The organism is Streptomyces sp. NPDC053474, assembly GCF_044544845.1.
GTDB lineage: Bacteria > Actinomycetota > Actinomycetes > Streptomycetales > Streptomycetaceae > Streptomyces.
Genome location: NZ_JBITXV010000016.1, coordinates 1 through 113,773 on the forward strand (window position 1 = coordinate 1; position 113,773 = coordinate 113,773).

Below are 113,773 nucleotides of genomic sequence, written 5' to 3' on the forward strand. Positions count from 1 at the left end.
TCATCAGCACGGTAGGCGTTCGGCGGCAGCAACAGCACACTGCCACAACCCTGTTCACCCGCCTGCTCCGCCCACCGACGCGCCTCAGCACTGCCGTACGCGGCAACCCCGGGCATCACCCGGGCGCCCTCACCCGCGGCCTCCACCGCCGTACGCACGACACGGGCGCGCTCGTCGGCGGTGAGGGTCTGGTACTCACCCAGCGAACCGTTCGGCACCACACCGTCACAGCCGTTGTCCAACAGCCACCGCACATGCTCGGCATAGGCGTCGTAATCGACAGACAGATCATCACGCAACGGCAACGCGGTAGCGACCATGATGCCGCGCCACGGCCGCTCCGGAGTCCAGGTAGTGGTCATGCCAGCAAACCTTCCTCTGCAGTGGGACATCTACTTGACCGTCAGCCGCGCCCGGAGCGGGCGCGTTCCCGTGAACACGTCAGTAACATTTCACATGGCACTCTCGCTGCCAAGTCCCCCGGCAATCACGCCAATTCACCCCCGATCCCGGACACGGCTCGGTAACGGAGGCGCCTGCCCCTTGCCAGTACAATTTCACATTACTATGTTACCGGTCACATTTCAGCCACCCTGAATGGCTGTTCGACTGTTCACGGAGTGACCACTGATGAACAAGCGCACCCTTCACGCAGTCGCCACCGCCACGGCGGCGACCCTCGCTCTCGGCGCGGCCGCCTGCTCCAACGGCAAGCACTCCGGCAGCCGCGGCGGCGACGGCAAGAATCCGGCAACAGCCAACGTCGGCAAGGTGGTCGGCGGGACGCCGCAGCGCGGCGGCACGCTGAACGTGCTGTCCAACCAGGACTTCACCCACCTCGACCCGGCCCGCAACTGGGTGGTCCGCGACATGGACTTCGGCACCCGGCTGCTCTACCGCACCCTCGTGACGTACAAGGCCGCACCCGGCACCAAGGGCGGCGAGCTGACCCCCGACCTCGCCGAGGACCTCGGCACCTCCTCCAACGGCGCCAAGACCTGGACCTTCAAGCTCAAGAAGGGCCTGAAGTACGAGGACGGGACGCCGATCACCGCCCAGGACGTCAAGTACAACGTCGAGCGGTCCTTCTCCCCCGACCTGCCCGGCGGACCCGACTACGCGGCCCGCTACCTCGCGGGCGTCGACGGCTACCAGGGCCCGGCCGAGGGCGAGCACCTCGACTCCGTCAGGACTCCCGACGCCCGCACGATCGTCTTCGAACTCCGCAAACCCTTCGCGGAGTTCCCCTACGCCACCGTGCTGCCGACCTTCGCCCCGGTCCCGAAGGCGCGGGACAAGGGGCCCCAGTACGACAACCGTCCCTTCGCCTCGGGACCGTACAAGATCAAGTCGTACGCGCGCGACAAGGAGCTCGTCCTGGTCCGCAACCCCCACTGGGACCCGGCCACGGACACCGTGCGCAAGGCGTACCCGGACAAGCTGGTCGTGACGATGGGACTCAAGGCCAATCAGATCGACGACCGGCTCATCGCCTCCCAGGGCGCGGACGCGTCCGCCGTCTCCTGGGACAAGATGCGCCCCGAGTCCGCGCCCAAGGTGCTCACCAAGACCGACGTCACGGCCCGGCTGCTCGCCGAGTCCACCAACTGCACCGAGATGGTGCAGATGCACACCGGCCGCGCCCCCTTCGACAACGTCAAGGCCCGCCAGGCCGTGCAGTACGCCCTGGACCGCGAGGCGGTCATGACCGCCTCCGGGGGCCCCGCCCTCAACGAACCGGCCACCGCCCTCATGCCCGGCCCGCTCTTCGGCGGCAAGCAGCCCGACACCCTGAAGATCCCGGTCACCGGGGACGTGGCCAAGGCCAAGCAGCTCCTGGAGCAGGCGGGCAAGCCGGGCGGCTTCGCCACCAGCATCACCGTCTCCACCGGGGACAAGGGGGTCGCCGAGGCGGTACAGCAGTCGCTCGGCCGGGCCGGGATCAAGGTCACCATCGAGACCGTCGACCCGTCGGCCTTCTACGACACCATCGGCGACACCAAGAACCGCACCGACCTCGTCTACACCGGCTGGTGCCCCGACTACCCCTCCGGGTCGACGTTCCTCCCCTTCGTCTTCGACGGCCGTCACATCAAGGAGAAGGGCAACTCCGGCAACCACTCCCTCTTCCGCGACAAGCCCACGATGCGGCGGATGGACCAGATCGCCGCCATGACCGACGCCGCACAGGCCAACAAGGCGTGGCAGAAGCTGGACGGGGAGATCCTCGCCAAGGCACCGACGGCCCCCGCCGTCATCGAGCGCATGCCCCTGCTGCTCGGCACCAACATCGCGGGAGCCCACGGCCACACCTCTTTCGGAGGCGAGGTCGACTACGCCACGGTCGGGCTCAAGGACCCCTCGAAGAGCCAGGGTTGAGGGGCTGTCGCGCCATGACCACGCAGGCAAGGACACCGGCGAAGGCACCAGCGGCACCGACGGCGGGCAGCGGCCCCTGGCAGCTGGCCCGCGCGGAGCTACGCCGCCGCACCTCCGTCAAGATCGCCCTCGCCATCATCGCGCTCTTCGCCGTGATGGCCGTCGCCGCCCCTCTGCTGAGCGGCCTCGGCGGCTGGTCGCCCGACGAGTTCGACAAGACCGCCGTGGACCCCTACCTGGGCGGCCAGCCCATCGGCGCGCTCGGCGGGATCTCGACCGACCACTGGTTGGGCGTCGAACCCGTCACCGGGCGCGACCTGTTCGCCCGGGTCGTGCACGGCGCCCAGGTCTCTCTCCTCATCGCCTTCGCCGCGACCGCCATCGTCGTGGTCGCGGGCACGGCGGCCGGGATCGCGGCCGGTTACTTCGGCGGCCGCGTCGACGCCGTGCTCAGCCGGATCATGGACCTGACCATGTCCTTCCCCTCCCTCATCTTCATGATCGCGATGATGTCGGTGGCCAAGGACGTCAACCGGGTCCTGCTGATGACCGCCGTCATCGGCCTCTTCGGTTGGCCCGGCATCGCCCGGGTGGTCCGCGGCCAGACGCTCTCCCTCAAGCACCGCGAGTACGTCGACGCGGCCCGCGTGGGCGGCTCCGGCCCCTGGCGGATCCTCACCCGTGACATCCTGCCCGGCGTCGCGGGGCCGGTGATCGCGTACACCACTCTGATCATCCCCGGGATGATCGCCACCGAGGCCGCCCTGAGCTACCTCGGCGTCGGCGTGCGTCCGCCCACCCCCTCCTGGGGCCAGATGATCGCCGAGAGCGTCAACTTCTACGACACGGACCCCATGTACTTCGTGATCCCCAGCGCCTGCCTCTTCCTGACCGTGCTCGCGTTCACCGTGCTCGGCGACGCCCTGCGGGACATCCTCGACCCGAGAGGAAGCCGCACGTGATCGTCTATCTCGGCCGACGCCTGCTCGGCGTGCTCGGCGTACTGATCGCGATCGCCGCCGTCACCTTCACCATCTTCTACGTCCTGCCCTCCGACCCGGCCGCCGCCGCCTGCGGCAAGTCGTGCAGCGCCGAACGGCTTGCCGCCATCCGCGCCCACATGGGTCTCGACCAGCCGCTGTGGCGGCAGTTCTGGGACTTCCTGTCCGGCATCTTCACCGGCCGCACCGTCGGCAGCGGACCGTACGCGCTGCGCTGCGACTTCCCGTGCCTGGGCTACTCGTACGAGAGCAGCCAGGGCGTGTGGGACCTGCTCATGGACCGGCTGCCGGTCTCCGCCTCGCTGGCCGTCGGTGCGGCGGCCTTGTGGCTGGCGCTCGGCCTGAGCGCCGGGGTCACCGCGGCCCTGCGCAAGGACACCCTCCTCGACCGGATCCTGATGGTCGGTGCGGTGGGCGCGGCCTCGCTGCCGGTGTACTTCACGTCGATGATGCTCATCTACGGGCTCATTCGCACCGCGGGGCTGCTGCCCTATCCGCAGTACGTGCCCTTCGGCTCCGACCCCCTGGACTGGGCGTCGAACCTGCTCCTTCCGTGGCTGGCCCTCGCGATCCTGTACGCGGCCATGTACGCACGGCAGAGCCGCAGTTCGATGATCGAGACGATGGGTGAACCCTTCATCCGCACGGCCCGCGCCAAAGGGCTCCCGCGCCGCACGGTCGTCGTCAAGCACGGCATGCGGGCGGGCATGACCCCGATCCTGACCATCTTCGGCATGGATCTCGGCGGCCTCCTGGCGGGCGCCGTCATCACCGAGTCCATCTTCGGCCTGCCGGGTGTCGGGCGGCTCTTCTACGGCGCCCTGACCACCGGTGACCAGCCGGTCATCCTCGGCGTCACCCTGCTCGCCGCCACGTTCATCGTCGTCGCCAACCTGGCCGTCGACCTGCTGTACGCCGTCGTCGATCCCAGGGTGAGGCTGCGATGACCGACCAGCACTCCACACCGCTCCCGCGGCACCCCTTGTTGTCCGTCCGGGACCTGACCGTCACCTTCGCCACCCGGCACGGGCCGGTGCGGGCCGTGGACGCGCTCAGCTTCGACGTCCACCGGGGCCGCACGCTCGGCATCGTCGGCGAGTCCGGCTCCGGCAAGTCCGTCACCTCCATGGCGGTGCTCGGGCTGCTCACCGGCGCCGAGGTCACCGGTTCCGTCCGCCTCGGCGGACAGGAGCTGACGGGCCTGGCGGAGCGCGAGCTGAACCGGCTGCGCGGCCGCAGGATGGCCATGATCTTCCAGGATCCGCTCTCCAGCCTCCACCCGTACTACACCGTCGGCGAGCAGATCGCCGAACACCACCGCGTCCACTTCGACTCGCGCCGCCGGGTGGCCCGCGCACGGGCCGTGGAGATGCTCGCCGAGGTCGGCATCCCCGAGCCGCGGCGCCGGGCGGGCGAGTACCCGCACCAGTTCTCCGGCGGCATGCGCCAACGCGTGATGATCGCGATGGCGCTCGCCTGCGAGCCGGACCTCCTCATCGCGGACGAGCCGACCACCGCCCTGGACGTCACCGTCCAGGCCCAGATCCTGGAGCTGATCGCCCGGCTCCAGCAGGAGCGCGAACTCTCCGTCGTCATGATCACCCACGATCTGGGGGTGGTGGCCCGCGTGGCCCACGACGTCCTGGTGATGTACGGCGGGCGGACGGTCGAACAGGCCCCGGTGGACGCCCTGTTCGCCGCCCCCGCCCACCCCTACACCCGGGGCCTGCTCGACTCCCTGCCCCGCCTCGACGACACCGACGACACCCCGCTGCGGGCGATCCCCGGCAGTCCCCCGTCACTGCTCGCCCCCGCACCCGGCTGCGCGTTCGCGCCCCGCTGCACCCGGGCCGCGACCGCCTCGCCGAGCGAACGGCTGCGCTGCGCGACCGAGCGGCCCCTCCTCGGCGGCCCGGCCGACCATCCGGCCGCCTGCCACCTCCCCGCACACGAAAGCGTCCCCTCATGACCGCGAGCGCCACCGCGCAGCCTCTCCTGTCCCTCCGTGACACGGCCATGGCCTTCCCCGCCAAGCGGCGCGGCGCCGCGCCGGTACGGGCCGTCGACGGCGTCAGCTTCGACCTGGCACCGGGGCGAACGCTCGGCCTGGTCGGGGAGTCGGGCTGCGGCAAGTCGACCACCGGCCGGATGATCATGCGGCTCCTGGAACCGACCGGCGGCGTCATCACGTACGCCGGTCAGGACATCAGCCATCTGTCCCAGCGCGAGCTCAAGCCCCTGCGCCGCGAGCTCCAGATGGTCTTCCAGGACCCGCACTCCTCCCTCAACCCCCGCCAGACCGTGGCCCGCATCATCTCCGACCCCCTGCTGGCGCAGGGCAGTTCGGCGGCGCACGCCCGCGAGCGCGCGGTGGAGCTGATGGATCTGGTCGGGCTGATCCCCGAGCATGTCGACCGCTATCCGCACGAGTTCTCGGGCGGCCAGGCCCAGCGCATCGGCATCGCCCGCGCGCTGGCCACCGGCCCCCGCCTCGTCGTCGCCGACGAACCCGTCTCCGCCCTCGACGTCTCGGTACAGGCCCAGATCGTCCATCTCATGGAGCGCCTCCAGCGGGAACTGGGCCTTGCCTATCTGTTCATCGCCCACGACCTGTCCGTGGTCAAGCGGGTCTGTGACCGGGTCGCCGTCATGTACCTCGGACGCATCGTCGAGATCGGCGACAAGGAGCGGGTGTACGCGGCCCCCGCCCATCCCTACACCCGGGCGCTGCTCTCCGCCGTCCCCCTGCCCGACCCCGTGGCCGAGCGGGCCCGTGAGCGCATCACCCTGCTGGGAGACCCGCCGAGCCCGGCGGCCCCACCGCCCGGCTGCACCTTCCACCCCCGCTGCGCCAAGGCCCAGGCCCGGTGCCGCACGGAGGCCCCACTGCTGCGGATCGCCGTGCCGGGCGAGGCGCGGGAGGTCGCCTGTCACTTCCCCGAGGCGGCCTGAACCGCGTCCGTGCCCCCGGAACCAGCGCGGTTGCGGGGGCACGGACGTGCCCACCAGGCTCCTCCCCCACATCGGGGCGGCAGGAGCACCGGGGCCGTCGACCGGCGTCAGAAGTACCGTTCGAACGGCGTGGCGTCCACGGCGAGGAGACCGCTGAACGGCGTGTCGAGCTGATGGATGAGCATGACCAGGAAGGTGATGAGTGCTGAGAGACCCATGACCATGACCACGTGCGTGAAGCTCCGCCGCACACCGAACATGAACATGAACGCCACGGTGAGCGCGCCGCCAATGATCAACCCCAGCCACAGGACCGGGGAAAGCCCGCTGTCGATGTCGCCCTCGCGTCCGCGCCGCGCCTCGTCGAGGGCGGAGACCTGGGCCAGCACCTCCTGGGACGCCGAGTGCTGCGCCACCGTGGCGTCGTCGGGGAGCCGGTTGGCGTTGCGCACCCCGTCCAGGAGCCGCCATCCCCGCTGCCCGAGCGGCTCTCGCTCCGCCATCGTGGGCCACTCCGTGGTCACCACGTGGTGGACGTACGACCGCATCCCCGAGCGCACCCCGTCAGCCTGCGGCTCAGGGAGGGCGTCGGCCAGCAGCCGGACCTGGTGCGCGGCGCTCGCCTCCGCCTGGACGTGGTCCGCGGCACTGGAGCGGGCGTCCCACACGGACACCAGGGCGAGCCCGAGGACCAGGGCGTAGAGCACACCGACCATCATCGAGATGTACTCGGCCACGTCCTCGCGCGGTTCGTCGTCCGGGCCCAGTGGCCAGAAGCGGTGCTTCACCACGACGACGGCCGCGGCGAGCAGGGCGACGCCCAGGACGATGGCCAGGGTTTCGATCACCGGAACGGCACTCCTGTGGGCTGCGGTCCGCCGCCGGTCACAGTCGGCGCGATCCGAGGACGGCGGCCGCGATGGCGGCGGGGGTCAGCAAGAGGAAGAGGGCGGCGAGCAGGCCCAGGCCCGTGGGCCCGTCGCCCGGGCGGTAGAAGCGGCTCAGGAAGGAGCGGGGCTGGGCCTGTTGTTCCCGCGGCGGCACGGCCGCCGTGCCGCCCGTGTCCCCGCCCCCGGTCGCGGCTCCGGGTGGTGCCGCCGCCTCGCCCTCGGGGACGACACCCGGGGCCGCGATCCCGACGGGGGGCAGCGGAGGCACGGCGACGCCAGGCGGCACGGGAAGCACCGCGAGCGGCAGGGGGACCCCGGCGGGTGGGGGCCCGGCGAGCGCGGGCGGCGGTGCGGGAGGCGCGGGAGCGGGAGGCTTCACCGGCTTCGGAGCGGGCCGCGGACGGCCGGGGGCCTTCGGCGGTGCCGGTGGGGGCCGGGGGATCACGAAGCGCACGGAGGCGTCCGCGGTGAGCCCGGCCGGGGGAACCGTGTGGCCGCGGCGGCCGATCGTACGGATGCGGTCGCTGCCTTGGGCGCGCCCGCGACCGGTGTACGTCCCGGGCCCGCGTTGCACGACCGCACTGCACAGGGCGGACCGCCCCGGGTGCAGCGCGGGCACGACGGGCCGGTGGCCCCCGCAGTCGATCGCGTCGGCGGGGGCGGCCGGGTCGCTGATCCGGATGGAGTGGACCACACGGTTGCCGGGGTTGCGCACGGTGTACCGCAGGGTCGCCTGCTGCCCCTTGACCGTGACGGTCTCGGAGAGCGCGAGCCGACCGCCGACGCCCGTGTACCCGGACCGTGCTTGGGCCCGCACGGTGGCGGGCAGGGAGGGGATGCTGCCGGAGGCTCGCACGTCGTGCGCCCAGGTGCCGGGGCGTGCCCGCGTCTCCGCCGTGCACCTCGTGGAGCTGAGGCCCCGCAGCACGCGCACCCGGTCGCCGCCGCCGGGGCAGCGGATCGCCGTGCCCGGCAGCCCCGGGTCGCTCACGCGCACGCCGTACAGGCCCGCGCCACTGCGGTTGATCAGCCGGTACGTCTTCACCACCGGGTCGCCGACCCGGATGCCCGGTCGCAGGGCGGCGAGTCCGGGGAGGGTGTTGACGGTGACCTGGAGCACCAGCCCGTTCTCGCTGGGGCCGTCGGCCGCCGCCGGGCCCGCGCCGGGCAGTGCCGCCAGAAGGGACGCCGCCAGGAACGCCGTCACGCAGCGGCGGACGCGGCACCTGGCAGGCGCGGCTCGCCCCTCCTGTTCGATCATCACATCAATATCGGTGGGCGCACAGCTCCCACGTCACTCGGCGCGCCCCGGTGGGCGTGCGGCGCCCCTCAGGTTTCCGTCGAATGGCGCAGCTTGCCCTCAGACACCGGCCGAGGACCGGCCGCGCCAACCGACCGGCAGCGTGTCGAGCTTCCTGAACTTCCAGCCGCGCGGCCGCACCTCCCGTACCGGGTGGAGTTCCGGGAAGTGCTCCAGGAGTTGCCGCAGCGCGCCTTCCGCGACGGCCGGTACGACCTGCGCGGCAAGGCACTCGTGCCCGCCGAAGCCGAGTGACATGGGAGCGGCGGTACGGGCGCGCAGCAGGTCGAACCGGTCGGCGGCGGGGAAGGCGGACTCGTCCCGGTTGGCCGACGCGATGCCGGGTGCCACCGGCGCGCCTGCGGGCAGTTCCTGGCCGCTCAGGGCCACGGTCCGCGTCGTGAGCCTGCCGACGGTACCGACCGGGGCGGCCCAGCGGATCCCCTCGCGCACCGCGGCGCTCAGCAGCCCGGAGTCCGCCCGCAGGACTTCCATCTGCTCCGGATGCGTGAGCAGGGCGTGCAGGGTGTTGCCCCCGAGCCAGCCCGGCTCCCGTACCGCGCTCGTCATCATCCGGACCGTGGCCAGGGCCTGCGCGGTGGCGGCCGACGCGTCGGCCGCCGGGCAGCCGGCGTGGACCAGTGCCGACAGCGGAGAGCCGTCCGGCTGTGCGTGCAGTCGCGTCAGGTGCGGTCGCAGTACCCGCGTCATCTCGGCCGACACGGCCGCGCCCAGCTCGTGCGCCGCCGTGTCTCGGGAGGGGTTGTACAGGGCCGCGGTCAGACCCGTCGACCAGCGGGTGAGCGTGGCGGTGTCGATGCCGTCGACGCCGTCCAGGCCGAGCAGCCACGCCGCCGTGGCCACGGAGACCGGTTCGAAGTACTCGGCCATCAGATCGGCCTCGTCCCGGCCTTCCAGGGCGCGGAGCCGCTCCGCGCCGACGGTCTGCGCGTGGGCGGCGACGACGGGAGCCGCCTCCTCGCCGAACCGGTCGCCGATGGCTGCGCGGATCGCGGTGTGCCGGTCGCCCTCCTGGTTCAGGACGTTCTCCGCTCCGCAGTACGTGGACAGCGGAGAGGCGTCGTTGGTGGTGGTGAACGACTCGGGGCTCGTCAGGATGTGACGCACGTCGTCCCAGCGGGTGACGAGCCACGCGCCCACGGCGGGCACCCAGGCCACAGGCTCTTCGCTACGCAGCCGTTCATAGGTCGGATAGGGGTCCGCCTCAAGGCGTTCCACAGTGATGCTCTCGGCCAGCGCAGACAATGTTCCACCCTTCAGGCAGAATTCGCCGATCTTTCCCAATGCCTGAAATCCTAACCAGCCCGGGGAGGCAGGCAATCTGACACGAATTACCTAGTACGCAAGAATCAGAATGCGTTGCCAAGTGGCGACCATGGAGGTTCTCACCCAGGATCATGGACACTTACCCGCTCTACAAGGACGACTGCGCGTTCCTGCCGAAATGGCCAGGACTTCCCGTCGGAAACGGCGAGGGAAAGCACGTACCGAATCACCAGGGCAAGGAGAACCCGCCCATGTTGCGTCCCATTCACGCCGACCGGCGTGAGGAAGTGCTGCCGGTCAACCCCTTGTACAGCGGGCTCGTCCCGCCCGGCGGGGTCCCGCGTTTCCAGCTGTCGGACAAGTCGATGTCGGCGGACGCCGCACGCGCCCTCATCCGCGACGAGCTGATCCTGGAGTCCCACGCCCGGCTCAATCTGGCGACGTACTGCACCACCTGGATGGAGCCGCAGGCGAAAGAGCTGATCGCGGAGTGCCTCGACCGGAACCTGATGGACCACGACCAGTACCCGCAGACCGCGGACATCGAGACACGCTGCGTCAACATCCTCACCAATCTGTGGAACGACCCGGACGGCGTCGGCGTCGGCTGCTCGACGGCGGGCTCCAGCGAGGCGGCGATGCTCGCGGGGCTTGCGATGAAATTCTCCTGGCGCAACCGCCGCCGGGCCGCCGGGCTGTCCACCGACCGGCCCAACCTGGTCATGTCCACCGCGGTACACACCTGCTGGCCGAAGTTCTGCCGCTACTGGGACGTCGAACCGCGCTACGTCCCCATCAGCGAGCCGGACTACTGCGTCGACCCGGCCGCGGTGGCCGCGGCCTGCGACGAGAACACGATCGGCATGGTCGCGATCCTCGGCTCCAGCGCGCTGGGCAAGTACGACCCCGTGGCCGAGATCTCGGCCGAGCTCGACCGCCTCCAGGCCGACCGGGACATCAACGTCCCGATGCACGTGGACGCCGCCGTCGGCGGGTTCGTCACGCCGTTCCTGGACCCCGAGCGGATCTGGGACTTCAGGCTGCCCCGGGTCCGGTCGATCAACGCCTCCGGCCACAAGTTCGGGCTCGTCTACCCGGGAGTCGGCTGGATCGTCTGGGAGGACCGGTCCGATCTCGCCGAGGAACTGGTCTTCGACTGCGAACTGCTCGGCGGCTGCGTGCCGACGTTCACGCTGAACTTCTCCCGCTCCGGCGCCCCGGTCGTCGCGCAGTACTACAACTTCCTGCGCCTCGGCTTCGAGGGATACCACGCGGTGCAGGAGACCTCCCGCGAGGTGGCGGGCTTCCTGGGGAAGGAGATCGCGCGGATCCCCGGCCTGGACGTCATCGCTGACGGCACCGATCTGCCGGTGGTCGGCATCCGGGTCCGGCCGGGCGAGGACGCGATGACGGTGTTCGACATCCACGACCGCATGCGCCGCCACGGCTGGCAGATTCCCGCCTACCACCTGCCACCCGACCTTGAGCACATCGGAGTACTCCGCGTCGTGGTCCGCCATGGATTCAGCCAGGACATGGCCGAGCACCTCGTGCGGAACCTGCGCACGGAGGTCGCCTCCCTGCTCGAGGGAAGCGCTCGGCCGTGACCGCGATGTCCCTGGTCAGCGGCAGAGCCTCGGCCATGCCGAGCAGTGGCGAGGAGGACGTGTGAGCACGTGCGTGGGCCCGGGCGCCTCCTGCGGCGGCCAGGAGTCGGACAGCGCCGCGCGCGCCCTGCTGAAGGACGTATCGGAGCGCCTGAGCGAGCTCAACCGGATCGTCCTCCATCTGGAGGGCCTGCTGGGCACCTGCCCGGTGGCGCCCGCCCCGCAGCCCCGGGGCGGCGCCCCCGCGCGATCCCGCGACGGCATGGCCCGCGTGCTGCGTGAAGCCCGGCTCACCCAGCGGGAGCAGGACGTGGTGGAGCTGCTGGCGCGCGGCTTGTCCAACCGCCGTATCGCCTGCGACCTCAAGATCTCGGAGCCGACGGTGAAGAACCATCTGCGCGCCGCCTTCCTGAAGCTCGACGTCACGGACCGCACGCAGGCGGTCGTGAAGATCCTGCACGCCTGAGACGCGTCCGCCCGATGGCATCGCCCCGGACGCGGAGGGCTCGGGGCTCTACTCCCTCGGGTGAATCCCGCCGGATCGGCGGTGTTGCCGAAGACCTCGACCCGTTAGTCGCGCGGCATACGCCGTCCTCAGGAGTGTGATCTGAAATGAGCATGAGCGCGGGAACAGTACTGTTCGCGACGCGGGAGACGGGCGCGGGTTCCGGGGCCGTCGCCGAGCAACTGCGGCGGATCGCAAGCGAGTTGGAGGCGCACGGCGTGGACGTGCGGTGGGCGGCCGACGCGCGGGACGCGCAGGCCGTGCTGCGCACGGAGGCCGGTCTGGCCGGGGCGATGGTGGCCTGGGACCTGGATCCGCAGGCCGGGTCCGACGGCGCGGCGGGCGGCGGCCCTCAGGTGCTGGGGGCGATCGGGCAGCGGTTCAAGGACCTGCCCGTGTTCCTGTTCATGCCGCAGGACTCGGACGGCGAATTCGATCAGCTCCCGCTGTGGGTCGCCGAGGTGGTGACCGGCTATGTCTGGCCCCTGGAGGACACCCCCGTCTTCATCGCCGGACGGGTGGCTTCCGCCGCGCGTGCCTATCAGGACGGCGTACTGCCGCCGTTCTTCAAGGCACTGCGCCGCTTCGACGACGCGCACCAGTACTCCTGGCACACGCCGGGGGTGTCGCGTTCCTGAAGTCCGCCGCGGGGCGGGCGTTCTTCGACTACTACGGCGAGCGGCTGTTCCGTACGGATCTGTCGATCTCGGTCGGGGAACTGGGCTCCCTCTTCGAACACAACGGTCCGATCGGTGAGGCCGAGCGCAACGCCGCCCGCGTCTTCGGCGCCGAGCGCACGTACTTCGTGCTGCACGGGGACTCCACCGCCGACCGCATGGTCGGCCACTTCAGCGTGATGCGCGACGAGATCGCGCTGGTGGACCGCAACTGCCACAAGTCGGTGCTGCACGGCCTGGTGATCTCCGGCGCACGCCCCGTCTACCTGGTCCCGACCCGCAACGGATACGGGCTCGCGGGCCCGCTGCCCACCGCGCGCATCGACGCGGACGCGGTGCGAGCACGCGTCGCCGACCACCCGCTCGCGGCGGAAGCCCGCTCCCCGCACGCGCAGTACGCCGTGCTCACCAACTCCACCTACGACGGCCTGTGCTACGACACGGTCCAGGTCGCCCGCACTCTGGCGCCCAGCACGCCGCGGCTGCACTTCGACGAGGCGTGGTTCGCGTACGCCCGCTTCCACCCGCTGTACGCGGGGCGCTACGGGATGGCGGTCGGGCCCGACACCTTCGAGGGCCCGACGCGGCCCACGGTCTTCGCCACCCAGTCCACGCACAAACTGCTCGCGGCGCTCTCCCAGTCCGCGATGGTGCACGTCAAACCCTCGCCCCGCGCGCCCGTCGAGCACGACCGGTTCAACGAGGCGTTCATGATGCACGGCACCACCTCGCCGCTCTATCCCGCGATCGCCTCCCTTGACGTGGCCACCGCCATGATGGACGGCCCTCAAGGGCAGGCGCTCATCGACGAGGCGATCACCGAGGCCATCCGGTTCCGCCGCGCCGTCGTGCGCACCGGCCGCCACATCGCCGCCGCGGGCGACCGTCCCGGCTGGTTCTTCGGCGTGTGGCAGCCCGACACCGTGACCGATCCCGCCACCGGCGAACGCGTGGACTTCGCCGACGCGCCGCCTTCCCTGCTCGCCCGGGACTCCCGCTGCTGGGAGCTGGAGCCCGGCGCCGACTGGCACGGCTTCGAGGGGCTGTCCGAGGGCTCTTGCATGCTGGACCCGGTGAAGGTGACGGTCACCTGCCCCGGCGTCACCGCCACGGGGCACACCGCGCAGTGGGGCATCCCGGCCCGCGTCCTGACGACCTACCTCGCCACCCGTGGCATCGTCGTGGAGAAGACCGACAGCTACACCACGCTCATTCTCTTCTCCATGGGCATCACCAAGGGCAAGTGGGGCACCCTGATGGATGCCCTGACGGACTTCAAGGCCCTCTACGACAGTGCCGCCCCGCTCCAGCGGGTGCTGCCCGCTCTCGTGGACGCACACCCGCACCGCTACACCGGGCTCACCCTCAAGCAGCTGTGCCAGGACATGCACGAACACCTCACCGAGGCGGAGCTGATCGGCGCCCTCGAGACCTTCGACCGCGCCTTCCCCGGCTTCCACAGCGAGACCCACGGCGTCACCCTGGACCCCACCACCGGTGACTACCTCATCGAATGCGTCACGCCACAACCGGAGCCCCACCTCTGACCGGCGTGCGCCGGTCAGAGCCACCACTGTGCGCGGGTCACCGCCGCGGCGCTTGCTCAGCGGTCGGAGTAGCTGAAGTCGCCCATGGTCCAGGCGCTGACGTCCTCGATCGCCACCCGGTACATCCCGCCCGTCTCCGGGATGCCCACCGTGCCCTGCAGGATCCGGGCGACGTGGAAGTGCAGATGAGCGGGCGGCCCCTCCTTCTTCGCAGGCGCGTCGAAGACTTCGGAGAACTCGCCCAAGCGGTCCGAATCCGCCAGCACGTCCGACACCCGCTGCCTCCACACTGCCTCGGGAGCCAGCCGACCGGTGATGACAGCTCCACCGGCGATCACGGTCAGGGACATCTGGTTGCTCCGCCCGGACTCCACCAGGGCGGCGACATCAACGAGCAGCTCGTCAGGCTTCGACATGGACCCCATTGTATTTGCCGACGACAGGGGCAGGTCAGGCCATGCCCTGGAGGCGCCAGATCTGGTTCTTCTTCCAGGTCAAATCGTTCGCCGGGTCGCAGGGCCACTGGTGGATCCTCGCGCCGGGATCGGTGGAGATCCCGCTGACGTCCACGCACTTGCCGCTGTGCGCCGCGACCAGTTGGTAGTCCTTGCTGTTGCCGAGCGCGGTGACGGGCTTGAGGGTGAACATCTGGTGTGTGCTGCCGTTGCAGGCCCACTGGACGACGGCGGCACCGTCGGCCGTGGACGCGCCCGAGACGTCCAGGCACTTGCCGCTGTGCTCATTCACGAGGGTGTAGGTGTCCGCCCGTCCGGCGACCGGCTTGAGGTCGAGCATCTGCTGGTAGCCGCCCTCGCAGGGGTACTGCTGGTACTGCGTGGCGTCGTCCGTGCTGAGGTGGGTGTCGTCCAGGCACTGACCGCTGTGCTGGGCCACCGCGGTCGTGGAGACGGTGGTGTGGGACGGGGGCAGCAGGGTGACGGTGTAGCCGTCGGCGGCGTCTGTCCACGGCACGCTCACCGAAGCGGAGTTGCCGCTGACGGTCAGCGTCCGATCGGAGACCGTCACCGGCCCCGTCACCGCGCCGCCGCCGTTGTTCGGTATGCGCTGGACTACCGCGCGCACCCGGCCGTTCTCCACCACCGACGTGGTGTCGAGACGGTTGAGGTCGACGGTGACGTTCCCGGTGGTGCCGTTGTTGCCCAGCAGGATCTTCGCGTTGCGCGCGGAGTTGTCCTTCGTCGCCACCCCGTCGGTGTGCGTACCGGGCGCGAGCTTGACGACGGTGCCGGTCTGGGAGCCGTAGTACCGGTACAGGAACCACTCGCCCAGCGGCAGGTACTGACCGCCGGTCTTGGTGAGCAGGTTCGCCGCGAAGTCGTGCAGGCCCGCGCCCCACGCCCAGTTGGCGCGCATGCCGTCCGCTCCGGCTCGCTCCAGACGGGAGATGTACCAGCCGCCGCGGCCGGGGTTCTGCTCGTTGCTGGCGCCGTACTCGTTGACCTGGAAGGGGCGGCGCGTGGTCATCGACCGTGCCGCCAGCTTGGCGTTGACGGCGCCCGCGTCGGTGACGGGGTCGCCCGGCAGGTCGTGCCAGCTGTAGACGTCGGGTTCGGCGTTGTGGGCCTTCACGTAGTCCAGGTACGTGTTCCACCAGGGGCCGCCCCAGTCCGCGGAGGGCTTCCCAGCGGTACTGGGGCCGACGATGACGGCGCCCGGGAAGGCGGCCCGGATCCGCTGGTGGGCCCGCTTCCACATCTCCAGGTACTGGGTCTGGGGCCGGTCCCAGAAGGCGGAGTAGTCGGGCTCGTTCCAGATGTCCCACTGGATGTCGGTCATGCCCGCGGCCTTCGCGTCGGCGAGGAGGCGGTCGTAGAACGCGTCGAAGCGGGACCAGTCGCCGTTGTCACCGGGGAAGGTCGGCTTGGTGGTGCCGTCGGCGCCCCACAGGTCGTGCGGCAGGATGACGAAGGTGCCGCCCAGCGCCTTGGTGCGCTTGTACTGGGCGAGGGTGGACTTCCACCGGCGGTCGTACTTGCCCGCGACCCAGCCTCCCGGGCTGTCCAGCTGGGCGCCTCCGGCCCGCAGGAACTTCCACTTGATGTCCTTGTAGAAGTGGTCCTGGGGCAGCGAGCCGTCCTCGGTCATCCCGTAGAGGGTGCCGGAGGCGCGGTGCGTGGGGGCGCCTCCTGCGGCGGAGAAGTCGACGGCGACGGTGGTGTCCGCGGCCTGTGACGGGGCGGCGGGCACCAGGGTCGCGGCCAGGGTGGCCAGGAGGACGGCCACGGACGCGAGAGCCCCGCGTCGGGTGCTGGTCGCGGGTCCTGAGGGGGTGGTGCGCGGCTTCATTCTGCGGCTCCTGGAGTGGAGGGAGAAGGAGGACCGGGGCCCGATCGGTCCCGGGCTTGGCGGGCGGCGGCCGGTCAGCGGCCGTCTCGGCGTGCGTGGGCTTCGGCGAGGAGGAGGTAGGCGGCGGCGGTCCAGGTGTAGGCGCGGTCGCGCAGGCCGGTTCCGGTGACGGCGTCGAAGTTCTCGGCGAAGCCGTGGGTCTCGCACAGGGCGCGGAAGCGGGCGCTGATCTCGTCGGCGAGGCGGTCGTGGCCTGCGCGGCGCAGACCGTCCTCGATGAGGACGGTGGCGGGGGCCCAGATCGGGCCGCGCCAGTACCCGTCGGAGAGGTAGTGGGGTGAGGTGGGGAGCTCGGTGGCCAGGCCGTAGGGGGTCAGGTGGGTCTCGATCCGGGCGGCCAGGGTCTTGCCGATGTGCTCGGGCAGGTGCTCGCCCAGTGCCATCGGCATCAGGTCGAGGAGGCTGGAGCTGGCCCAGGTCGCGGCGGTGTCGACACCGCGGGCCACGAACCGCTCCCCCGTCCACAGTTCGTCGAGCATCGCGGCCTGGGTCGCCTCGGCGGTGCGGGACCAGTGCCGGGCCTCGTCGGGCCGGTCCAGTTCGGTGGCGAGGCGGGCGAGTTCGCGGAGCTGGAGGATGAGGAAGGCGGCCAGGTCGGCGGCGACGACCACGCGCTCGGGGTCGAAGGTGGTGGCGTTGTCCCAGCCGCTGTCATTGCCGTGCTGGTAGTGGGGCAGGGCGGCGCCCGGTGCGCGGCGGGCGGTGAGCCAGAAGTCCGTCCACCGGGTCAACCGGCGGTAGATGTCGGCCAGTTCCACCCGGCTGAGGGGCTCGGGAAGCCGTCTGCGCAGGTGGGACAGCGTCCAGCCGTGGATGGGCGGTTTGACGAAGTTGTAGAGGACCTCGGAGTGGGTCACCGAGTCGGGCAGGGCACCGGTCTCGTCCTGGTGGTCGAAGGGCAGGGAGAACTGGTCGCGGGCCAGGGCGGGGGCTCCGGGTGCCAGGGCGAGCGCGTTGAAGCAGTGGTCCCAGCTCCAGACCTTGTCCATCCAGTGCTTGGACATCAGCACCGCGGGCCTGGTGACCAGGGACGCCGGGCGGACCGTCGCCGACCACAGGACGTACGCGGCGAGTTCGGCGGCCGGAGTCGCGGACGAGCGCCAGGGTGCCACCGCGTCGACGAACGCGCCGAAGGCGTGCTCCGCGGTCGCCACGACGGCGTCGAACGTCCCCGAGGGCGTGTGCGGGAGGCGTGCGCTGTCCAGTTCCTCGATCGCCGCCTCCCAGACTCCGCCGGGGTCCGCGCTGACGGTGACGCCTCGTTCGCCGCTCCCGAGGGTCTGGCTGCCGGACACCTCGGCGACGGAGCCCGACAGCACGGTGATCCGGTAGCGGCGCCCGGTCTCGTACGAGGTGAACACGTACGAGCCGTCCACCGGGTCGCGGTAGAAGTAGGTGCCCGTGAAGGGGGTCAGGGCGCCCGCCGCAGCGGTGATGCGCAGGCCGAGTCCGTCCCCGCGCAGGCGGACGGTGTCCGGTGCGGCGTAGGCGAGGGCCACGCGCCCTTGCTCACCGGTCCAGCTGAGCAGGGCCGGGGCCGCCTCGACGCGGGTCCCGGCCCGGTCGCCCGTCGTCGTGTCGAGGGGCGTGAGGCGCAGGACGGCGTGCATGCCGTTCTGGTGCGAGACGAGGTGCGGGTCCTCGGCGCGCACCCGCTCCGCCAGTACGGGCGAGACGCTGAACCAGGAGCCGTACGTGCTGAACGGGATGTCGTGGAGCGAGAAGGCCGGGCCGGATCGGGCGGCGGTCATGGGGCGTGACTCGATTCTTCAGCAGGGTTCAGCAGGAGTCGGCAGGTCTTCAGCAGGGGGGCCGACCGCGGTGTGGGGCGGTCAGTCCTTGACGGCTCCGGCCGTCACCCCGGCGGCGACATAGCGCTGGGCGAGGACGAGGATCACCGTGGCCGGGAGTGAGGCCACGACGGCGGTGGCCATGATGGCGTTCCACTCCTGGTTGTTGTTGCCGATGTAGTGGTAGATGCCGAGGGTGATCGGCTCGTGGGCACCGCCATTGGCGAGGGTGCTGGCGAAGACGAAGTCCGACCACGACCACAGGAACGCGAACAGCGACACGGTGACGACCGAGTTGCGGCTCATCGGCAGCACCACGGACCGGAAGGTGCGCCAGGGCCCGGCTCCGTCCATCTGCGCGGCCTGGAGCAGTTCGCCGGGGATGCCGGACATGAACGCGGTGAAGATCAGTACCGCGAAGGGGACGGCGAGGGTGGAGTCGGCGACGATCAGCCCCGCGACGGACTGGAGCAGGCCGAGCTGGAGGTAGATGGCGTAGAAGCCCATCGCCATGATGATGCCGGGGATCATCTGGGCCACCAGGAAGAGGAAGCTCAGGGCTCCCCCGCCGCGCGGGCGGAGTTTCGCGAGGGCGTATCCGGCGGGGGCCGCGAGCGCCACGGTCAGCACGACCGTGCCCAGACCGATGACGAGGCTGGTGCCCAGGTAGGGCAACTGCTGGTCGAACACGGCGCGGTAGCCGTCCAGCGTGCCGTGCGCGGGGAACAGGTCGGGCGGGGACTTGCGCATGTCCTGGTCGCGGGTGAAGGACACGTTGAGCATCCAGTAGACCGGGAAGAGCATGACGGCGGTGAGTGCCAGGCCGAGACCAGTCTTCCATGCCGTACCGCGGGGCCGACGCGACTGGTTCATGCCAGTGCCTGCTTTCTCTGGACCCTCAGGTACACGAGGCCGAAGACGAGGGCGGCGACGACGAGGAGGTTGCCGACGGCCGCGCCGGGGCCGAAGTCGGGCAGGAGGCTCCCGAAGCCGAGCTGGTAGGACCAGGTGGCGAAGGTCGTGGACGCGTCCGCCGGGCCGCCCTTGGTCATGATCCAGATGATGTCGAAGACCTTGAGCGTGTAGACGAGGCCGAGCAGCAGGGTGATCGCGGACACGGGGCGAAGGAGCGGAAAGGTGATGCTCCAGAAGCGTCGCCAGGCGCTCGCGCCGTCGAGGGCGGCCGCTTCGTAGAGGCTGTGCGGGATGGACTGAAGGCCGCTGTAGAGCACGACCAGGTTGAACGGCACACCGATCCAGATGTTCGCGATGATCACCGAGGTCAGTGCCCACTGAGGGGAGGTCAGCCAGTTCACCGGACCGATGCCGACGGCGTGCAGAGCCGCGTTGACGACACCGGAGTCGCTGTTCAGCATCCACGACCAGGTGGAGGCCGACACGATCAGCGGCAGCAGCCACGGCACCAGGAACAGCGCCCGCAGGGTGGCGGAGAGCTTGAAGTGCTGGTGGAAGAAGACCGCGAGGGCCAGGCCGATGGCGTACTGGAAGAACAGGCACACGGCGGTGAAGACGACGGTGTGGGTGAGTGCCGGGGCGAAGGTCGGGTCGTCGAAGACCGCCCGGTAGTTCGCGAGGCCGGTGAACGGCGCGTCGCCCTGGACGAAGGAGCGGACGGTGTAGTGACGCAGGCTCAGGTCGAAGTTGCGGTAGAGCGGATAGGCGTAGAAGAGGACGAGGTAGACGGTCACCGGGGCGAGGAAGGCCCAGGCGGCCCACTGCTGTGAGGTGGGGCGGCGGCTCCGGTGGGCGGTGGGGGGCGGGGCGGCGGTGGCCGCCGCGTCGTTCCGGTCACGCGCCGGTAGCCGGTCCGGCAGGTGTGTCATGCGATTCATCAGCGAAGCCCTGGGTCGCGGTTGCCTGACGGTTTACTTGACGGCGTCCTGTGCCGTGGTGAGCGCGTCCTTGGGCGACTTGGAGCCGCTGAGGGCGGACTGGACCGCCTTCCACAGCCGCTCGGAGATCCTCGGGTACTTGGTGCCCAGGTCGTCACTGGTGCGCCCCTTGGCGGCCTTGACCGCGTCGACCCAGGGCTTCAGCTCGGCGCTCGCCGCCACCTGCTTGTCCTGGACCTCGCTGGTGGGGGCCACGTAGGACAGCGTGGTGTCGGTGTCGTACAGGTTCTTGGCGCTGGTCAGGCAGGACGCCAGCGTGCGGGACGTGGCGTAGCGGCCCGAGTCGCCCTGGACCGGGACGGTGACGAACTCGCCACCCGCCGGGGCCGCGGCGGTCCCGCCCGAGGCGCCGGGAATGGGCAGGACGCCGTAGCCGAAGTCGGCCTTCTCGGCGGCTGCGAGCTGCCAGGTGCCGTTCTCGGCGAAGGCGTAGTCGCCGCTGGCGAACTCCTGCCAGCTGTTGGTCTGGTTGTTGTTGAGCACCGAGTTCGGCGCGTACCCGTGCTTCAGCCAGTCGCTCCAGAGCGTCAGCGCCGAGACGCCCTCGGGCGAGTCGAGTTCGGTCAGCTTCGCGCCCGAGCCCCAGAACCAGGGCAGGAACTGGAAGCTGCCTTCCTCCGTGCCGATCGCCGAGAAGGTGATGCCCTTCCTTCCGGCCTTCTTGACCTTCGCGAGGGCCGCCGTCAGCGACGTCCAGTCCTTGACCGAGGCGACGTCCACCCCGGCCGCCTTCAGGACCTTCTTGTTGTAGTACAGGGCCAGGGTGTTGGCGCCGATCGGCATGCCGTAGGTCTTCCCGCCGGACCGACCGGCCGCGAGCAGGTTGGGGTCGGCCTTGGAGGTGTCCAGCTCGGTGTCGTCGGTCGTGGTGAGCACGCCCGCCTCGGCCAGGGTCGACACCACCGGGTTGTCGACGATGAGGACGTCGGCGGAGTTGTCCTGCTGCGCCGCGAGGAGCGCCTTGTTCGACAGGTCGGTGCCGTCGAAGGCGGTCCGCTTGACCTTCACACCGGCCTTGGTGCCGCAGTCATCGAGCAGCTTCGCCCAGGCCGAGGTCTTGTCGAACTGCGGGTAGGGGTCCCAGAGGGTGTACGTGCCGCTGTCGGCGCCCTTGGCGCCCGCGCTGCCGGAGCAGGCGGTGCCCGCGACGGCCACGACGGTCGACGACACGGCGGCGAGAAGCCGTCTGGAGAAGCTGTGCATGGCGGGTCCTTGGCTTGGGGCACACGTGTGCCGTGGCAGGGGTGACAAGGGGAAAAACGGCACGCCAAACGGCGATGGGGAAGAGAAGGGCAGAGAAGGAGGGAGAGGACGGGTGTAGGGGTCAGGCCGCGCCGGATGAGGTGCCGGTGGCGGGTCCGGTGCTGGCCCGCAGGGAGATCGGCGGTACGAGCAGGTGGTGCCGGGGCGGCGCGTCGGGATGGTCGATCCGCTCGACGAGCAGCTCCACGGCCCGTCGGCCCATCTCCTTCGCCGGCACGTCGGCCGCGGTGAGCTGCGGGGTCACCGTCTCCGCCCATCGACCGGCCACGACCCCGGTGACGGAGAAGTCCCGCGGCACGTGGCGGCCCGCCCGCGCGAGCCCCCGGTAGAGGCCCCCGAGCGCGGCCTCGTTCAGCGTGACCAGGGCCGTGGTGGCCGGGTCGTCGCGCAGGATCCGCTCCAGGCAGCCCTGGCCCGAGGCGGCATCGTCCCCGCAGCAGTACGCCCGTACCGTGAGGCCGCGATCGGCCGCGGCCTTCGCGAACCCGTCCAGGCCCCGGTGCGCGGACTCGTATCCGGCCCGCAGCAGTTGCTCGGGCCGGTTGACGAACGCGACCCGGCGGTGACCGAGATCCGCGAGGTGGTGCACGCAGGCCGCCGCGAGCGCGGTGTGGTCCAGGCCGACCCACCAGCCGCCCTCGGGGTGCGCGGTGCGGCCGATGGCGACGGACGGGAAGCCAAGGTCGGCCAGGTGGTCGACCCGGTCGTCCCGCAGCCTGATCTCCATCAGGATCGCCCCGTCGACCCGCCGCTCGCCAAGGAGTCGCTGGAAGGAGCGGTCGCTGTCCGCACCGCTCGGGGACAGCAGCACGTCGTAGTCGTACGCCGCCGCGGCCTCCACCACACTGCCGATGAAGTCCAGTTGCATGCCGGTGTAGTGATCCCCGGCCGGTGGGAAGACCAGGCCGATCGTGTCGGTCCGGCCGTTGGCCAGGGCCCGCGCACTCGCGTTGGGCCGGTATCCCAGCTCGTCGATGACCCGCTGGATCTTCCGGCGGGTGTCCTGCGACACCGGACGCTTGCCGCTCAGGGCATACGACACGGTGCTCCGCGAGACACCAGCCCGCTTGGCGATCTCAGCGATGCTCACGACGACTCCTTTGTCGAACCGATTCGCCCGTCCCGGAAGGGCGTGGGCCGTTCGTACGCAGAGAAATGGGAGTGGTGCGTCGCCCCCGGTGTCGAACCGGTTCGCGTCGTTGGGAAGTTAGGAGCCAATCCTTCCGAGTGTCAATACCTCGCGCAGACCCTCGGAAACACAGGGGAAATCCGTCGGGGCGCCGCCATGGCGGCCATGCCGTCGCCACGCGTCGCGCCCACACGTCCCGGCAACGCCACGGATGTCGGAGGTATTGACGCGCCCCGACTCCCCCACTTAACTTCTGCCCGACTTCACGAACAGTGTTCGGCTTTTCGAACAAGCGCTTCGACCGGCAGGGAATGGACCGCGCGGCATTCCTCCGGCCGATGACCGCGACAGCACACCGCAAGACGCGCCAACGGTCACCGCCAGAAGGCGGAGGACGCCACCGCCGACCGGCTCTGGACGGGATGAGGCCGCGCCGATCTCCGGCTCGACGAAATTCCCTTCCCGATCACGGCAACCCTTCTTGGGCGTGGCGCCGACTGGCCAGTGACCCGGGCCCCGACCAAGGCCCATTACCCCAGAAAGGCATGCCGTTGCCAGATCAGAACCGCTCTCATCGCCGCCGTCCGGCAACCCGCCGCGTGCTCGCCGCCGCCGTGGTCCTCGCCGCCGTGGGTGCCGCCGTACCGCTGGTCGCCAACGCCGCGAACACGCCGAAGGACCGCGCGCCGACCACGGCCGCCGAGGCGGCGGCCGCCAAGGGCCGCTACTTCGGCACGGCGGTGGCCTCGGGCAAGCTCGGCGACTCGACGTACTCCACCCTTCTCGACCGGGAATTCAACATGATCACCCCGGAGAACGAGATGAAGTGGGAGACCGTCGAACCCTCCCGCGGGAAGTTCGACTTCGCCCCCGCCGACAGGATCGCCAGCCACGCCTCCGCGCACGGCCAGCGCCTGCGCGGCCACACCCTCGTCTGGCACTCCCAACTGCCCAGCTGGGTCGGCTCCATCCGCGACGCCCACACCCTGCGCGGTGTGGTGAACAAGCACATCACCACCACGATGAAGCACTACAAGGGCAAGATCTACGCCTGGGACGTGGTCAACGAGGCATTCGCCGACGGCGGCAGCGGCCAGCGCCGCGACTCCGTGTTCCAGAAGGTGCTGGGCGACCGCTTCATCGAGGACGCCTTCCGCACCGCCCGGAAGGCCGACCCGGCGGCCAAGCTCTGCTACAACGACTACAACATCGAGAACTGGTCCGACGCCAAGACCCAGGGCGTCTACCAGATGGTCAAGGACTTCAAGTCCCGCGGCGTGCCCGTCGACTGCGTCGGATTCCAGAGCCACTTCGAAAACGGGGGCCCGCCGCCCAGCTTCCAGAAGACCCTGTCCAAGTTCGCCGCGCTCGGGGTGGACGTCCAGATCACCGAGCTCGACATCGCCCAGGCGCCCGCCACCGCGTACGCCGACGCCGTCAAGGCATGCCTGAGCGTCGCGCGCTGCAAGGGCATCACGGTGTGGGGCATCCGCGACAAGGACTCGTGGCGCACCGGCAAGAACCCGCTGCTGTTCGACGACAGCGGCAACAGGAAGCCCGCCTACGACGCGGTGCTCGCCGCCCTGGGCGGCGGCAGCGGGACACCTCCCCAGGCCCGGGGCTCCAAGGCCGGTGCCCACAAGGCGCGGAAGGGCAAGGCGTGTGCCCTTCCGTCGACGTACCGGTGGAACTCGACCGGTCCGCTGGCGCAGCCGTCGCACGGGTGGTACTCGCTGAAGGACTTCACGGCCGTGAAGTACAACGGCAAGACCCTGGTCTACGGGACGAACGCTTCGGGATCGGGATGGGGCTCGATGGCGTTCAAGCCCTTCACGAACTGGTCCGACATGGCCTCGGCCCCCCAGACCGGCATGAGCAAGGGCTCGGTGGCGCCCAAACTGTTCTACTTCGCGCCCAAGAACATCTGGGTCCTTGCCTCCAACGGGTGGGGCACCCCCTGGCCCTTCACCTACCGCACGTCCAGCGACCCCACCAACCCCAACGGCTGGTCCGACCCGCAGCCGCTGTTCACCGGCAAGCTCCCGCAAGGCGGCCCCATCGACCCGACCGTGATCGCCGACGGCCAGAACATGTACCTGTTCTTCGCCGATGACAACGGCAAGATCTATAAGTCGACCCTGCCGATCGGGAACTTCCCGGGCAGCTTCGGCTCGTCGTACACCACGGTCATGAGCGACACGGCGAAGAACCTGTTCGAGGCGCCGGAGGTCTACAAGGTCCAGGGCCAGAACCAGTACCTCATGATCGTTGAGGCTCGGGGTGCGAACGAGCACCGCTTCTTCCGCTCGTTCACCGCCTCCAGCCTGAACGGTCCGTGGACCCCGCAGGCCGCCACCGAGTCCAACCCCTTCGCGGGCAAGGCCAACAGCGGTGCCACCTGGACCAACGACATCAGCCACGGTGACCTGGTCCGCGCCAACCCCGACCAGACCATGACCGTCGACCCCTGCAACCTGGAGTTCCTCTACCAGGGCAGGACTCCCAACATTCCGCCGAACACCCCCTACGAGAAGCTGCCGTACCGACCGGGCGTCCTCACCCTGAGGCGCTGACCCGTCTCGATACGCACCACAGAGAGGAACCCCAGCCGCATCCCGGCTGGGGTTCCTCTCTTCAGTGGCCCGCGGCCCCGCTGGGGGTCAGGGTCAGGACGGGTCGCCGTACTGGAGGCCGCGTCCGTTGGTGCCGACGTAGACGCGGCCGAAGGTGTCGGGGTCGCCGGTGATGACGCCGACACCACCGATGGCGCCCCACTGGTGGGCCTTGTCGTTGACGCGGAGCCAGGTGGCGCCCTTGTCGGTGGAGCGGAAGACTCCGGTGACGTCCTTGACCGTGCCGATCAGGTACAGGGCCTGGTAGGAGGCGCCCGGCGCGGCCTTGCCGAAGCCGAGGGCGGAGGCGGACTTCACCGTGGTGAGCGCTGTGAAGGTGCGGCCGCCGTCGGTGGAGTGCAGCAGCCCCTTGCCGCCGCCCGCGATCCACAGGTCCCCGGCGATGCCGGGCACGGCCGTGAGTCGGCCGTCGGCGGGCAGGCCGGTGGCGCGGGCGGTGAACGTCGCGCCGCCGTCGGTGCTGGCGTAGAGCGTGCCGCCGGACAGCGAGTAGAACGTCCCGGCCGAGGAGCGGTCGGCGACGACCACGGCCCCGGTGCCGAGGCCGCTGACCTTCGACCAGCTCGCCCCCTGGTCCGTCGAGCGGTACGGGGCCTGACCGGCCTGGGTCCAGACGATGGTCGAGCCGTCCGCCGCGAGCGCGACATGGCCGTCCTTGGCGTCGGCCACCGGCTCCGCCTTGAACCCCTGCCAGCTGCGGCCGCCGTCGGTGGAGTAGGCGCCGTCCTGCGCGCCACCACGGCCGACGCGGACCATCATCGAGGGCTTGGACTGGGCGAAGTCGATGTCGGTGCTGTTGGACATCGTCGGATTCTTCAGTCGCCCGGCGGGCACCTTGGTCAGGGAGTCGTGCCGGAAGCCGCCCTGGTCGCCCATGGAGGTGATGACGGTGGCGCCGCCAGGAGGGGCGATCGCGTCCATCAGCGCGGTCTCCTCAAGACCTCGGGCGCCCATGCTCCAGTGGCTGGTGCGGCCGCTGTCGGTGGCGTTGGCGTCCTTGCTGCGCAAGATGCCGTTGCCGGTGCCGTACAGCACGTGCCCGGAGTTGAAGGGGTCGATGGCCAGGGCGGTCATCCAGTGCCCGGTGTGGGTGCCGACGTAGGGAGCGGCGGAGGCGTTCCGCACCGACTTGGCGGCCAGTGCCTTCCAGGTCGTGCCGCCGTTGGTGCTGCGGTAGATCTCGTCCTCGGGATACCAGCGGCCGAGGGTGGTGACCATCACCGTGGACGGCTTGCGCGGGTCGACGGCCAGACCGGAGAACCCGTAAGAGCCCTTGGACGGGGAGATGTCCTTCCACCTGCCACCGGCCGGTGTGTACTTCCACACCGAGCCCCCCGTCACGCCGTTGGGTCCGAGGTTGTCGGTGTACGTCAGGTAGAGCGAGCCGTCGCCGGAGAGCACGCCGTGCTGCGGCAGCTGGCCGGTGGGCTGCCCGGAGACGGCCTGCCAGGTGCTGCCGCCGTCGGTGGAGCGGTACAGGGACGTGGACTTGTCGGCGACGCCGACGTAGATCGTCTTGCTACCGGCCGGGCCGTACGTCACGAAGGAGATGCCCGCGCCGCTGCTCGCCCCGTCCTTGACGGGGAACGAGGGGACCTGCCGCCATGTCACGCCGTAGTCGGTGCTGCGCCACAGGCCGTTCTTGCGGGTGCCAAGGAGCAGGGTGCTGTTGTCCGCGGGATCGATCGCAAGGCGTTCGCCCGCCCCGCGGCCGTCCTCGTTGCCGCCCAGCTTGAACGGCAGATCGGTGCGCTTGAAGGTGCGGCCCCGGTCGGTGGAGCGCAGGATCGCGCCGTTGCCCGCCCAGTCGTTGGTGTAGGTGCCCGCCGTGAGGTAGAGCCGCTTGGGGTCGACGGGGTCGGTGGCCACCGCGTCGATGCCCAGCAGGTTCCAGTCCTTCTCGCCGAGCCAGTCGGTCAGCGGGATCCACTGCTCGGCCGCGGGGTCCCAGCGGTAGGCGCCGCCCATGTCGGTGCGCGCGTACAGCAGACCCTTCTCCCGCTGGTTGAACACCAGGCCTGTGACGTAACCGCCGCCCACCACCTGGGCGTTCTTCCACACGTACGGTCCGGCGGCGGCCGTGGTCCGCGCCGTGCCGTCCCCGGCCGCCCGGTGCTCGGCCACCTTCACCAGCTTCCACTGCTGGCCGGTGCCGCCCGTGCCGGGGTTCTGGACGACTGCCACGCCCTCGGACCCGGCGCCTTTGGAGACGCCCAGGACCTGGCCGCTCCTGCGGGAGGTGAAGGTGACGGCGTCGGACCCGCCCGCCTCCTCGATCCTCCACTCCTGGGCGGTGGAGGAGCTGTCGGTCTGCTGCTCGGCGGCGGCGCCCTTGGCTGTCGAGTCGCCCGCTATGCCCAGGACTTTGCCGCTGTTGCGGTTCACCAGCTCGTAGTAGCCGCCTCCGGTGGGCCTCAGCCTCCACTGCTGGTTGGCGGTGTTCTGGTCGGCCCACTGCTGGATGCGGGTGCCGTCGGCGGTGGAGAAGCCGTTGACGTCCATCACCTTGCCGCTCCGCACGGACATCAGCCGGTAGTAGGCGTCGCCGTCGACCGTCGCGGCCTGCGAGTCCTCCTGCGCGATCAGGAGATACGGCACGAGGACGGCGGGCACGCCGACCAGCAGGCCGGTGGCGGTCCAGCGGCGGCGGTGACGCCCGCGGCGCCCGCCGTTCGTGGAGGTGTTCATAAGGGGGTGTTCTCCTTGCATACCGTTCACCAAAGAAAGACGGACCCAGGCACCGCAGTGACCGGATCCGACTCCTTGTGGTCACAGGCACCGCAAAGGTTGCCTTGCGCCAGAGACTTCTTTGGGCGCGGTTCCTCTGAAGTGAAGCGTGCTCGGTCCGGCTCGTCCCTGCCGTGGTGAGGGGGGAACAGTGCCTGGCGACCTGGATGGTGGACTTGTGCCATGACGACGCCGCTGTCCCGTGCGGTACGGGCACTCGACCGCTTTCACGCCGCCTACCCGTGGGACCACAACGCCCATTACCACCGGTGGATCCTGCGTCAGCTTCCTGGGCGCTTCGGCGAGGCCCTCGACGTCGGGTCCGGTAGTGGTGACCTGGCTCGACGGTTGACCGCCCGTGCCAGATCGGTCCAGGCCCTCGATGCCGACCCCACGATCGTTGCCCGAGCGCGGGAGCTCACCGCGGCGACCGCCCCGATCACCTTCACGGTCGGAGACGCGCTGACCGACATACCGCCTGGTCGTTACGACGTCATCACCTGCGTAGCCGCCGTCCACCATCTGCCGTTCGCCGACGCTCTCGCCCGCTTCCGCGAGCACCTGGCACCCGGCGGCACCCTGGTGGTCGTGGGAGTGTTCCGGGCGCGGTCACCTGGCGATCACCTTCTCGGGGCCGCCGCGGTTCCGATGAACGTCGCCATGGCCTGGATCAAGAACAAGGGGCGCAGGGCAGCACGGCCGGTCTCCATGACGGCCCCGACCCGCCCCGCGACCATGAGCTTCAGCGAGATCGTCGGTGAGGCTCGCCGCGTCCTGCCCGGGGCTCGGCTGCGACGCCGTCTGTTCTGGCGATACACCCTGGTCTGGCGGCAGAGGTGACCGGTTGACGAGTCCCCCCACCCGCGACCGCCCAGGCCACCGCACACGGCCTCGCGGCGTCAACGCCACCGGCGGGAGCTCCGACCGCCTTCGCACCCGCCCCCCTGACGGGAGTCGCGCGCTACGCCACCCAGGTCACCAGCGGGCGCAGGGCACTTGTCCGCACGCTCAACACCAGCGGTCACAGTGTGTGGTCGGGGGTTCCAGCCACCTGGCGGGGGCGTAGCCGACGACCGTCGGATGGCCGACGGAAGGCATGGGCTTCCAGGCTGGTGGCGTGACAGAGCGTGCGCAGGAGCTGGGGTCCACCGCCTGCTGACGCGCTGCGCGGGAGAGCACGTACGAAAGGAATCTTGTGAACACCGCATCCGCCTCGGAGGCGACGACGGGTGCCGAGTCCCTGCGTCTTCGCGAGACGCTCAAGGCGCTGTACGGGTACGTCCGCCCGCACCGGTGGGCCGTCGTACTCGGTCTGCTGCTGGCGCTGGTGGGCGCCGTCGGCGGGCTGCTGCAGCCGCTGGCCACGAAGGCGCTCGTCGACCGGCTCTCGTCCGGTGGCACGCTCGCCACCGTGCTGCTGTCGCTGACCGTGCTGGTGCTGCTGAGCACGGTGGCCGAGGCGTTCGGCGCGTATGTGCTGGAGCGGACGGCGGAGTCGGTGGTGCTGGCCGCCCGCCGCAGCCTCATCGGCCGGCTGCTGCGGCTGCGGCTCACGGCGGTGGACCGGATGCAGCCGGGCGATCTGATGTCGCGGGTGACCTCCGACACCACGCTGCTGCGGGCCGTCAGCACCCAGGCGGTGGTCAACGCCGCGACCGGGGCGCTGACGCTGATCGCGGCGGTCGTGGTGATGGCCTTCCTGGACGCTGTCCTGCTCGGCGTCACCCTCGTCGTGGTCGCGGTCGTCGGCGCGGGCGCGGCCCTGGTGATGCCGAAGATCGGACAGGCCGCCGAACGCTCCCAGGCCGCGGTCGGAGAGATGTCCACCGGCCTGGAACGGGTCTTCGGCGCGCTGCGCACGGTGAAGGCGTCCGGCGCCGAACAGCGGGAGACCGCCCGCGTCGAGGCGTCGGCCCGGCGGGCATGGCACCACGGCGTGCGCGGCGCGAAGTGGGAGGCCCTGCTGGGTACCGCAGACAACCTCGCCGTCGAGTTGGCGTTCCTCGCGGTCCTCGCGGTCGGCGGAGCGCGGGTGGCGTCCGGGGACATTCCCGTCTCCACGCTCATCGCCTTCCTGCTGTACCTGTTCTACCTGATGGAGCCTGTGTACAAGCTGGTCGAGGCCGCATCCAGCTACCAGGAGGGCGCGGCCGCGATCTCTCGGATCAAGGAGGTGGACCGTCTGGCGGCCGAGCCGCCGGCCGCGTACAAGCCGGTGCGGACCGAGCTGCGTCCGGCGTCGGTCCGCTTCGAGGGCGTGTCCTTCCGCTACGGGCCCGGGCTGCCCGACATCCACCGCCGGGTGGACTTCGAGGTGCCGGGCGCCGGGATGACGGCCTTCGTCGGGCCTTCGGGTGCGGGTAAGTCGACGGTCTTCTCACTCATCGAGCGGTTCCACGAGACGACCGGCGGGCGCATCCTGGTCGACGGCACGGACATCCGGCAGTGGCCGCTGTCCGAGCTGCGGTCCGTCATCGGATACGTCGAGCAGGACGCGCCGGTTCTGGCCGGCACGCTGCGGGAGAACCTGGTCCTCGCCGCACCCGGCGCGACGGACGACGACATCCGCGCCGTCCTCGCCCGAACCAGGCTCGACACCCTCGTCGACCGGCTCCCGCACGGTCTGGACACCCTGGTCGGACACCGCGGCTCGAAGCTGTCCGGCGGCGAGCGCCAGCGCGTCGCGATCGCCCGCGCGCTGCTGCGCAGGCCCCGGCTGTTGCTCCTGGACGAGGCGACCTCGCAGCTCGACGCGGTCAACGAGCTGGCGCTGCGGGACGTCATCGCCGAGACGGCACGCGAGACCACCGTCCTGGTGGTGGCCCACCGCCTGTCCACGGTGACGGACGCCGACCGCATCGTCGTCATGGACGCCGGCACGGTCCGGGCGATCGGTACCCACGAGGAGCTGGTGGCCGAGGACGAGCTGTACGCCCAGCTCGCCGCGACCCAGCTCCTGCTCCCGGCCGAGCGCCCCACCGTGTGAGTGGAGTGCTCCGCAGGGCTGCTCCCGCCATGGGGAGGGCGTTGAAGGCGAACAGGATCGGAACGATGCGTACGACGGTGAGCGCGGCGAGGCAGGGCAGCACGGTCGGCGCGTGGAGTCCGTCGCCCAGGGCGAGCACGGTGGCGTTTCCGAAGAAGAACCACATGCACATGGCCATGATCGAGCTGGTGTCCTCGACGAGGCGGAAGTCCGAAACGTCGGGTACATAGGATTCGTGTCGCCGGGCCGGAGTCTGCCGGACGTACCGGAGGACGATGCCGCAGACGAACGCGGCGACGAAGCCGTTGCGGCCGACCGCCACCGTGAGCAGGGAACCGAGGGCCACGCCCACGGCCAGGGCCTTCGCGGCGAACGGAACGGCCGTGCCCAGTGCCCGCAGGAGGGTGTGCGCTGGGCGATCTCGGAGTTGAGCGTGACCGCGATCTGGCTGTGGGTGAGTGGACCGGTGGCGACACCCGCGAGGACCAGCACCACGGGAGCCCTGACGTGCCCCCGCTCAAGCCCCGGGCGACGAGCGCCCACCCGGCTGTCACCGCGGTGATCACGATCAGGACGAAGGTCATGTGGATTCCGGTTCCGGGGCGCCGACACCTACGGAACAAGAAGGGGGCCGGCTCTGCCGGGTGGAAAGCGCGCCACGCAGGGCTTCGTGACCCGACGGCCGATCCGAGCGGGCCGCGAAGCACCGTCGGAACCGGGGCGGGCGGACCGTGAAGGCCGACCGCCCCGGCCCGGCGTCATCGCACGTGCTTCGCCGGCTTGGTGGCGGCGTTGAGCAACGCCTCCAGTGGTCCGCGGCGGAAGAAGCGGGACCAGACCGCGGCGAACACGATCGCCCCGAGAATGAACGTGAGCACGGGGATCCAGGACGTTTGGGCGCTTTCGCCGGCCGATGCGCCGAGCATGGACTGGGCGAGGAAGTGGCCGACGTAGGCCGTCAAGGACATGGTGCCCACGGCGATGACCGGCTTCGCAAGGCTGCGCAGCCGCGGCAGTCGGTCCATGAGCACCGTCGCGCCGACGATCACGAGGATGGCGACGCCGACGCTGCCGATGATGTCGAAGGTGGTGCCGCTGTGTGGTCCGGCGGACAGCAGTTCCGAGGCCGCCCGCTGGGGGGCCTCGAAGGATCCGCTGCCGAAGGACGACGTCTTCTCGAACCCTGCGGACGACGACTTCCCGTCCTCCGCCATGCTGCGCAGCGCGTCCTTGCCCGCCAGGAGCAGGGACAGGCCGTACGCACCGGCGGTCAGGGCGGCGCCGAGCGCGGCCAGGCGGCGCTGGACGGAGACGGCCGAGAGGTCGAGGCGGGCCAGCGCCATGCCGGCGACGACGAACGACATCCAGGTGATCGTCGGGTAGAAGCCGGTGAGCAGCAGGTCGAGGACGCCGACCTCGCTGACCTTCTTGAGCGGGTCGTGGGCGTCGATGGTCCGCTGGACGGACTCGCTCAGCTGCGAGTTCAGGACGAACGCCAGCTGCGGTGTGACGAGCGCGAGCCCGGCCGCGGTGAGCGCCAGTGCCTTGGCGGACAGCCGCAGCAGGGGCAGCGCGAGGAGGAAGTACACGCCGTAGAAGCCGAGGATGATCACGCCCCCGTACTCCATCGCCAGCACGGTGCCCAGGGCCAGCAGGACCACGGCGCGGATCGCGATCCGGGCCTTTGCCTGCCGGCCCGCCAGGCCGGTCTTCGGCTCACGGCGGCCAGCGATCAGCATCAGCGAGAACCCGGCGAGGGTGGCGAACAAGACCGACGAGTGCCCGTCGGCCATGTACCGCACCCAGGTGCCGACCCCGTGCGTGGACGACAGGGCCGGGCCGATGTGGACGATGTACATGCCGAATACCGCCAGCGCGCGGGCCAGGTCCACGCCGACCAGGCGTCCCGTCGAGGGGCCGCCCGCGGGTCTCCCGGCCGACTCGGGCGAGGCTGCGGGCACGGGAGGTGCGTTCTCCCGCGGAGCTGGCGTCGCCTGCGGCGGCTGTGTCTGTGTCATACGAAGAATCTCCCTGTGGGGTAGGGAGGCGGACCATCCAGCAGGCTTCGGTGACGCCCCCGCCGAGCGGCCTGGACCACCCCGCCAACCGGCGGGCCGGAGCGGACGGATCAGAGGTGGCGGTCGACGGCGGGCAGGAGGCCTTGGAAGGTGGCCCCGGAGGCGGGTTCGCCGATGCTGGAGGCGACCTTGCCGCTCTCGCCGCACAGCAGCGCGCTCGCGTCCAGGTCCTGGTCGACACCCGTTGTGGTGCGTACGTCCCAGCCCGACCTGGACCGCGGTGAGGCCCGGGGCCTTCTTGCTCAGCGAGACGTTGCCGTCCTTGGATACAGAAGTATCCGACGACGGCCCACCGCCTGACGGCCCAGGGAAAGACGCAGCCGATGGTCCTGGTGATGCCGCGCCCGACCGTCGCACCCCCTCGCGACACCGCGTGCGTGGACGTCCCCGGAGGCCCGCAGGCCAGGACGTTCCTCGCCCGCGACCTGCCCAGAATCTGAGGAACCGCGCCGACCTGTTCTGGAGAACGATCCCACGGTACGAGCACGGCGGACGCCATCCGCCGAGCCTCACCCGCCGGCCTGCCGACCGGCCGGAGCGCACCCCCGAACGGCTGGAGCCGACCCGCCGGGTGTCCACAGTCCGTGGGTGATCACGCCACTACGTACCCTGCCCGGCGTACGGTCGACGTCAGGCGAACCGGTACGAGCACGCGGGACCCCCGGATGCGCGGGCCGAGCAGCGCGACAGCGCAGACGACAGTGTGAGGCGGGACGCTGGTGATCCGGGTAGTGGTGGTGGACGACGAGGCCCTGGCGCGGTCCGGTTTCCCGATGGTCCTGAACGCGTCCGACGGCATCGAGGTCGTGGCGACGGCGCAAGGGGCGCAGGCTGCCGACGTGGTCCGGCGCGAGTTGCCGGACGTCGTGCCCCTCGACATCCGCATGCCGGACGTGGACGGCCTGACCGCGCCGCGCTCGGGAGCCTCCGGTTTCCTCCTCAAGGACGCCGAGCCCGAACAGCTCGCCCAGCTGGTCCGCACCCTGGCCGCGGGCGGCGTCGTCGTGTCGCCGAAGGCATCACGCGCTCTGCTCCGCAGCCACCCGGCGGCCGGAGCACCCCGGGACGCGGACGTCTCGCGCGTCGGGTTCCTCAGCGACCGGGAACGCGACGTCCTCGTCCTGGTCGCCGAAGGACTCTCCAACGCCGACATCGGCACCCGCATCCACCTGAGCGCGGGCACCGTCAAGGACCACGTCAGCTCGATCCTGGCCAAGCTGCGGGTCTCCAGCCGCGGCCAGGCCGCACTCCTCGCCGAGCGCGCCGGACTGCTCACCCACAACGACGACAACACGGCACGGGACAACGGACGATGAGCACGCACCGGGCACCGTGGCAGCACGTTCCGCCCCGCGCCGTCGACGCCGGCCTCGTGGTGCTGGCCGCGCTCGACGCCTGGATCAACCTCCTGGGCGAAGGCACCCCTGTGATGTGGGCCTGCGCCGCCGCAGGCTCCGTCAGTCTGCTCCTGCGCAGGCGCTTCCCGCTGGCCGCCTTCCTGCTGACCCTGCCCATGACTCTGTTCATGGACGTCGCGGTCGCGCCGATCGCCGCCCTGTACACACTCGCCGCGTCCACCCGCAACCGCCCGCTGCTCGCCGGCTGCGCCCTGCTGAACGCCACTGCGGCCACCGTCTTGTGGCCGTGGTCCGACGCGTTCGACGGCGACCGGACCTGGACGCTCGTCCAATTCGTCTACACGCTCGCCACGGCCTTCGTCCCCGTCCTGTTCGGCCAGCTCGTGCAGGCCAGACACGACGTGGCCCGCCAGCTCGTCGAGGTCAAGGAGGCCCGGCAACACGAACGCGCCCTCTACGCCCAGACCGTCCTCGCCCGCGAACGCGCCCAACTCTCCCGCGAGATGCACGACGTCGTCTCCCACCAGGTCAGCCTCATCGCCGTCCAGGCCGGAGCCCTGCAGATGGCCGCCAAGGACCCCGATGCCCGCGAGGCCGCCCGCACCATCCGCACCCTGAGCGCGAACACCCTCGACGAACTCCGCCACATGGTCGCCCTGCTCCGCGCCTCCGGCGGCAGGGCAACCGAACTCACCCCCCAGCCCACCCTTGCCGACCTCCGGCAGCTCATCGCCAACAGCGGCATCGAGACCACCCTGACCGGAGAGCTTCCTCCTGGCATCAGCACCACCGCTCAGCGCACCATCTACCGCACGGTCCAGGAAGCCCTCACCAACATGCGCAAACACGCCCCGGGAGCCCGCGCCGACATCCGCCTGTGGCACGACGCCCACCGCTTCGGCGTCACCATCACCAACACCGCCCCCACCCGCCCGACCGTCGCCCTCCCCAGCGCCCGCCACGGCCTCATCGGCCTGAAAGAACGCGCCGAGCTCGTCGACGGCACCCTCACGGCCGAGCCCACGCCGGACGGCGGCTACAAGATCGAACTACGAGCCCCCGTCCGGCCCGCCTGACCGCCGAAACTCGCAGAACACCCAGTGGGGCGGTGCCCTGAGGGCGCCTCGATCGGCGGGTTCCGTACCAAGCCGCGCGCGGCCGTTGTTGGACCGCTGAGCGGACCGCTTCTCCGGCCCCAACCCGATACGACTGCGCTTGCTACCGCACCCGTCGTGGCGGGCCCGGCTCCGGCGCCGCGAAATCCGAGGCTGCCCCGGTAGATCTTGGTCGCTCTTGGGGACCTCCCAGGTCAGCGCACCCTCCCCCGAGGCTTCAACGCCACCGGCGGCAGCTCGGGGGCGGGCAGCGGTGCGCCGTCGTAGCCCTTCACCTCGCCGAAGCGCGTGCCCGTCATCCAGTCGGTGCGGGCCTGTTCGATGTCCTGCTGGGTGCGGCCGATGAAGTTCCACCACATGATGAGCTCCTCCTCGAACGGCTCGCCGCCGAGGAGCATGAGGCTGGTGTCGGACGCGGCGCGTACGGGGAGTTCGGTGCGGCCGCAGCCCAGGTAGAGCATGGAGCCGGGAAGTAGGGGGACGCCGTCCACGTGGGCCTCGCCGGACATGGACAGGACGGCGTACTCGAAGTCGGTTTCGAGGGGGAGGCGCAGGTCGGCGCCCTGGGTGAGGGTCAGGTCCGCGCCGACGATGGGGGTGTACGTCGTACCGGGCGACGTGGTGCCGTCGAGGGTGCCGAGCAGGAGCTTGGCGCTCAGGCCCGGGGCGGTGACGACCGGCAGGTCGGGGTGGTGCTCGAAGTGCGGCTCGGTGTGGCGGTGGGCGTCCGGCAGCGCCACCCAGAGCTGCGCGCCGTGCAGGAGGCGGGCGTGGGCCTTGGGGCTCTCCTCGGAGTGGGAGATGGCGCGGCCCGACGTCATCAGGCCCAGCTCGCGGGGGCGGACCGTCTGCAGGCTGCCGGTGCTGTCGCGGTGCAGGACCTCGCCCTCGTGCAGCCACGACACGGTCTGCAGGCCCATGTGGGGGTGCGGCGGCACCTGCATGCCGGGCTCGTCGGCGATGTCGTCGGGGCCGTAGTGATCGACGAAGCACCAGGCGCCCACCATGCGCCGCCCCAGGTTCGGCAGGAGTCGGCGGACCTCGGTGGACTCGCCGAGCCGCACGCGTCGAGGGCTGAGGAGTTCCCGCACCGGTTCCGCGACGACGAACCCGCGGCCGCCACAGGGGGACGGCACCGCCTGGCGATCAAGATTGCTCATGCCGCCCAACCTAGCCCCGAGGGGCCCGGCCCGTCAGCATCCGCCTTCGTGCCGTCCGGCGCCGGGGCGGGCCCCCCGTACCCACCGCCCCTACATAGTGGAATATTCAATTACCTAGTGCTGTTGTGGGCCGTCGAGGAGGCAAACAGTGAACATCACCTACTACGACCACGGCACCGCCGCCGAGCGCTGGGAGCGGGCGGGGCAGTTCTTCGACGCCAAGGAGTACGCGACGGCGGCGCGCATCCTCGCCCCGCTGGCCGACGAGGTGCCCGAGCAGGTCGCGCCGCGGCTGCTGCTCGCCCGCGCCTACTACCACTCGGCCCAGCTGCGCCGCGCCGAGACGGAGCTGCGCGCGGTCCTGGAGCTCGACCCCGTCGAGAGCTACGCCCGGCTGATGCTGGGCCGCACCCTCGAACGGCAGGGCCGGGACGCGGAGGCCGTACCGCACCTGCGGATGGCCGCCGCGCTGGACGGCGAGCCGGTCCTGTAGGACGAAAGGCCGGGGCGTGCCCCGGCCTCACGCCTCGCCCAGGGTGAAGCCCACCACCGCCCCTCCCCCGGGCCTCGCCCCGGCGAACACCGTGCGGGCGAGGTCGGTGGCCGCGATGCCGGGGCCGCGTCGTGACGCCGTCGGCGACGGCCGTGACACGGTAGCCCTCCAGGGTCAGGGCGCGCTCCAGGGCGTTGCGGATGGCGCGGTCGTCCTCGGCGAGGAGCACGGTGTGCGGTGGGCCGCCGGGAGTCGGCGTGTTGCGATACGGCTCGGTGTGCGGCCTCCCGTTAGTCTGCCAACCGCCCCTGCTTCCACCGGCGCGCGGCCGCGTTCTCACCGTCCTCTCACCGTGGCCGGAATCCCGGCTTACCCGGGCGCGGAAGGGTGGCCTGCGTTTCCGCCGCGTCATGTCGCCGCGCGTCCCGACCCACGCGCGGATCTGTCGAGCACCGCCGAGGGGAAAGCTCCGCATGAAGGCTCTGAAGGTCGTGTTCCTGCTGCACAACGTGTACGGGGTGGGGGGCACCATCCGCACCACCCTCAACCTCGCGTCCGCGTTGTCCGAGCGCCACGACGTCACCGTCGTCTCGCTGATGCGCCACCGCGAGCGGCCGCGCTTCGCGGTCGACCCGCGAGTGCGGCTCGTACCGCTGGTGGACGTCAGGGCGGGGAGCGCGGACACGCTCGATCCGCTGTTCGCCGAGCCCGCCGAGGCGTTCCCGTCGGCGGAGCGGCGCCACCACCAGTACACGCGCCTGCACGACGCGCGCGTCGCGGCGTATCTGCGGCGCTGCGACGCGGACGTGATCGTCGGTACGCGGCCGGGGATCAATGTGTACCTCGCGCGGTTCGGCCCGCGCCGCGCGCTGCTCGTCGGCCAGGAGCACCTGCGGCACGACGCGCACAGCAAGCGGCTCCGCGCCCAACTCGCGCGCCACTACCGCCGTCTGGACGCCCTGGTGACGACCACGGAGGCCGACGCGGAGGTCTACCGCAGACGGATGCCGCTGCCGGGGGTGCGGATCCTGGGCATCCCGAACATGGTGCCCCGGCCGCAGGTCCCGCCCTCGGACGGCACCGCCAAGGTCGTCGCCGCGGCCGGGCGGCTCGTGCCCGGCAAGCGGTTCGGCCTGCTGGTGTCGGCGTTCGCCACGGTCGCGGAGCGGCACCCCGACTGGCGGCTGCGGATCTACGGCGGCGGCCAGCAGAAGGAGCCGCTGGAGCGCGCGGTCGAGGAGCTGGGCCTTGGCGGGCGGGTGGAGCTGATGGGGGTGCGCTCGCCGATCGAGCCGGAGTTCGCGCGGGCCTCCGTGGTCGCGTCCGCCTCGGACGCCGAGTCGTTCGGCATGACGCTGGTGGAGGCCATGCGGTGCGGCGTGCCGGTGGTGAGCACCGACTGCCCGCTCGGCCCCGCCGAGATCATCACTGACGGCCACGACGGCCGCCTGGTGCCGACGGGCGACGAGGCCGCGCTCGCCAAGGCGCTGCTCGAACTCATCGAGGACGCGCCGCGGCGGCGTGCGATGGGCGCCGCCGCCCTGGAGAGCGCCCGCCGCTACGACCCGGAGCCGATCGCGGCCCGGCACGAACTCCTCTTCGCCGAGCTGCGCTCCGCCCGCCGTAGGCGGGCCTGGCGGCGGATCCTGCCCGCGCGGGCGCGGCGCGCGCTGCGGCGGCTGCGCGGTCCTGGCGGGGGCGGCGCCGCGGTCCCCGCGCCGTCCGCGGCAGGCTCCGCGGGGCCGGACCGGGCGCTGCGCGAGGCCCGGACGCCGGTTACCGCCAGCAGCAACTAAGGCGCGCTAGTCGCCGTCGGAAACCCGGTGGACAGCGGATCCGGCCGACGGGTGGGATGGGACACCTTCCACCAGGTCGACGAAGGCGCCGGGCACACGGTCCGGCCGAGGAGTTCCCGTGTCATCGAGCGGTACCGACGAGACGTACGACAAGCAGTACATCGACAAGCAGGACACCGACGAGCAGGACGTCCCGGACGCCCAGGACGACGACGAGGTCGCGGTCACCATCGACGTGCCGCTGGTACGGCGTCTCGTCGCGGCGCAGTTCCCGCGCTGGGCACACCTGCCCGTGACGCCGGTGCCGCGCTCCGGCATGGACAACGCGACCTTCCGGCTCGGCGACGACATGGCGCTGCGGCTGCCCCGCTACGCCCGCTGGACCGGCCAGGTCGAACGGGAGCAGCGCTGGCTGCCGTGGCTGGCGCCGCAGCTGCCGCTCGCGGTGTCGCGGCCGCTGGCGCAGGGCGAGCCGGGCGAGGGGTATCCGTTCCCGTGGTCGGTCTGCCGCTGGCTTCCGGGCGAGCCCGCCACGACGGACGGCCTGGCGGATCCGCACGAGGCCGCGGTCCAACTCGCCGAGTTCATCCGGGCGTTGCAGCGCATCGACGCGACGGACGGGCCGCCGCCGCAGTGGAGCAACGCCTTCCGGGGCACGCGCGTGGGCACCGAGTGCCCACAGCTGGCCGCCGACTCCACCGTACGGGCGAAGATCGCGAAGCTGGACGGCACGGTCGACACCGACACGGTCACGGCGGTGTGGGAGCAGGCCCTCGCGGCGCCCGCCTGGGACGGTCCGCCGGTGTGGCTGCACGGCGACCTGGCGACCGGCAACCTGCTGGCGGTCGAGGGGCGGCTGAGCGCCGTCATCGACTTCGGGACCCTTGCCGTGGGCGACCCGGCGTGCGACCTGATCCCGGCGTGGATGTTCCTGCCCGCGCGGGCCCGCGCCACGTTCCGGGCGGCGCTCGGCGCCGATGACGCCACGTGGGCGCGCGGGCGGGGCATCGCGCTCGCCGGGTCGCTGCCGGTGCCCGACGACCCGTTCTTCCAGCAGGAACCGGCCCGCGTGACGACGGCGCTCCGGCATCTGGAGGCGATCCTCGCGGACGGCTGACCGGAGGACGCCGTTTCGTCCCCTTCGTTCCCGGGCACTCGCCGCCGCATGGAAACGGTGCCCCTGCGACAGGACTGGATCCACCGGGCCGCGTGTGCTGATGAGGACCCTGAGCTGTTCTTCCCCGTCGGCAACTCCGGACCGGCCGAACAGGAACAGGAGGAGGCCAAACGCATCTGCGAGCACTGCGCGGTGACGCGTGAGTGCCTCACGTACGCACTGCGCTCCGGCCAGACGTCGGGCGTCTGGGGCGGCAAGGGCGAGGACGAACTCGCGGCGCTGCGGCCTTCCCGGGCCGCCCGGAGGCGGGCGTAGGGCACGGCCGCCGTCCGGCCGTGCCCTGCTGACGGTGCGGCTCGCGGTCAGCTGAAGGTCCCCGTCAGCCCCGGTACGTCTCCAGGAGCCGCAGCCACACCTCGCTGATCGTCGGGTACGCCGGGACCGCGTGCCACAGGCGGTCGATGGGCACCTCGCCCGCGATGGCGACCGTGGCGGAGTGGATGAGCTCGCCGACGCCGGGGCCGACGAAGGTGACGCCGAGGACGACCTCGCGGTCCAGGTCGACGACCATGCGGGCGCGGCCCCGGTACCCGTCGGCGTACAGGCCCGACCCGGCGACGGACGCGAGGTCGTAGTCGACGGCGCGCACGCGGTGGCCCGCCTCCTTCGCGGCGGCGAGGGTGAGGCCCGCCGACGCCGCCTCCGGGTCGGTGAAGACGACCTGCGGGACGGCGTCGTGGTCGGCGGTCGCGCTGTGGGCGCCCCACCGGTCGGTCTCCAGGAGGGGGACCCGCTGGGCGCGGGCGGCGATCGCGGCGCCCGCGATCCGCGCCTGGTACTTGCCCTGGTGGGTCAGGAGCGCCCGGTGGTTCACATCGCCCACGGCGTACAGCCAGTCGCTGCCCGCGACCTGGCAGCTGTCGTCGACGGGCAGCCACGCGCCGGGCTCCAGGCCGACCGTGTCCAGGCCGAGGTCGTCGGTGCGCGGGGCGCGGCCGGTGGCGAAGAGGATCTCGTCGGCCTCGATGCTCTCGCCCCCTTCGAGCTCGACGGTGACCGTGGCGCCGTCCCGGCGCACCGCCTTCACCGAGGTGTCCGTCCGTACGTCCGCGCCCGCCTCGCGCAGCGCGTCGGCGACGAGCTCCCCGGCGAACGGCTCCATCTTGGGCAGCAGGCCCTCGCCGCGCACCAGCAGGGTCACGCGGGAGCCGAGCGCCTGCCAGACCGTGGCCATCTCCACGCCGACCACGCCGCCGCCGACCACGACCAGACGGCCGGGCACGTGGTCGGCGCTGGTCGCCTCGCGGCTGGTCCACGGCTTCGCGTCGGCGGCGCCAGGTAGGTCGGGCACCACGGCCCGGCTGCCGGTGCACACCGCGACGGCGTGCCGGGCCGCGAGGCGCGTGACGGTCCCGTCGGCGGCGGTCACACTCACCCGGCGCGCGCCCGCGAGGCGGCCGTGGCCGCGGAACAGGTCCACGCCGATCGAGTCCAGCCAGCCGACCTGACCGTCGTCCTTCCAGTGGGAGGCGTACGCGTCCCGGTGGGCGAGGACGGCGGACGCGTCGAGGGCGCCCTCGACGAGGTGGCGCAGGCCCGGCACGCGGCGCGCGTCCGCCCGGGCCACGACGGGCCGCAGCAGCGCCTTGCTGGGCATGCAGGCCCAGTACGAGCACTCGCCGCCGACCAGCTCGCTCTCCACGATCGCCGCGCTGAGGCCCGCCGCGCGCGCCCGGTCGGCGACGTTCTCCCCCACTGGTCCGGCCCCGATGACCACTACGTCGTACGTGTTGTCCGCTGCTTCGCCCGTGGCGTCCGTGGATTGCGTCATGGGGCCAGTCTGGTGCCAGGTGTGCGGCGTGGCCACACGGGTACGCGCGCGGAATACGGCCGCCGCCGCGGCCGTTGTGCACGACGGCTTCGCCCCCACCAGGAAGAGAGACTCATCATGAGCACGACCGTGGAGCTCACGAAGGAAAACTTCGACCAGACGATGACGGACAACGACTTCGTCCTGATCGACTTCTGGGCGTCCTGGTGCGGGCCCTGCCGCCAGTTCGCGCCGGTCTACGAGAAGGCCGCGGAGGCCAACCCGGACCTGGTCTTCGGCAAGGTGGACACGGAGGCGCAGCCGGAGCTGGCCGCCGCCTTCGGCATCCAGTCGATTCCCACGCTGATGATCGTCCGGGACCAGGTCGCGGTGTTCGCGCAGCCGGGCGCGCTGCCCGAGTCCGCCCTGGAGGACGTGATCGGTCAGGCCCGCAAGCTCGACATGGACGAGGTCCGCAAGTCGGTCGCGGAGCAGCAGGCCAAGGAGCAGGGGGCGTAACGCCTGCTCCGGGGCGCGGGGCCGGGGCTCAGCTCGACTCCCGGTGCACCACGCTCGCACCGAGGACGTCGTGGACCTCCGGCCGCGCCCCGGGCTCCCGCACCACCCGGTCGACGAGCTCGGCCAGGCCGCGGCCCGACGGCAGCTCGATGCGGACGCTGCTCAGGCGCGGGCGCAGGAGCCGCCCCAGCATCAGGTCGTCGGCGCCGACGACGGCCGCGTCGTCCGGGACGCGTATGCCCTCGTCCTGGAGGGCGCGCATGAGGAGCATCGCGTACTCGTCGTTGTACGCGAAGACGGCGTCGAGGCCGAGCCCGCGCCAGCGGCCCGCGAGCCGGGCCGCGGAGTCCTCGCCGTAGCCCAGCGGCAGCTCGGTCACCCCGCCGTCGCCCGTGCCGCGCACGGCGGCCCGCACGCCGTCCAGGCGCGGCCGCGAGAAGGGTTCGAGCCCGGGCTCCTCGGGGACCACGACGCCTATGCGGCGGCGGCCGCGGGCGAGCAGGTGCTCGGCGGCGCTGCGGCCGACCAGGCGCTGGTCCATGAGCAGCGCGTGCGCCCCCTCGGCGCGCTGCGGGCCGAGCGTGAACACCGCCTTGGCGCCCGAGCGCTTGAGGACGGAGACGCCGCGGGCGCCGAGCGCGGTCGCGTCGGGGGCGAGCACCGCGACCGGGCGCAGCTCGGCCCAGGCGCGGGCGGCCTCCTCACCCGTGAGGCCGAGGCTGCCGTACTGCACGACGGTGTAGTCGAACCGGCTGAGCGCCCACTGGAGTTCGCTGAAGAACTGGTTGAAGAGCGGGCCCACGGGGATCTGGGGCGTGGGCATGAGGACCATGCGGGTGTGCCCGGCGCGCAGGCTGCGGGCGGCGGCGTGCGGGACGTAGCCGAGCTCCTTGGCGGCCTCGCGGACGCGACGGCGGGTGGGCTCGCTGATGCGCACGGCACGGGTGTTGTTCAGGACGTAGCTCACGGTGGCGCGCGAGACGCCCGCGAGGCGGGCGACGTCGGCGCTGGTCGGAACGGGGTGCGGCACGCGCTGGTCGGCGTCCTGCGGCTCGGGGTCGGGTGGCGGGCTCGGCGCGGTCGGCGCCGGATCCGGCGCGGCCTGCTGCTTCGGTATCTGCACCATGACGAAGGCAATCCTTCCAGACGGCCCCGGGGCGCACCCAGGCGGGCGCGGGGGCGCTGCCGGGCAGGCGACGGGGCACGGGCGCGCACGCCATCGTGGCTGGTAGCGCGGGAGGTCACGCACGCCGCTGACCGCGCACACGCGGCTCGGCCGGGGCGGCACACGCCGCTCACGCGCGCCGCGTCGGCACGGAGCGCGCGCGGCGGGCGGGAGTGAACTCCGCCGTCCTGATACCGCGTTGGCCCGCCGGAAGCTACCGTGCGGTAAGCAACCGCGGCCGCGCCGCCCGACCGAAGGTGCCCCCACATGAGCAGCGACCGTTCCGAAGGCCTCGCGGAGACCGTCCGCGCGCTCAGCGCGGGCGAGGTGTCCGCGCGCGAACTCACCGAGCGGACGCTGAGCCGGATCCTGGCGACCCAGCCCACGCTCAACGCCTTCCGCGTGGTGCGCGCCGAGGCCGCGCTCGCCGAAGCGGACGCCGCGGACCGGCGGTTGGCGAGCGGCGCCCGTGCCCCGCTGCTCGGGGTGCCACTCGCGGTGAAGGACGACACGGACGTGGCGGGCGAGCCGACGGCGTTCGGCTGCCCCGGCGACTTCCCGCCCAAGGCGCGGGACGCGGAGGCGGTGCGCAGGCTGCGGGCGGCGGGCGCGGTCATCGTCGGCAAGACCAACACGTGCGAGCTGGGGCAGTGGCCGTTCACGGAAGGGCCCGCCTTCGGCGCCACCCGCAATCCGTGGAACACCGGTCACACGCCGGGCGGTTCGTCGGGCGGCTCCGCCGCGGCGGTCGCGGCGGGCCTGGTGCCGGTGGCGCTCGGCTCGGACGGCGCGGGCTCGGTGCGGATCCCGGCCGCGTGGACCCATCTCGTGGGGATCAAGCCGCAGCGCGGGCGCATCTCGACGTGGCCGTGGCCCGAGGCGTTCAACGGCATCACCGTCAACGGCCCGCTGGCGCGCACCGTGGCCGATGCCGCGCTGCTCCTGGACGCGGCGAGCGGCAACCACCTCGACGACCCGCACCAGCCGCCCGCGATCCGCGCCGCCGAGGCCGCCACGCGCGAGCCGGGCAGGCTGCGCGTCGCGCTCTCCCTGCGCACGCCGTTCACGGCCACGCCCAAGCGGCTGCACCGCCTCGTGCGCGCCAAGGTCGTGGAGCTCGCCGACCGCCTGGCCGCGCTCGGGCACGACGTGGAGGAGGCCGACCCGCGCTACGGCCAGATCGGCCTGGCCTTCGTGCCCCGGGCCACGGCGGGCGTCGCCGACTGGGTGCGCGAGGTGCCCGACCCCGCCCTGCTCGACCCGCGCACCAAGGAGGCCGCCCGGCTCGGGCGGCTCCTTGGCGGCGCGCCGCTGCGGCTCTCCCGCCGGGCGGAGGCGACCCTGCAACGCCGGGTCGGCGCCGTCTTCGCCACGTACGACGTGGTCCTCGCGCCCACGACGGCCACCCCGCCGCCGCCCGTCGGGGCCCTCGCGGGGCTCAGCGCCCTGCGCACGGACCAGGCGATGATCGCGGCGTGCCCGTACGCGTGGCCGTGGAACGTGCTCGGCTGGCCGGGGGTGAACGTGCCCGCGGGGCGGGTCGCGGGCGGGCTTCCCGTGGGCGCCCAGCTCCTCGGCCCCGCGGGCAGCGAGCCGCTGCTCATCTCCCTGGCGGCCCAGCTGGAGGCGGACCGGCGCTGGCACGCGCACTGGCCGGAGCCCGCGGACACGCGGGCGGCGCCCTGAGCGGGGCGGGGCCGCCGGGGCCTCCCCGGGGGGCGAAGCGGCGACGACGGGGCGCGTGGAAGCCTGATGCGGCGCCCGAAAATGCCGTGCGCCTCGTGAAAGCGCCGTCTACCGTCTGGCCCGTGCAGCTCTACGAGATCCACATCCACGGTTTCGCCGACACCCAAGCGGCGCTCGCGCTCCAGGAACCCCTCGCCCGCCTGCTGTGTCCCGTCGAGGACCACGCCGGGCCCTGCGAGGTGCCCTGGGGCTTCACCGCGGGTGACGGCTCCCTGGTGCTCGGCATCTACGCGAGCGCCGCGAAGGCGGCGGAGGTCACGGACCGGGTGCGGTCCTTCGTGGGCGGCGCCCATCCGGCCGTCCTGGGCGGGCCGACCAGCGACGTCTTCGACGAGCTCGCGGAGCAGTACCGCGTCGAGCACCCCGCGCCCCGCGACTGACCGGCGCTCCCCCAGGGGCGGACGTGCCGTTTCGGCCATCCCGTGCGGGAAGCGCACGCGCGTGGTCTATTGGAAGGAATCCCCCGTGTGGTGCGTGAACGGACGGCGTGGCGCGGCCGTCGTTCACCACAACGGCACTTCCCGGCCACCCAGGGCCGTCTTGTGCGAAATAGCTTCAAGGTCTTGGGTGTTACGAGCGCTGCCCGGACGCGACGTCCGGGCCGCCCGGAACAGGAGGACCCCCGGCATGCCAGAGGGAGACTGTACGAACCGTCGCGTGCGTCCTCGCGACGCCGTGACCGAGGCGGAGGTCGAGGCCCTGGTGCGCGGCATCTGCTTCAAGAACGGACCGCCCGCCGCCGTCGGCGTGGAGCTGGAGTGGCTCGTCCACGACCGGCGCTCCCCGCGCCTTCCCGTCACGTCCGCCCGCGTCGAGACCGCCCGCGCGGCCCTGCGGACCCGATCCCTGCACTCGGCGGTCACCGTGGAACCCGGCGGTCAGCTGGAGCTCAGCTCGCTGCCCGCCGCCTCGCTCATGGAGTGCGTATCGGCCGTGGCGGCCGATCTCACCGTCGTCCGTGACGCGCTCCGCCCCCTGGACCTCACCCTCACCGGCCTCGGCGCCGACCCGTGGCGTGCCCCGACGCGGCTGCTGCGAGAGCCGCGCTACGACGCCATGGAGTGCTGGCTCGACCGCGCGGGCGAGGCGGGCCGCCGCATGATGTGCTCCACGGCGTCCGTGCAGATCTGCCTGGACGCCGGGTACGCGGAGCCGGGGCCGCTCGGCTTCGCCCGGCGCTGGCGGCTCGCGCATCTGCTCGGCCCGGTCCTGGTGGCGGCGTTCGCCAACTCGCCGGTGCAGGACGGCCGGGCCACGGGCTGGCGGTCCACGCGGCAGGCCGTGTGGGCGGGCATCGACCCCGGCAGGTCGGGCGCGCCCGCGCTCGACGAGGAGCCGCGGGAGGCCTGGGCACGGCACGCCCTGGACGCGCCGGTGATGTGCGTGCGTACCACGGAGGACTCCCCCGAGGGCGGCGCACCGTGGCTGGTGCCCCAGGGACTCACCTTCCGGTCGTGGATACGCTCCGGTCTTCCCCGGCCGCCCACGCGCGGTGACCTCGACTACCACCTCACCACGCTGTTCCCGCCGGTCAGACCGCGGGGGCACCTGGAGCTGCGCATGGTCGACGCGCAGCCGGGCGCGGACGGCTGGGTGGTGCCGCTCGCCGTGACCATGGCGCTCTTCGACGACGCGCAGGCCACCGAGACCGCCTACCGCACCGTGAAGCCGCTGGCCGAGCGGGCCGGGGTGACGCCCGCGCCGCACAGCCCGCTGTGGCTGGACGCGGCCCGCCACGGCCTCGCGGACCCGGAGCTGCGGGAGGCGGCCGCGGCCTGCTTCGCCGCCGCCCTTGACGCGCTGCCCCGGCTGGGCGCGGCCCCCGCGGTGGTCACGGCGGTCGCGGCCCACGCCGACCGGTATGTCGCGCGGGGCCGCTGCCCGGCCGACGACCTGCTCGACGAACTCGACGCACACGGGGCGCTCACCCCGGGGAAGGACGCACACGCATGACCGGATCCCCCGTCGGCCCCGAGGAGCTGCGGGAGCGCGCGCTCGGCGCGCTCCGGGCCGCGCGCGAGCGGACCGCGCTGCTCACCTCCTGCGTCGAGGACTCCGAACTGACCGCACAGCACTCGCCGTTGATGTCACCACTGGTGTGGGACCTCGCCCACATAGGCAACCAGGAGGAGCAGTGGCTGCTGCGCGCGGTCGGCGGCCGCGACGCCCTGCGGCCCGAGATCGACTCCCTGTACGACGCCTTCGAGCACCCGCGCGCCACCCGTCCCTCGCTGCCGCTGCTCGCGCCCGATGAGGCCCGCCGCTACGCCGCCGAGGTGCGCGGCCGGGCGCTCGACGTCCTGGAGAGCACCCCGTTCACGGACGGCACCCCGTTCGCTCCGGACGCCCCGCTCGCCGTGGGCGGCGCGCAGGCGGTGGCCGGGCTCACCGACGCGGGCTTCGCCTTCGGCATGATCGCGCAGCACGAACAGCAGCACGACGAGACCATGCTGATCACCCATCAGCTGCGCGCGGGCGCCCCGGCGCTCACCGCCCCCGACCCGGAGCCCGCTGAGGCCTTCGGCGGCCCGGACGAAGTCCTCGTGCCCGGCGGCACGTTCACCATGGGAACGTCCACCGAGCCCTGGGCGCTCGACAACGAACGCCCCGCCCACCAGCGGCTCGTGCCGCCCTTCTTCCTCGACACCACGCCGGTGACGAACGCCGCGTACCAGCGCTTCATCGACGACGGCGGGTACGAGGAGCCGCGCTGGTGGCACGAGCGCGGCTGGGAGACGGTCCGGGGGAACGGCCTCGCGGCGCCGCTGTTCTGGCGCCGCGAGGGCGGCCAGTGGCTGCGGCGGCGCTTCGGCCGCGTGGAGCCGGTGCCCGCCGACGAGCCGGTGGTCCACGTCAGCTGGTACGAGGCGGACGCGTACGCGCGCTGGGCGGGGCGGCGCCTGCCCACCGAGGCCGAGTGGGAGAAGGCCGCCCGCCACCGGCCCGACGAGGACCGCTCGGCGCGCTACCCGTGGGGAGACGAGGACCCCGCGCCCCGGCACGCGAACCTGGGCCAGCGCCATCTGCGCCCGGCGCCCGTCGGCAGCTATCCGCAGGGCGCTTCGCCGCTCGGCATACGGCAGTTGATGGGCGACGTGTGGGAGTGGACGGCGAGCGACTTCCTGCCCTACCCGGGCTTCGTCGCCTACCCCTACCGCGAGTACTCGGAGGTGTTCTTCGGCGGCGACTACAAGGTCCTGCGCGGCGGCGCCTTCTCCGTGGACGCCGTGGCCTGCCGGGGCACCTTCCGCAACTGGGACCACCCGGTGCGGCGGCAGATCTTCTCCGGCTTCCGCACGGCCCGTGACGCCACGGCCGCCGAGCTGGCCGCGGAGCTCGGCTGATGTGCCGTCACCTCGCCTACGTCGGCGCGCCCGAGCACCTGGGCGCGCTGCTCGTCACGCCTCGCTCCAGCCTCCTGCGGCAGTCCTGGGCGCCCCGGCACCAGCGGTACGGCACGGTCAACGCCGACGGCTTCGGCGTGGGCTGGTACGCCGACGGCGACCCGGTGCCCGCGCGCTACCGGCGGGCCGGGCCGATCTGGGGCGACCAGTCGTTCGCCGACCTCGCGCGCGTGGTGCGCTCCGCGGCGGTGCTCGCCGCCGTGCGCGACGCAACCGTGGCCGGGGCGGACGGGGAGGCCGCGGCGGCGCCGTTCGCCGCGGACCGCTGGCTGTTCAGCCACAACGGCGCGGTGTCCGGCTGGCCCGCCTCGCTCGCGCCGCTCGCCGCCGGGCTCCCGGCCGCCGATCTCCTCTCCCTGGAAGCACGCTGCGACTCGGCGCTGGTCTGGGCGCTCGTCCAGGCCCGCCTGCGGCGCGGCGAGCCGCTGCCGCAGGCGGTCGCGGACACGGTCGTGGAGGTCGCGGATGCGGCCCCCGGATCACGGCTGAACCTGCTGGTCACCGACGGCGCGACGATCGCCGCGACGGCCTGGGGCGACACCCTCTGGTACCTGGCCGTGCCCGGGCGCGGCACCGTCGCCGCCTCCGAGCCGTACGACGACGACCCGCGCTGGCGCGAGGTCCCCGACCACACGCTGCTCCACGCGAGCCGCACCGACGTCCTTCTCACCCCGCTCAAGGAGCCACCCGCGTGAGCCCGTTCCTGCTGACCCGCACCCTGCCCGAGGACGCCACCGACGCCGCCCTGCGCGCCGACGTCCTGCACGGCCTGTCGCGCACCCCGAAGACGCTGCCGCCCAAGTGGTTCTACGACGCGCGCGGCAGCGTCCTGTTCGACGAGATCACCACCCTGCCCGAGTACTACCCGACGCGTGCCGAGCGCGAGATCCTGGTCGCCAGGTCGGCACGGATCGCCGAGGTCACCGGGGCCCGCACGCTGATAGAGCTCGGCTCGGGATCCTCCGACAAGACCCGGCACCTCATCGACGCCCTGACGGACCTGGACACGTACGTGCCCGTCGACGTCAGCGAGTCCGCGCTCACCGGCGCGGCGAACACGCTCCTCGCCCAGCGGCCCTCCTTGAGCGTGCACGCGCTCGTGGCCGACTTCACCGAGGGCCTCGCGCTGCCGGGCACGCCGGGGCCGCGCCTGGTGGCGTTCCTCGGCGGCACCGTCGGCAATCTGCTGCCCGCCGAGCGCGCCGCCTTCCTCGCCTCGGTGCGCGGCCTGCTGTCCCCCGGGGACGCGCTGCTCCTCGGCACGGACCTGGTCAAGGACGAGTCGGTCCTGGTGTCGGCGTACGACGACGGGGCGGGCGTGACCGCCGCGTTCAACAAGAACGTGCTGCACGTCGTGAACCGCGAGCTGGGTGCGGACTTCGACCCCGAGGCGTTCAGCCACGTGGCCGTGTGGGACCGCGACCGGGAGTGGATCGAGATGCGGCTGCGGTCCCGGCTCACACAGACGGTGAAGATCCCCGCCCTGGACCTCGCGGTCGACTTCGAGCGGGGCGAGGACCTGCGCACCGAGGTCTCCGCGAAGTTCCGCGAGGACGGCGTCCGGTCCGAACTGGCCGCGGCCGGACTGGAGCTGACGCACTGGTGGACGGACGAGCGCGGGCGCTTCGCGCTGTCCCTGAGCACGGCGGCCTGAGGCCGGGGCCCGGGGCCCGGCGCCATCGGCGGCGGGCCCCACGGGCCTTGGCTCAGTGGGCGTTGTCCTCCAGGGCCTCGGTGATCCGGCTTGAGGCCGCCTTGGCCTCGGCGGCCGCGTCGCCGCCCGCGAGGACCTTCGACATGTACGTCTTGATCGGGTTCTTGGCCTCGACCAGGGCCCAGCGCGGCGAGTTGGGCGTCGCCCGGCCCCGCGCGGCCCCGGCCGCCATCGCGGCCACCCCGGCGTCGCCCGCCACGGTGGGGGCGAGCGTCGTCTTGTTCGGTACGTAGTCCATGGTGCGGGCGAGCTCCTTCTGCCACTTCTCGCCCGCGAGCGCCTTGACGACCTCGACGGCCGCCTTGCGCTCCTTGGTGCCCTCGCGCACGACGAGGTCGGAGCCGCCGGTGAAGACCGCGCCGGGCTTGCCCGCGGTCTTGCCGGGGATCGGGAAGTAGCCGATCTTCCCCTTCAGGGCGGGGTTCTTCGCCTCGATGGCGCGGGCGCTGCCGGGCACCGCGATGATCTGCGCGACGTCGCCCTTGGCGAACACCCCGGCCTGCGGCGGGTGTTCCTCGTCGGCGTTCTGGGGGCCGTCGCCGAGCGCCTGGAGCTGCTGGTAGAAGTCCATGCCGCGCAGCGCGGCCGGGGAGTTCAGGGTGCCCTTCCAGACGCCGCCCTTCTCCTTGGCGAGGTCGCCGCCCTCGTCCCAGATGAACCCGGCCAGCGTGTACCAGTCCTGTCCGGCGAGGTAGATCCCTTGGTCCGCGCCGGAGTCGAGGCGCGCCGTCGCGTCCAGCCACTGCTGCCGGGTCTTGGGGGGCCGCTTGATCCCGGCCCGGGCGAACAGGTCCTTGTTGTAGAGGACCACGCGGTTGGCGGCGTACCACGGCACGCCGTACTGGGCGCCCCGGAAGCGGCCGGGCTCGGCGAGGCCGGGCAGCCAGTCGTCCATGCCGAGGTCGCGCGCGGACTCCAGGGTGAGGTCCTCCAGGCCGCCCCCGTCGACGTACTGGGAGACCTGGGTGTTGCCGACCTCGATGACGTCGGGCCCGTCGTCCTCCTTGAGGGCCTTCTGCACCTTGGGGCCGATGCCGGTCCATTCGTGGATGCGGATGTCCAGGTCGATGTCGTCGTGCTGCTTCTCGAAGTCCTCGGTGAACCGCTTGACGAACCCGTCCGACGCGCTGCCCCGCATCAGCCAGACCGTGACGGAGCTCTTGTCGTCGTCCGAACCGGTCAGGACGCCGCAGCCGGGCAGCAGGGCGGTGGCGGCGAAGGTCAGGGCGAGGGAGAGCGAGATGCGTCTGTGGCGCGCGTTCACGTCGGTCACTTTCTGCGGGGGACAGCACGGGGGGAGGGGCCCGACGTGGGGAAGAGCTGTGCTCGAACGGGTGTGTGGGATTTTGGTACGGACCTCAACATCGGGTCAAGGGGCGTGGACGCATCGGTCTCTCACGGCACCTCCATCAATCGATCACATCGGTCCACCCCCGCACCGCCGCCAACAGGCCCGCGCCACCGCCCGGCACTACCGTGGAGGCAGCCGCACCGCCGCGGAGAGGAGAAGGACCCCATGTCCGAGCACACCTACCGGGTCACCGAGATCGTCGGCACGTCCCACGAAGGCGTCGACCAGGCCATCCGCAACGGCGTAAGCCGCGCCTCGCAGACGCTGCGCGGCCTGGACTGGTTCGAGGTCACGCAGGTGCGCGGCCACATCGAGGACGGGGAGATCCGGCACTACCAAGTGGGCCTGAAGCTCGGCTTCCGCCTGGAGGACGCGGACTGACACCCGGCGCGGCCGCGGGTGCGCCTCCCGGCCTCAGGCGCGCTCCTCGCCGCCTCAGGCACGTCCCCCCGCCGCCGCGGGTACGTCCCTCCCGGCCTCAGGTGCGCCCCTCGCGTTCCTGGCCGTCCTTCAGCGCGGCCGACGTCCGCGCCCAGCGCGCCCGCACCACCGTGAACCCGGCCCGCTCCGCGTCGTCGCACACCAGCTCGTCGTCGTCCACGAGCACGCGCACCTCGCGGCCCCGCGCGAGGTGCCGCAGGACCTCCAGCTTGGTGCGGCGCGCGGGCCGCCGGTCGTGGTCGCGCCGCATCCAGATCCGCCCCTCGGGCAGCCCCTGCGCGGCGAGCCACGCCTCGGTGTCGGCACGGCAGCGCTCCGGCCGTCCCGTCAGATACACGACCTCGCACTCCCCCGCGCTCTCCCGCGCGAGCGCGACGCCGCGCGGCAGCGGCGGATCGTACGGCGCCGCCGCGAAGAACGCGTCCCAGTCACGCGGCGTGCGCTCCAGGAACCGCTGGCGGTGCGCGGTGTCGGCGAGCGTGCCGTCGAGGTCGAACACGGCCAGGGGTCTGTTGTCGTGCGTCACGTGATCAGCCTAAGGACAAGGACGCGCCGTCGGCGCACGGAACGCGACGCACCTCATGAAGTACGCGACGCCGTGGGCGGGAGCGGGAATCCTCAGCCGCGGCGAGCGTTGAACATGTCTGTGAGCACAGTGATCGCATCCACCCGCTTCTCCGTCCTCGACCGTTCGCGTGTCCGTGAGGGGCACGAGGGGGCCGAGGCGCTGCGTGACACGGTCCGTCTCGCGCAGGACCTGGAGGCGCTCGGCTACCACCGCTTCTGGGTGTCCGAGCACCACGGCGTGCCCGGAGTCGCCGGTTCCGCGCCGACGGTGCTCGCCGCGGCCGTCGCCGGGGCCACCCGTACGATCCGGGTCGGCACGGGCGGCGTGATGCTGCCGAACCATCAGCCGCTCGTGGTCGCCGAGCAGTTCGGGGTCCTGGAGGCGCTCTTCCCCGGCCGGATCGACATGGGGCTCGGCCGCTCGGTCGGGTTCACCGACGGCGTACGCAAGGCGCTCGGCCGCGACAAGCACGCCGCCGAGGACTTCGCGGCCCAGCTCACGGAGCTGCTCGACTGGTTCCGCGGCGCCTCGGACACCGGTGTGCGCGCCTACCCGGCCGACGGCGTACGGGTCCCGGCGTACGTCCTGGCCACCGGCGAGGGCGCCGCCATCGCCGCGGCCGCGGGCCTGCCCCTTGTCATCGGCGACCTGCGGCGCCGGGAGCGGATGCTGCGCGCCGTCGACGGCTACCGCGCGGCCTTCACGCCCTCGCCCTGGGCGCCGGAGCCGTACGTGATCGTCTCCGGCTCGGTCGCCGTCGCCGCCACCGAGGAGGCAGCGCGCCGCCTGCTCGTGCCGGAGGCCTGGTCGATGGCGTACTCCCGCACCCACGGCACGTTCCCGCCGCTGCCGCCCGCCGAGCGCGTCGAGCGGCTCGCCGCGACGGGCGGCATGACCGACAAGGAGCGCGAGCTGTACGAGTCCGGGCTCCAGGGCCACCTCCACGGCACCGAGGAGCAGGTCGCCGACGCCCTGGAGACGCTGCTCAAGGACAGCGGCGCCCAGGAGGTCCTGGTGACCACCAGTACGCACGACCGCGAAGGCCTGCTCGACTCCTACCGGCGCCTGGCCCGGGTGGCGGGCCTCGCCGGGGCCCCGGCGGCCACCGGCGCGTGACCGCCCGAGGTGCGCGAACGGCCCCGGCCTAGAATCGTGGGGTTTGCCCCATCGCCGCGTTCGGAGCCCGCCCCATGCCCAGCCCCCGCGCCCACGACCACGACCCGTTCGTCCGCGTCCGGGGCGCCCGCGAGCACAATCTGCGCGGCGTCGACGTGGACGTCCCGCGCGACGTGATCGCCGTGTTCACCGGCGTCTCCGGCTCCGGGAAGTCCTCGCTGGCCTTCGGGACGATCTACGCGGAGGCCCAGCGGCGCTACTTCGAGTCGGTCGCCCCGTACGCGCGCCGCCTCATCCACCAGGTCGGGGCGCCCAAGGTCAGCGAGATCACTGGCCTGCCGCCCGCCGTCTCGCTCCAGCAGCGCAGGGCCGCGCCCACCTCCCGCTCCTCGGTGGGCACCGTCACGACGCTGTCCAACTCGCTGCGGATGCTGTTCTCACGCGCCGGTACGTATCCCGCGGGCGCCGAGCGGCTCGATTCGGACGCGTTCTCGCCGAACACGGCCGCGGGCGCGTGCCCGGAGTGCCACGGCCTCGGCCGGGTGCACCGCACCACCGAGGAACTCCTGGTCCCCGACCCGTCCCTGTCCATCCGCGACGGCGCCATCGCGGCCTGGCCCGGCGCCTGGCAGGGCAAGAACCTCCGCGACGTCCTGGACACGCTCGGCCACGACGTGGACCGGCCCTGGCGCGAACTGCCGCAGGGCGAGCGGGACTGGATCCTGTTCACCGACGAGCAGCCGGTGGTGACGGTCCACCCCGTCCGCGAGGCGGGCCGCATCCAACGCCCCTACCAGGGCACGTACATGAGCGCCCGGCGCTACGTCATGAAGACGTTCGCCGACTCCAAGAGCCCGACCCTGCGCGCCAAGGCCGCGCGCTTCCTGACCAGCGAGCCGTGCCCGGCGTGCGGCGGCAGCAGGCTGCGGCCCGAGGCGCTCGCGGTGACCTTCGCGGGCCGCACGATCGCCGAGCTCGCCGCGCTGCCGCTGAGCGACCTCGCCGCGTGCCTGCGCGACACCGGCGGTTCACAGACGGCCCGCGTCCTCACCGCCGACCTCCTCTCCCGCATCGACACCATCACCGAACTGGGCCTCGGCTACCTCTCCCCCGACCGCGCCACGCCGACGCTCTCCCCCGGCGAACTCCAGCGCCTGCGCCTGGCGACCCAGCTGCGCTCCGGGCTCTTCGGCGTCGTGTACGTCCTGGACGAGCCGTCGGCCGGGCTGCACCCGGCGGACACCGAGTCCCTCCTCACGGTGCTCGACCGGCTCAAGGCGGCGGGCAACTCCGTGTTCGTCGTGGAACACCACCTCGACGTGATGCGCCACGCCGACTGGCTCGTGGACGTGGGCCCGCGCGCGGGCGAGCACGGCGGCGAGGTCCTGCACAGCGGCCCCGTGGCCGACCTCGCCGACGTCGCCGAGTCCGCCACGGCCCGCTACCTCTTCGGCCGCGCCCCGGCCCCCGTACGGGAGGTCCGCGAGCCGCGCGGCTGGCTGAAGGTGGGCCCGGTGACCCGGCACAACCTGCGGGAGGTGACGGTGGAGTTCCCCCTCGGCGCGTTCACCGCGGTCACCGGCGTCTCCGGCTCCGGCAAGTCCACGCTCCTCGGCGAGCTCACCGAGGAACTCGACGGCGTCGGGCGCCTGGTCCGCGTCGACCAGAAGCCCATCGGCCGCACCCCCCGCTCCAACCTGGCCACCTACACCGGCCTCTTCGACGTCGTACGCAAGGTCTTCGCGGCCACCGACGCGGCACGGGAACGCGGGTACGGGGTCGGGCGGTTCTCCTTCAACGTGGCGGGCGGGCGGTGCGAGACCTGCCAGGGCGAGGGGTTCGTGAGCGTGGAGCTGCTCTTCCTGCCCAGTACGTACGCGCCCTGCCCCGACTGCGGAGGCGCCCGCTACAACCCCGAGACCCTCCAGGTCACCCACAACGGCCGCACCATCGCCGAGGTCCTCGACCTGACCGTCGAGGCCGCCGCCGCCTTCTTCGCCGACACGCCCGCCGTCCAGCGCAGCCTGAGCACCCTCATCGACGTGGGCCTCGGCTATCTGCGCCTCGGCCAGCCCGCCACGGAGCTGTCCGGGGGCGAGGCGCAGCGCATCAAGCTCGCCAGCGAGTTGCAGCGGGCGCGGCGGGGGCACACCCTCTACCTCCTGGACGAGCCCACCACCGGGTTGCACCCCGCCGATGTGGAGCTGCTCGTGGGGCGGCTGCACGAGCTGGTCGACGCGGGGCACTCCGTGGTGGTGGCCGAGCACGACATGGCCGTGGTGGCCGGGGCGGACTGGGTGGTGGACCTTGGGCCCGGGGGTGGGGCGGGCGGGGGCCGCGTGGTGGCCTCGGGGCCCCCGGGGCAGGTCTCCCTCGCCGCCCTCAGCCGTACGGCCCCCTACTTGGCCGCGGCCCTGCCCTCCCCGGCCTGACCGGGGTTCCGGCGGGGGTTCCCTCCCACCCGCCCACCCGTACCTGCCCCAGCGACCCAGCCCGGCCCCGACCTGGCGGCTCGCGGGTTGTCGTCCGTCTGCTGGCTTGGGTGGGCGGGGGAACCCGGCCCGGGGTCACGGGGGCTCGTATACCACTGACCAGGGGCGTGGGCTCGGGGGCGGCGGGGACGGGGGCCGGGGTGCGGCCGTGCCGTCCCGGGTGAGGACCCGCGCCGCGAGGTCCGCGAACCGTCCGGCCCCCGCGTGGGCCCCCTGCCCGGGCCACGCCCCGGCGACCCGCTGCGCGAGGGGCCGACCGGCGAGCGGGCGCCAGACCACCCTCGGCTCCTTGCGCGCGGCGGTGCCCCGCTCGAAGGCCACGCCCTGCCCGGCCGCCACGAGGCCGAGCAGGAACTCGGGGTTCCGGGCGTGCCGGACGCGGCCGGGCACGAAGCCGCCCCCGCGGCAGACGTCGAGCGTGGCGTCGTACCACCCCGGCGCGGCCTCCCGCGGGCCGAGCACCAGGTCGTGCCCGGACAGATCCGCGAGGGCGACCTCCGCGAGCCGGGCCAGCGGGGACGTCCGGGGCAGCACCACGCCCAGCTCGACGGCGACTTCGGGCCCGAGGACGAGGCCGGTGGCGTCCACCGGCAGGTGCAGCAGGCCGACGTCGAGGCCACCGGAGGCGAGCAGGCGCAGCTGCTCCTGCGTGGACACCTCCTGGAGGTCGACGCGCAGGCCCGGCGCGTGCTCCGCACAGGCGGCGAGCAGCGCGTGCAGCACGGGCGCGGCGGTGTCCTCGGGCACGCCCGCGCGCAGCGTACCGACGTCGCCGTCGACGGCGCGCCGCACCAGGGACCGCAGCCGCTCCTCGCGCACGAGGAGCTCGCGGGCCTCGTCGTACAGGACGGACCCGGCGGCGGTGAGCCGCACCTGCCGGTTGCTCCGGTCGAAGAGTTCGGCGCCGAGCTCCTTCTCCAGGCGGCGCACCGCCTGGCTGAGCGGCGGCTGGGCCATGCCGAGCAGCTCGGCGGCCCGGCTGAAGTGCAGCTCCTCCGCGGTGACGAGGAAAATGCGCAGGTGCCGCAAGAGATCCACGCGACGAGCGTAGGCGAGAGGAAGTGAGGGGCGGGATGCGGGTCGAGGAACGCGTACGGGAGGTCTTCGCCCGGGCGGGCGCGGAGGGCGCGCTGCACGCACAGCGCATCGACCCCGGCCCGGGCCCCTCCGGTGGCCAAGGCCCGGCGAGCCGCGCCCCGTCCGGCGCGGCCGCCGCGGCAAAGGGCGGGCGGGCCGACGTCGGTGTCGCCCCCGACACCCCCGTCCCCCTCTCCTCCGTCTTCAAGGTGCTGCTCGTCCTGGAGTTCGCGCGCCAGGTCGCCGCGGGGCAGCTCGATCCGCGGGAGCGGGTCCTGGTGACGGACGGGCAGCGGCTGGGGGGCTGGGGGATCGCCGGGTGCGTGGACGACGTGGAGGTCTCGCTGCGCGACCTCGCGTACTTCGCGCTGACCGTGAGTGACAACTCCGCGGCCGACATCCTGCTCTCCCGCGTCGGCCTCGACACGGTGGGCCTGCTGGCGCGGGAGCTGGGCCTCGCGCGGACCCGGATCGTGGGCGGGCCGCGCGAGGCCCTCGCGTCGATGCTGGGCGACGTCGGGGCGCGCACGGCGGAGGAGTTCGCCGCGCTGTACCGCGCCCTGCCGGACGAGGGGAAGCGGCGCCTGAGCGTCCTCGACCCGGCGCGGGCCAACGCCAGTACGCCCCGTGAGGTCACCCGTCTGCTCGACCTGATCTGGCGGGACGCGGCGGGGCCGCCCGAGGCGTGCGCGCAGGTGCGGGCGCTGATGGGGCGCCAGGTGTTCCGCCACCGGCTCACCTCGGGGTTTCCCGACGACGTACGGATCGCCGCGAAGACCGGCACGCTGCCGGGGCTGCACATCGAGGCGGGCGTGGTGCGCTGGCCGGAGGGCGACACATACGCCGTGGCGGTGTTCGCACGAAGCCACGCGATGGCCGCCGACCTCACCCGGGTGGACGCCGCGATCGGCACGGCGGCACGCCTGGCCGTCGACAGTTTGCGGGCCTGCGCGTCTGCGGGACGACCGCTCTGAGCTGGGGTCATATCGATTCAGATATCGACCGCGCGGCCCCTTGATCTTGGACGGCGCGCCCGGGGGCCTGGTCTGCTGCCGCCATGGACTCCCCCGCACGACCCCTCAGCCCCGGCCGTCGCACCCTCCTGCGCGGAGCCGCCCTCGGCGCGGCCGTCCCCCTGGTCCCCGCCACCGCGTCCGCCGAGGGGCGCGCCCCGGCCCGCCGCCGTGCTTCCGCGCCCGTCTCGTACCGCTGGCTCGGCACCTCGGGCTGGCGGATCGACCTGCGGACGAAGAAGCCGACGAAGACGAAGCACAGGACCGTCCTCGTCGATCCGTACGTCACCCGCTTCGACACCGGTCTGTTCACCGGCTCCTTCGACCCCGGTACGCGGCTGCGCACCGACGAGGCGCTGGTGCGCGAGCACGCGGGCACGCCGGAGGTCATCTGCGTCACGCACACCCACTGGGACCACCTCAACGACGTGCCCCAGCTGGCCCGTTCGACGGGGGCGCGGGTCATCGGCACCGAGACGACGTACCACGTGCTGCGCTCCTTCGGCGTGGACGCCGGGCAGATATCCGTGGTGAGGGGCGGCGAGGTGCTCGACTTCGACGGGTACGTGATCGAGGTGGCGAGCTCGCGGCACAGCCGAGGCGGCTCGTACTCCTACTTCGCGCCCGGCACCCTGCACGCCCCGCCCGCGGCCGCGCCCCGGACGGTCGCCGACCTGCCGGAGGGCGACACGCTGGCGTTCAAGGTGACGCCGGACGGCGCGCCTTCGGCGCTCTTCATGGGGGCGAGCGACTTCGACGAGCGGTCCTTCCGGGGCCTGGAGCCGGACATCGCCATGGTCGCGGTGGCGTCGAGCGCGTCGACGTACCGCTATGTGCCGCGGCTGCTGGACGCGCTCGGGCGGCCCGACGTCATCGTCCCCGTGCACTGGGACAACTTCGAGCGGCCACTGAGCGATCCGCCCCGGAAGGACGGCACGGGCCTGGACGACTTCCTCGCCCAGGCCCGTGCGGCCAGCCCCCGCTCCCGGCTCGTGGTGCCGGACTACGCGACGGTGTACGGGGCGGACCTGCGGCGGAACCCCTAGCGGGGCGCCTTGCGCGCGGCCCGGAGCCACTCCTTGTTCATCGCCGCGATGGACGGCAGCGGGATGCCCTTCGGGCAGGCCGTGGCGCACTCTCCGGTCAGGGTGCAGCCGCCGAAGCCCTCGGAGTCCATCTGCGTGACCATGTCGAGGACGCGGGTCTCGCGCTCGGGCGCGCCCTGCGGAAGGACGCTCAGATGGTTCACCTTGGCCGAGGTGAACAGCATCGCCGAGCCGTTGGGGCAGGCGGCCACGCAGGCGCCGCAGCCGATGCACTCGGCGTGCTCGAAGGCGTAGTCGGCGTCCGGCTTCGGCACGGGCGTGGCGTGTGCCTCGGGCGCGGAGCCGGTCGGGACGCTGATGTAGCCGCCCGCCTGGATGATGCGGTCGAAGGCGGAGCGGTCGACGACCAGGTCCTTGATGACCGGGAAGGCGGCCGCGCGCCACGGCTCGACGTCGATGGTGTCGCCGTCCGCGAAGGACCGCATGTGCAGCTGGCAGGTGGTGGTGCGCTCGGGCCCGTGCGCGTCGCCGTTGATGACGAGCGAACAGGCGCCGCAGATGCCCTCGCGGCAGTCGTGGTCGAAGGCGACCGGCTCCTCGCCCTTGACGATGAGCTCTTCGTTGAGGGTGTCGAGCATCTCCAGGAAGGACATGTCCGGCGAGATCCCGTCCACCTCGTACGTGGACATGGCGCCTTCGGCGTCGGCGTTCTGCTGGCGCCAGACGCGCAGGGTGAGCTTCATGCGTAGCTCCGCTGAGTGGGGTGGACGTACTCGAAGACCAGGTCTTCCTTGTGCAGGACGGGGGCGGTGCCGGTGGCGGTGAACTCCCAGGCGGCCACGTAGGAGAACTCCTCGTCCCTGCGGGCGGCCTCGCCGTCGGGGGTCTGGGACTCCTCGCGGAAGTGGCCGCCGCAGGACTCGGCGCGGTGCAGCGCGTCGAGACACATCAGCTCGGCGAGCTCCAGGTAGTCGACGATGCGGTTGGCCTTCTCCAGGGACTGGTTGAACTCCTCGCCGGTGCCGGGCACCTTCAGGCGCCGCCAGAACTCCTCGCGGATCTGCGGGATGCGCTCCAGGGCCTTGCGCAGGCCCGTCTCGGAGCGGGCCATGCCGCAGAACTCCCACATGAGTTCGCCGAGTTCGCGGTGGAAGGAGTCGGGCGTGCGGTCGCCGTCGACGGCCAGCAGGCGCGCGATCCGCTCCTCGGTCTCGGTGAGCACCTCGCGCACCGCGGGGTGCCGGTCGGTGACCTCCTCCTGGTGCGGGTTCCGCGCGAGGTAGTCGTTGATGGTGGACGGCAGGACGAAGTAGCCGTCGGCGAGGCCCTGCATCAGGGCGGAGGCGCCGAGCCGGTTCGCGCCGTGGTCGGAGAAGTTGGCCTCGCCGATGGCGAACAGGCCGGGGACGGTGGTCTGCAGGTCGTAGTCGACCCACAGGCCGCCCATCGTGTAGTGCACGGCGGGGTAGATCCGCATCGGCACCCGGTACGGGTCCTCGTCGGTGATCCGCTGGTACATGTCGAAGAGGTTGCCGTACTTGGCCTCGACGGCCCCCCGGCCCATGCGCGCGATGGCGTCGGCGAAGTCCAGGTAGACGCCCTGGCCGCCGGGGCCCACTCCCCTGCCCTCGTCGCAGACGTTCTTCGCGGCGCGCGAGGCGATGTCACGCGGGACGAGGTTGCCGAAGGAGGGGTAGATGCGCTCCAGGTAGTAGTCGCGCTCGTCCTCGGGGATCTCGTTCGCCGGGCGCGTGTCGCCCTTGGCCTTCGGCACCCAGATGCGGCCGTCGTTGCGCAGCGACTCGCTCATCAGCGTCAGCTTCGACTGGTGGTCGCCGGTGCGCGGGATGCAGGTGGGGTGGATCTGGGTGAAGCACGGGTTGCCGAAGTAGGCGCCGCGCCGGTGGGCCCGCCACACGGCGGTGGCGTTGGAGTTCATGGCGTTGGTCGACAGGTAGAAGACGTTGCCGTAGCCGCCGGAGGCGAGGACGACGGCGTCCGCGAAGTAGGTGTCGACCTTGCCGGTGACCAGGTCGCGGGCGACGATGCCGCGCGCCCGGCCGTCGACGACGATCAGGTCGAGCATCTCGGTGCGCGGATGCATCTCCACGTTCCCGGCCGCGATCTGGCGGCTGAGCGCCTGGTACGCGCCGAGCAGGAGCTGCTGGCCCGTCTGGCCGCGGGCGTAGAACGTGCGGGAGACCTGCACGCCGCCGAAGGAGCGGGTGTCGAGCAGTCCGCCGTACTCGCGCGCGAAGGGCACGCCCTGGGCCACGCACTGGTCGATGATCTCCACCGAGATCTGCGCGAGCCGGTGCACGTTGGACTCGCGGGCGCGGAAGTCGCCGCCCTTGACGGTGTCGTAGAACAGGCGGTGCACGGAGTCGCCGTCATTGCGGTAGTTCTTGGCGGCGTTGATGCCGCCCTGCGCGGCGATCGAGTGGGCGCGGCGCGGCGAGTCCTGGTAGCAGAACTGCACGACGTGGTAGCCCTGTTCGGCGAGCGTGGCCCCGGCGGAGCCGCCCGCGAGGCCGGTGCCCACCACGATCACGGTGTGTTTGCGGCGGTTGGCGGGGTTGACCAGCTTGGCCTCGAAGCGGCGGGTGTCCCAGCGCTCGTCGACCGGCCCGCGCGGCGCCTTGGTGTCGACGACCGGCTCTCCGGTGACGTACTCGGCAAAGGAATTCATCGGTCAGCTCACCACTCCGGTCATGACGCCGACGGGTACGGAGACGAAGCCAGCGGTCAGCAGGAGCGCGAGGCCGTTGGCGCAGGTCTTCAGGGCACGGTCGCGGGTCGCGCTGCCCGCGCCGAGGGTCTGTGCGGCGCTCCAGAAGCCGTGCCGCACGTGGAAGCCGACGGCGACCACGGCGACGATGTAGACGACGTTGCCGTACCAGGTCGAGAAGGTGTCGATGACGTTCTGGTACGGGTGCAGGTGCTGGTACTCGCCGGGGTGCGCGGTGCCCGTCGTCAGGTCCAGGATGTGCCAGACGATGAACAGGCCGACGATGACGCCGCCCCAGCGCATGGTGCGCGTCGCGTAGCTGCTGCGCGGCTTCTTGTGCACGTACTTGGTGGGACGCGCCTTGATGTCGCGCTTGCTCAGCTGGTACGCGGACACGGCGTGCGCGACGACGGAGACGACGAGCACGACGCGGATGACCCACAGGGTCCACTCCCAGCGCATCACGGGCTCGCCGAGCGTGCGCAGCCAGTGCGCGTAGTGGTTGAAGTCGCCGGGACCGAAGAAGATCTTCAGGTTCCCGATCATGTGGGCGACCAGGTAGAGCAGCATGATCAGACCGCTCACCGCCATCACGGTCTTCTTGCCGACGGTGGAGTCCCACACCGATCGCGGAAGTGACGGCCGTCGGTCCGTCCGCGTTGCCAGAGCCATGTCATCCACGCTACGGGCGAAGGTCCCGATCAGTCCAAGAGATGATGGCGCTCATCTCCATAGCGGGAGACTATGGAAAGTCTAGGGTGTGAGCATGCAATTCCAGCAGCTCCTTTACTTCGTCGCCGTCGCCGAGACCCGGCACTTCACCCGGGCCGCCGAGCGGGTGCACGTCTCGCAGCCCTCGCTCTCGCAGCAGGTGCGGGCCCTGGAGAAGGAGCTGGGCGCCGCGCTGTTCAGCCGGGCGCGCGGCAACATCACGCTCACCGACGCGGGCGAGGCGCTGCTTCCGCTGGCCCGGCGCATCCTGGCCGACGCCGACACCGCCCGCATCGAGGTGCAGGAGCTGGCGCAGCTGCGCCGCGGCCGGGTGCGTCTCGGCGCGACCCCGAGCGTCTGCACCGGTCTGCTTCCGCAGGTCCTGCGCGACTTCCACGACCGGCACCCCGGCATCCAGCTCCTCATCGAGGAGGGCGGCAGCCACGACCTCGTCCGCCACCTCGCGCGCGGCGCCCTCGACCTGGCGCTCGTGGTGCTTCCGCTGCCGAGCCCCTCCCCCGCCCTGACCACGGTGGAACTGCTGCGCGAGGACCTGGTCGTGGTGTCGTCGCCGGACGCGCCCGGCCTCGGCGCCACGGCCCGCGTCGCCGATCTGCAGGGCGAGCGCCTCGTGATGTTCCGGCACGGCTACGACCTGCGGGAGCTGACGGTCGCGGCCTGCCGGGCCGAGGGCTTCGAGCCCGAGTTCGCCGTCGAGGGCGGCGAAATGGACGCGGTGCTCGGCTTCGTGCGCGCGGGCCTCGGCGTGGCCGTCGTCCCCCGCATGGTCGCCGAACGCGCGGGCGGCGACCTGCGGATGACCCCGCTCGCCCGGCCGCGCCTGCGCCGCACGATCGCGCTCGCCCACCGCAGCGACGTGGCACCGCCGCGGGCGGCCCGGGAGCTCCAGCGGATGCTCCTCGCCCGGTGAGACCCGGCGCGCCCCCGTGAGGTGAGCGCCGGTGCGACCCCATGAGGTGAGCGCCGGTGCCCCGCCGGGAGACCCGGTGCGGCGCACGCCTGCGCCGCGCACCGGAAAGCGCGCGCCCCTGCTCCACTCCCACGCGCCCCCCCCAGAACAGCACGTACGTAGGAGATTTCCCGCCAACCGACGCCTCCCGGCCACCCCGTGCCCGGCCCTACCCTGGCCCTCCGAACGCGGGAGGGGGCGCGCATGGGGGCTGCGCGGGGCGTGCGCCACAGGGTCGCCAGGGCTGCTCGCGCGACGGCCGCGCTGCTGCTGTGCGGCCTTGTCGCGGCGTGTGTGACGTGGGCGTCGGACGAGTGGGGTGACACGGCGCGGGCCCAGGTCCTGGCGCAGCGGGCGGAGCTCACCACACCGCGGCCTCCGAGCCCGTGGTGGACGGAGGAGGGGGCGGAGGCGGCGTCCGGCCGTGTTCCGGTGGGCTCGGCGGTGGACGTCCCGGGCCGGGACGCTCGCGGCGAGATCTCGGTGCGCGTCGAGCGGACGCCCGAGAGGTCCTGGCAGGCCCTGGTCCGCTACCGGCTGCGGCTGCGGGCGGCGGATCCGCTCGTGAACCGGCTCAGGGCGCGGCCGGAGCGGTTCGCCCAGGTCTCCAGCAGGCTGCCGGGCGGGTACCCCACCGCCGTCGCCCTGCACGGCGGCGCGCGGCGGCCCGGCTACCCCAGCTGGTGCACGGTCAGCCAGGCATCGGCGCGCGACAGCGTGACCGTCACCGCCGAGCACCGCGTCACCTTGACCGACGCGATGACCAGGAGCGGCCTCGGGTACGCCCTCGCCTCCTCGTTCAAGGACGAGAAGGGCGATCTGGTCCCCCTCGTCCGCCTGCCCGGCCACTGGACCTGGAGCATCGAGGTGCCGCGCGGCTGGGGCCTCGCGGTCACCGGCACCCCGGCCCGGCAGCAGGCCCGCACGGTCGAGCTCGTACTCAGGGAGACCGACCGGGCGAACGGCCTCGGCTCGGTGCGGGCGAGCCTCCTGACCTCGCGGGAGACGTCCCTCCCCGCGGCCGTCCCCACCGCCCCGAAGAACCCGCCGGGCAGCAGCCCCGAAGCCCTGCTGTCCCTCGTCGTCCTGGCCGTCGTGAGCTGCGCCGCGCTGCTCGGCTACCGCGCCGCGCCGGGCGGGAGCCCCCGCACGAGTCCCCTCGTACCGCTCATCGCCGTGGGCCTCGTCATCGCCGTGGGCGCGCTGCTGCTCGACTCCTACTCCACGAACTGGAAGGTGCTCTCCTGGCTGTGGGGAGGCCTCGTGTACGGCCACACCGGCCTGGTCGCGGAACCGCTGCCCATGGAGTCGCGCACGGAAGGCGTGCTGCTCGGGACCGTCCTGTTCGTCCTTCCGGTGCTGACCGTCGTCGTCACCCACCGGCGGCGCGGCGCCCCCTGCCCCGCCGCCGTCGAGGCGGGCGTCCTGGCCACGCCCGCCGCGGCCCTCGTCCTGCTGGCCTGGCTCATGGGCGGCGGCACGTGGACGCGGGCCGTCGTCACCTGTCTCGTCACCGCCCTCCTCGCGGCCGTCGTCGTGTACGGGGCCCTCCGGCTGCGGCTGTGCGGCGGCGCGGCGCGCCCGTGGGCGGTGCCGCTCGCCCTGGCCACCTGGACCGCGGGGATCTCCTGCGTCGTCCTCCAAGTACTGCCCTGGGAGTTCGACCTGGCGACGCCGTTCACCGGGCAGTGGCTCTTCACCGGGCGGAGCGCCGGGGCCTCCTGGCCGCTCCTGTTCACCCTGCTCACGCCCTGGGTCACCGCGCTGCTGCTAATCGTCGTCCCGCTCCTGCCGCCCGCGGCCCGGATCGGCTGGAAGGGGCGCCTGGCGCTCGCGGCCGTGCTCGTCCCCGCGCTGCTGCCGTGGTGGACCACCATGACCTCCACGGACCGCCCCGCGACCAGCGACCTGTTCGCCCAGCTCGCCGGGGAGTGGCCGGGCGACAGCCTCGTCTACGGCGTCCGCACCATCGCGCCCGGCGCACAGGTGGTGTGGTGCGCGGCCGTCGCCGTCCTGCTGGCCCAGCTCCACGCCACCGGAGGGCGGCAGGGCCGCTGGGGCTCGGGCGCGCGCCGGAACTGCCTGGCCCTGCTGCTGTTCGCCGCCGCGGCGACCGTCATCGGCGCCCCGAGCAGCTGGCTGCCGTACTGGACGACCGCCGCCGCGCTCCTCGTGGCCTGGGCGGGTGCCCACCTGCTGCTGCCGCCCGGCCGGGCGGAGCGCGCCCGGCGGTTGCACGCCCTGTCCGGCGCCGCGCACGCCCGGCTGCTCAACTCCCTGGCCCGCGCCCTGCTCTTCGCCGAGGGGCGGCACCGCTTCCTGACGTCGTCACGGGGCACCCTCGCCGACACCTCCCTGCCCGCCGACACCTGGGAGGAGAAGTGGCAGAGCCTGCGCCGGCCCACCGCCGCGGACGCGGCCCGGGAGACGGCGCGGCTCAAGGCCGTCGCGCTCGGCGGCTCGGCGGGCCGCACCGCCTGGTCGAACGGCGTCGCCGCCGCGGCGGCCACCGCGCTGCTCACCCTGCCGTGGACGGCGTGGACCGCCTGGCAGGCCGAGGGCTACAGCGGCCTGCCGGAGTCGGTGACCGTGGCGGGCGCGCCCACCTGCGTCTGGCTGGCGCACGGCTTCACGTACGGCTATCTGTATCCGTGGCTGCGCGGCAACACGCCCGTCGGCAAGGCGGGCTGGCTGTGGGCCGTGATGTCGGCGGTCCAGCTCCTGCTGCTCGTGCCGCGCCTGCGCGTGCCCCAGGGGCCGACCGCGCTCTCGGTCTTCCTGCTCCTGGCGCAGAGCACCGTCATGGCCCTGGGTCTGGCGCTGTACTGGGAGATGCGCCTGGTCCGCAGGGCCGATCTCCTGTGGGGCCACGTCCGCAACTTCCGCCGTCTGTCGTCCCTGGCCACCCCGGTGAGCGCGGTCCTGGTGGCGGCCGTGGCGGCGGTGGCCACGGTCCTGGCGACCACCTGGGCGAACAACGTCACGGCCCCGGTGGAGACCCCCAGCCCGTCCCACTCGACCACGACGGCGCCGCCCGAAGGGCACTGACGCGGGCCGCCCCCGTCAGGGCACGTCCGCGAGCGCCAGCTCGTGCAGCTGGTCCGGCGGGCCGGGCCGGGCGTAGTACCAGCCCTGGGCGGTGTCGCACCCCAGCTCCCGGAGCTGGTCGGCCTGCGCCCCCGTCTCGACGCCCTCGACCGTCACGGCCAGGTCCAGGCTGTGCGCGAGCGACACGATGCCCTCGACGATCTTCAGGTCGACCGGGTCGACGGGGTAGTGCTGCATGCCCTGGGTGAAGGCCCGGTCGAGCTTGAGGACGCTGACCGGCAGGCGCCGCAGGTTCGCCAGGTTCGAGTACCCCGTGCCGAAGTCGTCGAGCGCGATGTCGACGCCCATCTCGGCGAGCCGCCGCAGCGGCTTGAGCAGGTCCTCGTCGGCGCCGATCAGCGCGGACTCGGTGACCTCCAGGCACAGCGCGCCCGGCGCGAGCCCGGTCCGCTCCAGGATCTCCACGGTGTCGGAGACGAGGCCGGGGTGGGTGAGCTGGCACGGCGAGAGGTTCACGTTCACGCGCAGCGGGCCCGAGTTCTCGTGCCGGGCCTCCCAGGTGCGCGCCTGGCGCACGGACTCCTCCAGGACCCAGCGGCCGAGCGGCACGATGAGCCCGGTGTGCTCGGCGAGCGGAATGAAGCGGTCCGGGCCGATGACGCCGTGCTGCGGGTGCAGCCAGCGCACCAGCGCCTCGGCGCCGCGCACGCTGCCGTCCTCCAGGTGCACGAGGGGCTGGTACTCGATGAAGAACTCGCCGCGCTCCAGGGCCACCGGCAGCGCCGTCGTCAGGCCGTGCCGGGTGATGGCGCGGGCGTCGGCCTCGGGGTCGGCCAGCTCGTAGCGGTTGCCGCCCGCGTGCTTCGCGCGGTACATCGTGATGTCGGCGCTGCGCAGCACCTCGGCCGCGCCGCGCTCGGCGGCCGGGCCCTCGACGATGCCGATCGAGCCGCGCACGGTCAGCTCACGGCCGTCGATACTGATCGGCGTCGCGAGCGCGTTCATGATGCGCCCGGCCAGCTCGTCGACCTCCCGCTCCGTGTCGGGGCCCGTGGTCAGCGCCACGAACTCGTCGCCGCCGAGGCGGGCCACCATCTCGCCGGGCGCGGTCGCGCAGGCCTGGAGGCGGTCGGCGACCTCGACGAGCAGCCGGTCGCCCGCCGCGTGCCCCAGGCTGTCGTTCACCGTCTTGAAGCCGTCGAGGTCCAGGTAGCAGAGCCCGAAGCGGGCGCGCCCGCCGGCCGCGAGCGCCTTCTCCAGGCGTTCGAAGAACAGCGTGCGGTTGGGCAGTCCGGTGAGCGCGTCGTGCGTCGCCTCGTAGCGCAGGCGCAGATTCAGCAGGCGGCGCTCGGTGGTGTCCTCGACGAGCGCCAGCTGGTACTGCGGCACGCCGTCGGCGTCGCGCAGCAGAGAGACCGTCAGATTGGTCCACAGGACGGTGCCGTCGGGGCGGTAGAAGGCCTTCTCCACGCGGTAGTGCTCGCGCTCGCCGCGCACCAGCTCCTCGTACAGCTTCCACACGTGCGGGGAGTCGTCGGGGTGCGTCCAGCTGCCGACGTTGCGCCCGCGCAGCTGGTGCTCCAGGCCGCCGAACATCCGCACGAGGGCGTCGTTGACCTCCAGGACGGTGCCTTCGAGGTCGGCGATGCCGATGCCGACCGCGGCGCCGTGGAACACCGCGCGGAAGCGGGCCTCGCTCGCGTGCAGGGCCTCGGCGACGGTGCCCCGCGCGTCGAGCGCCGCCCGGGATATGGCCTCCTGCTCGGCGAGGGTGCGGGCGCGCAGGGCCCGCGCGAAGCCCGCGGCGACGGCGTGCTGGATGCGGGCGCAGCGGGCCCGCAGCTCCTCGCGCTCGCCCTCGGCGCCGCAGTACAGGACCAGATAGGCGTCCACCACGTTCAGCGTGCGGCTGAGCGCCTCGGGCTCGGTGCAGTGCGCCTCGACCAGGGCCGCGCCCACCGCCTCACCGGTGGCGGCGCGAAACGGCCGCTCCTCCAGGGCGTCGCGCAACCACCGGGCGAGCGGCCGCAGTTGCTGCTCGAACTCGGGCCGGGTCAGCGAGGTGGCGGTCACCGGGAAGAGCGCGCGACTCCAGATCGTGGCGAATCTGCGCAGTCTGTCCTCCGGCCCGTCCGGCTCCGCGCTCAACGCTTGCGCCCCACGCCGGCGAACCCGGAGAAGGCCCAGGGGTCCTCGGCCTCGCACTCGTCGTACGCGTCGAGTTCCGTGTCGGCCCGCCACTGCGGCATCGGCACGAGGCCGGGTTCCACCATGTCGTATCCCTCGAAGAACCGCGCGATCTCGGCACGCGATCGCATGATCAATGGATTGCGGATGTCCTTGTACACGCCGACGGCGCCGGCGGCCTGCTCCTGCGGAACCGGTATCCCTTCGTACGAGATGTGCGTGACGGCGAGCAGGCTGCCGGACGCCGTCGCGTCCCGCAGTTCTCCGACCGCCGCGTAGGGATCGTACGCGTCCTCGACGAAGTGGAGTATGGCCGCCAGGAGAAGCGCAGTCGGCCTGTCCAAGTCGATCAGTGCTCTGACCTCGCAACTGCCCAGGATGTCACGGGGTTTGCGCAGATCGGCGAAGACCGCGTCGACCCGGGGCTCGCCGCCCACGACCGCCCGGGCGTGCGCGACGGCGACCGGGTCGTGGTCCACGTACACCACGCGCGCCCCCGGGGCCGCGGCCCGGGCCGTCTCGTGGACCGCGCCGAAGGTGGGGATGCCGCAGCCGATGTCGAGGAACTGGTCGATGCCCGCCGCGGCGGCGAAGCGCACCACGCGGCGGGTGAAGGCACGATTCGCCTGAGCGATCTTGGGGAACCCGGGCAGGAACTCCATGGCCCGGCGGGCGGCGTCCCGGTCCGCCTCGAAGTTGTACGAGCCCCCCAGGTAGCAGTCGTTGATCCGGGCCGCGCTCGGCATCGCGATGTCGATGCCGGGCGGGGCCCAGGCGGGACGCTCCATCAACACTCCAAGGCATAGGCATCAGGCTGAGGCGAGCCAGTGTTCGAAGGTGAGGCTACTGATCGCCAGCCAAGGGAGCGAGTCAAACCGGAAATTGGCCGTCCGTTCTCGGTCACTGCCAGGGTCACTGCCGGTGGCACATGCCGTACGCATCCTGAGAAACGCCGAAGAACCGGCCCATTCCCTCCGTCACGGTACGGAAGGAACGGGCCGGTCGGCCGGGCGCGTCCGGGCTGTCCGGGCTACGGGGGTGGGGCGCCGGACGGCCCTGGGCGCCACGCGGCGGCGGCAGGGGCCTACCGGGCGGCGCGCACCGCCTTGCCGTCGGGGGCCGCGGCGAACCACGTGCCGCCCACGCCCTGGCCGTTGGTGTCGCCGGGCTTGGCGTCCCCGGCGAAGGTGTACAGCGGCCAGCAGTCGAGCGTCTGCTGCTTGAGCCCGTCGGGGCGGTTGAAGGTGACGAACCCCTTCTTCACGACGCCCTTGGTGTCGTTCTTGGCCACGGGCTCCACCACCGGCCACTTCTTGAGGCAGGCGCCAGTGCAGGCGGACTTCATGGGCCAGGCGGAGTCCTTGGTGAAGCGGTAGACCGTCATGCCGTTCTTGTCGACGACGATCTCGCCGAGCTCGGGGTCGTCGCGGGTGGAGAGCCCGGCCGGGTCGGCGGGCCGCGCGGCGCCCGCCCCGCCGCCGGGGGCCGCCTTGGCCTTCTTGCCGTCGGGAGCCGCCGCGAACCAGGTGCCGCCCACGCCCTGCCCCTTGATGTCGCCGGGCTTGGCGTCCTTGGCGAACCGGTACATCGGCCAGCCGTCGATGGTCAGCTGTTTGCCGCCGTCGGACCGGGTGACCTCGCCGATCAGCGCCGCGTCGACGCCGGGCGCGGCCTTCGCGCCCTTCGCGGGCACCACGGGCCAGGCCTTCGCGCAGGCGCCGGAGCAGTTCGACTCGGGCGGCTCGGCGGAGTCCTTGTCGAAGCGGTACAGCGTGAAGCCCGCGCTGTCCGTGACGACCTTGCCGAGCTCCTTGCTGTCCCGGACGGCCAGCTGCCCGGCGGCCTTCGCCCCGCCCTTGGCGCCCGCGGCGCTGCCGGAGTCCGAGCCGTAGCCGTCGTCCGAGCCGTAGCCGTCGCCCGCGGGTGCCTCGTTGCCCACGTTCTGGCCCTTAGGGGACTGCTCCCCCTGGTCCTGACCGCACGCCGTCGTCAGCGCCAGCACGGCCGCAGCTGTCGCTACGAGCGAGGCGCTCCGCCAGGTCTTCATCTCTCACTCACTCCCAGTGTCCGCTCGGGTGGTGCGACGGCCGCTCGCGTCACACATGGCCCTAGGTACGAGTGGGGCGGGGGAGAGTGTTCAAGACGGGTTCAAGATTCTTCGCGGGGCCGGTGACACGGCCGGTGGCCGCGGGACGCGCACGGCGCGCGGGGCGGCGCTCCCGGGCGACACCCCGGCGGGAACTCGCGTACGGCCGCTCCCTCCTTCAGCTGATTCATCCCAACAATGGTGCGCGAGCCGGGCGCACGCCCCTCATCATCTGCGTCGTGCCCGGATCTTCCAGGGGCTTCCTCGCTCCCGTCACACGTGTGTTCGCGCTGCTCGCGCTGGCCCTGTTCGTGGGCCTCCCGGCGGGCTCGGCCGTCGTCGTGGCCGACGCCTGCGCGTACGCCTCGACCGGCCCGGGCGGAACGGCCACAGCGTACGCGGGCAGCGGGAAGTGCCCGCCGCCGCCCACGAAGCCACCCAAGCCGACGCCGCCGAAGCCCACTCCCACCCCTCCGAAACCCACACCCACCCCGCCGAAACCCACGCCCACGCCCCCCAAGCCCACGCCCACTCCTACGCCGCCGAAGCCCACTCCCCCCAAGCCGACACCCCCGAAACCCACGCCTCCGAAGCCGACCCCGCCCGCGCCACCGCGGCCGGTGCCGCCGCCGAGGCCCGTGCCGCCGCCTCCCCCGCCGCCCACGCCGCGGATCGCCCCGGCGCCGCCCGCGCCGTCGGTCGAGCCGCCGCCACCGCCCAAGCCCCCCGCGCCCCGGCCGACGCCCTCACCCCGGCACTCTCCGCGCGCGCCGAAGCCCGTGCACTACCCCGCGTACCACGCGCCCCCGCGCAAGAGCCCGCCGCGCGACGGGGCCACCCTCGTCCAACTCACCCTGCTCATCACCGCACCCGCGGTGCTCGCCGTCGCCGCGCTGCGGCCGCGCTGACCGCCGGAGGACTCCTTGTCGGAATGGCTTGTTCTCACCCTCGCGATGGCTGCCGCGTGCGCCGTCGTGCTCCTCGTCGTCATGCTGCGACACTGGCGAAACTCCGCGGACACTGACGTATCGGAGACTCCGGACGTCATGGAGTACATGACGATGATGATCGGCGTGGTCTACGCGATCGTCCTCGGCCTGGCCATCGCGGGCGTCTGGGAGGCCCGCAGCGCCGCCCAGGACCACGTCCGCAACGAGGCCCAGGCGCTGCACGAGGTGCACGAGCGGGTCCGCGTCTACCCCGCCGAGGTCCGCGACCGCATCCGCGGCGACGTCAGGGCGTATGTCGGCCATGTGGTGACCAAGGAGTGGGACCAGATGGCCGACCACGGTGAACTCAGCCCGCGCGGCACCGCCCTGCTCGCCACGCTCCGCCACGACGTCACCGACTACGAACCCAAGTCCGACTTCGAGGCGCAGGCCTACCAGCCCCTCGTCGACCAGGTCGCCCTCGCCGACGACGCGCGCGGCGCCCGCGGCGACAGCGCCGAGGCCACCATGCCCGGGGTCGTCTGGTTCGGCCTGATCACCGGCGGGCTCGTGACCGTCGGACTCATCTTCGCCTTCCAGATCCGCCGCACGGGCCGCGAACTGATCCTCGCCGGTCTCTTCTCCGCCCTGATCGCCTTCCTGCTCTTCCTGATCTGGGACTTCGACGCCCCCTACAGCCGCGGCATCGCGGCCACGGCGGAGCCCTTCACGGCGCTCTTCCCGGGGATCGGCGGCTGACCGCCCCCGGCCCTACATCCCAGGGCGGCGGCCGCTGAAGACGCCCCAGCGCAGGCGCCGGGCAGCGGCCGCGTCCACCCACAGCGGCAGGTTGGCGAGCAGCCCGTCGACGTAGCCGGGGCTGATGACGGCGCGCAGGTCGGCCTCCTTGGCGCGCGTCTCGTCGGTGAGGCGGACGTAGTGGCGCTCCACCTGGTCGCTGTGGTCGGCGAAGTCGACCGAGCCCAGGCCGAGTTCGCCCAGGAGGCGCAGATAGAAGGTGGGGGTGGCGAGCGCGTCCACGCCGAGGCGGGACACGGCCGTGTGCAGCGCCTCGGCGGGCGTCTCCTCGTCGGCCATCAGGTCGGTGAAGGCCAGGGCCCCGCCGGGGGTGAGCACCCGGACCGCCTCGCTCAGGACGCGGTTCCGGTCGCCGCTGTGGCAGAAGGCCTCCAGGGAGCACACGGCGTCGAAGTGGCCGTCCGCGTAGGGCACGTCGTGGAAGGAGCCGGTGACGACCTCGATGAGGTCGCCGAGGCCGCGCGCGGCGTTGGCCGCGCGGTGCCGCTCGTTCTGGGCCTCGCTGAGGTTGAGCGCGACGACCCGGCAGCCGAAGCGGTCGGCCAGGTAGCGGGCGGTCCCGCCGTAGCCGGAACCGAGGTCCAGGACGGTCCGCTCCGGGCCTAGGGTGCCCTGGAGCCGGTCCGCTAGCTCCTGGACGGTACGCCGGGAGGCGTCCGCGATGGGCTCCCGCTCGTGGGCGTAGATGCCCGTGTGGATGTCCTCGCCGCCCCACACGATGTCGTAGAACGCGTCGACGTCCCTGGTCTCGTAGTAACGGCGCGTCGCGTCCTCGCCCGTGCCCGATGCGGTCACGTCACTGCCCATAGCGCTTGCCACCTCTCGCCGGTCGGCCCCGGGCCCCTTCGCGGGCCCCGCGGCCAAGCCTCGGCGTCTTCGCACCGAAGATCAACGAGGGCGAATCAGCCATGCCGAACGTCCCTCGGGGCGGCCGTCGCGGGGGTGGGCGCGCCGGGCCGGGACCGTCCGTTCGGGAGGCGTGAACGCCGGTCCTGCCCGGCCGCCCGGCGGGCCACCGGCGCGTCGCAGGGAAGTACCGGTGGCCCCGCCGCACGGATGCCCCCGCCGTCCCCCGTCGTGCCCCATCCGTGCGGCATATGCGTCATGAAACCCCCTCATGGGGCCGTCCGGGGAGTGTGTGCGCGGCGCCAGTTCGGGTGCGGCGAGCACACGGCGTGTGACCCGGGCGGCACCCCCGGGCGCGTACCGCCCGCGCGCCCGCCGCGCGCCCTGGCCCGCGCTCCCCCTCACGCCCCCGCCACTCCCGCGCTGCGACCGGGCCTTGACCAGCGCACCCTGGGGGGAGGCGGGCCCTGGACCGGGGCGGTGGCAGGAAGCGAGCGCGTGTGGAGCGGGTGGTGACGGCCGCGGGGCCGCTGGACTGGTCGCTGGTGGCCGGAACCGTGCCGGTCCTGCTGCGGGTGCTCGGCGCGCTGGGGCTCGCGGTGCTGCTGTGGTCGCGGGAGCGCCGGTGGTGGACGCGGCTGCTGCCCGCCGCGCTCGTCCTCGCCGCGCTGCTCGCGTTCCTGGTGCCGGTGGTGGTGGACGACTGGTGGCAGCCGTTCCCCGACGCGCTGCCGACCGACGTGGTGGTGTGGATCGGCGTGGCGCTCCTCGGCGTGTGCCTCGCCCTCTTCCGGATGCCGACGCTGCGCCTGCGCGGCCGGGCCGGGGCGCTTGTCGCCGGGGTGTTCGTGGTGCTGTTCGTCCTCTGTGAGGTCAACATCCACTACGACACCTACCCGACCCCGCGCAGCCTGCTCGGCCCGCAGGACACCGTCGGCTTCCGACAGGCCGCGGGCGGCAGGGAGCCGCTCGTGGAGGTGCCGCCGGGCACGGCGGTGTCCGAGGTCTGGCGGGCCCCCGCCGGGCTGCCCGCCAAGGGCACGGTGTCGAAGACCCCCGTCCCGGGGAAGCGGTCGCGCTTCGCCGCCCGGGACGCGTACGTCTACCTGCCGCCCGCCTACCAGGCGTCGCCGCGGCCGCCGCTGCCCGTGCTCGTCCTGATGGCGGGGCAGCCCGGCGCGCCGGAGGACTGGATCACGTCGGGCCAACTGCCGGACATGATGGACGACTTCGCCGCCGCGCACGCGGGTCTCGCGCCCGTCGTGCTCGTCGTGGACCCGCTCGGCGGCTCGTTCGACAACCCGCTGTGCATGAACTCCCGCCTCGGCGACGTCCAGACCTATCTCGCCGAGGACGTGCCGCGCTGGGCGGCCGACCACCTCCAGGTCGCCTCCGGCCGCGCCCACTGGGCGGTGTCCGGCCTGTCCAACGGCGGGACCTGCTCGCTCCAGCTGGCGGTGAACGCGCCCGGCCGCTTCGGCTCCTTCGTCGACATCTCCGGGCAGGACGAGCCGACGCTCGGCAGCCGCGAGAAGACCGTCGAGGCGGCCTTCGGCGGTGACGAGGCCGCCTTCGAGAAGGTCAACCCGCTGGACGTGCTCGCGCGCGAGCGCTTCGCGGACACCTCGGCCGTGTTCGTCGCCGGGAAGGACGACTCCACGTACCGGCCGCAGGCGCTCAAGGCGTACGCGGCCGCGAAGAAGGCGGGCATGAAGGCCGAACTGGTCGAGCTGCCCGGCGGCCACAGCTGGCAGGTGTGGCGCCCGGGGCTGAGGGAGCACCTGGGCTGGCTCGCGTCCCGGACGGGCCTGACGCCGTGACCGCGCCCGCGTGCGCTCCGGCCTGAGTCCCGCGCGCCCGCCTGCGCTCCGGCGTGAGTCCCGCGCGCCCGCCCGGCTTCACGCCCGGATTCCCGGCTGACGCAAAACGTGCTGGAAAAGCGGTGCCCGGTGGGTCAAATCACCCTGGTCCGTGGCGCGTTCGGCATGCCTTCACTTCGCCGGGCAACCCTCGAACACCCACGCCACGTCTGGTCCCACGAGGGCAACGCGGAGGCGGTGAATCCGCCGCCGCGCCTCAGCACCACCGATTCAGTTATCGCTTCTTGCAAGGAGACAGACATGGCTGCCATCGACGCCCCCGCCACCCCCCTGGAGCTGTTCCTCATCACCACCCTCTTCGACGGCGGCCACATCGCCCCGGCGGTGGAGGAGCTGCGCGCGGCCGGCCTCGGCGACAAGGTCGACTCGTGGATCAGCACGGGTGAGAACCAGCCCCTCACCGCCGACGAGCTGACCAAGGCCCTCGGCGACAGCATCGCCCGCATAGCCGCCATCCAGGGGCTCAGCACGGACGAGGTCGCCGAGAAGGCCGCGGCCGCGCTCCCGGTCACCTTCGACGCGCTGAGCCCGGAGGGCCAGGTCGTCACCCAGTAGGGCGCGCCGCCCCGCTGATGCTCCTGTTCCGCTGATTCCGGTCCGCTGAACGACCTGCCGCCCGGTGTCCGAGGCTCCCTCACGAGGGCCCGGCGCCGGGCGGTTTCCGCTGCCTGGGCACAGCGCGACACGCGCCCGTTCCCCTGTCCGGCCCACAGGCATGCCCCGTTCGCACGACAGCGATCGCGGCGCGTCCCCGGCCTGCCTAGCGTTCGACGCATCGAGGTGCGCATCAGGCGCCGGCGGAAGAAGGTCCGCGGCCGCTCCTCGGGGACCCGGAGGATTCGCCATGCGCGCGATACGCGTCGCCTCGGCCGCCCTGTTCACCACCGCCGCCCTGGCCCTCGCCGCCCCCGCGGCGGGCGCGGCCGTCGCGGGCGACGAGAACATCACCTCGTTCGGCTTCCGCGTCACGCCCTCCACGATCGCCGCGGGCGGGCAGGTCACGCTGACCGTCGACGGCTGCGACACCACCACCAAGGTGATCTCCGGCGTGTTCGACGACGTCACCATCCCCAAGGGCCAGTCGTCGGCCACCGCGCACGTCTTCTGGGACGCCAAGCCCGGCGCCATGTACGAGGTGACGTTCACCTGCGGCCAGGAGTCGGGCAGGACCGACCTCACCATCGCCACCGGCGGCGGCCACTCCAGCCCCGGCACGCACCACAGCAGGGGCGTCCGCGCGGGCGTCGGCGGGAGCGTCGGCGGGTTCGACGGGGGCCAGCTGGCCCTGGGCGGCGCGTTGATCGCGGGCGTGCTCGGCACGGCGTACTACTGGACGCGCCGCCGTACGGACGCCGATCACTCCTGACCCCTCGGGTCACACCGGCCCCGGAGCTCCGGGGCCGGGGCGGGCACGCACGGCCGACCGGCCCGGCGCGGAAGGGGACGCGCCGGGCCGGTCGTGTCTGGTCACGCCCTGTTCTCGGCCCGGCGCCGCATCCAGAACACGCCGCCGCCGACCACCGCGGCGGCCACCAGGGCCCCGCCGATCGCGATGTCGGTGCTCGTCGCCCCGGACGTCGAGCTGCCGCCGAGGCCGCCGCGGGCGGCGCCGTGGATGACGGTGAAGGCGTGCGGGCGGGTGAGCGGCTGCTTGCCGTGGCAGAGCGCGGTGATGTCGTAGGCGCCGGGCTCGGCGTGGTGGTGCACGGTGACGGTCGCGCTGGAGGTGGTGCCGCCCGGGACCTGCTTGAGGTCCGTCTTCGGGAAGGCGGGCGACTCGACGCTGCCGGGGTGGTCGCAGCCGTCGACGGTGACCGTGAGCTGACCGCCCCGCGCGATCACGCTGGGCATGGCGACGATGTTGCTGGGGCCCGCCCAGGCGGCCGCCGTCGGCGCGGCGAGGCCGACGACGGCACCTGCGGCGACGACGGCCGCCAGGGCTCGAGAGTTACGCATGGAATTCCTCCGCGAGAGGCACCCCGGGGAAACCATTCCCCGGTCGTTCGGCGAGAGCGCCCTCAGACAGACCCTCAGACGGCGTGCGTACAGCCGCATTTCGGGGATCGTCCGTCCTGGTGAGGGGACACGCCGGGGGGCGTCCGCGGGCGTGGTCATCACCGCAGGTCACGGACCGTCAGAAAAAACCTGCGGGCGGCGACTCGGATGGCGCAGACCGCCGTGGCCCGCCACCCGTTCGCGCCCGCCCTTTCGCACGCCGCGCGCGCTGCACTTAGCGTTTTCGTACGCGCCACGGACACGGCTGCGAACGCCGTGTCGAGAGGGGATAGGGAATGTCTTCGTCCCAGCCGTTCGAGCCCGCGAAGCGGCCTTCCGACGCCTCCGCGTTCGAGGAGTACGAGGAGTGCGAGGAGGAGCGGCCGCGCAAGCGCGCGCCGTGGGGCGCGATGGCGCTGGTGCTGCTGACCGGGCTCGCGCTGATCCGCAACGGCTCCGGCGAGTTCGACGTGGGCCCGCCGCAGCCCGCGTCGGCCGCGGCGGCGGACCGCGCGCCCGCCAAGCCCGGCGCCCCCGCGCCCCTGACGTTCTCGGCCGCCGACCGCGTGCGCATCAAGGCGATCCGCGTGGACGCGCCCGTGATGGCGGTCGGCCTGGACGCGGAGGGCTGGGTGGACGCGCCGCCGCCGGACGACCCGAATCTCGCGGGCTGGTTCACCGGCGCGGTGTCGCCGGGCGAGAAGGGCACGTCGGTCCTGGTCGGGCACGTGGACAACCAGCAGGGGCCCGCGGTCTTCTACGGCCTCGGCTCGCTCAAGAAGGGCCACCGCGTCGAGGTCCTGCGCCAGGACCGGCGCACGGCCGTCTTCGAGATCTACGGCATCGAGGTGTTCGCCAAGAACGACTTCCCCGGCGGGCGCGTGTACGGCGACACGGGCGCGCCCGAGCTGCGCGTCATCACCTGCGGCGGCGGCTTCTCGAAGCAGAGCGGCTACGACGGGAACGTGGTGGTGTTCGCCCGCCTGGTCGCCGTGCGCTGATGCACCGTCAGATACCGTCGGGCCCGGCCGCTAGAGCCGGTAGCGGCTCGGCACCGTGAGGTGGTATCCGGCGTCGAGCAGCTCTGGCAGGTAGCTGGTCAGGGCGTCGACGCTCTGCGTGCGGTCGCCGCCCGCGTCGTGGGAGAGGACGACGACGCCGGGGCCCGCCCCGTCCAGGACGCGCCGCACGATGGTGCCGGTGCCGGGCGTGCGCCAGTCGAGGGTGTCGACGGTCCAGGCGAGCGGCTCCATGCCGAGCTCGGCGCCCAGCTCGAAGGCCGACCGGTTCCAGGCGCCGTAGGGGGCGCGGAACCACAGCGGCGGGGTGCCGACGGTGTCGTCGACGACCGCGCAGGTGCGCTCCATCTGGTCGCGGATCGCGGAGCGCGCAAGGCGGGGCAGCAGCGGGTGGCTCCAGGTGTGGTTGCCGATCGCATGGCCGTCGTCGGCCATCTCGCGCAGCAGGTCCGGGTGGTCCGCGGCCATCTCGCCGCACACGAAGAACATCGCGCGGACGCCGTACCGCCGCAGGGTGCGCAGGATGGCCGGGGTGTAGCGCGGGTCGGGCCCGTCGTCGAAGGTCAGGACCATCGCGCGCGACCGGTCCGGCAGCCGCAGGATGGGCGCGCGGCGCACGGCGGGGCGGGCGGGCGCGGCGCGCTGCGGCCCGTGTCCGGTCATGGGCCGCAGCCGGTACGCGGAGGGCTTGCGGACGCGCGAGGCCTGCGGTCCCGCGGCGGGGGCGCCGGAGGCGGCGGTCCGCCCCGGGGCGGGTGCGCGCCGGTCGGCGGAGCAGCCGGTGGCGGCGGCGAGGCCGAGGACGGCGGCGCCGCGCAGCAGCGCGCGACGCCCCGGAGGCAGCTGATCGTCTTTCATGACTAATGCCTCGCATGGCCGAAGACCCAAGGGCCTCAGCAACACTGACGCGGCGCCCGAAAGCACCCGATCAGCCCCCTCGGCCAGGGGCAGCGCCCCGAAGGGGCGCGGGGCTGAGTCAATGTGCGGCTCCGCCGCGTGGACGCGACCAGCCACAACGCACCGCCAGACGAACGACGCCCCACACGCCAAGGCCAGCGCAGCGTCACCGGCGGCGGACCAGCGGGAACGGCAGCGTCTCGCGGATGGTCAGGCCGGTGAGGAACATGACGAGCCGGTCGACGCCGATGCCGAGGCCGCCGGTGGGCGGCATCGCGTACTCCAGGGCGTCGAGGAAGTCCTCGTCCAGCTCCATCGCCTCCGGGTCTCCCCCGGCGGCCAGCAGGGACTGCGCGGTGAGGCGGCGGCGCTGCTCGACGGGGTCGGTCAACTCCGAGTAGGCGGTGCCCAGTTCGGTACCGAAGGCGACGAGGTCCCAGCGCTCGGCCAGGCGCGGGTCCGCGCGGTGCTGGCGGGTCAGCGGGGAGACCTCGGTCGGGAAGTCCTTGTAGAAGGTGGGCAGCTCGGTCCGCTCCTCGACGAGCCGCTCGTACATCTCCAGGACCACGTCGCCGCGCCCGTCGTCGGCGGTGTAGGGCACGTGGGCGCGGTCGCACAGGCGGTGCAGGCCCGCCAGCGGCGTGTCGGCGTCGACCTCCTCGCCCAGGGCCTCGGACAGGGCGCCGTACACGGTCTTGACGGGCCAGGGACCGGAGATGTCGTACTCCCGGCCGTCCTTGCGGGCGACGGGCGTGCCGAAGGCGGCGGTGGCCGCGCCCTGGATGAGCTCGCGGGTGAGGTCGAGCATCACGTCGTAGTCGGCGAAGGCCTGGTAGGCCTCCAGCATCGTGAACTCGGGGTTGTGCTTGTACGAGACGCCTTCGTTGCGGAAGGTGCGGCCCATCTCGAAGACCTTCTCCAGGCCGCCGACGCACAGCCGCTTGAGGTACAGCTCGGGGGCGATGCGCAGATACAGGTCGAGGTCGTAGGCGTTGATGTGGGTGGTGAAGGGCCGGGCGTTGGCGCCGCCGTGGATCTGCTGGAGCATCGGCGTCTCGACCTCCAGGTAGCCGCGGTCGAGCAGGCCCTGGCGCAGCGCCTGGACGGCGGTGGAGCGGGCCCGTACGACGTCGCGGGCGGCGGGGCTCGCGACCAGGTCGAGATAGCGGCGGCGCACCTTGGCCTCGGGGTCGGCGAGGCCGCGGCGCTTGTCGGGAAGGGGGCGCAGGCACTTGCCGGTGAGCTGCCAGGAGGTGACGAAGACGGTCAGCTCGCCCCGGTCGCTGCGGCCGACCTCGCCGGTGGCGGTGACGTGGTCGCCGATGTCGGTGCGGCGCGTGAAGGCGTCCAGGACGCCGGGGCCCGAGCGGTCGCGGGTGAGGGCGAGCTGGAGGTCGCCCGACCAGTCGCGCAGGACGGCGAAGACGACGCCGCCGAAGTCGCGCACCAGCATGACGCGGCCCGCGACGGTGACCTCCTCGCCCGCCGTGTCCGGGCGGATCGCGGCCAGTTCGTGGGTGCGCCGCGCGATGCCCACCGGGTAGGGGTCGACGCCTTCGGCGCGCAGCCGCTCCAGGGCCCGGTGGCGGATGCGGATCTGCTCGGGCAGCGCCTCGACGGGGTCGAGCCCGGCGTCGGCGCCGCCGCCGAGGCCGAGCGCGGCGATGGACGGCAGGCCCTCGGTGGTGGCGGGCTTGGTGACGCCCCGGGTCTGGTGGCCCTTGCCCCACAGCTGGCGCAGCGAGGGCACGGAGACGAAGCCCTCGGCGATGCCGGAGGCCAGGCCGATGCGGGCGAGGGAGCCCGCGTCGCCGTAGCAGAGGAAGCGCGGGTACCACTCGGGGTGGTACTTGGCGTTGGAGCGGTAGAGGGCCTCCAGCTGCCACCACTTGGAGAAGAAGAGCAGCAGCTTGCGCCACAGGCGCAGGACGGGGCCCGCGCCGATGCGGGCGCCCTCCTCGAAGACGGACCGGAACACCGCGAAGTTGAGCGAGATCCGCCGCACGCCGAGCTTCGGCGCCACGGCGCACAGCTCGGCGACCATGAACTCCATGACGCCGTTGGGCGCGCTGCGGTCGCGGCGCATCAGGTCGAGCGAGATGCCGTCCCTGCCCCAGGGCACGAAGGACAGCAGGGCGAGGAGTTTGCCGTCGGGGTCGAGGGCCTCGACGAGGAGGCAGTCGCCGTCCTCGGGGTCGCCGAGCCGGTCGAGGGCCATGGAGAAGCCGCGCTCGGTCTCGGTGTCCCGCCAGGCGTCCGCCCTGTCGATGATCGCCTCCATCTCCTCGTCGCTGAGGGTGGCGTGGCGGCGGACGCGGGCGGTGGCTCCGGTGCGCCGGACCCGGTTCACGGCCTGGCGCGTGACGCGCATGTCGCGGCCGTCCAGGTCGAAGTCCGCCACGTGCAGGATGGCCTCGTCGCCGAGCTGGAGGGCGCCGAGTCCGGCGCGGGCGAAGGCCGTCGCGCCGTCCTCGGAGGCGCCCATCACGGCGGGCGCCCAGGCGTAGCGCCGGGCCACGTCGAGCCAGGCGCCGATGGCGTGCGGCCAGGCCTCGCGGTCGCCGACGGGGTCGCCGCTCGCCAGGCAGACGCCCGCCTCGACGCGGTAGGTCACGGCGGCCTTGCCGCTGGGCGAGAAGACGACGGCCTTGTCGCGCCGGGTGGCGAAGTAGCCGAGCGAGTCCTGGTCTCCGTAGACGCCGAGGAGGGCGCGGATGCGGGGCTCCTCGTCGCCGTGCAGGGCGGCTTCCATGCGCTGGGAGCGGAACAGGGTGGCGGCGGCGTTGAGCAGTGCGAGGGCGCCGAAGAGGCCGAGGAGGAAGTACAGCGGGCGCGGCGGTGAGCCGTCGAAGTAGTCGTGGCCCTGGAGGAGGCCGCCGCAGACCCGGTTGGCCGCCCACAGCAGCCGCTCGCCGCGCGGCAGCGTGCCCGGGAAGAGCTCGACGAGGCCCCAGCCGACGAGCACCGCGAGGCCGAGCCCGGCGGCGAGCACGGCGATGGCCCGCCACAGGGCGCCGCGGCGCGAGTCGGCGGAGAACTCGGCGCGCGCCAGGATGAGCACGACGAGGGCCACGCCGCAGACGACGAAGGACGGCAGCGACTCGCTCCAGTAGCCGAGGGCGAAGCCGAGGACGTCGAAGGCGACGAGGAGGCCCAGGTAGACCACCACGAGCCACCACGCGACCTTCTTGCGGGCCGCGGTGGCCGCGGCGAGCAGGAAGAGGAAGACGGCGTAGGCGAGGTTCGGGCTGACCGGCACGGTGAGCTGGTCGAGGAAGCGGATCACGGGCCGCAGCAGGCGCCGCAGCGGCGCGATCACGGCGAGCACCGCGCAGCACAGGCCGAGGGTGCCGAAGAAGGCCGCGAACACCTCGGGCACGCGGTTGAGGCCGCTGACACGGAAGCCACCGGGGCGCGTGCCGCCCGCGGGGCCCGGCTCCTGGACGGTGGCACTCATGGTCACGACTGTAGGAAAGGGCGGGGCGCGCCGCCCGTCGAACGGCCGGGGACGGTGGGGCCGCCGGAGCCCTAAGAGGCCGCCGCTCCCCGGAACCAGGTCCTCCGATAGCCTCGGAAGCGTGACCGAAGAGCCCACGCAGCAGCCGTCCCAGCAGTTCGAGCGGGGCACCGACGGCCCCAAGGTGATCGTCGTCGGGGTCGACGGCTCGGATTCCTCGCTCCGCGCCGCGGCATATGCCGGTGGCCTGGCCCGGCGGCAGCGGGCGTTGCTCGCCGTGGTGTACGTCCAGCCGGTCCTTGCGGCGGGCGCGGCCCTCGGGGCCCCGGTCGCGGAGACCACCGACGAGATCGCCGAGGGCCTGATCGCCGAGATCCGGGACGCCACGGAGCGCGTGAAGGGCATATTCGACGTGCGCTGGGAGTTCCACACCTTCCGCGGCGACCCGTACAACGGCCTGGTCACGGCCGCCGACGAGCTCAAGGCCGACGCCGTCGTGGTCGGCGCGTCCGAGCAGGCGGGCCACCGCATCGTCGGTTCGGTCGCGGTGCGCCTGGTGAAGGCGGGGCGCTGGCCGGTCACCGTGGTGCCGTAGGGCCGACCGGGGGAACCTCGCCCGTGCGCAGGGGGCGCGCCGACACGTGGCGCGTGGTGTCTTCCGCGCCGGGTGCGCCTGAGCCAGGATGATCCGCCAGCAGCCGACCGCCGCCAGCGAAGAGGTGAGGCTCATGGCCGGACTACGGATGGGGCAGGGCGTCCTGCGGCGCAAGCCCATCGAGCACATCGAGGACACCGAAGCCACCGAGGCGGGTGGCGGGGGCACCCAGCTCACCCGTTCCCTCGGCCTGTGGCAGCTCACGGCGATCGGCGTGGGCGGCATCATCGGCGCCGGGATCTTCACGCTCGCCGGTACCGTCGCGAACGAGAAGGCCGGGCCCGCGGTCCTCATCTCGTTCCTCATCGCGGGCGTCGCCAGCGCCGCCGCGGCGTTCTCCTACGCGGAGTTCGCGGGCCTGATCCCCAAGGCGGGCTCGGCCTACACCTACGGCTACGCGGTGCTCGGCGAGATCACCGGCTGGTTCATCGGCTGGGACCTGCTCCTGGAGTACACGGCGATCGTGGCGGTGGTCGCGATCGGCATCTCCGGGTACTTCAACTTCCTGCTGGGCGAGATGGGCGCGGACCTGCCCACCTGGATGCTGGGCGCGCCCGGCACCGGCGACGGCCACAAGGTCGACCTGTTCGCCGCGGTCCTGTGTCTGTTCATCGCGTACATGCTCACCCTCGGGATCAAGAACGCGGCGCGCTTCGAGATGATCGTCGTGGTCCTGAAGGTGCTGGTGGTCCTGCTCGTCATCGGCGTCGGCTTCTTCCACGTCGAGACCGGCAACTACTCGCCGTTCTTCCCGTTCGGCGTCAGCGGCGCGTTCACGGGCGCGGCCACGGTGTTCTTCGCGGTCTTCGGGTACGACGCGATGAGCACGGCCGCCGAGGAGTCCAAGGACGCGCAGCGCCACATGCCGAAGGCCATCCTGTACTCCCTCGCCATCTCGATGGTCCTGTACGTCCTGGCCTGCCTGGTCCTCACGGGCATGCAGGACTACAAGGACATCGACCCCGAGAGCGGCTTCTCCTCGGCGTTCAAGGCGGTGGGCCTGAGCGGACTCGCGGACGTGATCGCGGTGGGCGCGATCATCGGCATCCTCACGGTGATGTTCACCTTCATGCTGGGCTGCACGCGCGTGTGGTTCTCGATGAGCCGCGACGGGCTGCTGCCGAAGTGGTTCGCCAAGACGCACCCGACGCGGCACGTGCCCACGCGCGTGACGTGGATCGTCGGGTTCGCCTCGGCCGTGATCGCCGGTTTCCTGCCGATCGGCGAGGCGGCGGAGCTGACCAACATCGGCATCCTGCTGGCCTTCGTCGTGGTGTGCGTCGCGGTGATCGTGCTGCGCTACAAGCAGCCCGACCTGCCGCGCACGTTCCGCTGCCCGGGGATGCCGGTGGTGCCCGCGATCGGCGTGGTCTTCTCGATCTGGCTCATCACGTTCCTGGAGTGGCAGACCTGGGTCCGCTTCGCGGTGTGGTTCGTGGTGGGCCTGGGGGTGTACTTCGGGTACTCGTACCGCAAGTCGGAGCTCGCGAAGAGCGAGCGGGGCGAGCCGCGGGGGTCCGGTCCGGCCGCGTGAGCGCTGTCAGGGGGTGAGCAGGTCCGCTACGGCACCCGCGAGCCCCCCGACGACGGTGCTCACGAAGTCCATCACCCACTGTCCGAGGTCGGTCGGGACGAGGAGCACGACGAACAGGAGCACCACGCCCGCCATCAGCAGGTCCCCCGACCGGCCGCCGGTCAGCGCGTGGCCGCGCAGGCGCAGCACGATGACGACGGCCAGCAGGAACGCCACGTTGATCGACATGCTCACCCGGCAGGCCTCCCGTCAGGTGTGGCCCCGGCGCGGCGCCGGACGTCCCCCCACCCTTCCTGGATAGCCACCACCGGGCGCCGAGGTGGTGGCTTTACCCGTGATTGACGGGGAAAAGCCACCCCGAGGCCGGAATCGCGGGACGCGTGGTCGAGGCCCGCGCCCCTGCGGCCTCAGGGGGCGGCCCTCACTTCCCCATCACCAGGCCGTCCGCGGCGGCGCCCCGGCTGAGCACGACGCGGCGGATGCGGTCGCGCACGTCCCGTACGTCGGCGCCCCGGTCCAGGGCGGCGTTGAGGTTGACGACGCGTCCGGCTTCCGTGTCGAACCAGTGCGGGACGAACTCGGCCTTCGTCACCTCCCAGCGGCCGCCGGGCGCGGCGGGCGGGGCGAAGGTGAAGCGGCCGATGGTGCCCTGGTTGCCGCGCGGGTCGTGGGCGCCCTCATAGTTGATCATGTCGCCCGCGATCTGGTCACCCATGCCGTAGATCACCCAAGTGCCGTTGACCTTCTGGTACGCCTGCGGGACGTGGGCGTGGGTGCCGAGGATCAGGTCGATGTCGGGGCGGCCCGCCGTGCGCGCCGCTGTGAGTGCGCGGCTCAGGCGCAGTTGCTGGCGGTCGGGCGCGTCCTGCCACTCGGTGCCCCAGTGCAGCGAGACGACGACCACGTCGGCGCCCGCGGTCCGGGCGGCGCGCGCGTCGGCGAGGATGCGGGCGCGGTCGATGAGGTTCACGGACCAGGGCCTGCCCTTGGGCAGCGGGATGTCGTTCGTGCCGTACGTGTAGGACAGCTGGGCGACCTTCGCGCCGCCCGCGCGCAGCCAGGCGGGCGAGCGGCCCTCGGCGGCGGTGCGGCCCGACCCGGCGTGTTTGATCCCGGCCTTGTCGAGCGCCGCGAGGGTGCGGTGGATGCCGGGGGTCCCGGCGTCCAGGGTGTGGTTGGAGGCGGTGGAGCAGGCGTCGTAGCCGGTCGCCTTGAGGCCGGTGGCCACCTGGGGCGGGGACTTGAAGGTGGGGTAGCCGGTGTAGTCGCCGTGCGCGCCGTACACCGTCTCCATGTGACAGATCGCCAGGTCAGCGCGGGAGACGACGGGCCGGGCGCCCGCGAGCATCGGCGCGAAGTCGTAGCCATCGCCGCCCGCGTCCGCCCGGGCCCTGCGGATGATCGAGGAGTGCGGCAGGACGTCGCCGGAGGCGACGAGCGTGAAGGGCCGGGCCCCGCCCGTGCTGCCGCCCGCCGCGGACAGGGCGGGCACGGGCGGGCGACGGGAGGCCCGCCGCCCGTCGTGGTCCGGCGCCGCGGAGGCGCCGCAGGCCGTGGTGACGGCGGCCACCGCGGCCGTGAGGAGGGCCAGGGCCCGGCGGGAGGAGAGCGAGTACGGGGCGGCGGCCCGGGTGCGCTGTGTCATCGGCCTGTCTTCCCTGAGAGAGGAACATATGAGGGAAAATCAGATAAACAGACACAGGATGGGAGGAAGGCTTCGGTCAAGGACCGATGCCGCTCATATCACTGAAACGGACCTCACCACAGAGTGATCTGAGGGGAAAAACACAGAGCTGCCTACCTGCGACGAAACCGCACGCATGGTCAAGGCTCAGTAAAGCGCCTTGCTCAGCACCCCCGTTGGGTAATCGTCTTGGCTCATCCGTGTTCCGGGTTGGGGGGCCAGCAGCCGGTGACGCACACACGGAGCCTCGAAAGCTAGGAAGGCGGAGCGTGATGCTGCACGAGAGCACGGGCGGCACCGGAGGCCCCAGCGGAGACGAGCTGACGGTGCCGATGGCGTGGCTGTACGCCGAGTACATCGCGGACGAACTGCTGCGCACGGGCGACCTGATGCCGCCCACGTCGTTCGAGTACCGGGCGGGGCGCGACGCGCTCGCGCTCACCATCTTCCTGTCGGACACGCGCGGCGAGCTGTCCGGCATCCGCGTGGTCTCGCAGCTGGAGACCTGGCTGTCCCTGACGGCCCACGACACGGCGTGGCAGGAGTGGGTGCGCGAGCGCATGGACGGGGTCACCGCCGACGCGATGGCCGCGCGCGGGCCCGCGCCCGACCTCGTGCTCGCCGAGGCCGCGTGGCGCTGGCTGGAGGAGACCGAACTCCTCGCGCCGGACCTGGACGCGGTACCCGGCGGCGGCCCCGGGCCCGGCGAGGACGACGTGCCGAAGGTGTGGACCCCGGCGTGGCAGCTGGGCCTGCCGCTCGGCCACCTGGCGATCCAGCTGTTCTGACCGCCCGCCGCGGGGACCGGCGGGTGCGTTGAGCGATGCGGTGGCCGATTCCGTACCCAAGGGCAGCACGGAGCACCCCCACCGACAAGGAACGCCATGAGGTCCCTGGAGCGGCACCGCGACGCCGGAGCCTACGCGCTCGGCGTCCTCGACCCCGCGGACGCCTTCCGCTTCGAGGACCACCTCGAGGACTGCCCGCGCTGCCGGGCAGGCGTCGACGACATCGCCCTGCCCGCCCGGCTGCTGCGCGCCCACGGCCGCGTGCTGCCGCCCGTGCCCGGCCCGCTGCTGCTCGACCGCCTCGTCGGTGAGGCCGCACGCTGCCGCCGGGTCCGGCGCAGGCGGTGGCTCGGGGCCCTCGCGGCCGGTCTCGCGCTCGCCGTCGCCGTGCCCGCGGCGGCCGTGCTCACCGCGGACGGCCCCGCTCCGCTGCGCGCCGCGGCCACCGACGCGCGCGGCGAGCTGACCGCCGTGCTCACCGCGCGCGCCGCCGCCGGGGGCACCGCGGTCGACCTGCGGGTGCGGGACACGGCGGAGCGGCGCGTCTGCGCGCTCGTCGCCGTCGGGCGCGACGGCGCCGAGGAGACCGTGACGACGTGGCGGGGCCCGGGGCGGGCCCTGACGACCCACGGCGGTGCGGGGCTCGGCCCCGACCGCATCGAGCACTTCGAGGTACGGGCCGCGGACGGCGCCAGGCTGCTCACCCTGCGCCCCCACTGACGTGGGGCAACCCCGGCACAGGGGACCGGGGTTGCCTCTCCGCCCCCTGCGCCGCGCCGGGCGCGGGCCGCCGCGCGCGGGCTACTTCAGGAACCGCGAGGTGCGGCGGTCGGCCAGGGGCTTGCCGCCCGTCTGGCACGTCGGGCAGTACTGGAGGGACGAGTCCGCGAAGGACACCTCGCGGATGGTGTCGCCGCAGACCGGGCACGGCTCGCCGGTCCGGCCGTGCACGCGAAGGCCCGACTTCTTCTCCGCCTTCAGCCGGGCGGCGGCCAGACCGTGGGCGCGCGCCACGGCCTCGGTGAGGGTGGCGCGCAGGGCGGCGTACAGGCGGCTCGTCTCCTCGGCGGTGAGCCGGTCCGCGTGTTTGAAGGGGGACATGCGGGCCGCGTGCAGGATCTCGTCGCTGTAGGCGTTGCCGATGCCCGCGATCAGGCTCTGGTCGCGCAGCGCGCCCTTGAGCTGCCGCCGCTCGGAGGCCAGGAGGTGCGCGAGGCGGTCCTCGGTGAAGTCGGCGGCCAGCGGGTCGGGGCCCAGGCGGGCGATGCCGGGGAGGGCGGTGGGCGCGTCCGTCACGTACACCGCGAGGCGCTTCTGCGTCCCCGCTTCCGTGAGGTCGAAGCCCGCGCCGGTCTCCAGGGCCACGCGCAGCGCGAGCGGGCCCCTGCCCGGCCGGGGCGCGCCGCTCGGCAGCGGGTCCTGCCAGCGCAGCCAGCCCGCCCGCGCCAGGTGCGTGACGAGCCACAGCCCGTCCGCGTCGACGGCCAGGAACTTGCCGTGGCGGGCCACCCCGGTGACGGTCCGGCCCTCGAGCGCCGTCACCGGGGGGTCGTACGTCTTCAGGACGCTCACCGCGACGGGCAGCACGCGGACGATCTCGTGGCCGGTCAGCTCGCCGCCGAGGAACTCCCGCAGCGCCTCGACCTCCGGCAGTTCCGGCATCGCTCACCTCTCGTCACGCCGCGGGCCCCTCCCGGCATCCTCACGCCGGGGGGCGCGCGCCGCATCCGCGGGCCGGTCCCGCTCTCCCCCGGCGAGGGCGCACCGTCCCGGCGCGGTGCGGCTTGTCGGGGTTGCGCATCCGCGGCGTGTCTCGATGGGCGGTCAGGCCGCGCCTCGCGCCGGGACGACGAACTCGCACCACACGCACTTGCCGCTCCCCCGCGAGTCCACGCCCCACACGTCCGCGAGCCGGTCCACGAGCAGCAGGCCGCGCCCGGAGACGCCGTCGTCGGAGGCCTCGCGCAGGCGCGGCAGGGCGCTGGAGGAGTCCTCGACGTCGACGCGCAGGCGCCGGTCGGCGCCGCTGACGACGCGCAGGGTGACGACGGCGGGCCCGTCGGTGTGCATCAGAGCGTTGGTGATCAGCTCGTCGGCGGCGAGTTCGATCTCGTCGGCCCGGCCCCGCGCGCCCCAGGCGCGGACGGCCGCGCGGATCATGTGCCGGGCCTCGGCGAGGCCTTCGGGGTCGCCGGGCGCGACGTGCTGCTGGAGCCGTCCGCCGGAGCGCGGCGCGTCCACCGCGACGCGGCGCAGCAGGAGCAGGGCCGTGTCGTCGTCGCCCCGGCCGTCGTCGACGCTGCCGCACAGCAGGTCGGCTAGGCGCTCCAGGTCGCGCGGGCCGGTGCTGACGAGCTCGGCCAGGGCCCGGGTGCCGTCGTCGAGGTCGGCGCCGGGCTCCTCGACGAGGCCGTCGGTGTAGAGCAACAGGGTCTGGCCCGGGTCGAGTTCGAGGGTCGTGACGGGGTAGTCGAGCCGCCCGAACTCGGCGGAGAGGCCGAGCGGCAGGCCGCCGTCGACGGGCACCCGGCGGCAGGTGCCGTCGGTGAGCTGGAGCAGCGGGTCGATGTGCCCGGCGCGCACCAGCTGGACCACGCCGGTGGACAGGTCGGCCTCGACGTACAGACAGGTGGCGAAGCGGTCGGTGTCCAGCTCGTGCAGGAAGCCGGAGGCGCGGGCCACGACGGTGGCCGGGGTGTGGCCCTCGGCGGCGTACGCGCGCAGCACGATGCGCAGTTGGCCCATGACGGCGGCGGCGTGCGTGTCGTGGCCCTGGACGTCTCCGATGACGGCGCCGACGCGGCCGCCGGGCAGCGGGATGACGTCGTACCAGTCGCCGCCGACGTCGCGGCCGAGCGCCGCGCTGCGATAGCGCACGGCGATGTCGGCGCCGGGCACGCCGGGGATGGTGCGCGGCAGCATGGCCTGCTGGAGGCCCTGCGCGAGGTCCTTCTCCTGTTCGTAGAACATGGCTCGTTGCAGGCTCTGCGCGATGCTGCTGCCGAGCGCCACGATGACGTTGCGCTCCTCGTCGGTGAAGCCGGTCCTGTCCTGGTAGAGCAGGCCGAGCGCGCCGATGGGCCGGGCCTGCGCGATCAGCGGCAGATAGGCGGCGGCCGTGATGCCCAGGTGCTCGATGTGCGGCCACAGGATCGGGTACGAGGACGCGAAGTCGGCGGGCGACTCGATGAAGCGCGGGGAGAGCGTGCGCACGGTCTCGCTCATCGGGTACGGCTCGTCGACCCGGGTGACGCGCGTGCCGGGCACGTAACTGCCGGACGGGCCCTCGGCGACGAGGCGGATCCGCCCGGACTCGACGAGGCCCATGACGATGTTCGACGCGCCGAGGTTGGCCAGGCCGTGCCGGTCCTTGAGGACGTCGATGACGTCGGCGACGGTCCGGGCGTGGGCGAGGGCCGCCGTGGTGTTCCGCACGATGCTCGTACGGCGGCGCCGGTCCGCCTCGGCCTCGACGCGTTCGCGGTGGGCCGTCCGCTCGCTGAGCTCGCGGGTGGCGTCGCGCACGATGCCGACGATGCGCAGCGGGCGGCCGGTGGCGTCGCGCAGGATGTGGCCCTGGGTGTGGGTCCAGCTGAGGGTGCCGTCGCGGCGGCGGACGCGGAAGTACGCGCCGTAGTTGAGGCTGCCGTCCTTCATGGCCTGGGAGACCTGGCTGTCGAGGCGGTGGGCCTCGACGGGCGGGACCCGCCCGCCGAGGCTCTCGGGCCGGTTGTCGAATTCCTCGGGGCGCAGGTCGAACAGGGCGAGGGCCTCCTCGTCCAGGAACAGGAGCCTGCTGTCCAGGTCCCAGTCGAAGCTGCCCATGCCGAGTCCGGGCCCGTACCTGGCGAGGAAACAGCGGGTGGCGGCGGATGCGGAGCCGTCGCAGCAGCGCCGCATGGCCGCCTCGACACCTCCCGTGCCCGCGTCCATGGGCCAACGCTAGGCGCCCGCGGGGACGGCCGCATGTGCACGGCGTCGTCCCTGCTGGTGGCGGTCGTCGCGGGTCATCCGGCGAAGGCGTCGGGGCCGGTGTCCTGGCCGGGCGGCACCACGTCGGTGTCGTCGGGCGGCGAGGGGGTGTCCGGCTCCAGGAGGGGGTCGGTGGGCGAGGGGCAGCCGGGCGGGAGCGGGGACGGGACGGCGTCCTCGGGGGTGCGGGTGCCGGGCGTGGGGCAGTCCGTGGACGTGGTGTCCTCCCCGGGGGTGGTGCCTTCGTCGGTGCCGTCGGGTTCCACGCTGCCGTCCGAGCCGGTGGGGTCGGGCTCCTCGCTGCTCTCGTCGGGCGTGGTCGCGTCGGGCGAGGTCTCCTCCGGTGTCGTCCCGTCGGGAGAGGTCGGGTCCGTGGGGCCGGTGGGGGTCGGGTCCGGGGGCGGTACGGGGCGGTCGTCGCCGCCGTCCTCGTCGCCGGTCCGCCGCTCGATCCAGGTGTTGTTGACGATGTTGATGATCGTGATGTGGGTGATCGGGCGGGGCGCCGGGGTCACGATGATCACCTGGGTGGGCCGGTAGCCGCTCCAGGGCTCGCCGCTGTGGCGCGGGGCCTGGCGGAAGGCGACGGGCGGCTTCAGCGGGTTGCCGCAGGCGCAGCGCACCCGGGGCAGGCCCCGGTCGTCGACGAGGACGGCGGTGCCCGCCTGGAGCACGGCCTGGAAGCTGTTGGCGTGCCCGTCGCGGTAGCCGTGGTTGGTGATCCGGGTGTCGGCGCGCAGCACGACCGGCGTGAGGCCGCGCAGATACGCGGGGATGCCGGTCCGCGCGATGCCCGACGCCTCGGCGAAGGCGGCGGCCTTGGCCCGGTCCGCGGTGAGGAAGTCGATCTGCCTGCCGACGTCGCAGCTGCCGAGCCGGTGCGTGCCGCCGTACAGACCGGGGGTGCCGCCCGCGAGGGAGCGCAGGCCCTGGTCGGTGGGCGAGGCGGAGCCGGTGGGCGAGGGCTGCGGCGAACGGGTGACGGGCGGGGGGCTCGCGGCGGCCCTCGCGGTGGACGCGGTGAAGGGGTCGGGCCCCTGGGCGGCGACGGGCTGGAGGAACAGCTCGCGCCCGCTCTCGGCGGTGTCCTTGGTGGTGGTCTCGCCGTCGCCGCCGGAGCAGCCTGAGGCCGCCAGGACCACGGCTGTCGCGAAGGTCGTCGCGTACGTGCGGAGCGTCGCGCCCACGGGTGTCTCCCGCCTGTCGCCGGGCAGATTGCCCCCTATTGTCTGGACGGGGCCCGGACGACCCGCAAGCGGAGCGGGCCCCGGGGGCGGGGCGGGGCAGCAGCGCGGGGCGGGACCCCGGACAGGCCCCCTGCGCGCGTTCCGGGCAGGGCCCGCACGACAGGGCGGGCGAGCGGCGGGGCCGGGGCCCACCGCTCGCCCGGCACGTGCCCGGACGGCGCGGAGCCCGGGGCGGGCCAGGCATCCAGGCTGAGCGGGGCCCGAGCCGGGCGGGGAGCGCGGGCTGGGAGCGCGGGCTGGGGCGGGCGCCCCGCGGGCCCCGCCCCCCCCTGCTGCCGCTCCCGCTCACCGCTCAAGGGCACCGGCCCCGGTCACTGGTCCCTGCGGTGCACCCCCGCCACCGTGATCAGCACCGCCGCCGCGGTCCAGGCCGCGTACACCGTCCACGCGCCGCCCGTCGACCACGGGAACGGGGTCTCGAAGGTGCGCGGCTGCGTCAGGCGCTGCCAGGCCTCCAGCGGCATCATGTGCGACACCAGCGCGGACCAGTACCGGTCGGAGGTGAAGACCACGGGCAGGATGAGGAGCGTGACGACGCTCAGGACGATCGTCGTGCCCATGTGCCGCACCAGCGTGCCGATCGCCATGCCCGTGAGCGCCCCCACGGGCAGCAGCAGCGCCGAGGCCGTGATGACGCGCAGGGCGCCGGGGTGGCCGAAGGGGACGCCGAGGCCGTGGCCGGAGAGGATCGCCTGGGTGGTGGCGAAGGACGTCACCGCGATCAGCGCGCCGAGCACGGTCATGACCGCGGCGAGGACGGCCGCCTTGGCCGCCATCACGGACCGGCGCGCAGGGACGGCCGCGAACGTCGTGCGGATGAGCCCGGTGCCGTACTCACCGGTCACGGTGATGGCGCCGACGGCTCCGGCCGCGAGCACGAGGATCGTGGCGGCGTTGCCGGTGAAGGCCTCCTGGAGCGCGATGCCGTCCTGGACGAAGTCGGCCCGGCTCCGCGCGTCGCGAGCCGTCCAGTAGCGGTAGGTGTCGTAGGCCGTACCGGCGTTGAAGCCCACGACGGCGAGGAAGACGACCGCGTACGTCCACGGGGTGGAGCGCAGTGACCACAGCTTGAGCCACTCGGCGGCGAGCAGGTCACGGAAGCGGGCACGGGGCTCGGCGGGCGCCTCGGCGGCGGCGTCACGGGACAGGGTCAGGTGCGCGGTCATCGGGTCTCTCCGGTGGGGGCGAGGGGGGCGCCGGTACGGGGTGGGGCTTCGCCGGTGCCAGGCGGGGCTTCGCCGGTGCGGGCCGAGGTGTCACCGGTGCCGGTGAGGGCGCCAGCGCCGGGCACCGGGGCGCCGGAGCTGCTCAAGGCGTCGCCAGTGCGAGCCGGGGCGCCGGTGCGGGCCGCGGCTTCGCGGGTGGGGGCGGAGGCTTTGCCGGAGGCGGTGTCGGGGTCGGGGTCGGGCAGGGGGTGGCCGGGGCCGGGCGAGGCGTCGACGGGGCCGGGTGAGGTGTCGGCGGTGCGGAATTCCGCGCTGGCCGCGGTGAGTTCCATGAAGGCGTCCTCCAAGGAGGCCTGGCGGGCCACCAGTTCGTGCAGCGGCAGGCCGTGGCGGCAGGCCAGGTCGCCGACCCGGCCCGCGTCCAGGCCGGTGACGGTCAGGCGCGGACCGTCCCGCCGCACCGCCGCGCCCTCGGCGGCCAGCACCGCCGCGAGGTCGGCCGCGCGGGGCGTGCGCACCCGCACGCCCGCCCCGGTGCCGCGGGCCGCGAACCGCTCCAGGCTCTCGGCCGCGATGAGCCGCCCGCGGCCGATGACGACGAGGTCGTCGGCGGTGTGCTCCATCTCGGACATCAGATGGCTGGAGACGAAGACGGTGCGCCCCTCGTCGGCCAGGCGCCGGAACAGGCCGCGCACCCACAGCACGCCCTCCGGGTCGAGGCCGTTGAGCGGCTCGTCGAACAGCAGCACCGGCGGGTCGCCGAGCAGCGCGGCGGCGATGCCCACGCGCTGCTTCATGCCGAGCGAGAAGCCGCCGATGCGGCGCCGGGCCGCCCCGGCGAGGCCGACGTCGGAGAGGACCTCGTCCACGCGGCGGCGCGGAATGCGGTTGGAGCGGGCGAGGACCGCCAGGTGCGCGGCGGCGGTACGGCCGCCGTGCACGTCCCCCGCGTCGAGCAGCGCGCCCACGTGCCGCAGGCCCCGCGGGCGGTCGCGGAAGGCGCGGCCGCCGACGGTGACGGAGCCCGACGTCGGGTCGTTCAGGCCGAGGATCATCCGCAGGGTGGTGGACTTGCCCGCCCCGTTCGGCCCGAGGAACCCGGTGACGCGGCCGGGGCGCACGCTGAAGGTCAGGTCGTCGACGGCCGTGGTGGGGCCGTACCGCTTCGTCAGCTCCATGACTTCGATCATGGGGACAACGGTGCCGCCGACGGGGCCCGTCCGGCATCGGACCGGGGCTGACACTTGGCGGGGCCCGGGTGTCGACCGTGGGTGTACACCTCTGGTCCGATGCCCGTTGTCGATCATCTGGTTACGATGCCGGGCATGTCCGCGACATCGGCTCCGCCCCTGCTCAAGCGCCGTTCCCCGGCCACCTGGATGGCGCTCGCCTGGTGTGCGGGCTCGGCGCTCACCTTCCTCTTCCGGTTCCGCCTTCCCGGCGAGTCACAGCCGTCCGTCTGGCCGGGCGTGCTGCTCTTCCGGTGGGACGGCCTGGTGACCCTCGCGCTCGCCACCGCCGTCACCCTGTGGGGCTGCGCCCGCGTCGAACGCCGACCGCTGCGGGGCCTGACGCTGCTGCTCGCCGGTTCCGCCCTGGGGGCGATGCCGCTGAGCGTGGGCGAGATCCCGCTCCTTCAGTTCCTCGCGGTCGACGTCGCCCTGTACTTCGTCGCCGCGTTCCGGCCGCGCGGGACCGGGCTCGTGGCCCTGGCCATGGCGCTCGGCACGCTCGCCGCCTATCTCGGCGTACGGCTCCTGAGCGGCTGGGTCGTCGGTACCTCCGCCGAGCTGACCGTCGCGCTCACCGCCGTCATCGCCTGGCTGCTCGGCCGGGCCACGCACGAGTCCCGCGCGCACGCCGAGCAGGTGCGCGCCCAGGCGGCCGCGCAGGCGGTCACCGCCGAACGGCTGCGGATCGCGCGCGAACTGCACGACATGGTCGCGCACACCATCGGCATCGTCGCCCTCCAGGCCGGTGCCGCCCGGCGCGTCATCGACACCAGGCCCGAGCTCGCCCGCGACGCCCTCGGCGCGGTGGAGACCGCGAGCCGCGACACGCTGTCGGGCCTGCGCCGGATGCTCGGCGCGCTGCGGCGGGCCGAGCCGGGCGGGGCCGCCGACGCGGCGCCGCTCGACCCGAGCCCGGGCCTCGCGGACGTCAACCGGCTCGCCGCCCGGACGACGGCCGCCGGGGTCCGCGTCGACGTGCGCTGGCTGGGGCCGCCCCGGCCGCTGCCGCCGGAGGTCGACGTGTCGGCGTACCGGATCATCCAGGAGGCGGTCACCAACGTGGTGCGGCACGCGGGCACCGCGTCCTGCCGGGTGACCGTGGAGCGGCACAGCAAGGAGCTGCGGATCGAAGTGGTGGACGAGGGCAAGGGCACCGGCGGCGCGGACGGCCAGGGCTCCGGCTACGGGCTGCTCGGCATGCGGGAGCGGGTGAGCCTGCTGCACGGCGACTTCTCCGCGCGGCCCTGCCCCGGCGGCGGCTTCCGGGTCGCGGCGCGCCTTCCGGTCCCGGCGGGTGCGCGATGACGGTCCGCGTCCTGCTCGTCGACGACCAGCCCCTGGTGCGCACGGCCCTCAGCATGGTCATCGCCGAGGCCGAAGGGCTTGATGTCGTGGGCGAGGCCGGGGACGGCGCCGAGGCCGTCCGGCTCGCCGCGGACCTCGCGCCCGACGTCGTGGTGATGGACATCCGCATGCCCGGCGTGGACGGCATCGAGGCCACCGGCCGGATCACCGCGGCCCCGGGCGCCACCAGGGTCGTCGTCCTGACGACGTTCGACGACGACGAGTACGTGTACGGGGCGCTGCGCGCCGGGGCGTCGGGGTTCCTGGTCAAGGACATGGCGCTCGACGACATCCTGGGCGCGGTGCGGGTCGTCGCGGCCGGGGACGGCCTGATCGCGCCGAGCGTCACCGGCCGCCTCATCAAGGAGTTCGCGGTCCGCCCGCGGGCCGCGGCCACCCCGGCCCGGGAGGTCACCGGCATCACCGAGCGGGAGCGCGAGGTGCTCACGCTCGTCGGCGGCGGCCTGTCCAACACCGAGATAGCCGAGCGCCTGTGCATCAGCGTGGCCACGGCGAAGACGTACGTGACCCGGCTGCTCGCCAAGCTGGGCGCGCGCGACCGGGTGCAGCTGGTGATCATCGCGTACGAGGCGGGGCTCGTGACGCCCTAGGCCGCGGGGGCCGACGGGACCGGTGGCTCACTCAGCGTCACAATGGTGGGGTGGAGTGGTTCACGGCGGACGAGTACTGGCTGAGCCGTCTGGTCTTCCAGCGGGCGCTCGCCGCGGTCTACCTCGTCGCCTTCCTCGGCGCGGCGCTGCAGTTCCGCGCCCTCATCGGCGAGCGCGGGATGCTGCCGGTGCCCCGGTACGTCGCGCGGGTGCCGTTCCGGGCCGCGCCGAGCCTGTTCCAGCTGCACTACTCGGACCGGTTCTTCGCGGGCTGCGCCTGGGCGGGCTGCGCGGTCTCCGCGGCGCTCCTCGCGGGCGTGGACGGACGGCTGCCGCTCGGGGCCGCGATGGCGCTCTGGCTGCTGCCGTGGGTCCTGTACCAGTCCGTCGTGAACGTGGGGCAGACCTGGTACGCCTTCGGCTGGGAGTCGCTGCTCCTCGAAGTCGGCTTCCTCGCCGTGTTCCTGGCGGGGGACGACGTCGGGCCGCCGGTCCTCGTCCTGTTCCTGCTGCGCTGGGTCCTGTTCCGCGTCGAGTTCGGGGCGGGCCTGATCAAGATGCGCGGGGACGCCTGCTGGCGCAGGCTCACCTGTCTGTACTTCCACCACGAGACCCAGCCGATGCCGGGGCCGCTGAGCTGGTTCTTCCACCAGCTGCCGCGCCCGCTGCACCGCGCGGAGGCCGCGGCCAACCACGTCACCCAACTCGTCGTCCCCTTCCTCCTGTTCACCCCGCAGCCGGTGGCGACGGGCGCGGCCTGTCTGATGGCCGTCACCCAGCTGTGGCTGGTGCTCTCCGGCAACTTCTCCTGGCTGAACTGGCTGACGATCGCGCTCGCCCTGTCCGCCGTCGGCTTCCGCCTCTTCCTCGGCGACGCGGCGGACCCGCCCACGCACCTCGCCGCTCCCCCGCTCTGGTACGAGGTCCTCGTCATCGCCGTCGCTCTCGCGCTGCTCGCCCTGAGCCACCGCCCGGCGCGCAACATGCTGTCGCGGCGGCAGGTCATGAACACCTCCTTCGACCCGCTGCACCTGGTCAACGCCTACGGCGCGTTCGGCAGCGTCAGCCGGGTGCGCCAGGAAGTGGTCGTCGAGGGCACGGCGGACGAGGTGCCCCGGCACGACTCCGCATGGCGGGAGTACGCGTTCAAGGGCAAGCCGGGCGACCCGCGCCGCTGGCCGCGCCAGTTCGCCCCCTACCACCTGCGGCTCGACTGGCTGATGTGGTTCGCCGGGCTCTCCCCCGCGTACGCGCGCTCCTGGTTCGGGCCGCTGGTGGAGCGGCTCCTGGAGGGCGACCGCGACACCCTGCGGCTGCTGCGTCGCTGCCCCTTCCCCGACCGGCCGCCGCGGTACGTGCGGGCGCGGCTCTACCGCTACCGCTACACCACCTGGCGCGAGCTGCGCGCGACGGGCGCGTGCTGGCAGCGCACGTACGTACGGGAGTTCCTGCCGCCGACCCGGCTCGACACGGTCCGGGGCCGGGAGCGCGGATAGTACTCCGGCATGCCCGTTCTGTCGCATGTCTTGGACACGCTCGGCGCCCGGCCCTACCGTTCCTCCCCAGGGGACGGGCTCGTGCCAGGGGGTGGGGCGGGCGCTCTGGGGGGGAACGATGGACTATTCGTCCGTCCTGCGGTTCCGCTGGAACTGCGAGGACTGCGGCGCGTCGGCGGACGACGAGACGTACATGGCCGTCGACGCCGACGCGCGGCCGGATCTGGTCGAGCAGGTCATCGCCGGAGAGGTCCCGGCGGTCACGTGCCCGGCCTGCGCGAGAAGGACCCGCCGCGGCGTTCCGCTGCTCGTGTACGGCAGCCGTTCCGTGCCGCAGCTGTTCTTCTTCTGTCCGCCCAACTCCTCGGCCAGGGCCGACGAGGCGAACCGGAAGACCTATGTGGACGCCCTCCTGGACCGGCTCGGCCCGGTCAGCGCCGAGGAGGCGGAGGAGTTCGGCAGCGTCTGCCTGCCCTTCGAGGCGGCGTCCGTCTTCCTGCGCTCCTACGTGTCGGACGACCTCCCGGCCGAGGAGTCGGGCTCGTTCCTCGCCAAGTCCGGGGACGGGCCGCCACCGGCGCGAGTGCTTGAGATCCTCGAGCGGATCGCCGCGAGGTGGCCGCCCGGCCTCGGCCGGTCCGTCACCCACGGGCCGCTCGTCGACGAGCTCGTGCGCCTGGCCGAGCAGGGCCTTGACCTGCTCGGCGACGGCGACGCCCACCCCGGCCTGCGGGCCACCCTCCGGATGTGCCTGGGCCAGGCCCTGTGCGCCATGCACCGCGACGGCGACATGATCGACGTCGAACGCGGCATCGGTCTGCTGCTCCGCGCGGCCCGCGCCCTCACCGCCGACGAGGACGCCACGGCCCGGGCCGTCGCCCACCTCGAAGTGGGGCGCGCTTATGGCCGACGGGCCATCGGCGACTTCCGCGCCAACCAGGAGTACGCGATGCGCCATCTGCGCACGGCCCTGGAGGCGGTGACGCCGGAGACGTCCGCGGAGACGTGGGCGCGGGCCCGCACCGAACTGGCGATCGTGCTCATCGAGCGGGGCACCCAGTCGGGCCCCGAGGAGATCGAGGAGGCCATCGGCCTCCTGAGGCCGGTCGTCGAACGGCTCGACCCCACCGCAGACAAGTACCTGTGGTGCGACGCCCAGAGCCTCCTCGCGGGGGCGTACAACGTACGACAGCAGGGCGACCCGGCCGTGAACCAGGAGCAGGTGATCCGCCTCTACGAACGGCTCAACGAGGTCGAGTCGGAGGAGACCGACCCCGAGCAGTGGGCCAACACCCAGGCCAGGCTCGCGGTCTCGCTGTGCAAGCGGACCCGCGGGGACCGACGGGACAACCACCTCCGGGCCCGCGAGCACGCGCTGCGCGCGCTGCGGATCTACGAACGCGTCGGGGACCGCACCGAGGCGTCCAGCACGCGCGACAAGCTCGCCCTCATCGCCCACGCCCTCGGCGAGTACGACGAGGAGGTGCGGCTGCACCGGGCCGCCCTCGCGGACCGCCCCCAGGACACCACGCCACAGCTGTGGGCCCGCTCCACGATCAAGCTCGGCTTCGCCCTGCTCCGGCAGGCGCAGCGGGGCGCGGCCGACGATCCGGTGACCACGGCCCGGCAGGGCCTGCGCCATGTGCGGGAGGCCGTCGACGCCTACGAGGGTCTGCCGACCCGGGTGGAACTCGCCCTCGCGCACGGCCAGGTGGCGGACGCCGCCCGGCGCTGCCGGGCCCTCGACCCGGCCCGGGAGACCGAGCTGCGGGCCCTCGAACTGGCGGCCCTGGAGGCGGCCGTGGACCGGGCGCACGACCGCCCCGAGGTGCTGCGCGAGGTGGCGACGGGCCTCGGGAACGCCCTCGCCGAGCGGGCCGACTGGCCCCGGGCGAGCACCGCGTACGGGCAGGCCGTGGCGGCCGACGACGAGCTGTTCCGGTCCTGCCTGGTGAGCGCGTCGCGGGAGCGGCACCTCCGGTCGGCGGGCGATCTGCACCAGCGGGCCGGGTACGCGCTCGCCCGTGCGGGGCGGCTCCAGGACGCGGTGCTGTGCCTGGAGCGGGGCCGCACGCGCACCTTCCATCTGGCGCTGTCACCGGACCGGGCCCAGCTCAAGGAGGTGTCCGGGACGGACCCGGAGGCGCACGCCGCGTACGTACGGGCCGCCGAGGCCGTCCAAGCCCTCGAATCGCGCAACCGCGAGCTGGGCAGGCCGCGTTCCGCCGCGGGCGACGGACGGCGGGTCGAGGCCGCCGAGTACGAGGTCGGCGAGCTCCTCGGGGAGGCCCGGGCCGCGCTGGCGGCCGCCGTCGCGCGGATCCAGGAACTGCCGGGCATGGAGACCTTCCTCCGGCACACGACGTGGGCCGACGTCCACGCCGCGGCCCGCCCCGGGGAGCCGCTGTGCTACGTCGCCTGCGCCCCGGCCGGGAGCGTGTCGCTGGTCGTCCGGCACGGGAGCGACGCCGGGCCCGGCCTCGACGCCGCGTGGTCACCGCTCACCACCGAGGAGGCCACCGGGCTGGCCCAAGGGGTCGCCCGGGCCGCGCGCGCCGACGGGCGTGGGCTGCGGCCCCTGCTGGCCCGGCTCGGCAGCCGTCTGGTCGCGCCGCTCGCCGCCGCCCTCGGCCCCTCGGCGGGTGCGACCGTGGTGGCCTGCGGGCCCCTGGCCCACCTTCCGCTGCACGCCGCGACGCTGCCCGCGACCGGCGAACCGCTGCTCGCCACGCACTGGGTGGCCTACGCCCCGTCGGTGCGGCTGCTGCGCGCGGCCCGGCGGCGGGCCGGGGCCGCGCCGTCCGTCCCGGTCCTCGTCGCGGCGTCCGACTCCGGCGCGGACAGCGGCCTCCTGGCCGCGCAGGAGGCGGCGGCGCTCACCCGCCTCTTCGCCGCCGTCGGCGAGGGCCACCACGTGACCCGGGACCTGCTGACCGGCCTGGCCCGCGCCACCCATGTGCACCTGGCCTGCCACGGCGCCTACGACCCCGGCGATCCGCTGGCCTCCGGGCTCGACCTGGACGGCGGCCGCGTCACCCTGGCCGATCTGCTGGACGCCCGGCCCCGGCCGCTGGAGCGCGCCCGGCTCGTGACGCTGTCCGCCTGCGAGACGGGGCTGGTCGACGCCCGGCTGCCGGACGAGGCGATCGGCCTGCCCACGGGCATCATGCTCGCGGGCGGAGCCGGGGTCGTCTGCACGCAGTGGGAGGCCCGCGACAGCGCGGCCGTCCTGTTGATGCTCGCCTGCTACCGGCGGCTCCTCGGGCTCGACGCCGAGCCGGGCCCCGGCACGGCGCCGCCGCCCACGCCCGCGCGGGCCCTGCGGGCGGCCCAGCTGTGGCTGCGGTCCGCGCCCCTGTCCGCGCTGCTCGCCCTGGACTGGCTTCCCGACGGGGTCCGGCGCCGCCTGACGTGCGACGGCGTGCCCGAACAGCCCTTCGCGCACCCCTACTTGTGGGCGCCCTTCGCGCTGGTGGGCACGTGAAGCCGCCCCCGCCCGCCCGGGACTTCGCGGAGCTCGAGCGGATGCCCGCGTACGCGCGGATCGCGCACCTCCAGCTCGTCGAGCTGCCCCAGTTCCGGCGCACCACCGCCCCCGACACCCTGGGCTATCTGCTCGGCTGCCTCTGTCTGGCCTACGCGGACGAGGAGCGCTACGACGAGGCGATCAGCACCGGAGAGCGGGCCCTGCGGATCGCCACCGAGCACGCCGCGGCCGACGACGCCCTCCTCGGCCATGTGCGCCTCAACCTGGGCGTGGCCCTCAGCAGGTCCGGCGACCTCGCGCGAGGGCTCGCCTCGTACCTGGAGAGCTGGACGCACTACCGCCGGGCCGACGCGCGCGAGACGCTGGTCAAGGCCGGGAGCAACGCCCTGCTCGCCCTGGAGTCCGGGCAGCCCACGGGCGAGCGCGAGCTGGCCTTCCTCCAGGACTGCCGCTCCGTCTTCGCCGCGGCGGGCCTGCGCCCGCAGACGGCACGCGCCTGCCTGCTGCTCGGCGCGGCCCTCCTCGCCCGGGGGCGCGCGGCGGACGCCGTCGGCGTACTGGACCACGTCCTGGTGCTCACCGAGTCGATGGGCGGGGCACGGGCGACACGGCGCGAGGCCGTGCGGCTCCTTCAGGAGGCGGACGGCTCGCTCGCCGGTCTGCCGGGCGCACCGGCCCTCGGCCCCGGCGTGCTGTCCCAGGTGTGCGCCCTCGTCGTCGACGGTCTTGAGAGCCTGTGCCGTGACCGGCTCGACCGCGCGGCGACCTGCTTCTCACGCGCGCTGCTCCTCCTGGAGCGGCGCACTCGGGAGCCGCAGCGCATGCTCGCCGCCTTCCTCCTGCTGGTGCTCGCCCGCCTCGCCCGGGCCCGCGACGACGAGGCGGCCGCGGCCGAACTGCTCGGCAGAGCCCGGCAGGAGCTGACGGGGGTCGGCCGCGCGCAGGGCGAGTGGGTGACGCTGCACGCGCACCTCGGCGACCTGGACGAGCTGCGGAAACTCGCGCAAGGTGTGGCCTGGGAGGCCCGACAGGGCGGCACGTCCGGTGGCGGGGGCGGCAGGCGCGGCCGCCGGACACGGCGGAAGGCGCGTGAATGACCCCGGGCACGGCCCAGCAGCTGGCGATCGTGGTGCTCCTCGTGCTGCCCGGGACCACGTACCTCTTCGCGAGGGAGGGGTTCCTCGGCATCCGGGAGGCCGAGCAGGAGAGCGGCAACCGGATCCTGCGCGCCCTCGGCGTGAGCGTGCTGCTCGACACGGTGTACCTGATGGCCGCCGGGCCGCAGCTCGTCCGGCTGCTGCGGGGCGGCGGGAGGACGGCCCTCGCCGGTGTGGCGGACCGTCCGCGCGCGTTCGGCCTGTGTCTGCTGCTGCTCGCCGTCGCCGTGCCCGCCCTGCTCGCCTGGGGGGAGGCCCGCTGGACGCGGCGGCGGCGCGCGGCCCTGCACGAGCGCACCCCCACGGCGTGGGACGCCCTGTTCCAGGACCGGGGGGCGTGTTTCGTCCGGGTGCGGCTCAAGGGCGGCGGCTGGGCGGGAGGCTGGTACGGCACGCGCTCGCGCGCCTCCGCCTACCCCCAGCCCGGCGACCTCTTCCTGGAATCCCAGTACCGCATGGAGGCCGACGGCGCGTTCGGGCCGCGGCTGCCCGGCACCGGCGGCGTGTACGTACGAGCGAGTGACCTGGACCTCGTGGAGATCTACGAACCACGGCGCCGGACCCGAGGAGACAGCGATGCCCCGTCCTGACGTTCCCTCCCGCGACGCGGACGGCGCGTCCGCCGAGCCGGACGCACCCGACGGCCTGGAGGGCCCCGACGAACTCGACGACCTGGGGGTCTGGGCGGGGCCGCCGCGCGGCTGTCACCGCCCCAAGGCCGAGGACTGCCCCGAGGAGGAAGCCCTGCCGCCCGAGGGCCCGGCCGGGGTCACCCCGGCGGTCCCGGCGGAGCCGCAGGACCCGGAGAGTTGAGGCCTCCCGTGTGATCCCGGCCCGGCTCCGGCAGGCCGTACACGCGCCGGGCCGTGCCCGCGAACACCCGCGCGCGCTCGGCGGCGCTCAGGTCCGCCGTCACCGCCCGGGCAGCGGCGACGACGTGGCCGTACGAGGCGGCGAGCCCGCACACCGGCCAGTCCGAGCCGAACATCAGGCGCCCGGGCCCGAAGGCCTCCAGGGCGGTGTCCGCGTAGGGCCTGAGGTCGGCCACGGTCCAGGCCGTCCAGTCGGCCTCGGTCACCAGGCCGGACAGCTTGCACACGGTGTTCGGCCCGGCCGCGAGGGCGCGCAGCCACGACGCCCAGGGTTCGAGGGCGCCCGAGGCCACGGGCGGTTTGCCCAGGTGGTCGAGGACGAAGGTGAGGTGGGGCAGGCGCGCGGCCGCCTCGGCACACCCCGGCAGCTGGTCCGGGCGCACCACGAGGTCGTACGCGAGCCCCGCGTCCGCCACGGCGGCGAGGCCGCGCAGCGTGTCCGCGCGCAGCAGCCACTGGGGGTCGGGTTCGCTCTGCACCTGGTGGCGGATGCCCACCAGGTGGCGTCCGCCGGGGAGTTCGCGGAGCGCGGCGAGGGTGTCGGCGACGCCGGGGCTGGTGAGGTCGGTCCAGCCGACCACCCCGGCGACCAGGTCGCTGTCCGCCGCGAGGGCCAGGAGCTCCGGGGTCTCCTCGGGCACGGTGACGGTCTGCACGAGGACGGTGGCGGTGACGCCGTGCGCGCGGGCGTGCGGCGCGAGGTCGGCGAGCGTGAAGTCACGCCGCAGCGGGGCAAGGGCGGGCCCGGTGATCCAGTCCTGGTCGCGCACGGCGAGGTCCCACACGTGGTGATGGGCGTCAACGACCGCCTGCGGAGCGGTGGTTGGCCCTTCGGTCCGGCTCGTCACGGCACCTCCTCCCCCGGTACGGGCACGTGCGGCGGCAGCAGGCCCTCGGCCCGTGCCTGGGCCCAGAAGGCGGCGGGCACGTCCACGGCGAACTGCGCCACGGCGTCGCGGACCTGGTCCGGGTCGTGGACGCCGACGAGCACGCTCGTCACGGCCGGGTGCCCGAACGGGAAGGCCAGCGCCGCGGCGCGCAGCCCGACGCCGTGCCGGGCGGCGACCCGCCGCAGCCGCCGGGCGCGGTCGAGCAGCGCGGGCGGCGCCTGCGCGTAGTCGAAGCGGGCCCCGTCCCGGGGGTCAGCCAGGAGGCCGGAGTTGAAGACGCCGCCGATGACGACGGACACGCCGCGCGCGTGCGCGGCGGGCAGCAGCGCGGGCAGCGCCGTGTGGTCGAGGAGGGTGTAGCGGCCCGCGCACAGCACGGCGTCGACGTCCGTGTCGCGGACGAAGCGCGTGAGCATCCCGGCCTGGTTCATGCCCGCGCCGATCGCGCCGACGACGCCTTCGGCGCGCAGCCGCTCCAGGGCCGGATAGCCCTCGCAGAAGGCCTGCTCGCCGTGGTCGTCGGGGTCGTGGAGGTAGACGACGTCCACGCGGTCGAGGCCGAGCCGGGTCAGGCTCGACTCCAGGGAGCGGCGCACCCCGTCCGCGCTGAAGTCCCAGCGGCGGCGGTGCGTGGCGGGCACGGCGAAGCCGCCGTCGGCCAGGTCGTCGCCGCGGACGGGCCCGGTGACCGGCTCCAGGAGCCGCCCCACCTTGGTGGAGAGCGTGTACGCGTCCCGGGGGCGGCCGCGCAGGGCCGCGCCGAGCCGCCGTTCGGACAGGCCGAGGCCGTAGTGCGGGGCCGTGTCGAAGGAGCGCAGGCCCGCGTCCCAGGCCGCCTCCAGGGCGCGGGCCGCGGTCTCGTCGGCGACCGGGGCGTAGAGGTTGCCGAGGCCCGCGCCGCCGAGGGACAGCTCGCCGACAGCGACCGGGCCGCGGCCCAGGCGCCGGGTGCGTATGCCGTTCACCGGGGGGTCACCGGCCTGAGCCGCAGGCCCTGCATCCCCCCGTCGACGGCGAGCGCCGTGCCGGTGGTGGCGCCGGACAGGGGGCTCGCCAGGTAGGCGATGGCCGCCGCTACTTCCTCGGCGCGCACCAGGCGGCCGGTGGGCTGGCGCGCGGCCAGGGCGGCGCGCTCGGCGGCCGGGTCGGGGGCGGCGTCGAGCAGCCGGGCGACCCACGGGGTGTCCACGGTGCCGGGGTTGACGCAGTTCACCCGGATGCCCTCGCGGACGTGGTCGGCGGCCATGGCGAGCGTGAGGGAGAGCACGGCGCCCTTGGACGCCGAGTACAGGGCGCGCTGCGGCAGTCCCGCGGTCGCGGCGATGGAGCAGGTGTTGACGATCGCCGCGTGCGCGGAGCGGCGCAGGTGCGGCAGGGCGGCGCGGGTCACGCGGACCAGGCCGACGACGTTGACGTCGAGGACGGCGTGCCACCGCGCGTCGTCGTGGTCGGCCACGGTGCCCTGCGCGCCGATGCCCGCGTTGTTGACGAGGACGTCCAGGCCGCCGAGGTCGGCGGCGGCCGCCGCGACCGCGGCCCGTACCGCCGTGTCGTCGGTGACGTCGGCGGTGTACGCGCGCAGCGGCTCGGGCACGCCGCCGGGGTCCCGGTCGAGCACGGCGACGCGGGCGCCGCGCGCGGCGAGGAGGTCGGCGGTGGCCCGGCCGATGCCGGAGGCGCCCCCGGTGACCAGGGCGCGCATTCCCTCGAAGTCCGTCATGCGGCTGCTCCCTTCCGGCGGGCGCGGTCGGCGGCCCAGAACGCCCCGTCGGGGTAGGTGAAGCGGGCGATGGACTCGGCGCGCATCGTCGCCGAGAAGCCGGGGGCGGTGGGCGCGGCGTAGTGCCCGGCGCGTACCTCGACCGGGTCGGTGAAGTGCTCGTGGAGGTGGTCGACGTACTCGATGACGCGGTCCTGCGTGGTGCCGGACAGGGCCACGTAGTCGAACATCGACAGGTGCTGGACGAGTTCGCACAGGCCGACGCCGCCCGCGTGCGGGCACACCGGCACGCCGAAGCGGGCGGCGAGCAGCAGGATGGCGAGGTTCTCGTTGACGCCGCCGACGCGGGCCGCGTCGATCTGGAGGACGTCGACGGCGCCCGCCTGGAGCAGCTGCTTGAACACGATGCGGTTCTGCACGTGTTCGCCGGTGGCCACCTTCACGGGGGCGACGGCGTCGCGGATCGCGGCGTGCGCGAGAACGTCGTCGGGGCTGGTGGGCTCCTCCACCCAGTACGGGTCGAACTCGGCGAGGGCCCGGGTCCAGCGCACCGCCTCGTCGCGGTTCCAGCGCTGGTTGGCGTCGATGGCGAGGCGGACGCCGGGGCCGATGGCGGCGCGGGCGGCGCGGCAGCGGCGGACGTCGTCGGCGAGGTCGGCGCCGACCTTGAGCTTGATCTGGGTGAAGCCGTCGGCGACGGCCTGGCGGGCGAGCCGGGTGAGCTTCTCGTCGCTGTAGCCGAGCCAGCCGGGCGAGGTGGTGTAGCCGGGGTAGCCGTGCTCGCGCAGCCGGGCCTCGCGCCGCCGCGCGCCGCCGCGGCCCGCGCGCAGCAGCGCCAGGGCGTCCTCGGGCGTGAGCGCGTCGGCGATGTAGCGGAAGTCGACCTGGGAGACGAGCCAGGCCGGGTCCGCGTCGGCGAGCAGCTTCCACAGCGGCTGGGCGGCGCGCTTGGCGGCCAGGTCCCAGACGGCGTTGACGACGGCGCCGATGGCCATGTGCATCACGCCCTTCTCGGGGCCGAGCCAGCGCAGTTGGCTGTCCCCGACCAGGTCGCGGTGGAGGGTGCCCGGGTCGGCGCACAGCGGGTCCAGGGGGCGCCCGACGACGTGGGCGCGCAGCGCGGCGATGGCGGCGACCTGGACGTCGTTGCCGCGCCCGATGGTGAAGGTGAAGCCGTGTCCTTCGTGGCCGTCCTCGGCGTCGGTGCGCAGGACGACGTAGGCGGCCGAGTAGTCGGGGTCGGGGTTCATCGCGTCGGACCCGTCGAGCTCCCGCGAGGTGGGGAACCGTATGTCGTACGTGTCGACCGCCGTGACGCGGCGGGGAGTCGGGGACACAGAAGGCCTTTCCGGAAGGGAGGCGGGGAGGCGGCGGCTCAGTCCTGTGCGCGGCCCGTGGTGACGCGGGCGATCATCAGGGCGACGAGGATGATCCCGCCGTAGATGGCCTGGATCCAGAAGGACGGCACCTGGGCGAGCGTCAGCAGGTTCTGGACGACGCCGAGCAGCAGGACGCCGGTGAGCGCGCCGAACATGGTGCCCTTGCCGCCGTCCAGGCCGATGCCGCCGATGACCGCGGCGGCGAACACCGTGAAGATCATGTTCTGGCCCTGGTTGGCGTTGATGGCGCCGACGTAGCCGGTCTGCATCAGGCCGCCGACGGCGGCGAGCGTCCCGGCGACGACGAACACGCCGAGCATGACGCGCTCCACGCGGATGCCCGCGGCGCGGGCCGCGTCCGCGTTGCCGCCGATCGCGTACAGGGCGCGGCCGACCCGGTGGTACTTCAGGACGAGCCCGGTGGCGCCGAACGCGGCCGCCGCGAGCCACACGGAGACCGGCACGGTCAGGAACGTCGAGGTGGCGAGGGTGAAGAAGGACTCCGGCAGGCCGAAGAGCGTCTTGCCCTCGGTGGCGCCGACGAGCACGCCGCGCAGCACGATCAGCATGGCCAGCGTCACGATGAAGGCGTTGAGCTTCAGCTTCACCACGAGGACGCCGTTGAAGGCGCCGATCGCCGCGCCCACCAGGACGATCGCGAGCAGCCCGACGGCGGCGGGCAGTTCGGTGCCGAACCCGGCCTGGGCGGCGGGCAGGACGAGCAGCGCGCCCACGGCGGGCGCGATGCCGACGACCGACTCCAGGGAGAGGTCGAACTTCCCGGTGATGAGGACGAGGGACTCGGCGAGGACGACCATCGCGAGGGCCGCGGACGCGCCGAGGACGGAGATGAGGTTCCGCTCGGTCAGGAACGAGTCGTTGACGAAGGCGCCGAGCACCATGAGCAGCACCAGTGCGGGCAGCAGGGCGAGTTCGCGGGCGCGGCGCAGCAGGGCGGCCTTGGCCGCGCGGGGCTCCACGGCCCGCGGGGACGCGGGCGCGGGTGTCGTGGCGTCGGCCGTGTCGGTCACGGAGGTGTCAGCCGTGTCGGCCGTGTTGGTCACGGGGGTGTCAGCCGTGTTGGTCACGGGCCACTCCTTCGATGGAGGCGATCAGCTCGTGGTCGTGCCAGCCCGCCGGGTGCTCGGCCGTCACCCGGCCGTGGAAGAGGACGAGGACGCGGTCGCAGCGGCGCAGGTCGTCGAGTTCGTCGGAGACGACGAGCACGGCGGTGCCGTCCTCGCGGGCCCGGTCGACGCGGGCGAGCAGGGACTCCTTGGACTTCACGTCGACGCCCGCGGTGGGGTTGATGAGCACGAGCAGACGCGGCTCGGAGGCCAGCGCCCTGGCCATGACGACCTTCTGCGCGTTGCCGCCGGAGAGGTCGCGGACGGGCTGGTCGGGGCCCTCGGCGTGGATGTCGAGCCGTTCGATGAGCTCGCGGGCGACGCCGCGCTTGCGGTCGGTGGAGACGAAGCCGAGGCGGCCGATCCTGCCGAGGACGCTCAGGGTGGCGTTGTCGCCGATCGACAGGGACAGGACGAGGCCCTCGCCGTGCCGGTCGCGGGGTACGCAGCCGACCCCGGCGCGCAGCGCGGCGGGCACGTCGCCGAAGGGCAGCGGGGCGCCGTCGAGGGTGGCGCTGCCGCCGGTCGGGGTGTGCAGGCCCGCGAAGGACTCGGCCAGGTTGACCTTCCCGCTGCCGCTGGACCCGGCGAGCCCGACGACCTCGCCGCGGCGCACGGTGAGGTCGACGTCGGCGTACGACGGGCTGGTGAGGCCGCGCACGTCCAGCAGCACGGGCGCCTCGTCCGGGGCCCCGGGCGCGGCTCGGGTGCTGTTCTCGGGGAGCGTCTCGCCCGCCATGGCCTCCACGAGGGCGGCGCGCGGCAGGTCGGCGACGGGCGCGGTGGTGATCCAGCGGGCGTCGCGCAGCACGGTGACGGCCTGGCACACCTCGTAGACCTCTTGCAGGTGGTGCGAGATGAACAGGAAGGTGACGCCCGCCTCCTGGAGGGCGCGCATGCGCGTGAAGAGCCGCTCGATCTCGCGGTTGTCGAGCTGCGCGGTCGGCTCGTCGAGGACGATGAACCGCGCCCCGAAGCTCAGGGCGCGGGCGATCTCGACCATCTGCCGGTCCTCGACCTTCAGGTCGGCCGTGCGGGCCTCGGGGTCGACGCGCACGTCCCAGGTGCGCAGCACGTCGGCGGCCTCGGCCCGCAGGCGGCGCCAGCTGATGAGCCCGCCGCGGCCCCGCGGCTGCCGGTTGATGAAGAGGTTCTCGGCGACGGTCAGTTCGGGGACGACGGTGGGCTTCTGGTAGACGCAGGCGACCTTGCGGCGCCAGGCGTCACGGTCGGCGAGCGGCGGCGCGGGCTCGCCGTCGAACAGGACGCTGCCCGCGTCCGGGGCCTGGAGGCCGGTGAGCAGGGAGACGAGGGTGGACTTGCCCGCGCCGTTGCGGCCGACGAGGGCGTGGGACTCCCCGGCCCGGACGGTGAGCCGCCCGTCCTGGAGGGCCACGGTGGGTCCGTAGCGCTTGACGACGCCGCGGGCCTCGACGAGGGGCGGGGCGCCCTGCGGGCACGGCGCGCTCTGCGTGCTCGGCGCGTTCTGCGTGCTCGGCGCGTTCTGCGCGTTCTGCCTGTTCATCGGGGCGCGTTGCCCCACAGCTCGGCGTCGTCGACGTTCTTCCGCGTGACGAGCGGCGCGGGCAGCTGGTCCTCCAGATTGCCGCCGGGCAGCTTCACGATGGTCGAGCCGTGGCCGGTCGGGCCCGGCGAGAACTTCTTCCCGTTCATCGCGGCCTTGATGTAGTACATGCCGTACTTCGCGTACGCGTCGGCGGGCTGCGAGACGGTGGCGTCGATCTGCCCCTTGCGGATCGCGTCGAACTCCTGCGGGATCCCGTCGTTCGACACGACGGTGATGTGCCCCTTCTCCCCCGCCTTCTTCAGCATCCCCTTGGACTTGAGGGTCTGGAGCGTGGGCGCGAGGTAGACGCCGCCCGCCTGGAGGTAGACGCCCTTGAGGTCGGGGTGGGAGTTCAGCAGGGTGTCCAGCTTGGACGCGGCGGTGTCCGACTCCCACTTGGCGGGGATCTCCAGGACCTTCAGCCGGGGGTACTTGTCCTTGACGCAGTCGCGGAACGCCTCGGAGCGGTCGCGTCCGTTGACGGACGCGAGATCACCCATGATCTGCGCGACCTTGCCGCCGCGGATCTTCTTGCCCAGGTAGTCGCAGGCCTTGCGGCCGTACGCGACGTTGTCGGCGCGGACCACCATCGCGACCCTGCCCTTCTCCGGGGCGACGTCCACGGCGACGACGGGCACGCCCTTGCGCTCGGCCTGGTCGAGCCCGGCGGAGACCGCGGCGCTGTCGAGCGGGGCCACGACGAGGCCCTTCACGCCCTGGTTGAGCTGGTTGTTGATGTCGGTGATCTGCTGCGAGGGGTCGCTGTTGGAGTTCACGGTCTTGAGCGCGTCGACGCCCTCGGACTTCGCCATCTTCGGTACGTAGTCGTTGTACGACTGCCAGAACGGCGAGGTGAGCAGCGGCAGGACGACCCCCACCTTGCCCTCTCCCCCGCCGCCCGCTCCCCCGGTGTCCTTGGTGCTGCCGCAGGCCGCGAGGGTGAGGGCGGCGCAGGCGGCCGCCGCGGTGGTGCCGAGCGCCCGCGACCGCCGGGCCCTTCCGGTGGTGTTCCGCACTGTGCTGCCGACCATCTGACGGCTCCTCATCGGGCGGGGTCGAGTGGTACCGGGCCGCGGTTCAGCGGCGGATGGGCGACATACTTATCAGACCACTTGGGCGGCACAACACCCCTCGTCGCCAAGTTCTCCCGCATTCCCGCCGTAGTGGTCGGACCACATGGCTCGCTACACTGCGCGGCACCCGGCCAGTGGATGAAGGAGCGTCACGTGAACCAGGCCCCGCACAGTGCCGTGCCCGCGCAGAAGGGCACCGTGACGCAGCGGGCCATCGAGCAGATCAAGGCGATGATCGCGGAGGGGCTCCTGGAGCCCGGCCAGCGCCTGCCCACCGAGCGGGACCTGGCCGCCCAGCTGGGCATCTCGCGCAGCTCCATGCGCGAGGCCATCCGGGCCCTGACGGTGCTCGGCGTCCTTCAGGCGCGGCACGGCTCGGGCATCTATGTCACGCGGTTGGAGGCCGGTGACCTCCTGGAGACCTTCGGCGTGGTCGCGGACCTGTCCCGCGGGCCGCGCCTGGTGGAGCTCCTCGAAGTGCGCCGCGTCCTGGAGTCCACGGCCACGGCCCTGGCGGCCGCGCGCATCACGCCCGACCGGCTGGCGGAGGTGGAGGAGCACCTGGCGGCGATGAACGCCACCGACGACCCCGAGGAGATCCTCTCCCACGACCTGGCCTTCCACCGCGCGATCGCCCTGGCGGCGGGCAACGACACGATGGCCGCGATCCTCGAAGGCCTGTCGTCGCGCACCTTCCGGGCCCGGGTGTGGCGCGGGTACCAGGAAGAGGGCGCCTTCGAGCGCACCCGGCGCGAGCACGACCGCATCCACCGGGCCCTGGTGGCCCGCGACCCGGAGGCGGCACGGGCGGCGGCGGCCGCCCACGTGGGAGAGGTGGAGGCGTGGCTGCGGGGGCGGTACGAGCGCTAGGGCCTGTCCGAAGGGTCAGCGCGGCGTCGCGACGCCTCGGACAGGCCCTAGCCCGTCCCACGCTCACGGCGGGCCGGGCCCTCCTCGGCGGCGGCCTCAGTCCACGTCGACGTCGTCGAACAGCTCCAGCATCCGCGTGAGGACGCGCACGCACGCCGTCACGTCGGCGTCGGTGATGTCGCCGCGCACCCGCCGCAGCACGGCGCGCTCGCGCGCCACCGCGGCCGCGATCGCCGACTCCCCCTCCCCGGTGAGCCGGATCAGGGACGACCTGCGGTGCGCGGGGTTCGGGGTGACCTCGGGCGGTCCGCGAACGCGACTGTGCCGTTCCGCCGGACCGACGACCTGGCCGCGCTCCTGCGCCACCCCTGCGTCGGCCCCGCGGTCCTCGTCGGCCCGTCGATGGGCCCGGGCATCGCGGTCGACACCGCGCTCGAACCGCCCGTCACCGACACCTGGGCGCGGGCCGCGGAGCTGCCCTTGCCGCTCTTGGCCGTCACCGGCGACCTCGACACCTACGACAACATCGCCACGGCCGCACGGCGACGATCGCGGGCACCGCGCGCTACCCGACCATGGAGCGGCCCGAGGCCTTCAACGCGCTGCTGCGCGACTTCCTCGCGGCGGCGCGCTGACCGCCGCCGCGCCCGTTCCCAGGGCGCGGGCGGCGGCTCGCACACGCGGCGCGGCGCGTGGCCCGTCAGGCCCGCCGCACCCGCAGCGTCACCAGCTCGAACGGCCGCAGCGACACGGCGACTGCGCCCCCGTCGCGCTCCGGCGCGTCCGCACCGGCCAGGG

The 113,773-nt window shown here is 73.2% G+C and carries 92 protein-coding genes and 7 pseudogenes (1 of these 99 cut by a window edge); 50 read left to right on the forward strand and 49 right to left on the reverse strand.

Annotated elements, in window-relative coordinates; genetic code table 11:
* Positions 1–362 (reverse strand): dihydrodipicolinate synthase family protein (locus ACIG3E_RS31590; protein ID WP_399622986.1); only part of this gene is annotated, 362 nt, incomplete at its 3' end.
* Positions 363–630: 268 nt separating this feature from the next.
* On the opposite strand from ACIG3E_RS31590, the gene ACIG3E_RS31595 reads away from it, so the two are divergent.
* The 5 genes from ACIG3E_RS31595 to ACIG3E_RS31615 are packed head-to-tail and all read left to right on the forward strand — an operon-like array spanning position 631 to position 6,332.
* Entirely contained in the window at positions 631–2,379 is a 1,749-nt protein-coding gene (locus ACIG3E_RS31595; protein ID WP_399622987.1) for an ABC transporter substrate-binding protein, read from the forward strand.
* Between the two features lie 14 nt (positions 2,380–2,393).
* Positions 2,394–3,341, forward strand: a complete 948-nt coding sequence (locus ACIG3E_RS31600; protein ID WP_399622988.1) for an ABC transporter permease — start codon at positions 2,394–2,396, stop codon at positions 3,339–3,341.
* On the forward strand, positions 3,338–4,327 hold the full coding sequence (locus ACIG3E_RS31605; RefSeq protein ID WP_399622989.1) for an ABC transporter permease: 990 nt from the start codon (positions 3,338–3,340) through the stop codon (positions 4,325–4,327). The genes ACIG3E_RS31600 and ACIG3E_RS31605 overlap by 4 nt, the downstream gene beginning before the upstream one ends.
* The gene (locus ACIG3E_RS31610) at positions 4,324–5,349 is read left to right on the forward strand and encodes an ABC transporter ATP-binding protein (RefSeq protein WP_399622990.1); all 1,026 of its coding nucleotides are present in this window, start codon (positions 4,324–4,326) and stop codon (positions 5,347–5,349) included. The genes ACIG3E_RS31605 and ACIG3E_RS31610 overlap by 4 nt, the downstream gene beginning before the upstream one ends.
* Positions 5,346–6,332 carry an ABC transporter ATP-binding protein gene (locus ACIG3E_RS31615; RefSeq protein WP_399622991.1) on the forward strand — a complete coding sequence of 329 codons (987 nt, stop codon included), beginning with the start codon at positions 5,346–5,348 and terminating at the stop codon, positions 6,330–6,332. Before ACIG3E_RS31610 ends, ACIG3E_RS31615 begins: the two co-directional genes overlap by 4 nt.
* Before the next feature lie 107 nt (positions 6,333–6,439).
* Here the strand turns inward: ACIG3E_RS31615 and ACIG3E_RS31620 are convergent, their stop codons facing one another.
* The 3 genes from ACIG3E_RS31620 to ACIG3E_RS31630 all read right to left on the reverse strand — a co-directional run bounded on the left by ACIG3E_RS31620 (position 6,440) and on the right by ACIG3E_RS31630 (position 9,788).
* Complete coding sequence (locus ACIG3E_RS31620; protein ID WP_399622992.1) at positions 6,440–7,180, reverse strand: hypothetical protein; 741 nt, start codon at positions 7,178–7,180, stop codon at positions 6,440–6,442.
* Positions 7,181–7,217: 37 nt separating this feature from the next.
* Positions 7,218–8,483 (reverse strand): hypothetical protein, encoded by a 1,266-nt coding sequence (locus ACIG3E_RS31625; RefSeq protein ID WP_399622993.1) that lies wholly within the window; start codon positions 8,481–8,483, stop codon positions 7,218–7,220.
* Positions 8,484–8,582: 99 nt separating this feature from the next.
* Entirely contained in the window at positions 8,583–9,788 is a 1,206-nt protein-coding gene (locus ACIG3E_RS31630) for a cytochrome P450 (RefSeq protein WP_399622994.1), read from the reverse strand.
* Positions 9,789–10,060: 272 nt separating this feature from the next.
* Between ACIG3E_RS31630 and ACIG3E_RS31635 the strand changes: the two genes are divergently transcribed.
* The 3 genes and pseudogenes from ACIG3E_RS31635 (at position 10,061) to ACIG3E_RS31645 (ending at position 14,145) form a co-directional block, all read left to right on the forward strand.
* A complete protein-coding gene (locus ACIG3E_RS31635; RefSeq protein WP_399622995.1) occupies positions 10,061–11,416 on the forward strand; it encodes a glutamate decarboxylase in 1,356 nt (451 codons plus the stop codon).
* 61 nt (positions 11,417–11,477) lie between these two features.
* Positions 11,478–11,882, forward strand: coding sequence for a response regulator transcription factor (locus ACIG3E_RS31640; protein ID WP_399622996.1), 405 nt, complete (start codon positions 11,478–11,480; stop codon positions 11,880–11,882).
* Positions 11,883–12,034: 152 nt separating this feature from the next.
* Positions 12,035–14,145 (forward strand): annotated as a pseudogene (locus tag ACIG3E_RS31645) (Orn/Lys/Arg decarboxylase N-terminal domain-containing protein).
* 56 nt (positions 14,146–14,201) lie between these two features.
* Here ACIG3E_RS31645 and ACIG3E_RS31650 read toward each other — a convergent pair.
* From ACIG3E_RS31650 to ACIG3E_RS31680, 7 genes are all read right to left on the reverse strand, one after another.
* Entirely contained in the window at positions 14,202–14,561 is a 360-nt protein-coding gene (locus ACIG3E_RS31650) for a hypothetical protein (protein WP_399622997.1), read from the reverse strand.
* A 34-nt stretch (positions 14,562–14,595) separates the two neighbouring features.
* Positions 14,596–16,452, reverse strand: coding sequence for an RICIN domain-containing protein (locus ACIG3E_RS31655; protein WP_399622998.1), 1,857 nt, complete (start codon positions 16,450–16,452; stop codon positions 14,596–14,598).
* A 74-nt stretch (positions 16,453–16,526) separates the two neighbouring features.
* On the reverse strand, positions 16,527–18,263 hold the full coding sequence (locus ACIG3E_RS31660; RefSeq protein WP_399622999.1) for an amylo-alpha-1,6-glucosidase: 1,737 nt from the start codon (positions 18,261–18,263) through the stop codon (positions 16,527–16,529).
* An 81-nt stretch (positions 18,264–18,344) separates the two neighbouring features.
* Positions 18,345–19,175 carry a carbohydrate ABC transporter permease gene (locus ACIG3E_RS31665; RefSeq protein ID WP_399623000.1) on the reverse strand — a complete coding sequence of 277 codons (831 nt, stop codon included), beginning with the start codon at positions 19,173–19,175 and terminating at the stop codon, positions 18,345–18,347.
* Positions 19,172–20,155, reverse strand: coding sequence for a carbohydrate ABC transporter permease (locus tag ACIG3E_RS31670; RefSeq protein ID WP_399623001.1), 984 nt, complete (start codon positions 20,153–20,155; stop codon positions 19,172–19,174). Before ACIG3E_RS31670 ends, ACIG3E_RS31665 begins: the two co-directional genes overlap by 4 nt.
* A gap of 33 nt (positions 20,156–20,188) precedes the next feature.
* On the reverse strand, positions 20,189–21,418 hold the full coding sequence (locus ACIG3E_RS31675; RefSeq protein WP_399623002.1) for an extracellular solute-binding protein: 1,230 nt from the start codon (positions 21,416–21,418) through the stop codon (positions 20,189–20,191).
* 121 nt (positions 21,419–21,539) lie between these two features.
* A complete protein-coding gene (locus tag ACIG3E_RS31680; RefSeq protein ID WP_399623003.1) occupies positions 21,540–22,568 on the reverse strand; it encodes a LacI family DNA-binding transcriptional regulator in 1,029 nt (342 codons plus the stop codon).
* A gap of 584 nt (positions 22,569–23,152) precedes the next feature.
* Between ACIG3E_RS31680 and ACIG3E_RS31685 the strand changes: the two genes are divergently transcribed.
* Complete coding sequence (locus tag ACIG3E_RS31685; protein WP_399623004.1) at positions 23,153–25,180, forward strand: non-reducing end alpha-L-arabinofuranosidase family hydrolase; 2,028 nt, start codon at positions 23,153–23,155, stop codon at positions 25,178–25,180.
* A 93-nt stretch (positions 25,181–25,273) separates the two neighbouring features.
* On the opposite strand, the gene ACIG3E_RS31690 is transcribed toward ACIG3E_RS31685, so the two are convergent.
* Positions 25,274–27,928, reverse strand: a complete 2,655-nt coding sequence (locus ACIG3E_RS31690) for an RICIN domain-containing protein (RefSeq protein ID WP_399623005.1) — start codon at positions 27,926–27,928, stop codon at positions 25,274–25,276.
* A gap of 222 nt (positions 27,929–28,150) precedes the next feature.
* On the opposite strand from ACIG3E_RS31690, the gene ACIG3E_RS31695 reads away from it, so the two are divergent.
* Both ACIG3E_RS31695 and ACIG3E_RS31700 read left to right on the forward strand, forming a co-directional pair.
* Positions 28,151–28,807 (forward strand): class I SAM-dependent methyltransferase, encoded by a 657-nt coding sequence (locus tag ACIG3E_RS31695; protein ID WP_399623006.1) that lies wholly within the window; start codon positions 28,151–28,153, stop codon positions 28,805–28,807.
* A 355-nt stretch (positions 28,808–29,162) separates the two neighbouring features.
* Entirely contained in the window at positions 29,163–30,953 is a 1,791-nt protein-coding gene (locus ACIG3E_RS31700; RefSeq protein WP_399623007.1) for an ABC transporter ATP-binding protein, read from the forward strand.
* 46 nt (positions 30,954–30,999) lie between these two features.
* On the opposite strand, the pseudogene ACIG3E_RS31705 reads toward ACIG3E_RS31700, so the two are convergent.
* The 3 genes and pseudogenes from ACIG3E_RS31705 to ACIG3E_RS31715 all read right to left on the reverse strand — a co-directional run.
* A pseudogene (locus tag ACIG3E_RS31705) lies at positions 31,000–31,305 on the reverse strand (cation:proton antiporter); the annotation flags it as partial.
* 406 nt (positions 31,306–31,711) lie between these two features.
* The gene (locus tag ACIG3E_RS31710; RefSeq protein WP_399623008.1) at positions 31,712–32,971 is read right to left on the reverse strand and encodes a DUF418 domain-containing protein; all 1,260 of its coding nucleotides are present in this window, start codon (positions 32,969–32,971) and stop codon (positions 31,712–31,714) included.
* 173 nt (positions 32,972–33,144) lie between these two features.
* Positions 33,145–33,277 (reverse strand): annotated as a pseudogene (locus tag ACIG3E_RS31715) (TerD family protein); the annotation flags it as partial.
* A 26-nt stretch (positions 33,278–33,303) separates the two neighbouring features.
* Between ACIG3E_RS31715 and ACIG3E_RS31720 the strand changes: the two are divergent.
* From ACIG3E_RS31720 to ACIG3E_RS31730, 3 genes and pseudogenes are all read left to right on the forward strand, one after another.
* Positions 33,304–33,462 (forward strand): annotated as a pseudogene (locus ACIG3E_RS31720) (esterase); the annotation flags it as partial.
* 288 nt (positions 33,463–33,750) lie between these two features.
* Positions 33,751–34,347 (forward strand): response regulator transcription factor, encoded by a 597-nt coding sequence (locus ACIG3E_RS31725; RefSeq protein ID WP_399623009.1) that lies wholly within the window; start codon positions 33,751–33,753, stop codon positions 34,345–34,347.
* Entirely contained in the window at positions 34,344–35,465 is a 1,122-nt protein-coding gene (locus tag ACIG3E_RS31730; RefSeq protein WP_399623010.1) for a sensor histidine kinase, read from the forward strand. Before ACIG3E_RS31725 ends, ACIG3E_RS31730 begins: the two co-directional genes overlap by 4 nt.
* A 233-nt stretch (positions 35,466–35,698) precedes the next feature.
* On the opposite strand, the gene ACIG3E_RS31735 is transcribed toward ACIG3E_RS31730, so the two are convergent.
* The gene (locus ACIG3E_RS31735) at positions 35,699–36,664 is read right to left on the reverse strand and encodes a pirin family protein (RefSeq protein ID WP_399623011.1); all 966 of its coding nucleotides are present in this window, start codon (positions 36,662–36,664) and stop codon (positions 35,699–35,701) included.
* Between the two features lie 148 nt (positions 36,665–36,812).
* Here ACIG3E_RS31735 and ACIG3E_RS31740 point away from each other — a divergent pair, with 148 nt between their 5' ends.
* The gene (locus ACIG3E_RS31740; RefSeq protein ID WP_138963309.1) at positions 36,813–37,157 is read left to right on the forward strand and encodes a tetratricopeptide repeat protein; all 345 of its coding nucleotides are present in this window, start codon (positions 36,813–36,815) and stop codon (positions 37,155–37,157) included.
* A 27-nt stretch (positions 37,158–37,184) separates the two neighbouring features.
* Here ACIG3E_RS31740 and ACIG3E_RS31745 read toward each other — a convergent pair whose 3' ends face one another.
* Positions 37,185–37,316, reverse strand: a complete 132-nt coding sequence (locus ACIG3E_RS31745; protein WP_399623012.1) for a hypothetical protein — start codon at positions 37,314–37,316, stop codon at positions 37,185–37,187.
* A pseudogene (locus ACIG3E_RS31750) lies at positions 37,252–37,386 on the reverse strand (DNA-binding response regulator); the annotation flags it as partial. The gene ACIG3E_RS31745 and the pseudogene ACIG3E_RS31750, both read right to left, overlap by 65 nt.
* A gap of 253 nt (positions 37,387–37,639) precedes the next feature.
* Between ACIG3E_RS31750 and ACIG3E_RS31755 the strand changes: the two are divergent.
* From ACIG3E_RS31755 to ACIG3E_RS31765, 3 genes are all read left to right on the forward strand, one after another.
* Positions 37,640–38,953 carry a glycosyltransferase family 4 protein gene (locus ACIG3E_RS31755; protein WP_399623134.1) on the forward strand — a complete coding sequence of 438 codons (1,314 nt, stop codon included), beginning with the start codon at positions 37,640–37,642 and terminating at the stop codon, positions 38,951–38,953.
* Positions 38,954–39,182: 229 nt separating this feature from the next.
* Positions 39,183–40,070: an aminoglycoside phosphotransferase family protein gene (locus ACIG3E_RS31760; RefSeq protein ID WP_399623135.1), complete on the forward strand. Its 888-nt coding sequence runs from the start codon at positions 39,183–39,185 to the stop codon at positions 40,068–40,070.
* 48 nt (positions 40,071–40,118) lie between these two features.
* Complete coding sequence (locus ACIG3E_RS31765) at positions 40,119–40,385, forward strand: WhiB family transcriptional regulator (RefSeq protein WP_399623013.1); 267 nt, start codon at positions 40,119–40,121, stop codon at positions 40,383–40,385.
* A 64-nt stretch (positions 40,386–40,449) separates the two neighbouring features.
* On the opposite strand, the gene ACIG3E_RS31770 is transcribed toward ACIG3E_RS31765, so the two are convergent.
* The gene (locus ACIG3E_RS31770) at positions 40,450–41,901 is read right to left on the reverse strand and encodes a dihydrolipoyl dehydrogenase family protein (protein WP_399623014.1); all 1,452 of its coding nucleotides are present in this window, start codon (positions 41,899–41,901) and stop codon (positions 40,450–40,452) included.
* A gap of 117 nt (positions 41,902–42,018) precedes the next feature.
* On the opposite strand from ACIG3E_RS31770, the gene trxA reads away from it, so the two are divergent.
* Positions 42,019–42,399, forward strand: coding sequence for a thioredoxin (trxA, locus tag ACIG3E_RS31775; protein WP_399623015.1), 381 nt, complete (start codon positions 42,019–42,021; stop codon positions 42,397–42,399).
* 28 nt (positions 42,400–42,427) lie between these two features.
* Here the strand turns inward: trxA and ACIG3E_RS31780 are convergent, their stop codons facing one another.
* The gene (locus ACIG3E_RS31780) at positions 42,428–43,525 is read right to left on the reverse strand and encodes a LacI family DNA-binding transcriptional regulator (protein WP_399623016.1); all 1,098 of its coding nucleotides are present in this window, start codon (positions 43,523–43,525) and stop codon (positions 42,428–42,430) included.
* A 306-nt stretch (positions 43,526–43,831) separates the two neighbouring features.
* Between ACIG3E_RS31780 and ACIG3E_RS31785 the strand changes: the two genes are divergently transcribed.
* The 6 genes from ACIG3E_RS31785 to egtD all read left to right on the forward strand — a co-directional run bounded on the left by ACIG3E_RS31785 (position 43,832) and on the right by egtD (position 50,368).
* Positions 43,832–45,250, forward strand: coding sequence for an amidase (locus ACIG3E_RS31785; protein ID WP_399623017.1), 1,419 nt, complete (start codon positions 43,832–43,834; stop codon positions 45,248–45,250).
* Between the two features lie 122 nt (positions 45,251–45,372).
* Positions 45,373–45,690, forward strand: a complete 318-nt coding sequence (locus tag ACIG3E_RS31790; RefSeq protein ID WP_399623018.1) for a hypothetical protein — start codon at positions 45,373–45,375, stop codon at positions 45,688–45,690.
* Between the two features lie 247 nt (positions 45,691–45,937).
* Positions 45,938–47,263 carry an ergothioneine biosynthesis glutamate--cysteine ligase EgtA gene (gene egtA / locus ACIG3E_RS31795; RefSeq protein WP_399623019.1) on the forward strand — a complete coding sequence of 442 codons (1,326 nt, stop codon included), beginning with the start codon at positions 45,938–45,940 and terminating at the stop codon, positions 47,261–47,263.
* Positions 47,260–48,654, forward strand: a complete 1,395-nt coding sequence (gene egtB, locus ACIG3E_RS31800; protein WP_399623020.1) for an ergothioneine biosynthesis protein EgtB — start codon at positions 47,260–47,262, stop codon at positions 48,652–48,654. The genes egtA and egtB overlap by 4 nt, the downstream gene beginning before the upstream one ends.
* A complete protein-coding gene (gene egtC, locus ACIG3E_RS31805; RefSeq protein ID WP_399623021.1) occupies positions 48,654–49,409 on the forward strand; it encodes an ergothioneine biosynthesis protein EgtC in 756 nt (251 codons plus the stop codon). The genes egtB and egtC overlap by 1 nt, the downstream gene beginning before the upstream one ends.
* On the forward strand, positions 49,406–50,368 hold the full coding sequence (gene egtD, locus ACIG3E_RS31810; protein ID WP_399623022.1) for an L-histidine N(alpha)-methyltransferase: 963 nt from the start codon (positions 49,406–49,408) through the stop codon (positions 50,366–50,368). Before egtC ends, egtD begins: the two co-directional genes overlap by 4 nt.
* A gap of 52 nt (positions 50,369–50,420) precedes the next feature.
* Here egtD and ACIG3E_RS31815 read toward each other — a convergent pair whose 3' ends face one another.
* The gene (locus tag ACIG3E_RS31815; protein WP_399623023.1) at positions 50,421–51,701 is read right to left on the reverse strand and encodes an extracellular solute-binding protein; all 1,281 of its coding nucleotides are present in this window, start codon (positions 51,699–51,701) and stop codon (positions 50,421–50,423) included.
* Positions 51,702–51,944: 243 nt separating this feature from the next.
* Between ACIG3E_RS31815 and ACIG3E_RS31820 the strand changes: the two genes are divergently transcribed.
* The gene (locus tag ACIG3E_RS31820) at positions 51,945–52,160 is read left to right on the forward strand and encodes a dodecin (RefSeq protein WP_399623024.1); all 216 of its coding nucleotides are present in this window, start codon (positions 51,945–51,947) and stop codon (positions 52,158–52,160) included.
* A 97-nt stretch (positions 52,161–52,257) separates the two neighbouring features.
* On the opposite strand, the gene ACIG3E_RS31825 is transcribed toward ACIG3E_RS31820, so the two are convergent.
* On the reverse strand, positions 52,258–52,746 hold the full coding sequence (locus ACIG3E_RS31825) for a hypothetical protein (RefSeq protein WP_399623025.1): 489 nt from the start codon (positions 52,744–52,746) through the stop codon (positions 52,258–52,260).
* Between the two features lie 120 nt (positions 52,747–52,866).
* Here ACIG3E_RS31825 and ACIG3E_RS31830 point away from each other — a divergent pair, with 120 nt between their 5' ends.
* Together ACIG3E_RS31830 and ACIG3E_RS31835 are read left to right on the forward strand one after the other, a co-directional pair.
* Positions 52,867–53,904, forward strand: coding sequence for an MsnO8 family LLM class oxidoreductase (locus tag ACIG3E_RS31830; RefSeq protein ID WP_399623026.1), 1,038 nt, complete (start codon positions 52,867–52,869; stop codon positions 53,902–53,904).
* 74 nt (positions 53,905–53,978) lie between these two features.
* On the forward strand, positions 53,979–56,336 hold the full coding sequence (locus ACIG3E_RS31835) for an ATP-binding cassette domain-containing protein (protein WP_399623027.1): 2,358 nt from the start codon (positions 53,979–53,981) through the stop codon (positions 56,334–56,336).
* Positions 56,337–56,471: 135 nt separating this feature from the next.
* Here ACIG3E_RS31835 and ACIG3E_RS31840 read toward each other — a convergent pair whose 3' ends face one another.
* Positions 56,472–57,434 carry a LysR family transcriptional regulator gene (locus tag ACIG3E_RS31840; RefSeq protein ID WP_399623028.1) on the reverse strand — a complete coding sequence of 321 codons (963 nt, stop codon included), beginning with the start codon at positions 57,432–57,434 and terminating at the stop codon, positions 56,472–56,474.
* A gap of 35 nt (positions 57,435–57,469) precedes the next feature.
* Here ACIG3E_RS31840 and ACIG3E_RS31845 point away from each other — a divergent pair, with 35 nt between their 5' ends.
* The gene (locus tag ACIG3E_RS31845; protein WP_399623029.1) at positions 57,470–58,447 is read left to right on the forward strand and encodes a serine hydrolase; all 978 of its coding nucleotides are present in this window, start codon (positions 57,470–57,472) and stop codon (positions 58,445–58,447) included.
* A gap of 83 nt (positions 58,448–58,530) precedes the next feature.
* Entirely contained in the window at positions 58,531–59,532 is a 1,002-nt protein-coding gene (locus tag ACIG3E_RS31850) for an MBL fold metallo-hydrolase (protein WP_399623030.1), read from the forward strand.
* Here the strand turns inward: ACIG3E_RS31850 and ACIG3E_RS31855 are convergent.
* Genes ACIG3E_RS31855 through ACIG3E_RS31865 form a run of 3 tightly spaced genes read right to left on the reverse strand, consistent with a single transcriptional unit; the run spans position 59,529 to position 62,932 of the window.
* Positions 59,529–60,275: a succinate dehydrogenase/fumarate reductase iron-sulfur subunit gene (locus tag ACIG3E_RS31855; protein ID WP_399623031.1), complete on the reverse strand. Its 747-nt coding sequence runs from the start codon at positions 60,273–60,275 to the stop codon at positions 59,529–59,531. The genes ACIG3E_RS31850 and ACIG3E_RS31855 overlap by 4 nt on opposite strands.
* Positions 60,272–62,221, reverse strand: coding sequence for a fumarate reductase/succinate dehydrogenase flavoprotein subunit (locus ACIG3E_RS31860; RefSeq protein ID WP_399623032.1), 1,950 nt, complete (start codon positions 62,219–62,221; stop codon positions 60,272–60,274). The genes ACIG3E_RS31855 and ACIG3E_RS31860 overlap by 4 nt, the downstream gene beginning before the upstream one ends.
* 3 nt (positions 62,222–62,224) lie before the next feature.
* Positions 62,225–62,932 (reverse strand): succinate dehydrogenase, encoded by a 708-nt coding sequence (locus ACIG3E_RS31865; protein ID WP_399623033.1) that lies wholly within the window; start codon positions 62,930–62,932, stop codon positions 62,225–62,227.
* 94 nt (positions 62,933–63,026) lie between these two features.
* Between ACIG3E_RS31865 and ACIG3E_RS31870 the strand changes: the two genes are divergently transcribed.
* Positions 63,027–63,902 (forward strand): LysR family transcriptional regulator, encoded by an 876-nt coding sequence (locus tag ACIG3E_RS31870; protein WP_399623034.1) that lies wholly within the window; start codon positions 63,027–63,029, stop codon positions 63,900–63,902.
* Positions 63,903–64,145: 243 nt separating this feature from the next.
* Entirely contained in the window at positions 64,146–66,989 is a 2,844-nt protein-coding gene (locus tag ACIG3E_RS31875; RefSeq protein WP_399623035.1) for a hypothetical protein, read from the forward strand.
* A gap of 15 nt (positions 66,990–67,004) precedes the next feature.
* On the opposite strand, the gene ACIG3E_RS31880 is transcribed toward ACIG3E_RS31875, so the two are convergent.
* The 3 genes from ACIG3E_RS31880 to ACIG3E_RS31890 all read right to left on the reverse strand — a co-directional run bounded on the left by ACIG3E_RS31880 (position 67,005) and on the right by ACIG3E_RS31890 (position 71,223).
* The gene (locus tag ACIG3E_RS31880) at positions 67,005–69,137 is read right to left on the reverse strand and encodes a putative bifunctional diguanylate cyclase/phosphodiesterase (protein WP_399623036.1); all 2,133 of its coding nucleotides are present in this window, start codon (positions 69,135–69,137) and stop codon (positions 67,005–67,007) included.
* Positions 69,134–69,964, reverse strand: coding sequence for an SAM-dependent methyltransferase (locus ACIG3E_RS31885; RefSeq protein ID WP_399623037.1), 831 nt, complete (start codon positions 69,962–69,964; stop codon positions 69,134–69,136). The genes ACIG3E_RS31880 and ACIG3E_RS31885 overlap by 4 nt, the downstream gene beginning before the upstream one ends.
* 296 nt (positions 69,965–70,260) lie before the next feature.
* Positions 70,261–71,223: an SCO0930 family lipoprotein gene (locus ACIG3E_RS31890; RefSeq protein WP_399623038.1), complete on the reverse strand. Its 963-nt coding sequence runs from the start codon at positions 71,221–71,223 to the stop codon at positions 70,261–70,263.
* Positions 71,224–72,041: 818 nt separating this feature from the next.
* Between ACIG3E_RS31890 and ACIG3E_RS31895 the strand changes: the two genes are divergently transcribed.
* Together ACIG3E_RS31895 and ACIG3E_RS31900 are read left to right on the forward strand one after the other, a co-directional pair.
* The gene (locus tag ACIG3E_RS31895) at positions 72,042–72,170 is read left to right on the forward strand and encodes a hypothetical protein (protein WP_399623039.1); all 129 of its coding nucleotides are present in this window, start codon (positions 72,042–72,044) and stop codon (positions 72,168–72,170) included.
* 15 nt (positions 72,171–72,185) lie between these two features.
* Positions 72,186–72,950: a hypothetical protein gene (locus ACIG3E_RS31900; RefSeq protein WP_399623040.1), complete on the forward strand. Its 765-nt coding sequence runs from the start codon at positions 72,186–72,188 to the stop codon at positions 72,948–72,950.
* Positions 72,951–72,962: 12 nt separating this feature from the next.
* Here the strand turns inward: ACIG3E_RS31900 and ACIG3E_RS31905 are convergent, their stop codons facing one another.
* On the reverse strand, positions 72,963–73,817 hold the full coding sequence (locus ACIG3E_RS31905) for an SAM-dependent methyltransferase (protein WP_399623041.1): 855 nt from the start codon (positions 73,815–73,817) through the stop codon (positions 72,963–72,965).
* A 539-nt stretch (positions 73,818–74,356) separates the two neighbouring features.
* On the opposite strand from ACIG3E_RS31905, the gene ACIG3E_RS31910 reads away from it, so the two are divergent.
* From ACIG3E_RS31910 to ACIG3E_RS31920, 3 genes are all read left to right on the forward strand, one after another.
* Positions 74,357–75,676, forward strand: a complete 1,320-nt coding sequence (locus ACIG3E_RS31910) for an alpha/beta hydrolase (RefSeq protein WP_399623042.1) — start codon at positions 74,357–74,359, stop codon at positions 75,674–75,676.
* 300 nt (positions 75,677–75,976) lie between these two features.
* On the forward strand, positions 75,977–76,291 hold the full coding sequence (locus tag ACIG3E_RS31915) for a YidB family protein (RefSeq protein WP_399623043.1): 315 nt from the start codon (positions 75,977–75,979) through the stop codon (positions 76,289–76,291).
* 289 nt (positions 76,292–76,580) lie between these two features.
* Complete coding sequence (locus ACIG3E_RS31920) at positions 76,581–77,102, forward strand: hypothetical protein (protein WP_399623044.1); 522 nt, start codon at positions 76,581–76,583, stop codon at positions 77,100–77,102.
* 101 nt (positions 77,103–77,203) lie between these two features.
* Here the strand turns inward: ACIG3E_RS31920 and ACIG3E_RS31925 are convergent, their stop codons facing one another.
* Positions 77,204–77,692, reverse strand: coding sequence for a hypothetical protein (locus ACIG3E_RS31925; protein WP_399623045.1), 489 nt, complete (start codon positions 77,690–77,692; stop codon positions 77,204–77,206).
* Positions 77,693–78,141: 449 nt separating this feature from the next.
* On the opposite strand from ACIG3E_RS31925, the gene ACIG3E_RS31930 reads away from it, so the two are divergent.
* On the forward strand, positions 78,142–78,732 hold the full coding sequence (locus ACIG3E_RS31930; RefSeq protein ID WP_399623136.1) for a class F sortase: 591 nt from the start codon (positions 78,142–78,144) through the stop codon (positions 78,730–78,732).
* 30 nt (positions 78,733–78,762) lie between these two features.
* Here ACIG3E_RS31930 and ACIG3E_RS31935 read toward each other — a convergent pair whose 3' ends face one another.
* Positions 78,763–79,608: a polysaccharide deacetylase family protein gene (locus ACIG3E_RS31935; RefSeq protein ID WP_399623046.1), complete on the reverse strand. Its 846-nt coding sequence runs from the start codon at positions 79,606–79,608 to the stop codon at positions 78,763–78,765.
* Between the two features lie 205 nt (positions 79,609–79,813).
* Positions 79,814–83,104, reverse strand: a complete 3,291-nt coding sequence (lysX, locus tag ACIG3E_RS31940; RefSeq protein ID WP_399623047.1) for a bifunctional lysylphosphatidylglycerol synthetase/lysine--tRNA ligase LysX — start codon at positions 83,102–83,104, stop codon at positions 79,814–79,816.
* Between the two features lie 121 nt (positions 83,105–83,225).
* Here lysX and ACIG3E_RS31945 point away from each other — a divergent pair, with 121 nt between their 5' ends.
* Positions 83,226–83,699 (forward strand): universal stress protein, encoded by a 474-nt coding sequence (locus ACIG3E_RS31945; RefSeq protein WP_172381415.1) that lies wholly within the window; start codon positions 83,226–83,228, stop codon positions 83,697–83,699.
* A 133-nt stretch (positions 83,700–83,832) separates the two neighbouring features.
* Positions 83,833–85,293, forward strand: a complete 1,461-nt coding sequence (locus ACIG3E_RS31950; RefSeq protein WP_399623048.1) for an amino acid permease — start codon at positions 83,833–83,835, stop codon at positions 85,291–85,293.
* A 6-nt stretch (positions 85,294–85,299) separates the two neighbouring features.
* Here ACIG3E_RS31950 and ACIG3E_RS31955 read toward each other — a convergent pair whose 3' ends face one another.
* Positions 85,300–85,527, reverse strand: coding sequence for a hypothetical protein (locus ACIG3E_RS31955; RefSeq protein ID WP_399623049.1), 228 nt, complete (start codon positions 85,525–85,527; stop codon positions 85,300–85,302).
* Positions 85,528–85,714: 187 nt separating this feature from the next.
* A complete protein-coding gene (locus ACIG3E_RS31960; RefSeq protein ID WP_399623050.1) occupies positions 85,715–86,938 on the reverse strand; it encodes a CapA family protein in 1,224 nt (407 codons plus the stop codon).
* A gap of 311 nt (positions 86,939–87,249) precedes the next feature.
* Here ACIG3E_RS31960 and ACIG3E_RS31965 point away from each other — a divergent pair, with 311 nt between their 5' ends.
* Complete coding sequence (locus ACIG3E_RS31965; RefSeq protein WP_242727050.1) at positions 87,250–87,765, forward strand: hypothetical protein; 516 nt, start codon at positions 87,250–87,252, stop codon at positions 87,763–87,765.
* A gap of 96 nt (positions 87,766–87,861) precedes the next feature.
* Positions 87,862–88,485, forward strand: coding sequence for a zf-HC2 domain-containing protein (locus tag ACIG3E_RS31970; protein WP_399623051.1), 624 nt, complete (start codon positions 87,862–87,864; stop codon positions 88,483–88,485).
* Between the two features lie 81 nt (positions 88,486–88,566).
* On the opposite strand, the gene ACIG3E_RS31975 is transcribed toward ACIG3E_RS31970, so the two are convergent.
* The 5 genes and pseudogenes from ACIG3E_RS31975 to ACIG3E_RS31995 form a co-directional block, all read right to left on the reverse strand.
* Positions 88,567–89,427, reverse strand: a complete 861-nt coding sequence (locus tag ACIG3E_RS31975) for an Fpg/Nei family DNA glycosylase (RefSeq protein ID WP_399623052.1) — start codon at positions 89,425–89,427, stop codon at positions 88,567–88,569.
* Between the two features lie 162 nt (positions 89,428–89,589).
* On the reverse strand, positions 89,590–91,698 hold the full coding sequence (locus ACIG3E_RS31980) for a SpoIIE family protein phosphatase (protein WP_399623053.1): 2,109 nt from the start codon (positions 91,696–91,698) through the stop codon (positions 89,590–89,592).
* Between the two features lie 74 nt (positions 91,699–91,772).
* Complete coding sequence (locus ACIG3E_RS31985) at positions 91,773–92,924, reverse strand: DUF6777 domain-containing protein (RefSeq protein WP_399623054.1); 1,152 nt, start codon at positions 92,922–92,924, stop codon at positions 91,773–91,775.
* 371 nt (positions 92,925–93,295) lie between these two features.
* Positions 93,296–94,150 (reverse strand): ABC transporter permease, encoded by an 855-nt coding sequence (locus ACIG3E_RS31990; protein WP_399623055.1) that lies wholly within the window; start codon positions 94,148–94,150, stop codon positions 93,296–93,298.
* 290 nt (positions 94,151–94,440) lie between these two features.
* Positions 94,441–95,340, reverse strand: a pseudogene (locus tag ACIG3E_RS31995) (ABC transporter ATP-binding protein); the annotation flags it as partial.
* 135 nt (positions 95,341–95,475) lie between these two features.
* On the opposite strand from ACIG3E_RS31995, the gene ACIG3E_RS32000 reads away from it, so the two are divergent.
* The 7 genes from ACIG3E_RS32000 to ACIG3E_RS32030 all read left to right on the forward strand — a co-directional run bounded on the left by ACIG3E_RS32000 (position 95,476) and on the right by ACIG3E_RS32030 (position 104,290).
* Entirely contained in the window at positions 95,476–96,687 is a 1,212-nt protein-coding gene (locus tag ACIG3E_RS32000; RefSeq protein WP_399623056.1) for a sensor histidine kinase, read from the forward strand.
* Positions 96,684–97,337, forward strand: coding sequence for a response regulator (locus ACIG3E_RS32005; RefSeq protein WP_399623057.1), 654 nt, complete (start codon positions 96,684–96,686; stop codon positions 97,335–97,337). Before ACIG3E_RS32000 ends, ACIG3E_RS32005 begins: the two co-directional genes overlap by 4 nt.
* Before the next feature lie 50 nt (positions 97,338–97,387).
* Positions 97,388–98,833: a lipase maturation factor family protein gene (locus ACIG3E_RS32010; RefSeq protein WP_399623058.1), complete on the forward strand. Its 1,446-nt coding sequence runs from the start codon at positions 97,388–97,390 to the stop codon at positions 98,831–98,833.
* Between the two features lie 118 nt (positions 98,834–98,951).
* Positions 98,952–102,317 (forward strand): CHAT domain-containing protein, encoded by a 3,366-nt coding sequence (locus ACIG3E_RS32015; protein ID WP_399623059.1) that lies wholly within the window; start codon positions 98,952–98,954, stop codon positions 102,315–102,317.
* Positions 102,314–103,417, forward strand: a complete 1,104-nt coding sequence (locus ACIG3E_RS32020) for a hypothetical protein (RefSeq protein ID WP_399623060.1) — start codon at positions 102,314–102,316, stop codon at positions 103,415–103,417. Before ACIG3E_RS32015 ends, ACIG3E_RS32020 begins: the two co-directional genes overlap by 4 nt.
* Positions 103,414–104,067 carry a DUF6338 family protein gene (locus ACIG3E_RS32025; RefSeq protein WP_399623061.1) on the forward strand — a complete coding sequence of 218 codons (654 nt, stop codon included), beginning with the start codon at positions 103,414–103,416 and terminating at the stop codon, positions 104,065–104,067. The genes ACIG3E_RS32020 and ACIG3E_RS32025 overlap by 4 nt, the downstream gene beginning before the upstream one ends.
* Positions 104,054–104,290: a hypothetical protein gene (locus ACIG3E_RS32030; RefSeq protein WP_399623062.1), complete on the forward strand. Its 237-nt coding sequence runs from the start codon at positions 104,054–104,056 to the stop codon at positions 104,288–104,290. Before ACIG3E_RS32025 ends, ACIG3E_RS32030 begins: the two co-directional genes overlap by 14 nt.
* Here the strand turns inward: ACIG3E_RS32030 and ACIG3E_RS32035 are convergent.
* The 7 genes from ACIG3E_RS32035 to ACIG3E_RS32065 are packed head-to-tail and all read right to left on the reverse strand — an operon-like array spanning position 104,247 to position 112,063.
* Positions 104,247–105,197, reverse strand: a complete 951-nt coding sequence (locus ACIG3E_RS32035; protein WP_399623063.1) for an amidohydrolase family protein — start codon at positions 105,195–105,197, stop codon at positions 104,247–104,249. The two genes, ACIG3E_RS32030 and ACIG3E_RS32035, sit on opposite strands and share 44 nt — an antisense overlap.
* Positions 105,194–106,204 (reverse strand): aldo/keto reductase, encoded by a 1,011-nt coding sequence (locus ACIG3E_RS32040; RefSeq protein WP_399623064.1) that lies wholly within the window; start codon positions 106,202–106,204, stop codon positions 105,194–105,196. Before ACIG3E_RS32040 ends, ACIG3E_RS32035 begins: the two co-directional genes overlap by 4 nt.
* Positions 106,201–106,959 (reverse strand): SDR family NAD(P)-dependent oxidoreductase, encoded by a 759-nt coding sequence (locus ACIG3E_RS32045; protein WP_399623065.1) that lies wholly within the window; start codon positions 106,957–106,959, stop codon positions 106,201–106,203. Before ACIG3E_RS32045 ends, ACIG3E_RS32040 begins: the two co-directional genes overlap by 4 nt.
* Positions 106,956–108,296 (reverse strand): enolase C-terminal domain-like protein, encoded by a 1,341-nt coding sequence (locus tag ACIG3E_RS32050; protein ID WP_399623066.1) that lies wholly within the window; start codon positions 108,294–108,296, stop codon positions 106,956–106,958. The genes ACIG3E_RS32045 and ACIG3E_RS32050 overlap by 4 nt, the downstream gene beginning before the upstream one ends.
* Before the next feature lie 38 nt (positions 108,297–108,334).
* On the reverse strand, positions 108,335–109,426 hold the full coding sequence (locus ACIG3E_RS32055) for an ABC transporter permease (RefSeq protein ID WP_399623067.1): 1,092 nt from the start codon (positions 109,424–109,426) through the stop codon (positions 108,335–108,337).
* A complete protein-coding gene (locus ACIG3E_RS32060) occupies positions 109,410–110,990 on the reverse strand; it encodes a sugar ABC transporter ATP-binding protein (RefSeq protein WP_399623068.1) in 1,581 nt (526 codons plus the stop codon). The genes ACIG3E_RS32055 and ACIG3E_RS32060 overlap by 17 nt, the downstream gene beginning before the upstream one ends.
* A complete protein-coding gene (locus ACIG3E_RS32065; protein WP_399623069.1) occupies positions 110,987–112,063 on the reverse strand; it encodes a sugar ABC transporter substrate-binding protein in 1,077 nt (358 codons plus the stop codon). The genes ACIG3E_RS32060 and ACIG3E_RS32065 overlap by 4 nt, the downstream gene beginning before the upstream one ends.
* A 180-nt stretch (positions 112,064–112,243) precedes the next feature.
* Here ACIG3E_RS32065 and ACIG3E_RS32070 point away from each other — a divergent pair, with 180 nt between their 5' ends.
* A complete protein-coding gene (locus ACIG3E_RS32070) occupies positions 112,244–112,975 on the forward strand; it encodes a FadR/GntR family transcriptional regulator (protein ID WP_399623070.1) in 732 nt (243 codons plus the stop codon).
* A 96-nt stretch (positions 112,976–113,071) separates the two neighbouring features.
* On the opposite strand, the pseudogene ACIG3E_RS32075 reads toward ACIG3E_RS32070, so the two are convergent.
* Together ACIG3E_RS32075 and ACIG3E_RS32080 are read right to left on the reverse strand one after the other, a co-directional pair.
* Positions 113,072–113,275: pseudogene (locus tag ACIG3E_RS32075) on the reverse strand (MarR family transcriptional regulator); the annotation flags it as partial.
* A 400-nt stretch (positions 113,276–113,675) separates the two neighbouring features.
* A protein-coding gene (locus ACIG3E_RS32080; protein WP_399623071.1) for an alpha-mannosidase crosses the window boundary here: on the reverse strand, positions 113,676–113,773 show its 3' portion. Its footprint extends 2,920 nt past the window's final position; only the last 98 of its 3,018 coding nucleotides appear in the window; its start codon lies beyond the right edge, outside the window — the gene reads right to left on this strand; it ends in the stop codon at positions 113,676–113,678.

What these genes read in the sequence shown, in the direction of transcription:
- ACIG3E_RS31595 (WP_399622987.1), top strand. Translation starts at nt 631, where the DNA reads ATGAACAAGCGCACCCTTCACGCAGTCGCCACCGCCACGGCGGCGACC.
- ACIG3E_RS31600 (WP_399622988.1), top strand. Translation starts at nt 2,394, where the DNA reads ATGACCACGCAGGCAAGGACACCGGCGAAGGCACCAGCGGCACCGACG.
- ACIG3E_RS31610 (WP_399622990.1), top strand. Translation starts at nt 4,324, where the DNA reads ATGACCGACCAGCACTCCACACCGCTCCCGCGGCACCCCTTGTTGTCC.
- ACIG3E_RS31615 (WP_399622991.1), top strand. Translation starts at nt 5,346, where the DNA reads ATGACCGCGAGCGCCACCGCGCAGCCTCTCCTGTCCCTCCGTGACACG.
- ACIG3E_RS31625 (WP_399622993.1), bottom strand. Translation starts at nt 8,483, where the DNA reads ATGATCGAACAGGAGGGGCGAGCCGCGCCTGCCAGGTGCCGCGTCCGC.
- ACIG3E_RS31635 (WP_399622995.1), top strand. Translation starts at nt 10,061, where the DNA reads ATGTTGCGTCCCATTCACGCCGACCGGCGTGAGGAAGTGCTGCCGGTC.
- ACIG3E_RS31650 (WP_399622997.1), bottom strand. Translation starts at nt 14,561, where the DNA reads ATGTCGAAGCCTGACGAGCTGCTCGTTGATGTCGCCGCCCTGGTGGAG.
- ACIG3E_RS31655 (WP_399622998.1), bottom strand. Translation starts at nt 16,452, where the DNA reads ATGAAGCCGCGCACCACCCCCTCAGGACCCGCGACCAGCACCCGACGC.
- ACIG3E_RS31660 (WP_399622999.1), bottom strand. Translation starts at nt 18,263, where the DNA reads ATGACCGCCGCCCGATCCGGCCCGGCCTTCTCGCTCCACGACATCCCG.
- ACIG3E_RS31665 (WP_399623000.1), bottom strand. Translation starts at nt 19,175, where the DNA reads ATGAACCAGTCGCGTCGGCCCCGCGGTACGGCATGGAAGACTGGTCTC.
- ACIG3E_RS31670 (WP_399623001.1), bottom strand. Translation starts at nt 20,155, where the DNA reads ATGAATCGCATGACACACCTGCCGGACCGGCTACCGGCGCGTGACCGG.
- ACIG3E_RS31675 (WP_399623002.1), bottom strand. Translation starts at nt 21,418, where the DNA reads ATGCACAGCTTCTCCAGACGGCTTCTCGCCGCCGTGTCGTCGACCGTC.
- ACIG3E_RS31685 (WP_399623004.1), top strand. Translation starts at nt 23,153, where the DNA reads ATGCCGTTGCCAGATCAGAACCGCTCTCATCGCCGCCGTCCGGCAACC.
- ACIG3E_RS31690 (WP_399623005.1), bottom strand. Translation starts at nt 27,928, where the DNA reads ATGAACACCTCCACGAACGGCGGGCGCCGCGGGCGTCACCGCCGCCGC.
- ACIG3E_RS31695 (WP_399623006.1), top strand. Translation starts at nt 28,151, where the DNA reads ATGACGACGCCGCTGTCCCGTGCGGTACGGGCACTCGACCGCTTTCAC.
- ACIG3E_RS31710 (WP_399623008.1), bottom strand. Translation starts at nt 32,971, where the DNA reads ATGACACAGACACAGCCGCCGCAGGCGACGCCAGCTCCGCGGGAGAAC.
- ACIG3E_RS31730 (WP_399623010.1), top strand. Translation starts at nt 34,344, where the DNA reads ATGAGCACGCACCGGGCACCGTGGCAGCACGTTCCGCCCCGCGCCGTC.
- ACIG3E_RS31735 (WP_399623011.1), bottom strand. Translation starts at nt 36,664, where the DNA reads ATGAGCAATCTTGATCGCCAGGCGGTGCCGTCCCCCTGTGGCGGCCGC.
- ACIG3E_RS31765 (WP_399623013.1), top strand. Translation starts at nt 40,119, where the DNA reads ATGGAAACGGTGCCCCTGCGACAGGACTGGATCCACCGGGCCGCGTGT.
- ACIG3E_RS31770 (WP_399623014.1), bottom strand. Translation starts at nt 41,901, where the DNA reads ATGACGCAATCCACGGACGCCACGGGCGAAGCAGCGGACAACACGTAC.
- trxA (WP_399623015.1), top strand. Translation starts at nt 42,019, where the DNA reads ATGAGCACGACCGTGGAGCTCACGAAGGAAAACTTCGACCAGACGATG.
- ACIG3E_RS31780 (WP_399623016.1), bottom strand. Translation starts at nt 43,525, where the DNA reads ATGGTGCAGATACCGAAGCAGCAGGCCGCGCCGGATCCGGCGCCGACC.
- ACIG3E_RS31785 (WP_399623017.1), top strand. Translation starts at nt 43,832, where the DNA reads ATGAGCAGCGACCGTTCCGAAGGCCTCGCGGAGACCGTCCGCGCGCTC.
- egtA (WP_399623019.1), top strand. Translation starts at nt 45,938, where the DNA reads ATGCCAGAGGGAGACTGTACGAACCGTCGCGTGCGTCCTCGCGACGCC.
- egtB (WP_399623020.1), top strand. Translation starts at nt 47,260, where the DNA reads ATGACCGGATCCCCCGTCGGCCCCGAGGAGCTGCGGGAGCGCGCGCTC.
- egtC (WP_399623021.1), top strand. Translation starts at nt 48,654, where the DNA reads ATGTGCCGTCACCTCGCCTACGTCGGCGCGCCCGAGCACCTGGGCGCG.
- ACIG3E_RS31820 (WP_399623024.1), top strand. Translation starts at nt 51,945, where the DNA reads ATGTCCGAGCACACCTACCGGGTCACCGAGATCGTCGGCACGTCCCAC.
- ACIG3E_RS31835 (WP_399623027.1), top strand. Translation starts at nt 53,979, where the DNA reads ATGCCCAGCCCCCGCGCCCACGACCACGACCCGTTCGTCCGCGTCCGG.
- ACIG3E_RS31845 (WP_399623029.1), top strand. Translation starts at nt 57,470, where the DNA reads ATGCGGGTCGAGGAACGCGTACGGGAGGTCTTCGCCCGGGCGGGCGCG.
- ACIG3E_RS31850 (WP_399623030.1), top strand. Translation starts at nt 58,531, where the DNA reads ATGGACTCCCCCGCACGACCCCTCAGCCCCGGCCGTCGCACCCTCCTG.
- ACIG3E_RS31855 (WP_399623031.1), bottom strand. Translation starts at nt 60,275, where the DNA reads ATGAAGCTCACCCTGCGCGTCTGGCGCCAGCAGAACGCCGACGCCGAA.
- ACIG3E_RS31860 (WP_399623032.1), bottom strand. Translation starts at nt 62,221, where the DNA reads ATGAATTCCTTTGCCGAGTACGTCACCGGAGAGCCGGTCGTCGACACC.
- ACIG3E_RS31865 (WP_399623033.1), bottom strand. Translation starts at nt 62,932, where the DNA reads ATGGCTCTGGCAACGCGGACGGACCGACGGCCGTCACTTCCGCGATCG.
- ACIG3E_RS31870 (WP_399623034.1), top strand. Translation starts at nt 63,027, where the DNA reads ATGCAATTCCAGCAGCTCCTTTACTTCGTCGCCGTCGCCGAGACCCGG.
- ACIG3E_RS31875 (WP_399623035.1), top strand. Translation starts at nt 64,146, where the DNA reads ATGGGGGCTGCGCGGGGCGTGCGCCACAGGGTCGCCAGGGCTGCTCGC.
- ACIG3E_RS31885 (WP_399623037.1), bottom strand. Translation starts at nt 69,964, where the DNA reads ATGGAGCGTCCCGCCTGGGCCCCGCCCGGCATCGACATCGCGATGCCG.
- ACIG3E_RS31890 (WP_399623038.1), bottom strand. Translation starts at nt 71,223, where the DNA reads ATGAAGACCTGGCGGAGCGCCTCGCTCGTAGCGACAGCTGCGGCCGTG.
- ACIG3E_RS31905 (WP_399623041.1), bottom strand. Translation starts at nt 73,817, where the DNA reads ATGGGCAGTGACGTGACCGCATCGGGCACGGGCGAGGACGCGACGCGC.
- ACIG3E_RS31915 (WP_399623043.1), top strand. Translation starts at nt 75,977, where the DNA reads ATGGCTGCCATCGACGCCCCCGCCACCCCCCTGGAGCTGTTCCTCATC.
- ACIG3E_RS31920 (WP_399623044.1), top strand. Translation starts at nt 76,581, where the DNA reads ATGCGCGCGATACGCGTCGCCTCGGCCGCCCTGTTCACCACCGCCGCC.
- ACIG3E_RS31925 (WP_399623045.1), bottom strand. Translation starts at nt 77,692, where the DNA reads ATGCGTAACTCTCGAGCCCTGGCGGCCGTCGTCGCCGCAGGTGCCGTC.
- ACIG3E_RS31930 (WP_399623136.1), top strand. Translation starts at nt 78,142, where the DNA reads ATGGCGCTGGTGCTGCTGACCGGGCTCGCGCTGATCCGCAACGGCTCC.
- ACIG3E_RS31935 (WP_399623046.1), bottom strand. Translation starts at nt 79,608, where the DNA reads ATGAAAGACGATCAGCTGCCTCCGGGGCGTCGCGCGCTGCTGCGCGGC.
- lysX (WP_399623047.1), bottom strand. Translation starts at nt 83,104, where the DNA reads ATGAGTGCCACCGTCCAGGAGCCGGGCCCCGCGGGCGGCACGCGCCCC.
- ACIG3E_RS31950 (WP_399623048.1), top strand. Translation starts at nt 83,833, where the DNA reads ATGGCCGGACTACGGATGGGGCAGGGCGTCCTGCGGCGCAAGCCCATC.
- ACIG3E_RS31960 (WP_399623050.1), bottom strand. Translation starts at nt 86,938, where the DNA reads ATGACACAGCGCACCCGGGCCGCCGCCCCGTACTCGCTCTCCTCCCGC.
- ACIG3E_RS31965 (WP_242727050.1), top strand. Translation starts at nt 87,250, where the DNA reads ATGCTGCACGAGAGCACGGGCGGCACCGGAGGCCCCAGCGGAGACGAG.
- ACIG3E_RS31970 (WP_399623051.1), top strand. Translation starts at nt 87,862, where the DNA reads ATGAGGTCCCTGGAGCGGCACCGCGACGCCGGAGCCTACGCGCTCGGC.
- ACIG3E_RS31975 (WP_399623052.1), bottom strand. Translation starts at nt 89,427, where the DNA reads ATGCCGGAACTGCCGGAGGTCGAGGCGCTGCGGGAGTTCCTCGGCGGC.
- ACIG3E_RS31980 (WP_399623053.1), bottom strand. Translation starts at nt 91,698, where the DNA reads ATGGACGCGGGCACGGGAGGTGTCGAGGCGGCCATGCGGCGCTGCTGC.
- ACIG3E_RS31990 (WP_399623055.1), bottom strand. Translation starts at nt 94,150, where the DNA reads ATGACCGCGCACCTGACCCTGTCCCGTGACGCCGCCGCCGAGGCGCCC.
- ACIG3E_RS32000 (WP_399623056.1), top strand. Translation starts at nt 95,476, where the DNA reads ATGTCCGCGACATCGGCTCCGCCCCTGCTCAAGCGCCGTTCCCCGGCC.
- ACIG3E_RS32005 (WP_399623057.1), top strand. Translation starts at nt 96,684, where the DNA reads ATGACGGTCCGCGTCCTGCTCGTCGACGACCAGCCCCTGGTGCGCACG.
- ACIG3E_RS32015 (WP_399623059.1), top strand. Translation starts at nt 98,952, where the DNA reads ATGGACTATTCGTCCGTCCTGCGGTTCCGCTGGAACTGCGAGGACTGC.
- ACIG3E_RS32025 (WP_399623061.1), top strand. Translation starts at nt 103,414, where the DNA reads ATGACCCCGGGCACGGCCCAGCAGCTGGCGATCGTGGTGCTCCTCGTG.
- ACIG3E_RS32030 (WP_399623062.1), top strand. Translation starts at nt 104,054, where the DNA reads ATGCCCCGTCCTGACGTTCCCTCCCGCGACGCGGACGGCGCGTCCGCC.
- ACIG3E_RS32045 (WP_399623065.1), bottom strand. Translation starts at nt 106,959, where the DNA reads ATGACGGACTTCGAGGGAATGCGCGCCCTGGTCACCGGGGGCGCCTCC.
- ACIG3E_RS32060 (WP_399623068.1), bottom strand. Translation starts at nt 110,990, where the DNA reads ATGAACAGGCAGAACGCGCAGAACGCGCCGAGCACGCAGAACGCGCCG.
- ACIG3E_RS32065 (WP_399623069.1), bottom strand. Translation starts at nt 112,063, where the DNA reads ATGGTCGGCAGCACAGTGCGGAACACCACCGGAAGGGCCCGGCGGTCG.
- ACIG3E_RS32070 (WP_399623070.1), top strand. Translation starts at nt 112,244, where the DNA reads ATGAAGGAGCGTCACGTGAACCAGGCCCCGCACAGTGCCGTGCCCGCG.